Source organism: Ruegeria sp. N11 (assembly GCF_056531525.1).
In genome coordinates this window covers 56,380-171,722 of the sequence record NZ_JBQFLX010000008.1, presented here as the reverse complement: position 1 = coordinate 171,722, position 115,343 = coordinate 56,380, and the positions used below count along the sequence as shown (strand labels likewise).

The following is a 115,343-nucleotide window of genomic DNA, read 5'->3' as shown; positions in this document are numbered from 1 at the left end:
GGCAGGAGGTCCCGTCCGAAAGGTTTCGATTGGCCGCCCAGTTGGGTTGCAACGGATGGGCCATGTTCCGGCTGATCGAAATGCCTATGCTGGCGCGTATCCTGCCCGGTGTTCTGGCCGTTGTTTTTGCCATTTGCCTGACCAGTTTTGCCGTTGCCCTGACTTTGGGTGGTGGACCACGCGCGACCACGATAGAACTCGCTATTTACCAGGCCTTTACCTATGATTTCAATTTGGGTCGCGCCGCGCTTCTGTCCGGGGTGCAACTGGTTCTGACCGCGGTGGCGGCCCTGGCAGCGCTCAGGTTTTCCAGGGGTGACGGGTTTGGCGCCGGGCTGGATCGTTCGATCCGACGCTGGGATGAAGGGACGCGGGTGTCTGATGCCTTCTGGATCAGCGCAGCGGCGGCCTTTCTCCTGCTGCCGTTGACCTCGGTCGTGATCTCCGGACTTTCGGGAATGTTCGAGATACCGGTGCTGGTGTACCGGGCGGCCTTGATATCCGTTTTGGTCGCGGCAGCCAGCACCGTCGTTCTGCTGCTTCTGGCCCTGCCGATGGCGATGACGGTTGCAACCGGGCGATACGGGATCGTTGAACTCTGCGGTATTCTTGGATTGGCGGCGTCACCTCTGGTCATCGGCACCGGGCTGTTCATCCTGATTCGCCCACTTGCCAACCCTACTGTTCTGGCCCTGCCTGTAACGGCTCTGGTGAATGCCGTCATGGCGTTGCCCTTTGCCCTGAGGATACTTGTTCCATCGACGCGCGAGATTATTGCGCAATACGGTCGTCTGGCACTGTCACTGAATATGAGCAGATGGAGTTTTGTGACACGCATTCTGCTGCCCCGCCTGCGACCGCAAATCGGATTTGCCGCGGGTCTGGCGGCGGCACTCTCCATGGGGGATCTGGGGGTCATCGCACTATTTGCCGATGCACAAATTGCCACGCTTCCGCTTCAGATTTACCGCCTGATGGGTGCCTATCAGATGGAGGCAGCGGCCGGTGGCGCCCTGTTGCTGCTGGCGTTTTCGATGGGGGCATTCTGGCTTTTGGATCGAGGAGGGCGCTGGCATGCTGAAGCTTGATGGCTGTGCGATTTCAAATGGCGATTTCGTATTACGCGCGAACCTGCAAATCGAAACCGGATCACGGGTTGCGATCATTGGTCCTTCCGGTGCGGGAAAGTCGACCCTTTTAGAAGCGATTGCTGGGTTTCGCGATCTGGCCGCGGGGCAAATTTACTGGCGCGGCAGCGATATTACCGGATTACCGCCGAGGCAGCGCCCGCTGGCGATGCTGTTTCAGGATGGGAACCTGTTTCCTCATCTGACCGCTGGCCAGAACATCGCCCTGGGTTTGCATCCGAACGGCCGGTTGTCAGCCGATGAGCGGGCACAGGTGCATTCCGCGCTGGATCGTGTTGGTTTGCCCGATATGGCGGACCGGCGACCGGCACAATTGTCGGGCGGTCAACAAAGCCGTGTTGCCCTTGCCCGCGTGCTGGTACAACAGCGGCCTTTGCTGTTGCTGGACGAGCCGTTTGCCGCTCTGGGACCGGCGCTCAAGGCGGAAATGCTGGATCTTGTCTCTGCCCTGACGACCGAGGCCGGAACGACAATGATGATGGTCAGCCATGATCCACAGGATGCAAGACGGATCGCAAGTCATTCGGTTCTGGTGGCGGATGGGCTAGCGCACCCGGTCACCGAGACATCCACACTTTTTGATAACCCGCCGCCTGCGCTGCGAGACTATCTTGGGTGACACGTCCGCCGTCAGTTGGCCCCGGCGACCAGATTCCACAGGAACAGATCCAAGGAGCGTGAAATCTTGTTGCGGTCAAAATTATCCGAAAAACTTCGCACAAGGATTGAATCGTGACCCTTGTGGATCTCGATCGTGAGCTGCTGCAGAAACGCCAAGGCGAGTTGGTCCGAACTGTTCATCTGATCTGACAAGTGGACGAAAATGCCATAGCGCTCTTCGGAATAGACCTGAGCGTCCGCGCGGGCCTGACAGTCCGGGTTTCTTTCAATGTAGGACTTCAATGCCAGCGTCACGATCTCAAGATCGCCAACCGAGTAATAGATTTGCCCGTCGCACAGCGCTTGCGCCAGTTTTTCATGGTTTGGGTAACTGCGGACAACATAGGCAGCGTCAGGATCTGTATCGGCCGCATCGGCGCTGACATATTTAGCAAGCGAACCCACATCCCACGTCAACCCAGCCACGGCATCCGGGCAATCGGTCAGGCGTTTTTTCTCATCGTCGCTGAGAACAACCTTGTCTACATCCGGATGCATTCTGACGATTTCCGAGAATGTCTCGCCGAAACCGTATTTTTCTGCAATCAGCCTAATAGAACGCGGTGCCGTGGTGCCTTCCACGATCCCTGCGACCGGGCCGATACAGGGCCAGTGACCAGCCCACTGGTCACGCGTCGTCTCCGCCCTTCCGACACCAGACAGATAGACCGGCGGGGAAACAAGCACGCCGGGATAGGACAAACGCTCTTGGGTAATGGTGGCCGGATCGCAGAGAATGTTGATTTTGCCGCTTTGCAGGTCGGTGAACCGGTCCCGCGCCTCGATAGCCTTCCATTCGACGGTGAAATCGCGGGACTTCTGCAGTTCTTCAAGGACCGTGGCGCAGATATTGACCATGTAGCCAGTGAACACCTCACCCGACGCAAGAGGCGGCGTATCGCTGGTCAAACGTCCTTCGCGATCACGCACCGCGAGATACGAAAAAGGCGGGGCGTCCGTTCGCACCCCAACGATCAGATCCGCTTCGGCCGTGACAGAAGAGGCAGTGCCTTGCCAGGTCAAAGCCGCCAAGGCGAACGCCAAAACAGCAGGGCGTGTCATGAGCGACCATCCGATCTCTGGGGCTCGCGGATGCGGGTGCCGACAACTGACAGGATTTTCTTCATCGACCCGGTTTCAGCCAGTTCGGCGGCGATTGCGTAAAAGACCAGGAAAATGGAATAGGGAAGCGTTACCATGATTGCGATGTCCAGCAGGCCAAGACCCGTCGCCGGGGGGACTATATTGAACAGGCTTGCGGCCAGATTTGCCACCATCAGAAGGAATGCCGATACCACCAGGGCGATACCGACCGTCACGAACCAGCGCATCCGGTCATGCTGATCCGCAAGGAACAACAGGGCGCAGGCCGTCACGTAAGACAGCAAAAAGATACGCGGCAACTGTTCGATTTCATCCTTCAGGAAATTCAGGCCTGTTGTGATCATAGCGCTGCCGTCACCGTCCAGCGCGTGTCGAACGACACCATCCGCGCCGATGCAGGTTATCGCACCATAGAGAACCGTGGCCAGGAAGGCGGGCCAGAAAGCAAGCTTGGCATAGTCCCAGAACGGAATCTGTATATCGTCACTGCGGGGCCAGCTGCCCTGATCCATCCTGAGATGCCGCAGCAGTATGGTAAGAAACGCCAGCAGGATAAGTGACGGGATCAGGGGGATCAGCATGGCGGCGCAGATTTCGCGCAATTCGGTCGCATCGCTTACGTTGCTGCTGAACATGGCCACCTGTTCAACCAGGACATAGCTGAAAACCGCCCCGAAAATACTTGCAAGCGTGATGTCGTGCAGGGATTGCGCGGTGTCTTCACCAGTCACTTTTTCGATGATCTGTGCCGTTGGCGTGTTCATCAGCGCTTCGGGCACTTTGCGCGACCTGATCGAATAAAGCGCAAACAGACACTGCATCGAGTCCGCCAGCTTTGCGGTTTCATCCTGCAGGCTCTGCAAGGTGTCTTTTTCCAGCTTGAAGTTGGCAATGCGGCCAAGAATGCTGGCGTACCGTGATCGCAGGTCGTCGATCCGCGCCAGAGGGGTTTCTTCGTTGAACAATTGCCGGAAGGCCGAGCTTTGCGGCCCGATGATTGGCGGTTGCAGCAAATCGATACAGCGCAACGAGCTTTCGATGCTTTGCACCATTCCATCCATGATCGGGTCAACCTTGCTTGCCGCGATCTTCTCGCGAAAAGCTTTCCACAGCGGCAGGGTCTCGCCATCCCCATAGCTGCCGTAATTCAGATCTTCGAGAGATTGCAGCACCCGAAAAATGTTTCTGGGCACACCGGCAAAGAAATAGGCGATGGCGCGGATTTTGCGCTCGATGACCTGAAAGGTGGGCGAAGCGGCCCCAAAGGTGATGGCGATGGCCAGCCAGAACGGCAGAGTACGCGGATCAACGGCAGGCCCCGTACCAGCCTCGGGGTTAACGATGGATCGGGCCACAACGTTGGACCCGCCTGTCGCAGCCGTCGCTTCCTTGCTGCCCATCACAAAGGTCGCGATCAGTTCCGGCGACATCAGCATCACGAAGTAGATGCCGACAAAAAACACCATATATATCGCCAGACCACGCCGGTTTTCGGCCTTGGTGGTCAGTGCCGACATTCGGACGTTTTCAAGCTCTTTACGAGATGCCTGGTTGTTGGATTTCAGATTGTCCACGGCGTCAGAGGTTGTGTATTCCTTGTACGCCTCGAACAGCAGTATCAGCCCACCCAGACCGATGGCCCAAACAGCATAGTTGCCCATGTTTTCGGTTCCCCGACTCTGTTGCGTCAATCAAAGAGTTTCGCGTAACCGCACTACCAGCCGCATTTTTCATATTTGGGATTGCAGGAAGTATTGGCGTAGGCCGCAGACTCTTTGATCACCGCGTTCGCGGCAACCAATATCAAAATGATAACAACAAGATACCGCATCAGTCACTCCATAAAAAAACTAAAAAACGGCTGCGCCGATCAAATGTTCATACTAAATATCTAAAAACATAACATAAAACTTGCAATTACGCAACCTGAGGGGGAGCGTTCCGCCTGATTACACCGATGCCGTCTCAAGCCGCTATGGTTGTCCGCGTTCAATGGCACAGGTTGTGGAAGTGCCAAAAAAGCTATCCAGGTAGCCGGGTGGCGAATCCGGCGTGATCCCATATGGCCATAAAAATGGTCAGGAAGTACCCGGAAACCAAACAATATCAACTGCCTTGGCCGGGCGCAGGCTTCCACTGAAAACCCACGCGAATAATCCCATGATCCGTGGTTCCGCTTTCTTTATGATCGTCATGGTTCAGGTGATCATTCTGCACCAGCATCTCGTCAAAGGCCCAAAGGCGCTTCTTCGAATTGTCGTAGAATTCCTGACTGAACATGATGTGGTCCAAGCTTTCGCGCTGTCCTTTGAACACATGCGTGTAATATACGTCGCGCGTCGAACGGTATTCCTGCATGGTTTGCGCGGTATAAAGCGCGTTGTCGGCTCCTCCCGAAGACAGAGGCGACAGGTAGGTTGGCTGTTCTGACAGAATATTGAGCGTGTTGCTTTCCTTGCCGTCATTCATGTCGCCGATCAGAACCACAGGGGTATCCGTTTTCTTTGTCAGGTTGGTTATGATCACGCGCAAAGCGGCCGCTTCGGCGGTCCTGCGCACGGTCGAGATAGCATAGCCCAGTGACGTGATATGCGGGCCGTGAACCTCCCGGTCGTACCAACCCCGCTCGCGCCAGATCTGGGCCGGGCGGCGGGATTTGAAATGGCAGACGAACACATGAATAACCGGTGTCCGAGGATCGGGGCGGACCTGAAAATGCATGACAGGGCGGGAAAAGCCATCCAGCGCCACGGAAATATCAGGTTGCTGCGGATCATCTCCTGTCGACTGCAAAACGCATTCCTCGGGAAAATCTTCGATCCATTCTGGTTGATCCACCAGAATGTCCGAACGCACAGCGGCGGCGCATACGATCTTCTTGTCATTGTGATCCTCGGGTACCAACAGTGTATGGGTTCCCGTCAAGGACGAGTTGTCCAGCGCCGCTTGCAGCGCGTCCTCGGCCCAAAGCTCCTGCACGCCGACCACGTCCGCATCAATTCTGCTCAGCGCCTTCGCGGTGAACGCTATCTTCTTTTCATAGGTGGCCTGATCCCATCCATCTGAGTCGCCATAGATGGCCTGACCAGGCAGGTGAAGGTTCAACAAATTGAAACTGGCAAATGAAATATCTCGCGCGGTCATTATTCCCTCCAAGGTATTTAGATAGAAATTTCTTTGGAACAGATCCCTCTCGAATACTCTTATTCCCGGGCAGTCGGGTCCTGGTGTCAACTCTGCGGCCAGCTGTCCGAAATTCGCAGGCTTCGGGTCAGTTGCACGGTTACATAGTATCAGAAGTTCTCCAATATTTTGCCAGAAACGCTTTTCTGTGGCAGATTTTATGAATTGGTTAAAAGGAGTTCACAGGATGGCTTTGTTTTTCTCCCGGCGCACTTATAACGCTTCAAAAAAGAAGTTCACGATAAAACCTGCCGCGAAAACCCGGTACGTCTCGATCTCACATACAAGTTCCGACGGGCGTATCCGGAAAGGAGGCATCATCAAGCAAAAGAAGTGGCTTGAGATGGTGCAGAAGGCAGGAGGTGACAAAGACGTCCTGATTTACGTTCACGGTTTCAACACGTCGCAGAAGGAAATGCTGGACCGGCTGGCCAAGATCGAAAAGGGTGTGAGATCAAAAGGATATAAGGGCGCGGTCGTTGCGTTCGACTGGCCAAGCGACGGTTCTGTTCTCAGCTATGACAAGGATCGTTCCGACGCCAAGGCAGTGGCCCCTCATCTTGTGGGCGACGGAATATTGCCGTTGCTGGCCATGTCGCCGCGCCCAAAGGTTCATCTTATCGCGCATTCCATGGGGGCATTTGTTGTTTTGCGCGCCTTCTCCGATTTTGGTGACTCAGCGGGTTCTGGAAGCGGCAACTGGGGCGTCGATCAGGTCATGTTTGCATCGGCCGATGTGGATTCCGCCTGGCTCGAGAAAGGCGCGTGGGGGGGGCTGGTGCTTGGCAATCGCAGTAAACGCTTCACGAATTACTATAGCGGTCGGGACAAGGTGCTGGCGCTGGCCGGCGGGTTGGTCCACGGCGGACGCGACCGCGCAGGCCACGTCGGGATGCCAACGCTAACCACCAAAGGCCATTGGGATATCTACTGCAATGAACAATACAAGCGAGACGTTCCGAAGCCAAAACGAACCAAAGTCTATTCCCATCGCTGGTGGTTCGACAGTAAGGGGTTTTTCAAAGACCTCACCCTGACTATTGGTGGCAAGGACGCCAAGTCCATGGCCACGCGCAAAAAAACCACCGGCCATGACCTGGCGTTACTGGCTTGAGTAAGACCTAACCAGATCTATCGAAGAAAAATTCAAAAGGGGCTAAGGGTTTTATTGGTCGGAGTGAGAGGATTCGAACCTCCGACCCCTGCCTCCCGAAGGCAGTGCACGGGCGGCTGTTTGTCTGACGCTGACATACACTGCACGTCTTTTTCACACACACTGCACGGCGCGAGAACGTCCATGTTGTCAGTGGCTTGAGTGTCGCATGCCATACCATGAAGTGCAACACGCGACATGTTCAGCAGTGCACGTGACATGCAAGGCAAACACACGGTGTGATGGGCCAAACATGGTCAGAGTTGCAGCGTAGTGCAGCGAAAGTGCAGCGGCGGCCAGTGGAGTACCAGACCGACCAGAAAAGCAGAGCGCTACAACTCCCCCGCCCAAATCCAAAACCGAGTTCCGTGAGCGACAGCTCTGCCTGGGGGATGTCGGTCGTACCCCCCCCAGTGGCAAAGCGCAAAGAGAGTGCTCAAAGTGCGCTCGAATGGCAGTTTCTCGCAACAACTTGGCGCGATCTCCAAAGAAACGTCAGGTTGAAACCCACATCTGTGTTTCGAGGATCAAAGTTGAGCTGAGTTGGAAAGTGCTCGGCAATTTGGTTGTTCAAAAGTGCTGTGTTTGCGGGTGCCAGGATTGATGATGCCGGGTTTCAAAGTAATGCCTCGCTTCTCCTGAACGCCCCCAAAAAAAAGAAGTGGAGTCTTTGAAATGACAAGTGCAATTCTTCCATTTGTGATCATACTTGCGATACCGCTGATGATTGGGTTTGTTTTCCGAGACCTTCAAGCGAAGTGGGTGGGGTTTGTTTTTGCAGGCCTTGTTGCCGCCTCGAGCGCAGGCAATCATTTTGTCCTCAGGTCCCTTGAATACACTGCTACACGCGGAAGCGTTCCAACGGACGAATGGTTGATCGGAATGATCTTGGCCGCTGGCTTCTGGGGTGGTGTAGCTTTCGGGATTACAAAACTGGGTAGTAAACTTCGGTACGCTCAGGACAAAAGGCACGGTTTGATCGCCGAAGATCACAGTGGTGCTTCTGTGCAATCTGATTGCAATCAAGAATACCTCGCCTCGCAAGAGAAAGTGATGAGCGATCCAGCTTACAAATACGTCCCGATGCCCAAGAAACCCAAAGTTCGAACAGAGCAAAAGAAGCCGCAAAAGCTGTCAGATGCGGAAATTGAGCGTCAAAAGCGAGACCCCGCCTACAAACACGTGCCGAAGCCACGAGGAGTGTGATGATGGTACGATCCACTTCGGTGTTCGTCAGTGTTGCGATTGCTTTGGCAGTTGCAACCGCGCAGCCCGCATCCGCAAACTGGGTTTCGAAGCTCGCAAACAAGCTTGCAAATGAAGCCGTAGAGAACGTTCCGAATGCAGCCGGTCACGCAGGGCGCGCAGTTGGTAGACATTCCGGTCAAATTCAAGATGAGCATGGCAAAACGGATGCTGAAATTCACAACAGTGGTCTGGTTTCACAGTATGTCAGCGAAGAACATGGTTTCCGCTTCAATTTCCCGAGCAACTGGAAAATTGTGAGTGCGGGCGTGCCGGGTACTGAAGTCATGCTCGTGTCTGGCAGTGCATCTGGTTTGAGTTGCAACGTAGTTTTGCAGTACATTCCCGCTCTGGAAGGCATGCATCGAAACGAGCTGGACGACGTGATCTCGAAAGAGGCATACTCCGCCGAATACTGGTCCGAATTCTTCGCAATGTACGAAAATGTAAACATCAAAGAACATGATTTGGGCATGATGGCAGGCAGCAAAGCGCAATACGCTTTGGCTGATGTCGTTTACAATTCATTTGAAAAGCTCGAGCGACTTACAATTCTGCAGGCCGTCACCTACCAATCAGGTAAGGCCACATGGATTGGCTGCTCTGCGCGTTCAGATTACTGGGAGGGAGTGTCAGACATCGCTCTACTTCCAATTCGTACATTCTCTGTCGAGTGATGTTCGGTCAAAGGCTGCGTAAGCAATTGCGATGAACGCATACAACAGTATGTGCGGTATTCTGCTGGCTGGATTGGCGCAACGATTCGCAAAGAGATTTGATTGTTGCTTGTGTCTGCAAAGTACCACTTCAACACTTCCTTTGAGCGATACTTTTCCGCACAGAACCACACGTGTGCACACCCTTGTTTCGTAGGTTCAAACCAGCACACGCGACAGTAGTGAAACCTGCGATGCTCTCCCTCGAAGCGCTGCTCTGAGGCCAGTTGGTGGTGAGAGCAGCCCTTACAGTGGCGCTTTACGACTTGAACTGCACGCATGAAGTCTTTGACCCACTTTGGCTGTAGTTGCGCAGTAGGATCGTCCAGTTCGTGCAAGATGACAGGGCGCAAGCGCGAGGGGATTGGTTTCCGGCAAGCGTTCCGCGCGCGCACTTCAGTTCTTGCGACGTGTATGACAGTTTACGGGAGTAACTTGTTCGGAAAGATAACAACATGCGTTTCACGTTGTGTATGGCTGTTCTCGTTGTCACGGCTTTGTGGCACCGGCCTGCAGCCGCACAAGATGATGCACAGATGCAAGTCTTTGTAGATGCGATGACTGAGTGCGCTGTTCTTGCGAACGTCCAGTACGTGCTTTCACAAGCTGCTGTGCGCTCGAGCGATCTCGCGGATGTGAACGATCAAACGTGGGGTTTGAACAGAGTGTGGGCGCATGATCAAGAAGTCGACCAGTTCAAGCTTGCTGCGTGGACAGCTCTTGCATCAGACCCGAGCACAAGTCGCGCTGCGCGCGCACTCGTTGCTCGTAACGTGCACCAACGAACTGAACAGGTCCTGCATCAGGAGTTTGGCGAACGCAAAGGACCGAAAGACTACTTTGATGCACGGGAAAGTTATGTACTCTTTGAACTCAGAAACATGGATCAGATCGAAGAGTGCGAAGTCATGCGTCAGGCTTGGGAGTGACGCTCAAAACCGTCACCGCGAAGATGTTCGTACTGTATGAGTTCTCCGTTGTTGACAACCGCTTGAGCAGTGCGACGTAGCCGATGACCGATCACTGAAAACATCGGGTGTAGCACCATCGCGCCTTGCTTTGTGCGTCTTAGCAAACCGGAACTGATCAACTCGTTCGCGCCTTCACGTGCTGACCACTCCGACAAGCCCGCTTCATCAGCCGCCGCACGCAGGACCGGACTGTCGTCGTCGATGTGTTCTTCGCGCGACACCCACCGTATCATCGCCATCAGCATCGCTTGCCCGTGCCGCGACAAGCCGTGGAAAGCGCGCAGTGCCGCTGAGTTCGACAGTTCGACTTGCACATCAGGAACGGTCAGCGCTTGGGAAACTTGGTGGCGCGTGTCCATGCTGCTGCGTGTGAGCGACTTGTCGTTCATCGGCATGCTCCCACCTTGACTGCATCATGCACTGGATCATCAGCAGATGCGTCGAATACACTGCCCAGAGCATCGACTTTCTGTGCGTCGTTGATGTCCGCTCGACCGAGCACGTGCCGCGCCTCAGCCAACAGTGCTTGCTGTCTGTCAACGTTAGCTTGCATCTTGTCGATCACAGATACCATCGTTTCGAACTGCACCTCCTTCTTTGCCATCTCGTCGGCGTGTATCTGTTCCTGAACTTCAAACAACTCCGACTGTCGCGCCAACTGCTTGCCGCGTTCGCCAGCCAGTTTACGCCACGCAGCTTTGCTCTCGTCACGTTTCTTGTTCTTGGGTTTGCGCTCGCCCGTTGCCTTCACGTCATCGCGCGTGACGGTCTCGGTTCTGGCGTTTCCGTTTGGTGCGGCGCGTGCCAGAGCGGGCTTTGTGCTCGGGTACGCCTGCGCCATCACCAGATGGTTCAACAGCGCGCCGCGCGTGCCGTGCGTCTCGGTCACAACCAACAAACGCGCCGCAGCGAAGTCGTCGATGATCTGATCGAACTCGTGCTCGTTGATCTGCGTCACGTCTGAAACCAACCCCCGCAGTCGCTCGTAGTCATACGTTCTGTCATCATCGAACGAAGTGTCGAGATGCTTGCCGCGTTCACGCATGGTGTCGAGAAGCACGTCGGCATCTCGGTCGTTCAACATCGGCTCAAACTTGGACCACGAGAGGTCAGCGATGTGAGTGCATGACGTGGGTACGCGATACCAGCACTGGTCTTGCCGCAAAGGACCGTGCTCTTGTTCAGCGATCACTTCGTCTGTCGTCTCTGCAAGTCGCGCAAGCGGTATGACCTCGCTCTGGCGAAGCGGTCTTACGGCTCGCATCAGCGCTCGCAACACACGCCCATGTTCGGCTGGGAGGTGGTCTTGCAACGTGTCTACCGCGTCATCGACGAAACGTGTCTCGCTGATCAGTTTCCCGCCGATGCGTGGAACAAGTGGCACGGTGCCTGTTTCATCACGCTGCAACTCACCGCTCGCATCACGCCTCGGAACAGGATGCAAGCCGCGCACAAGGTAGTGCCCCGGTACTTCCGGTAGTGCCGTCCTGATGTCTTCGCTGAACACAACCACGTTGCTGCACGCCATGTCTTGCTTTGCATGCAGCTTCGTTTCTACGTCATCGGCTTGTGCCCAGTTGCCCAGTTCTTCTTCTCTGGGCAACTGGGCACGAGAAGATGCACTTTGCGTGCACTGTTCTGAAGCCCGCTCTTTCTGGCCTTTCAGGTTTGGTTTGTTTGTCATCACAGCTTGCTTCCCTCCTTCTTCGTCCGCTGTTTCCAGTTGGCTGGCCTCACGGGTCGCCCCTTCATGATCGCCTTGGTGCTCGCTCGTCGGTCTCTCGTCCCGGCTTCGCCGTGGCTGGCGCTGTCTTTGCAGTTGAGTTGATGTACTGAAGTGAGCCTCGCACTGTTTGTTCCACGTAGCGGATACCAGCACCGTGACGGCTCGTTTCGCGTTCCCGTGCTTTCTCAGATGTCGCCATCAACAGCACTTCGACTTGTTCGGGCGCTGATCCGTTTGTGAGTAAGAACGTTGCGACATGTGCGTCAGCCCTGCTTCGGTTTCCGCCAAACTGCGCTGTCGTCTCGTCGATCATCGCCTTCACGATGCTGACGTCACTCTCGGTGCTACCGATCTGTGGCTTGCGCTCGCCGTATGCTTCGACCTGCTCGATACGTATGCTTTGTCGCGACAAAGCCTGCTGATGCGCTTCATGGGTGAGACCTTTGTTGAAGCGCAAGCGCGGTACGTGCTCCCGACTTTGATACACCAGCACGAGCGGTGGCCTTCCATCAGGTAGAGCGCGCAACGGCTTCGGGTTGCGCGTCGTCGGTACTCTGCCATGTTGCGTTGGTTTGGCGCTGCTGGGATCACCTGCGTACTGCTCGGCCAAGACACGGCAAGCCGCAGCGTGCACATCAGGCGCTTGGTTGCGACTGGAAAGAGTGACCCATGCTTGAAAGTTGTCGGGGCTGGTTTCGACGACGACGCTTGGCCTGATGCCGTCGCACGCCATCAAGTGCAGTGCGTCGGCGCTGATGTCGTCCACGAGTACGTGCGTCAGAGGTCCATCAGGGCGGAAGAAAACGTGATGCGACTTTGCCGACATCGCTGCAAACCAGTCGGCTGAGGCGATGAACTGCTTGGGTGTAAACTGACGGCAAGCCACGACTTTGCCGCCAAGGGAGATGATGCGTATGTCGAACGTTTCGCAGGGCAGTGCATCAACCAGTTTGTGAAGCCAGATGCGACGCCGATCAGTCATCACTGCCTCTTCGGTTCGCGGTGGGCACAAGGCTGTCTTCCTGAGCGACCTTTGATCCAGACCCCTCGGCGAAGCAAAGCGCCGCCCCTGTCACCTGATGACTTTCAAGCCGTTTTGCCTGATCTCGGGTAGCCGATCGGGCCTCACAGCCATCGTTCGGACGCCGTAGTACCCTCAGCCAGGCATCGACCTCACACTGGCAGAACTGCACCCGACCTCGAAGCCGATACCAAGGAGGACAAGCGGTTGTGTCGCCGTTCCGATGGTCCATCATCATGCGGCTCAGAGTTCGAAGTGAGACCCCGATGTGATCTGCGGTTTCTTGCTTGCTGAGCGGTGACAAGTTGGCGGCTCCGATGTCTGGTGATCTGGTGCCGCCTAAGCAACGCCACTCCGACAGAGTGATGGCACGTTGCGGTCTTTGGTCAGGACTTCTGGGACAGTTTCCCAGTATGTCCGAAGGTGGCACAAACTGGCCCAGAGGTCAAGCCCAAAACTACCACATGTTGTGTGCATGCCGCGAACATGCGCTGCGAAACACAACATGCAGTGTATGTTCTCGCACTACACGTCACTCAACAGCATGCAACTTGGCGACGATGTCCGACGCTCGCAGCCTTGCGTATCGTTCAAGAAGCACGCCCGCGTCACGATGCCCGGTAAGTACTTGCACTTCGGCCACTGACCACCCTTCCAGCAGCTTGTCTGTTGCGGCTTGCGCGCGTAAGTCATGCAGCCTGATGTCTTCGACACCAGCACGCGCACGCAGCCTCTGCCACGCCAGTCGCACGGCGTTCTCAGAGATGGGCAACACTCGGTCATCAGCGCGCGGCAACGTGGTCAACACCTGAACCGCCATCGGGCTGAGTGGCACAAACCGTGAGTGTCCGTTCTTCGTCCTCGACAGCAACACAACCCGTTGTTGTATATCAACGTCACACCACCGCATCGAAAGCAGTTCGCCTCGTCGACAAGCCGTCTCACGTGCCAACACCATCAGTGGCAGCATCAATGCGTTCTTGCAGTGCCCCGCCGCATCAAGAAGCCGTTGCCACTCGTCGTCTGTCAGCCGTCTGTCGCGCCGGTCGCTGATGCGTGGCCGCTTCACGTGGCGCACCGGGTTGGCATCGTTGTCTTCAAGCTGACAGTCGATGGCTGTCTGCATCAACGACAACTCACGCACGACAGTGGATGGCTTGGCTTCCCGTACGCGTCGGTTGCGCCACGTCGCCACGTCGGCAGCAGTGAGCACATCGATGCGCAACGTTGCCAACTTCGTGCGAGCAAGTGCGTGCAGCCGCCATCGTTCGCTCGGCATCTCGTCTGCCAACTGGTGCAGTGCGTCTGACAGTGTAACAGTTGTCGGCTTAGGTTTGTACAACTCGCCACGTTCTGCGCGCATCTCCGCATCGCGTGCCCACATCACTGCATCAGCTCGCTTCGTGAACGTCTTGCTTGCTGACCGGCCTGCATGTCTCACCGTCGCCTGCCACTTGCCACTTGGTCGCTTGTTGATCGTCGCCATCTCGCATCTCTCCTCGTGCGATGATGGACGTCTTGCGCCGTGTTTGCGTGCTTGGTGCAGCGGAAGTGCAGCGATCAGACAACCGACACGGTGCCGTTGCGTGCAACTGCATCCAGATGTTTCAACAACATCAAGCAGTTGAACTGGTCGGAGTGAGAGGATTCGAACCTCCGACCCCTGCCTCCCGAAGACAGTGCTCTACCAGGCTGAGCTACACTCCGACCGTGGCGGGTGATCTATACCCGGTGAACTGGATGCGCAAGGGGGATTCTAAGTTGGTCGTTCGGAAAAATACTCGAAAAAAACCGGTAAAAAACTTCGTTTGAACAATTCACCTGTCGGACAGATAGCATCAGGTCAGTGGATCCGTGCGATACAGGCGAATCTTTGTTCCGCCATGGTCCACTATGGGACCCGGTGGCAACAGCGGCAGCCGGGTTGCGCGAGCCAGCGACTGGCTGCTGGTTACAATGCCGACTCTCCAGCCGGCAAATCGTGACATCAGCACTTTTCCCATGCTGCCATAAAGGGACCGCAACCGCTTTTCATCGCCGATCCTGCCGCCATATGGCGGATTGACTATGACCAATCCCGACGGTCCTTCATGTGCTTTGATGTCGCTGATTGCGCGGTGCTGAAACCGCGTAATCTGCGTGACGCCGGCGCGTGATGCGTTGGAGGATGCGGCCTCGACCGCCCCAGCGTTTCGATCAGATCCGTGGAACGTCGGAACGGAATCGTGCGGAGGAGCGGGCTGGCGCAGTTTTTCCCATTCGTCGGCGCGGAAAGTCGCAAGCTTTTCAAAGGCAAAGTGCCGCGACCGCCCCGGTGCCAATCCCAAGGCCACTTCGGCCGCTTCGATGACAAAAGTGCCTGAGCCGCACATCGGGTCCAAAACGGGTTCTGTCCCGTCAAATCCGCATTCCCGCAGGAACATGGCCGCCATGGTTTCCCGCATGGGGGCCTTTGCAATCGCTGGTTTGTGGCCGCGCTTGTGCAGCGGATCGCCTGAACTGTCGATCGAGATTGTGCAAATGTCCCTTTCGATCCGCAGCAACACACGTATGTCCGCGTCCGAGGAGATCGGAGCCCCAAGAGTTTCCGAGATCGCTCTTTCGACGCGCTGTCGGGCCGCTCCGGCATGATAAATGCGTGACTTTCGGCTGGTAGCTTCAACCCGGACGGGGAGATCGGGCAGCAGGACGTCAGCCCAGGGAAATTTGCGGGCCCGTTTGTCGAGCTGCGCCAGGTGGATGGCCGGGAAGCTGCCGATCCGCACCAGAACTTTATTGGCGCCTCGAAGGACAAGATTGGCGCGCCATACCTCGGCCCAGTTGCCACGGCAACTGACGCCGCCCGGCACTTTGCGCGCGTCTGCGAATCCTTGTTCCAGCGCCTCGGCGCAAAGCGGCGCTTCAAGGCCCGGAGTGGCAACCAAAAAGATGTCAAGATCGTCGGAAGTGTTCATATCGGCTGCTTACACCGGAAGAACGGGCAGGGCGATATCCTATTTTTTGGACTTGTTCCCAAAAAACACAGGTTTGTTTCGGTATTGTGACCTGAGAACTTTAATTTAGGCGGTAACAGGTTTGCGTTTGTGGTATTCCCCGCGTAAAGGGACCGGGACCGAAGTTATGCTTACGGAATTCAACCGGTTTCTGGCGCTTTCGCGACAATAATCGTATGAATATCCGCGCTATCCTGTGCCAACCTGATTAAGGTCGGTGATAGCGGGCGCAAATAAGAGGCTTGGAAGAACGTAGCAACATGCAAACTTTCAAACTTAAAAAAGGGTTGGATCTGCCGATAGCGGGGGCGCCCGAACAGAAGATTCAGCCGGGGCCCGAGTTTTCGACGGTTGCCGTTCTGGGCAGGGACTTTGTGGGGCTCAAGCCCAAGATGCTGGTTCAGGAAGGTGAAGTAGTACAGCGCGGCGCGCCGCTGTTCTGCCACAAGGATGCGCCTGATGCGATGATGGTCGCACCGCTCAGCGGTAAGGTCATTGCCATCAATCGCGGCGCCCGGCGCGTGCTCCAAAGCGTCGTGATCGAGGTTTCGGATGTCAACGACACCGGCATCGATTTCTCGGGCACGGGTAACACGGACAGCGCCAAAGGTGTTGCGGCAAAGCTTTGCGCCGCAGGTCTTTGGACCGCATTCCGAACCCGCCCGTATTCGAAGATGCCTGAACCGGGCACCAGACCCGCAGCGATCTTCGTAACCGCGATGGACAGTGATCCGCTGGCAGCGGATGCAGCACTGATCATCGCCGATGCCGGTGATGCCTTTGCCGCCGGGCTCGGCGCGATTTCACACCTGACGGACGGCAAAACCTATCTGTGCCACAAGGATGGTGACACCTTGCCCGGCACCGAATTGCCCGGGGTTGAAGCGGCGGGTTTTTCCGGACCGCACCCCGCAGGCCTGGCCGGAACGCATATCCATTTCCTCGAGCCGCTGGCAGGGGACAAGCGTGTCTGGACGATCGGCTATCAGGATGTGATCGCCATTGGCCGTCTGATGCAGACCGGCCATTTGGACCCGAATATTGTAATTGCGCTGTCAGGTCCCGGGGCACGTCAACCGCGCCTGATCCGCACGGTCATGGGCGCATCGACCGATGATCTGACCCGTGACGAGGTCAATGTTGACGGCAGCGCCCGGATCATTTCCGGGTCGATCCTGTCCGGTCAGCACGCCGAGGGTCCGACCGCCTATCTGGGCCGCTTTGCGCGTCAGATTACAATCATTCGCGAAGACGCGGACCAGATCCCGATGGGCTGGATCCGACCGATGCCCTCGAAATTCGCGGTGCAGCCTGTATTGGGCTCGGCCTTTGCCAAAAAGCTGTACGCGCTGACGTCGAACCTGAACGGCGGTCGCCGGGCCATGGTTCCTACCGGCACGTTCGAAGAGTTGATGCCGCAGGATTACCTGCCGACCCAATTGTTGCGTGCTTTGCTGGTGATGGATACTGACACCGCACAGGCGCTGGGTGCGCTGGAGCTGGACGAAGAGGACCTTGGCCTTGTCGGCTTTGCCTGTCCGGCGAAATATGAATATGGGCTGGCGCTGCGCGACTGCCTGACCAAGATTGAAAAGGAGGGCTGATCCGAATGGGTTTGCGCAACTTCTTTGACCGGATCGAGCCGAACTTTACCAAGGGCGGCAAGTACGAGAAGCTTTTCCCCATCTACGAGATGGTCGAAAGCTTCATCTACACTCCGAAAACAGTCACCTCCGTCGCCCCCCACGCGCGGTCTTACGTGGATATGAAGCGGATCATGACTTATGTCGTGATCGCGACGATCCCCTGTATCCTGTGGGGTATGTGGAATACGGGCTATCAGGCCAATTCCGCGATTGCGGCCCTTGGGCCGGACTCAGCCACGGGCTGGCGGATCGCCCTGTTGCAGATGTTTGGCATTTCACTGGACCCGTCCAGCCTGTTTGCCAACGTGATGCACGGATTGCTTTACTTCCTGCCGATCTACATCGTCACGCTTGTTGCAGGCGGTATCTTCGAGGTCATCTTTGCCACCGTGCGCGGCCACGAGGTGAACGAAGGTTTCCTTGTCACTTCAATGCTTTACACGCTGATCATGCCGGCAACTACACCCCTGTGGCAGGTGGCTTTGGGCATCATCTTCGGTGTCGTGATCGGCAAAGAGGTGTTTGGTGGCACTGGCAAGAACTTCCTCAACCCTGCGCTTGTAGGTCGTGCTTTCCTGTACTTCGCCTATCCGGCGCAGATGTCGGGCGATGCGGTGTGGACGCCAGTCGACGGCTTTTCGGGCGCAACAGCGTTGGGGGTAACAGCAGCTGAAGGCGTTCAGGCCCTTGCGGCTGAGGGCATCACCTGGTCCAGCGCGTTTTTCGGAACCATCCAGGGCAGCTTTGGCGAGACATCGACGTTGGCCTGTATCATCGGGCTCGCCTTCCTGCTGATGACCAAAATAGCCAATTATCGCCTGATCGTGGGCTGTTTGGCCGGGACGATCGCGTTTACATGGCTGTTGAACCTGATCGGTTCTGACACCAACCCGATGTTCGCGATGCCATGGTACTGGCACGTTGTGCTGGGCGGATACGCCTTTGGCCTGGCGTTCATGGTGACCGAACCCGTTTCGGCAAGCCACACCAATCTGGGTCGGTACATCTACGGTGCGCTGATCGGTGTCATGGTTGTATTGATCCGCGTAGTGAACCCCGCTTTCCCCGAAGGCATGATGCTGGCCATCCTGTTCGGTAACGTCTTTGCACCGCTGATCGATTACTTCGTCGTTCAGGCCAACATCAAACGGAGGGCGCGTCGCCATGTCTGATACGCAACCCCAAGAACCCAAGGGGGCGATTGCCCGGTTCCTGGCGGCCTCGCCGGACTCGGTTGGCAAGACGATCTTTGTTGCTGTCGCCGTTTGTCTGGTAGCTTCGATGGTCGTTTCCGCCGCAGCCGTCAGCCTTCGCCCGGTACAGGAAGCGAACAAGCTGAAGGACAAGCAAGTCAACGTTTTGCAGGTCGCTGGTGTTTACGAACCCGGCATCAACGTGACCGAGGCCTTCGCTGCGTTTGAGCCGCACGTTCTGGAACTGGCCACCGGCGAATTCGTCGATGACCAGTTTGACCCAACCACATTTGATGACATTGCCGCCGCCAGCGATCCCGAATTGAGTATTGCTTTGGATGACGATCCTGCTGGAATTGGGCGGAAGTCCAAGTTCAGAGTGATCTACCTGCTGCGGGATGATGCTGGTGAACTGGATAAGGTCATCCTGCCGCTGCACGGCTATGGCCTGTGGTCCACGCTCTATGGCTTTATCGCGCTGGAAAACAACGGCAACGATATTTTTGGCCTGCAGTTCTATCAGCATGGCGAAACTCCGGGCCTTGGCGCGGAAGTGGACAACCCGCGTTGGAAAGCGCTGTGGAATGGCAAGAAACTTCGTGATGACGCGGGCGATCTGCAAATCACCGTCGCCAAATCTCAGCCTGCCGCCGGCCCGGACTTTTATGTCGACGCGCTGGCCGGTGCCACGCTGACCTCTGTTGGCGTCGATAACCTGGTGAAATTCTGGATGGGCGATGCGGGCTACGCTCCGTTCCTGGCCAAACTGCAAGCAGGAGAGTTCTGATGTCTCAGACCAAGAAAGAGATGCTGGTCGACCCGCTTGTCGACAACAACCCGATTACCCTGCAGGTGCTTGGCATCTGTTCGGCGCTGGCGGTGACCTCTTCGCTGCAGGTATCCTTCGTGATGGCGCTGGCGGTGACGTTCGTGACTTCGTTCTCGTCCTTCTTTATCTCGTGCCTGCGTAACCAGATCCCGGGCTCGATCCGGATCATCGTCCAGATGGTGATCATCGCCTCGCTGGTGATCCTGGTGGATCAGGTTCTCAAGGCCTATGCCTTCGAGATTTCGAAAACGCTTTCGGTCTTCGTCGGTCTGATCATCACCAACTGTATCGTGATGGGCCGCGCCGAGGCGTTCGCTATGAAAAACCCGCCTGTCGCGTCCTTCATCGACGGCATGGGCAACGGAATGGGCTATGGTCTGATCCTGCTGCTGGTTGGTTTCATCCGCGAACTGTTCGGGAACGGGTCGCTCTTCGGAGTCACCATTCTGGAGACCGTCAACAATGGCGGCTGGTATGTACCCAACGGCATGCTGCTGCTGCCGCCGTCCGCGTTCTTTATCATCGGTCTGATCATCTGGGCCTTCCGCACGTGGAAGCCGAACCAGGTCGAAGAACGTGAATACAAAATCCAGCAGGTAGAGGCGCACTGATGGAAGGGCTTATCTCTCTGGCCGTAAAGGCCATCTTTGTTGAAAACCTCGCGCTCAGTTTCTTTCTCGGCATGTGTACTTTCATAGCCGTTTCCAAGAAGATTTCGACCGCGCTGGGTCTGGGTATTTCGGTGATGGTCGTTCAGGCGATCACCGTGCCGACAAACAATCTGTTGCTCAGCTATCTGTTGAAGCCGGGCGCCTTGGCCTGGGCCGGGTTCCCGGATGTGGACCTGACCTTCCTTGGGCTGATCTCGTACATCGGCGTGATTGCGGCGATGGTTCAGATCCTCGAGATGATCCTGGATAAGTACTTCCCACCGCTTTACAACGCGCTGGGGATCTTCCTGCCGCTGATTACAGTGAACTGCGCCATCCTCGGTGGCTCGCTGTTCATGGTCGAGCGTGACTATAACTTCGCTGAGGCCGCCACCTATGGTCTGTCTTCCGGCTTTGGTTGGGCGCTAGCGATCACAGCGATGGCAGGCGTTCGTGAAAAGCTGAAATATTCGGATATTCCGGACGGTCTGCAGGGGTTGGGCATTACCTTCATCACCGCGGGACTGATGGCGATGGCCTTCATGTCCTTCTCTGGCGTGAAACTGTAAGGAGGGCGCAATGGAAACTTTTAGCCTAGGCGTAATCCTTTTCACGATGATCGTTCTGGCGCTTGTCGCCATCATTATGGCGGCACGCTCGCGGTTGGTGTCTACCGGCAACGTCAACATCACCATCAATGGCGAGAAAACCATCTCGGTTCCGGCGGGTGGCAAACTGCTGCAGACGCTTGCGGCCGAGAAATTGTTCGTTCCTTCCGCCTGCGGTGGTGGCGGAACCTGCGCGCAATGCCGTGTGCGGGTGCATTCGGGTGGTGGTTCGATCCTGCCCACCGAAGAAAGCCACATCACCAAGCGAGAGGCATCCTGCGGTGACCGCCTGTCCTGTCAGGTCGCGGTCAAGCAGGACATGGACATCGAAGTTCCCGAAGAGGTCTTTGGCGTCAAGAAGTGGGAATGCACCGTTCGTTCGAACGACAACGTGGCCACTTTTATCAAAGCGCTGACTCTGGATCTGCCGGAAGGCGAAGACGTCAATTTCCGTGCTGGCGGCTACATCCAGATCGAGGCCCCCGCGCACCAACTGGCCTATACCGATTTCGACGTGCAGGACGAGTACCGCGAAGATTGGGACAAGTTCAATCTGTGGCAGTACAAATCCGTCGTGAACGAACCGATCGAGCGCGCCTATTCTATGGCCAACTATCCGGACGAAAAAGGCATGATAATGCTGAACGTCCGTGTCGCTTCACCGCCTCCGGGGTCCGACGGTATCCCGCCGGGTCAGATGTCGTCTTACATCTTCAACCTGAAGCCGGGTGACAAGGTCACGATTTCTGGTCCATTTGGTGAATTCTTCGCCCGCGAGACCGAGAAAGAGATGGTCTTCATCGGCGGTGGCGCTGGTATGGCGCCTATGCGCAGCCATATCTTCGATCAGCTCAAGCGCCTTGAGAATCGCAACCGCAAGATCACCTTCTGGTACGGTGCGCGTTCCAAGAAAGAGATGTTCTTTGTCGAGGATTTCGACCAATTGGCCGAGGAGTTCGACAATTTCGAATGGCATGTGGCCCTTTCGGATGCGCAGCCCGAGGACGATTGGAAAGGCTACACCGGCTTCATCCACAACGTCCTGTTCGAGGAATACCTCAAGAACCACCCGGCACCGGAAGACTGCGAGTTCTACATGTGCGGTCCGCCAATCATGAACCAGTCCGTCATCAACATGCTGCTGGATCTCGGAGTGGACCGCGAAGACATCATGCTGGACGACTTCGGCGGTTAAGAAGAAACCGGCGCAATTAGCGCCGGTTTTTTTGTTCCGCATTTTCAGTAGGCGGGAATTTTATAGTACTCCCGATACCATTCAACGAATTTGGCCAGACCGGTATGAATATCGGTCTGGGGTTTGTAACCGGTCAGGTTTTGCAACAAACTGGTGTCGGCCCAGGTCGCCGGAACATCTCCCATTTGCATCGGCATGTAGTTCCGGATCGCTTTCTTACCCAACGCGTCCTCGATAGCTTCTATGAAATCCATCAGGCGGACTTTGTCCGAGTTGCCGATGTTGACTACCCGGAAGGGCGCAACCGGTGACAGGCTGTCGCCCACGGCGATCTCATCTTTGCTGTCAGGCCGCACAGGGGCGGCATCTATCAGCAGGCGAATGCCCCGTACCAGATCCTCGACATAGGTGAAGTCGCGATACATGTCGCCGTTGTTGTAAATGTCGATGGGACGGTCGTTCAGAATGGCATCGGTGAACTTGAAGTAAGCCAGATCAGGGCGGCCCCACGTGCCGTAAACTGTAAAGAACCGGAACATCGTGGTCGGCAGGCCCCACAGATGGGCATAGGAATGGCCCATCGATTCATTGGCCTTCTTGGTCGCGGAATAGATGGTCAGTTGCCCGTCGGCCTTGTCGGTTTCCCGGAACGGCATGTCCTCATTCGCTCCGTAGACTGAAGACGTCGAAGCCATCAGAAGGTGCTCTACCTGATGGGTCCGGGCAACCTCCATCACATTGAATGTCCCGACGATGTTGGATTCAACGTAGCTGCGTGGCGCTTCAAGGCTGTAGCGCACACCGGCCTGGCCAGCCAGGTGGATGATGACCTCGGGTTTGAAGTCGTCTGCGACCTGCATCAGGCGCTCGTGGTTTTCCAGCATGTCTTCGGTGGCTGAAAAGCCCGGCGTCTGCAGCAACATCTGATGCCGGCGCTGTTTCAGCGCCACGTCATAATAGTCGGTCATGCCGTCATAGCCATGCACCCGAAACCCTTCGGCCAGGAGCAGTTTTGTCAGATGAAATCCGATAAACCCGGCAGTTCCCGTTACCAAAACTCGTTTCATGAAATCCCCAAGAACCTTTCAAACCACATGGCTGCCTGCGATAAGATCGTCTTTGAACCTGCCAGGCCCAGATCTAACTTTAGCTTGTCATATCAAACGCCCGGCACCGACGGTCAAGTACTGAGCGGGCGGCCCGGGATTGTCGTTGCCAACGGGTCGGGTTAGGGAACGTAGAACATGGTTACGAGCTGGATCAAAGGGTTTATTGGCCGGGCACGGCACGATCGGGAAACAGCCGTTCCCGGAATCGCTCCTGATGATCGGTTTGTCGTAATTGGCGACATTCATGGCCGGCTGGACCTGCTTCAGGCCCTGCTGATGAGGGTTGAAGACGACTGCCCTTTGATCTTTGTCGGGGACTACATCGACCGGGGTGACTACAGCGCACAGGTCCTGCGACATCTGCAGCACTTCGACACGGCAGCAAACAGGCCAGTCGTGTGCCTCATGGGCAATCATGAAGACATGCTGCTGCGATTTTTGGACGAGCCCGGACGCTATGCACATCATTGGTTCCGTAATGGCGGATTCCAGACACTGGCTTCATTCGGGATTACCGAATTTGACCTTCATCCAACAAATGAAATTGCCGAAGCGGTTGCTGGCAAGTTGAAGCAGGTCATGGGCACGGGCCTGCTGTCATGGCTACGGGACAGACCACTAATCTGGTCAAGCGGAAACGTAACTGTCGTCCATGCCGCGCTGGATCCCGACCTGACGGTGGATGACCAGCAGCGACAGGTCTGTTTGTGGGGGCATCCGATGTTTCCAAGACGACGCAGGGCAGACGGCCAATGGGTTGTGCACGGACACACAATCATAGACCGCCCAAGGGTCAACAATGGCGTCGTCTCAGTCGATACCGGGGCATTTGCAACGAACCGCCTGACGGCAGCCGAAATTTACAGAGGCGGCGTTCGTTTTATTTCGACCTGATCTGCGCAACTCGGGACGCGGGCCAGTGAAAATGCGACCCGCAACCCGGAAGGTCACTTGGTCAACCGACGATCATCTGCTTCATGCGCAGCGCTTCGTATTCCAGTTCCTTGAGACGGAAGTGAACAACGTCGCCAATCGTGATGACACCGTGCAGGTGGCCATCACTCAGAACCGGCATGTGGCGGAAACGTCCATCGGTCATTGTCTTCAGAACATCGTTCAGCAGGTCTTCGGGCGAACAGGTCTTGACTTCCTTGGTCATAAGATCTTCGACCGACTGCGGCAGAGTCTGGCCAGGGGTATCCGCCATGCGCCGCACGATGTCGCGTTCTGACAGAATGCCTTGCAAGGTTCCGTTCTGATCGGTCACGACCACTGCACCGATTCTTTTTTCCTTCAGCAGTTCCACTACCGAATGAATCGTATCGGCGGGGCGCACCGCAAACACCGCATCACCTTTACCCTCAAGCAGCTTGGCCACGGTCGTTTGCGTATGCGACAGGTTTGAATCCGCTGACTGGCTATAGGTCGCAGAACCAGATTTGTCGCCGCGTGTGGGGGGCTGATAAGAGCTTGGGGCCATGGGCAATCTCCTCTTTTATCCGAGATGGCTGTCTTTTCACCTTACCGCAGCGAACCGACCTGTATAGGGTGCAAATGCCCTGATCCCGGAAAATTGCTGACAAACAAGGAATCCCGACCCGTTGACAGACCTTTATCTGACACCGCCGCTGGCTGCGCTGATCTTTTTCGCCGTCGTGGTGTGTGGTCACAATTTCCGAATGGCGTGGAAACAGCAGCAGGCGGGATGGCAAAAACGGGCCTGGCTGTTTGGTGTACCTGCCGGGGTCGGATTGCTGGTGCTGGGTTTTCTGCCGCTGAAACTGTGATGTCGATTTGACTCTGTAATGGGGCGCTGGCATATGCCCGGCTAGGTTTTCCAGGGAGTTCCCCGATGCGCCATCTGCCTGTTCTGGCTTTAGTTCTGTTTGTTTCTGGCTGTTTGTTTGACAAAGAACCCGAAGTGGTCCGTCTGTCGGGCGAAACCATGGGAACAACATTCAACATCACCGCCATTGGCGAAGATGTGGATGAGGAAGCCCTGGCCGCAGCCGTGCAGGAAACACTGGCCGCAGTGAACGCCAAGATGTCCAACTGGGATCCCAACTCAGAGGTTTCGACATTTTCAGCTTCGACCGACACTTCGCCCGTTCCGGTCTCGGACGAGTTCGCTCTGGTTTTGACCGCCGCTGACGATGTGCATGAAAAATCCGGCGGAACCTTTGACGTGACTCTGGGCCCGCTGATCGAATTGTGGGGGTTTGGCCCGCGCAAGCCCGAGGACCCGGTGCCGTCGGATGCTGAGATTCAAGCCGCTCTGGAAGGTGTCGGGCAATCCCGGCTGCTGACCTTGGACCGTGACGCCGGAACGCTGGCCAAATCCGATCCGGCAGTGGGCATCAACCTGTCGGCTATCGCCAAAGGCTATGGGATCGACGCGGTGGCCGAAACCCTAAGCGAAGCGGGGATTGAGAACTACATGGTCGAGATCGGTGGCGATCTTGTAACCAAAGGCGAGAATGACAAGGGTGAGGTCTGGCGCATCGGGGTCGAAAAACCCGAAGCAGGCGGGCAAAACCTGCAACTGATCGTATCGCTGAACGATCTGGGCATGGCGACCTCGGGCGATTACAAGAATTTCTTCGAACAGGACGGTGTGCGGTATTCCCATATCATCGATCCCACGACCGGACGACCGATCACACATCGCACAACCTCGGTCACCGTACTGGCCGAAAACGCGATGATGGCGGATGCGTGGGCCACGGCAATGCTGGCGCTGGGGCAGGAGAAAGGGCTGGAACTGGCCGAAAAGCATAAACTAGCCGTGTTCTTCATATCTCGGGATGTGACAGGCGGCGAAGATGCCTTTATTACTGTTCACAGTACCGCGTTCAAAGACGCTTTGAGCACCAACTGACAGGCAGGACCTGAGATGAGCACATTTATTCTGGCCTTCATACTACTGCTGATCATCATGGTAGGGATGTCGCTGGGCGTCATGCTGATGGGCAAGACGATCAAAGGCAGCTGCGGCGGTCTGAATGCAATCTCGGGCGCGGACAAATGCGTTGTGTGCAAAAAAGACGTCGACCCCAACAGCCCGCTGCGGGACCAGTTGCAGTGCAAACGCGCCAAAAAAATGCTCGAACAGATGGAACGACAAGCCTGATTGAAGTTTGGACTTCGCTCTTGGGCGGGAAATAGCTAAGCAGGTCCCGGATCAAAGGGGGGCATTGCATTGGCCGAAGCCAAAAATATCCTGTTCATCATGTTCGACCAGCTGCGCTGGGATTACCTCAGCTGTTACGGACATCCACACCTGCATACCCCGAATATCGACAAACTGGCCGCACGCGGTGTCCGGTTTAATCGCGCCTATATTCAGTCCCCGATCTGCGGAAGTTCGCGCATGTCGACCTATACCGGGCGCTATGTGCATTCCCATGGTGCCTCATGGAACAACATTCCCCTGAAAGTTGGTGAAATCACATTGGGCGATCACCTGCGCAAAGCGGGGATGGGGTGCTGGCTGGTCGGCAAGACACATATGGCTGCCGACGCCGAAGGGATGGCCCGCCTGGGACTGGAACCCGACAGCGTCATTGGCGCTCGCGTCGCGGAATGCGGCTTTGACGTCTTCGAACGCGATGACGGGTTGCGCGCTGAAGGACCGGACGGGTTCTATGATCCGGACGGGGCAAAGAAATACAATCAATATCTCCGGGACAAAGGATACGACAGCGACAACCCCTGGCATGACTTTGCCAATTCCGGCCTGGATGCCGACGGCAACGTATTGTCAGGCTGGTTCCTTAAAAACTCATCCGAGCCGGCAAATATCGCGGAAGAAGACAGTGAAACGCCCTATCTGACAACGCGCGGCATTGAGTTCATGGAAAGTCATGACGGGCCGTGGTGCTGTCACCTCAGCTACATCAAGCCGCACTGGCCTTACGTAGTGCCGGAGCCTTATGCCTCGATGTATGGACCCGAACATGTGCTGCCTGTGGTCCGGTCCGAGGCCGAGCGCGAAAATGCGCATCCAGTGCTCCGAGCCTTTATGGACACGAAAGTCGGGCAGGCCTTCTCGCGTCAGGAGGTCCGCGATGCCGTGATCCCGGCCTATATGGGGCTGATCAAACAGGCGGATGACCAGATGGGGCGGTTGTTCGACTGGATGGAGGAAACCGGGCGGATGGACGACACGATGATCGTGCTGACCTCGGACCATGGGGATTTTCTGGGCGATCACTGGATGGGGGAAAAGACCTTCTTCCACGACGCCTCGACCAAGATGCCGCTGATCATCTACGACCCTTCCTCTCAGGCGGACGCCACGCGAGGCACCACCTGCGACGCGCTGGTCGAGGCGATTGATCTGGCACCAACCTTTCTTGAGGTGGCGGGCGGCGAAATGGCCGGGCATATCCTGGAAGGGCATTCCCTGCTGCCCATCCTTCGCGGGCAAGCCGACAAAACGCCCCGCAGTGTCGCAGTCTGTGAATACGACTACTCCGCTTCTCCCATAGCGCAAAAGCTGAACGCATCTGTACGCGATGCCGTGATGTTCATGGTCGCCAACGAAAAATGGAAACTTGTCCATTGCGAAGGCGGGCACAGACCGATCCTGTTCGATCTTGAAAACGATCCCGACGAACTGGTCGATCTGGGTGACAGTGCGGATCATACGGACGTCATCGCCCAGATGTATGATCACCTGTTTGCCTGGACGCGTCGCCCGTCACAGCGCACAACCCGGTCTGAAGAGCAGTTGATCGGAATGCGCAGCCGAAGCGGGGGCACAGGGATCATGATCGGTATTTACGACGAAAACGACACTCCGCTGGAACTGACGGTCAAATACCGCAACCGCAAGGCACATCCTTACCAGGATTATCTGAAGGACTGAAAACGCGGGTTTCGCGCCAAAGTGACGAAGGGACCGATTAATTCTGCTTCACACACCGCAAAGACGGTTCACGCCCGGATGGGCAGCGGGTAGAAGACTGTCAAAGCAGTGTTCCGGAGAAACTTCATGGCCGCCCCCAAACCCGTTGTCCTGTGCATCCTAGATGGCTGGGGATTGTCCGAAGACACGCAGGCCAACGCGCCTTATCTGGCGAAAACGCCGACCTTTGACGCGATCATGGAACGCGGTCCCCATGCGACGTTGATTACACATGGGCCGGATGTGGGTCTGCCCAGCGGGCAGATGGGAAATTCTGAGGTCGGGCACACGAACATTGGGGCCGGGCGAGTGGTTGCCATGGATCTGGGGCAGATTGATCTGTCGATCGAAGACGGCAGTTTCTTTGAAAACAATGCCCTTCAGGCCTTCATCAGTAAGGTAAAGGCCTCGGGCGGAACGGCGCACTTGATGGGTATCGCTTCGGATGGCGGGGTACATGGCCATCTTGATCACATCGTTGCTGCGGCCAAGGCCGTGACAGACGCAGGTGTACCTGTCGCCCTGCACGTCATGACAGACGGACGGGACGTTGCGCCAAAATCCGCATTTGGGTTTTTGGCCGAACTGGAAGAGCGCCTGCCAGATGTCGCGCGGATCGTGACTGTCAGCGGACGGTATTATGCCATGGACCGCGACAATCGCTGGGAACGCGTTGCAGAAGCCTATGAGGCGATCATCAAGGGGCAGGGGCGTACCGCCGCCACCGCACATGGTGCTGTGGACCATGCGTATAACCAATCCGAAACGGATGAATTCATAACACCCACGGTTCTGAGCGGCTACACAGGTGTCCACGATGGCGATGGTATTTTCTGTCTGAATTTCCGCGCCGACCGTGCGCGGGAAATACTGCGCGCAATTGGCGAGCCGGGATTCGACGATTTCGACACCGGACCGCGCCCGGCCCTGTCAGCTTTGCTGGGAATGGTTGAATACTCCGACGGGCACAACGCCTACATGACCACCGTTTTCCCGAAACGCGCCATCGTCAACACGCTTGGGGAATGGGTTGCCAAACAAGGGTTGCGGCAGTTCCGCTTGGCGGAAACCGAAAAATATCCTCATGTGACGTTCTTTCTGAACGGCGGCAAGGAAACGCCCGAGGTTGGCGAAGACCGTTTCATGCCGAAATCGCCCAAGGTGGCGACCTATGATCTTCAGCCCGAGATGTCGTCAGCCGAGGTCACGGCCAAATTCGTCGAGGCCATCGAAGCCGGGTATGATCTGATCGTCACCAATTACGCCAACCCGGATATGGTCGGGCACACAGGCGATCTGAACGCCGCGATAAAGGCGTGCGAAGCCGTTGATCAAGGTCTGGCGCAGGTGGTTACCGCGCTGGACAAAGCAGGCGGAGCCATGATCGTGACAGCCGATCACGGGAATTGCGAAGTCATGGTCGACCCTGAAGCCGGTGGACCGCATACCGCTCATACATTGAACCGAGTGCCGGTCGCGCTGGTCGGTGGACCCGCTGGTTCCAAGTTGCGCGATGGCCGGTTGTCGGACCTGGCGCCAACGCTTTTAGCGCTGATGGGGCTGGATCAACCTGCGGAAATGACTGGCCAGAGCCTTCTGTCATGACAGTGCGGGCCGCGCTTCTTTCAGTCTTGCTGGCCTCGCCTGTTTACGCCCAAACGGACCCGTCGGCTGCCGCGTTGGAGGCAGCGCAAATGCTGGAAGAGGCCTCGATTGCGCTGGCCGAAGCCGACAGCGCCCGGGATCGGGTGCGCGCCCTGACCGAAACGGTGCAGGCTTATGAAGCCGGGCTAAGCGCCATGCGCGACGGCTTGCGCAAGGCCGCCACCCGAGAGGTGCAGCTGACAGAAGAACTGCGCGCGCGGGAAAAAGAAATCGCGCAGTTGCTGGGCGTGTTGCAAACCATCGAAACAACAACGCCGCCCGTACTGATCCTGCATCCGTCCGGTCCTTTGGGGGCCGCGCGTACCGGCATGATGCTGGCCGAAGTCACGCCCGGCCTGAATGCACGTGCGCAAGCGCTTGCTCAGGACTTGCACGAGGTTCGGACACTTCGCCAACTGCAGCAAAACGCCGCCGAAACCCTGACCAAGGGTCTGACCGGAGTGCAGAATGCGCGCACCAAACTAAGCGAGGCCATTGCCGATCGAACGGACCTGCCGCGCCGGTTTGTCGAAGACCCCATCAGCACGGCGATCCTGATTTCCTCGACGGAAACACTGGATGGGTTTGCCAGCGGTCTGGCCGAAATATCGGAAGGCGGTATTGCCGAAACCGACGCCGATATTTCGAACAGAAAAGGAAACCTTGCTTTGCCCGTTCAGGGTGTTCTGCTGCACAGTTCAGGGGAAACGGACGCCGCCGGGGTGAAGCGCCCCGGTATCGTGCTGGGCACCCGGCCGCGCGCGCTGGTCACGACACCCACCGCAGCGACGATCCGGTATCGCGGGCCGCTGCTGGACCTTGGCAACCTGATGATCCTGGAACCCCAGCCCGGATTGCTTTTTGTCTTTTCCGGGTTGCAAGAGGTCTTCGGTACACCCGGAGAAGTGATCACCGAAGGAACGCCGGTGGGGCTAATGCCTGGTGAAACGCCGGAAATCGGCGCTATTTTGTCAACTACAAGTGATGGCACTGGAACTGACCGGTCAGAAACGCTCTATATAGAGGTAAGACAGGATAATAGCCCGGTGGACCCGGAATCGTGGTTTCGGACCAACAAGGATGGATAAACAAACATGAAGAGATTTGTGATGGCCGGTCTGGCCGGAACTGTGGCAGGCATTATCGCAACCACTCAGATTGCCGGACCTTTGCTGGCGCAAGAGGCCGAAAGCAAGGCCAGCGTGTATGAGCAATTGGATCTGTTCGGGGACATTTTCGAACGTATCCGCGCCCAATATGTCGAAGAAGTCGAGCCGGAGGAGCTGATCGAGGCAGCCATTGACGGAATGCTGACCTCATTGGATCCGCATTCCAGCTACCTGTCGCCTGACGACGCCGAACAGATGCGCGTGCAGACACGCGGTGAATTCGGAGGGCTAGGGATTGAGGTCACACAAGAAGAAGGCTTCGTCAAAGTCGTCTCACCCATCGATGATACCCCCGCGGACGAGGCGGGGATCGAAGCCGGCGACTTCATCACCCACGTTGATGGTGAAAGCATTCTGGGCCTGACGCTGGACAAGGCGGTGGATCTGATGCGCGGGCCGGTCGGCTCGGAGATCGTGATCACGGTGGTGCGCGAAGGCGAGCAGGAACCGTTTGACGTCACCATTATCCGCGACACCATCAAGTTGACCGCCGTACGAGCACGGACCGAAGGCACCAGCGTCGTTCTGCGTGTGACCACATTCAATGATCAGACCTACCCCAATCTGGAAGCCGGATTGAAAGAGCAGATCGAAGAAGCCGGCGGGATCGAAAAGGTCAATGGCGTAGTGCTGGATTTGCGGAACAATCCGGGCGGCTTGCTGACACAGGCGATCAAGGTGTCGGACGCCTTTTTGAATGAAGGCGAAATCGTTTCGACCCGCGGCCGCGATCCGGGCGAAGGCGAAAGGTTCAATGCAACGGCAGGAGATCTGACTGAAGGTAAGCCGATTGTGGTTCTGATCAACGGCGGGTCAGCCTCGGCCTCGGAAATTGTAGCGGGGGCGCTTCAGGATCATCGCCGTGCGATTGTTGTTGGCACCAAGAGCTTTGGCAAAGGCTCGGTCCAGACAGTCATGCCATTGCGCGGCGACGGCGCAATGCGTTTGACCACATCACGCTATTATACGCCTTCGGGCCGCTCGATTCAGGCGCTTGGCGTCAGCCCCGACATCATCGTCGAGCAACCGCGCCCAGCCCCAGAACCCGAAGAGGAAGAGGGCAATGCACGCACTCGGTCCGAGGCCGACCTGCGTGGCAGCCTGAACAACGACAGCCTGAGCGAGGATGAAATTCGCCAGATCGAAGAAGACCGGGCCCGTGCCGAAGCGACTGCCGAGTTGCGGGAAAAGGACTATCAGTTGGCCTATGCCATCGATATCCTGAAAGGCCTGTCGGCCTTCAACCCCAACGGGCCTTCGCAGTAACAAATAAATTGGGCCGCCGGTTTCGGCGGCCCTCGTTACCGGAACAGATCTTTGTTCGGCTGCGATCAGCTTTCGATTTTGTGCAGCTTGCTTTCATCCAGCATCAGCGCAAGTACGATCCCGACGGACACGGAAATCGCTGCAAAGACAAACGCCATGTTCATGCCGGTATCGAATGCTTGGGCTATCGCGGTTTTGACCGTCGCAACTTCACTTTCACTGAGCTTCTGCATGACTGCCTGCGCGGATTTGGTGGTCAGCGTTCCGCCATTGATTGCCTGAAGTTCAGCATCAGACAGTGTGACACCGGCCGCAGTCAGTTTGTCGCGCAGGCTGGCAAGGCTTGTGACATACATGATTGCCGTGGCGCAGGCGACGGCAATGGCCCCGTAGACCAGATGGGTCATGAAGCTAAGCCCGCCGACGAGACCCGCCCGTTCGGGCTTTACAGCGCAGACTGCCGCCGTTCCCGACGGCCCGACAGTCAGCGTCGCCCCCAATCCGATGAACGCCATGCCTGGCAGAATTTGGAAATAGCCAAGGCCCTGCGGCAAGACGACAACAGTTACTGCGCCAATTGTCGCGATCAGGTAGCCCCAGAACATCAGCCTTTTTGGACCGAAATCGTTGTAAAGCGTTCCTGAAACAATGGATCCGACCGCCAATAGAACAGTCAGCGGTGCCAGCCCAAGCGCCGATTGAAAAACGCTCCAGCCCAGTACTTTCTGCATGTATTGCGGGAAATACAGCAAACCCACAAAGGCCGCAGACACATTGAACATGTTCAGGCCCAGCGTGATCAAAAATTCTCGGTTCTGCATCAACTGAGGCAGCAGCAAAGGTTCCTTTACGCGTTTTTCGACACGTGGGAACAACAGAAACAGGACTGCGCTAACAAAGAACAGAAGAAGCAGCGGAACCGAAGTCCAGCCCCACTCCGCACCGACATCCAGGGCATAAAGCAGCAGCAAGACCGCGAAGGACAGGATGCCCATCCCGGCAAAATCGATGTGTTCGCCTTGTTTGTGTTTGGTCTCACGTTCCATCAAAAACAGGGCTGTCGCCATCGAAATGCAGGAGAACACGACGTTGGCCAGAAAGAACAATCGCCAGTCACCAAGGTTGACGGCAAAGCCGCTGATCATCGGACCGAAGACATTGCCGCTGGTTACACCCGCAAGGATCAGCCCCATAACCAGGGCCCGATGCTCGGGCTTTGACACTTTGGTGGCACCGAAGGCCAGTGTGCAGGGCCAGATACATCCGGCTCCGATGCCTTGCAGGGCTCGTGCTCCGATCAGGTAGTCCAGACCGGGGGAGACAAAGCATAGGATGGAAGAAAACAGGAAGATCGAAAGACCGATGATCATGATCTTTCGGTGCCCGTACATGTCGCCGAGCCGCCCGCCGGCGACCATGGTCATGGCGAAAAACAGGGCGTAGATATTGAGCACCCACTGGGTGCTTGTAATGTCGGCATCAAAGCTGTTTTCGATGGCCGGGATCAGCATCAGCGCACCGGTAAAATCAATCCCGATCCCAAATGCGGTCACCATAAGGGCGATGACCTTGATGATACTACTGCGGTCCATTGAGAAACCCAGGTTGCTCCGGATGTCCCGATAATGCATCAAGCCGGTCAAAAAAGATAGGAAAACAGCAGTTTAAGGGTTCAGCCGGTATGACAAGCTGAACGCCCGGTCTATTCCGCGCTGCTGCAGATCCGCCGGAACGCGCGTTTCAGCATGTCCAGTTCGGCGCGCAAAAGCTCCACCTCAGCCCTCAGGTCATCTGCAGCGGGAGTGCCCGCGATCACCGTGATGTCGCCCAGCCTGTTCGTCGTTGCGGTGTCGACGATCACAAAACAGTGCACCCCTTCGGAAAGGGCGGAGATGGGCAACTGAATACTCAGATCCCAACCGCCATCCGCGCGTGAAACGCTGAACTGTTCCAGCGGTTCACCGAGATAGCGCACTTCGATCTTGGGTTCCGTTTCGGCCTGCAGATGACCTTGCCAAAACCCGTCTTCAAACCGTGTGCATGTGAGGGAGTGAAGGGTCATGCGGCAAGCACCTTACAAGTCAGCTCGGAAATGGCGGCAGAACGTCAAATCGCGCAAAACGATCCGATTCATCCCAGGATCGTCAAAGATCAGATCCAGCCAGATCTTTTCAACACGTTTCTCGTTCAAAGACAGATGCGCAAGGTCAAAGTCCATTGCGTTCGAGGTTCGGTTTTCGTCAAGTTTGCGCAACACCTGTTCCGTATTTGGGCCGTGCTGAATGTTGAGACGTGCGAAAATTTCTCCGTTCCGCTCGCCTTCGATCAACGTATCGACACGCATCAGGTGTTGGCGCGTCAAGTCCTGCGCCGCATCTTGTGGCAGCTCGACCGACAGAGAAAGAAATGAACCGGTGAACCCGAACACCTCGATCGCAAGGCTGAATGGGGCCAGGTCCTTGTCACGGCGATTGCGTATCTGGCGCATTCCGATTTCGGACTGCTCGCAATCATGAAACAGGGTTACCTGCCGGTCCATCGGCGCTTTTCGCGGGGCCGACGCGATACCGTGCCTGGACAGCCGCCCGCGCCACAAATCCGGACGCCACGACCAGTCCGTAGCAAGCGGTTTGGGAAACTGCACCGAACCAATCAGTGGCCGGGCCAGCCGTTCGTCGGCCTGTTGGATCAGCCAGTCAAGAATAGTCCGAAATTTACGCGCCTCATCCCGTTGCCTGCGCAGCAATGGCTCAGGCGTTTCGGTCGCAGCCTTTGCGGCTTGGCGCCAATGCCCCAGAGTCTTGCGATGCATATAGCGATCCAGAAAACTGCCCATGATCCTATCGTCCAAAGTTGTACCTGTTTAGTCAAAGACCAAGTGGCGGTTAAACCCGAATTACAGCATTTCAGCGCTTAATTTTCCGGAAATGTGATCTGCGGCGGGCTGGACAGAACCGCACCTTTCTGCCAAAGCCGCGCCCGTTCTTGCAATAGACCGGGGCAGTGCTTACCGTCTGATACCGGATCGCAGTGGAACATCCGTCAAACAGCGCACATCCGAATTTCTCAGGACAAGGGCGGTCATGGAACCCACTCTGTTTTCGTTTATCTGGAAATACTCGAAGAAACAGCAGCTTGTATTGTTGCTGCTGACCGTATTGTCGTTTCCCTTTCTCTATGCCTCGCTCGAGTTGCCCAAACAGATCATAAACGATGCAATTGGGGCGCCCACTGACACGGTGACGATCTGGGGCTACACTGTGACGCAGATCCAATACCTTTGGATTCTGTGCTTTGCTTTTCTGGCCACGGTGATTGCCAGCGGGTTGATGAAGATGCGCATCAACACGATGAAAGGCGTTCTGGCCGAGCGTATGCTGCGCCGCCTTCGCTTTTCCCTGATCCAGCGAACGATGCGGTTCCCGAAATCCTATTTCGCCACCACCAGCCAGGGCGAATTGGTTTCGATGATCACCTCCGAGGCCGAACCGATGGGTGGGCTGATGGGCGACGCGATTGCCCAACCGGTGTTTCAATTCGGGCAGATGATGACAATCGTCACATTTCTGTTCATGCAAAGCGTCTGGTTCGGATTGGCCAGTGTCGCGCTCATCCCGTTGCAGGCCTGGTTGATCCCGAAACTGCAACGCCAGATCAACCTGCTGAACAAGGACAGAATTCAACAGGTTCGACATCTAAGCTCTGAAATCGGTGAGAGTGCGGCGGGCATCAGTGATCTGCGCACCAATGGCGGCTGGCGTTATCGGCTGGCGCAGTTCAGCCATCGGCTGGGCATCTTGTTCGAGATCCGCTTCAAGATCTACAACAAGAAATTTTTCATGAAGTTTATCAACAACCTGATCACGCAGATGACGCCGTTTCTGTTCTACTCGGTCGGTGGTTATCTTGCGATCACGGGAGAGGTGACAGTGGGCGCACTGGTCGCCGCACTTGGGGCCTACAAGGATCTGAGTGGCCCTTGGAAGGATTTGCTGACCTACTACAATCAGGTGCAAGACATGTCGCTGCGTTGGGAAATCGTGATAGAGCGTTTTGCCCCAGCCAACATGATCCCGGAGAGCCTGTTTTCCGGAGAACCCGAAACCATCCCGCACCTGACCGGTGACATCGAGTTGCGAAACGTGACGGTCCGCGATGATGACGGCAAGACCATTCTTGAAGATATCGATCTGACAATCCCAAAGGGTGCCCGGGTGGCGATACAGTCGCCACAAGCGGCCGAGCGTGGTGCGCTGGCTCAACTGCTGACAAGAGAGCTGCTGCCGGTACAAGGCGACGTGATTATGGCGGGTCACAATCTCAATTCGCTGCATCAAACAGTGATTGCCGCCCGAATTGGGTATGCCTATTCACGCCCCTACCTGTTCGATGGAACACTGGGGGACAATCTGCTGATGCCCCTGCGGATCCGCCCGCAACATCAGTCGGACGCGATAAAAGCCCCTTCGCGTCGGCAGATCGAGGCCGTGCGGGCTGGAAACCCCCCCGATTCCCTGTCGGATGAATGGGTCGATCCCAGCCTGGCCGGGCTGGATAGTGCTGACGACATCCGCGACTGGTGGTTCCAGCTTGTTGAGGCGATGGGGATCGACGAGTTCATGTTCCGCCGTACTTTACGTTCCCGGTTCGATCCGGAACAGCATCCGGCTTTGGCAAAAGACGTTGTTGATCTGCGTGGGATGGTCGCCGAGCGTCTGCGCGAGCGCGGCTTGGACCGATATGTCTTCAGATTCGATCCGGATCAGTTCAACCCCGCCGTTCCTTTGGGCGGCAACCTGCTGTTTGCGTCTCCGTCGCAGGATATCTCTCCGGAAACGCTTGCCGAAGATGACCGGTTCCAGGCGATGCTCAGCGCGAACGCCCTGGACGATGACGCTATGAGCATTTCCAGTGCCGTGCTTGAAACACTGACCCAGGCATTTGGCCGGGATGGCACGGACCACCCGCTGTTTTTGCGCCTTGGCCTGTCCCGCGACATGTTCCACAGCCTGCTGGACATCGAAGACCGTCGCAAAGCCAAGGGTGATGCCGCGATCAGTCAGAAAGAAAAAGCCCTGCTGATGACCGTGCCCTTCCTTCTTACGGCCGAGCAGATTGGTCCGAATTTTCCGGACGAGTACAAGAACAGAATTTTGACGATTCGAAAGACGCAGGCAGAAAGAATCCGGGAATCGATGCAGGGGATGTTCCTGCCAGTGTCGCCGGATCTCTACATTCCGCGTCTGACCGTGATCGAGAATGCGCTTTACGGACGCATTTCGATCATGGCCGGGGCCAAAAAAGACGAGATCGAAGATGTAGTTGCCGAAGTTATGAACGAAGCCGGGCTGCGCCGCCGCGCCGCCGCGATCATTTACGATCTGCCGTCCGGACTGGGGGGAAACAACCTGCCGACCGTTTTTCAGGAGCGTGCCGCGTTTTCGCGGGCGGGCATCAAACGCCCCGACATTCTGGTGCTGGACAAGGTGCTGGCCAGCCACGATTCGGAAAGCCGACTGCGCACCCGCCTGAAACTGCGTGAGCTGCTGCCTGATTCAATCATGATCTTCATGGAAGATCATTTTGCCCATCCCGAAGCGTATGACCTGTTCGTCGAAATCAAGGACGGCCGTATTGACGGTGTGTCAAGAACTCAAACAGAAGCGGAAGAAGGCGCTACGGCAGACTTGAGCCGGAAGCTCAAGATCATCTCCTCGACCGAGTTGTTCTCCAAGTTGGATGGCAGAAACCAACGTTTGCTGGCGTTTTCCGCACAATGGTACGAGGCCGCAGCCGGGCAGACCATCTTTGCCCGCGGCGAGGCACCTGACGCGGCCTACCTGTGTATTTCCGGTCAGGCCAATTTGGAATGGAACGACAGCAAGGGTCTCAAGCGGGTAATCTCGGTCATCGAGCCGGGACGATTGATCGGAGATCTTTCGATTATCACCAAGGACGCCAGACAATTCGATCTGGTTGCAACACAGGATTGTACCTTTCTCAGGATCGGCGCCGGAGAGCTGCGCGCCGTCGTGGAAAGCGACGTTAATGTCGCCGTACAACTTCTTGAAACCGTTGCCGGTTACCTGATGACAGTGTCCGATCGTGTTGCCGCCGCGCAAACCCCAGAGGACATATTCACCGATACCGGCAGTACCAGTGGAACCTAAAATCACGACACATACGGCATACGCAGCCCATGAGATGCTTGTCCGCGACGCACGTGACAGACCGGAACTGTGGCGACTTACGGTCGGGTTGGCGATTGTTGGTGGTGTTGCAGTTTTCCTGAACCTCACCCTGTCTTCTGTGATTTTCAGTCTTGGCACCGCGCGGTGGGTTTCCGGCTTTCAGGTAGGGGCAACACCGTCCGCATTGTTGATACTGTTGTCTAGCTTCGGGTTCATTACTGTGGGGGTCAAACTGGCCGCCGGGGCGATGCAAAACCGCACGTTGCAAGCCATCCTGGGTCCCCGCCGTCTGGGCGTTCGCCAGTTCTGGCGCGTACTTCTGGCATTGGTGCTGCTGGCCGCGTTGATCTTCATCCTGCCGCCTTACAATCTTGGTGCACCGTTCAAACCCAATTTGGCTGTCGAAACGTGGCTGCTGCTGTTGCCGCTGTCTCTGACTGCGGTTTTGATACAAACCAGCGCCGAGGAAATCCTGTTTCGCGGCTACATTCAGCAATCACTGGCTGCGCGGTTTCGGTCGCGCCTGATTTGGATGGGTCTGCCTGCCTTGTTGTTTGCGGCCGGTCACTACGCGCCGGCCACATCCGGAGAGAACGCCCTTCTGATCGCAATCTGGGCCGGCGCTTTTGGCCTGATCAATGCCGATCTCACCGCGCGGTCGGGTACCCTTGGCCCGGCTATGGCGTTGCACTTTTTCAACAACGTTGTGGCGCTGCTGTTTTTCTCGATCCCTGACAACCTCAGCGGTCTTGCCTTGTTCCTTCTGCCCTATGACATGTCTCAGACAGACGTGATACGACACTGGCTGTATGTGGATTTCGCGATGATGATTGTTTGCTGGCTAACCGCACGACTTGCGCTTAGGCGCTGATTGCATTTCCTGACGTAGCGCCTTATTTGACGTCAAAACCGCATCAGCAAGGTTCCGACATGAACTGGATCACAAACTACGTCCGCCCCCGGATCAACTCGATCTTCTCGCGCAGGGAAGTGCCCGAAAACCTGTGGCACAAGTGCGATGAGTGCGGAACCATGCTGTTTCACCGCGAACTGGCCGACAACCAGAATGTCTGCACGCAATGTGATCACCACATGGCAATCACGCCGCGAGAGCGGTTTAAGCATCTGTTTGATGGCGGTATTTTCACCGAGGTCGAAGTCCCCGCGCCGAAGGACGATCCGCTGCATTTTCGGGATCAAAAGAAATATCCCGACCGCATGAAAGCGGCCCAGAAGAAGACCGGCGAGAAAGAGGCGATGCTGGTCGTGAGCGGTGAAATCGGCCGCACGCCAGTTGTGGCCGCCGCGCAGGATTTTTCGTTCATGGGCGGATCGATGGGCATGTATGTCGGCAACGCCATCATCGCAGCCGCGCAGGAGGCCGTGAAACTCAAACGCCCGCTGATCCTGTTTTCGGCTGCCGGTGGCGCGCGAATGCAGGAAGGCATCCTGAGCCTCATGCAGATGCCCCGTACCACGGTCGCGGTGGAAATGCTGAAAGAGGCGAACCTGCCCTATATCGTGGTGCTGACCCACCCGACCACCGGCGGCGTCACCGCGTCTTATGCAATGCTGGGCGATGTGCATATCTCGGAGCCGAATGCGCTGATCTGCTTTGCCGGACCGCGCGTGATCGAACAGACCATCCGCGAGAAACTGCCAGAAGGATTCCAGCGCGCTGAATACCTTCTGGATCACGGAATGCTGGACCGCGTTACAAAACGCACCGAAATGCGCGATGAACTGATCACCATCACCCGAATGCTGATGGGCCTGCCGCCAGCCGTCAAAGGCGACCTTCCCGCACCAGAGCCGGAGGAAGCACCGGTCGAAGCTTCGACCGAGGGCGCAGGCGAGAAATGACGACCCCGACATCCGACGTCATCCTTGATCGGATGATGGCGCTGCATCCCAAGATCATCGATCTGACTTTGGATCGTGTGTGGCGTCTATTGGCAGCTCTGGACCACCCGCAAAACCGATTGCCGCCGGTCATCCATATTGCCGGAACCAACGGCAAAGGTTCGACGCAAGCCATGATCCGCGCAGGGATCGAAGGGGCCGGGCTGACAGCTCACGCATACACATCCCCCCACCTGACCCGCTTTCACGAGCGAATCCGACTGGCGGGAGAGCTGATCTCGGAGCCTGACCTTACGGCGGTTCTGGACGAGTGTTACGCCGCAAACAACGGTGAGAATATCACCTATTTCGAAATCACGACCTGTGCGGCCCTGCTGGCCTTTGCCCGCACGCAAGCTGACTATACGCTCCTTGAAGTCGGGCTGGGTGGCCGGTTGGATGCAACCAACGTCGTGGACCAGCCTGCGGTGACAGTCATCACGCCGGTTTCGATCGACCATGAACTGTTCCTTGGCGACACATTGGGCAAAATTGCAGCCGAAAAGGCCGGCATCATCAAGCCCGGAGTGACCTGTATCGTGGGCCCGCAAGAAGACGAAGCGCTCGAGGTCATTGAATACACCGCCGCGCGACTGGGTGCGCCACTGCTTGTTCATGGCCAACACTGGCACGTCCACGAAGAAAACGGACGCCTGATCTATCAGGACGAAACAGGATTGCGCGATCTGCCGCTTCCCAATCTGCTGGGCGCGCACCAAATCCAGAACGCAGGCGCAGCGCTGGCGGTTCTGCGCCATCTGCAAATGGGCGATGACGCCTATGAGGCCGCCGTGACCAAAGCCGAATGGCTAGCACGCATGCAGCGCCTGAAAACAGGGCCACTGACAGAACAGGCTCCGCTCGCTGAACTGTGGCTCGACGGGGGCCACAACGCTGCTGCTGGTGTGGCGTTGGCCGACGTTCTGGCGAAACTGCCCAAGCGCCCGACCCACATGATCTGCGGCATGCTGAACACCAAGGACGTCACTGGTTATCTGGCGCCGCTTGCCGATCAGGCCGAAAGCCTGACCGCCGTATCCATTCCCGGCGAGGCCAACACGCTCAGCGCTGACGACACTGCGGCTGCGGCCGCAAGGGTCGGCCTGCCAGCTTCAACAGCGGAAAGCGTCGCGGCAGCCCTGACAGCAGTCACGGACAAAGACCCACAGGCCCGTGTCCTGATCTGTGGCTCGCTCTATCTGGCGGGCAACATCCTGCGCGAAAACGGCTAGTTGTTTTTCTGTTTGGAAAACCTCGGAGCGCGCTGGAGCGAGGGGGCAGAGCCTCCTATTTCCCCCAGTCCTGATCCTGCATTTCCCGCAGGCGTGAGGCGGTGCGCTCGAATTCAAACGTTCCTTCACCTTCGACATACAACATCTCGGGCTCGGCCGCCGCCGAGCAGATCAGCCGGACCCGGGCCTCGTAAAGGGCGTCAATCAAAGTGACAAACCGTTTGGCTTCGTTGAAGTTGTTGCGGGACAGGCGCGGCACGTCTTCCAGAACCAGCACTTTCACCGCTTCCGCAATGGCCAGATAGTCTGCCGGGCCCAGCATACGTCCGCACAAATCATAGAAGCTGGCCCTCGCTACGCCATTGCGAAAGGCCGGAAGTTCAACGGCCCGGCCGTTCACCTTCAACACCAGTGGCTCCGCCGCGCCTCCCGACAGGTCATTCCAAACCGCCCGGATATTCTGCCGGGCCTCTGGCCCGATCGGCGTAAAATACACCGGCTCACCCGCCAGACGGTTCTGACGATAATCGGTGGGCGAGATCAGCTCCCAGACTTCAAGCTGTTCCTTGATATGCGCGATGAATGGCAGAAACAACTGTCGGTTCAGCCCGTTTTTGTACAGCTCATCCGGGTGCCTATTCGACGTGGTGATCACGACCACCCCGCCTGCATGCAAAAGGTCGAACAGGCGGCCCACGATCATCGCGTCCGTTATGTCCGTGATCTGCATTTCGTCAAAGGCCAGCAATCGGACTGATTTGACAACTGCCTCGGCAACGGGTGCCAGCGCGTCCTCGACCCCTTCCTTTCGGGCCTTGTGCATACCCGCGTGAATTTCCTGCATAAAAGCATGGAAGTGCACGCGCCGTGCAGGAATATCCTCCAGCGCATCCACAAACATGTCCATCAGCATGGACTTGCCGCGCCCGACGCCACCCCACAGGTAAAGGCCTTTGGGGGCAGGGGGGGCTTTTCGGAAGAAACCGCGTTTGACAGGTTCGGCTAGGGTGGCGCGAATACGCTCGAACTGTGGCAGAACGGCCTCCTGCGCGTCATCCCTGATCAGGCTGCCATCGGCAATGCGGGCCTCGTAAAGTGAAATCAAATCCGTCATGTCTGAGCCATAGCGTCCGCTCTGCCCCTTGAAAAGCGGCCTTTTTCTCTCGGCTTCGTTTTTGACGGGCTTCGCTCTGAAAAAATCTGTCAACGTGTTGCACGAGCGCCGGAACCAAGACAAAGTCCGCGCCAGACAGAAGCGTGGCTAAACAGGATTGCGGACATGTCACAGGCAGGAAACGTCTTATTCATAATCATCGACCAACTGCGTGCAGATTGTCTGGCAGGCGCATTGGCGAAGCATGTGGATCTGCCCAATTTGCGCACGTTCATGAGCGATGCGGTCACCTTTACGCGTCACTTCTCGGTGACCAACCCGTGCGGCCCGTCCCGGGCTTCGATACTGACCGGTCAGTACGCGATGAACCACCGCTCTGTCCGCAACGGAACGCCGCTGCGCCACGACATTCCCAATGTCGCGACCGAGATGCGCAAGGCCGGATATCTGCCCATGTTGTTCGGCTACACCGACACGTCCGCCGATCCGCGCGTGTTTGATCCCAAAGACCCTTCGCTCAAGTCTTATGAGTACCCGATGCAGGGGTTTCACGAGGTGGTCGAAATGCGGCTCGAGGAATCTTTTCCCTGGCAATCTCATCTGATGCAAAAGGGCTATTCGTTCGACGATTACTGGGATGTCTACAAGCCCGTATCACCAACTGGGAGTACCCCGAAACTGAATGATCCGGCGCTGTACCGGGCCGAAGACAGTGACACGGCCTTTCTGACGGACGCTTTTCTGAATGGTATCGCCGCGTACCACAAACAGAACTGGTTCGCCCATCTGACCTATATCCGGCCGCACCCGCCGCTTGTCGCACCTGCGCCGTATAATGACATGTACGATCCTGCCGAGTTGCCTCTGCCCGCCGGATTCCCGGACCAGCAGGCCGAAGCGGCGCTGCACCCGTTTTTTGCCCCTTCGATGCAATCCCAAACGGCCACCGGCTTTGTAAAGGGCATGGGGCAAATTGAACCGACACAGGAAAACGTTCAAACCCTGCGTTCCGTCTATCTGGGTCTTGCGACTGAGGTCGATCATCACGTCGGGCGTGTAATCCAGTACCTGAAGGAAAGCGGGCAATATGACAACACCTTGTTGGTGATCACCGCCGACCATGGCGAGATGCTGGGCGATCGGCATACCTGGGGCAAAATGACGGTGTTTGATGCCGCCTATCATACGCCCCTGATTATCAGGATGCCGGGGAATTCAGCCCGCGCGGGTTCGGTCGTCGACGTGCCAACGGAATCCGTGGACGTTACCCCAACCATTCTCGACTGGGTGGGCAAATCAGTTCCGAACTCGATGGACGGACGCTCGCTTGTGCCGCTGCTGAAGGGTGATGTTCCCGAAGACTGGCGCAGGTATTCGTTCAGTGAGCTTGATTTTTCGGAACCTGAAAAGCCAACTCTGTGGCAGCAGCAATTGGGAACCGGCAACAGCGACTCGAACCTGAGCATTCTTCGGGACGACCGGTTCACGCTGGTTGAGTTCGCCGCTGATCTGCCTCCGATCCTTTTTGACCATGCCGGCAAGGGTGAGCTTGAGAATGTCGCGAACAATCCCGAATTCGCTTCGGATCTGGGCCGGCTTGGGCGTCAGATGCTACGGCACCGCATGCGCAATGCGGACCACACGCTTTCCCTTTATTCTCTGACGCCAGAGGGTGCCAAGTCGAAAGAGCGCTATCCAGACTAGGGCAGTGCAGCGTGATCATGAGCCCAAGGCAGGTCCGGCCTGTTTTTGTCGCATCTCTGCCCCCTACACCTGCGGGGGTTCTGATGTTACGCCTGTTCCGTGGGGAGAACTGTCTTGGACACCACCGAACAGCATATGAAAGCAATGACCATGGCCGGTCTGAATCTGATCGGTCAGGCCCTTTCGATTTACGACAGCCAATTGCGGCTTGTCGTCAGCAATCGCCGCTTTCAGGAAATGTTCGATCTGCCCGACACCCTGGTCCGCCCCGGCGCCTTGTTTCACGACACCATTCAGTTTCTCGCCAGCCGAGGGGAATATGGCGGCGACGGAAATGTGGACGAAATGGTAAAGGCCCGCGTCGAGCAGGCGCTGAATTTCGAACCGCATTACATGGAACGGGCGCGACCAAACGGACAGGTTATCTCGATCGAGGGGGCACCGTTGCCACAGGGTGGTTGGGTCGCGGTGTATACAGATATCACCAGCACAAAACGGGCTGAGAACCTGTTGCGCGCACGGTCCGAGGAACTGTCCGGACAGTTGCTGAGCCATGCCGAGGAATTGTCAGCCGCGAACCGAAAGCTGGCCGCAACCAACTCAGCTCTGGAAGAGGCAAAGCGCCAACTGACCGAGATTGAGGCCCGCACCCGTTTGACGACGGAGATGATGCCGGCCCATATCGCTCATCTCAGACGAGACGGTATCTACGACTACTCAAACCGCCGCCTGAGTTCCGTCATGCCGGGCCGACCGTCTGAGATTGCAGGCCTGCACATCTCCGAGGCGCTGGGTCCTTCAGCGTTTGAACGGGTCGAACCCTATCTGGAACGCGCCTATGGCGGCGAAACTTCGGTTTTTGAGTTTACCGAGGATCAGGATTCGCGCCGGATACGGGTTTCTTTCACCCCGGACGGGGCAGGGGGCGTCTACATAATGTCGGTCGACGTGACCGAAGAAACGCAAGCCAGGGTCGCCTTGCAACAGGCCAGCCGCCGCGCAATGGCGGCGCAGATGACCAGCGGCATGGCACATGATTTTTCAAACCTGCTGACGATCATTCTGGGGATGCAGGCGCGGCTGAACAAGATGGACCTGCCCGAAGAGGCGCAGGAACTTGTTTCGGCCACTCAACAAACAGCGCGCCGTGGCGGACAATTGCTGAACCGGATCGCGGATATGACGGGAAACCGGACACCTCAACCCAAGGCGACCGACATGCGAGGGCTGCTGGAAGACCTTCGCATTCTTGCGTCGCCATCATTGCCGCGGGGGGTGGGGCTGTCGGTGGTCAATACATTGCCGGACGAGGCGCTGATGCTCGACCCTGGTATGGTCCAGGATGCAATGCTCAATCTTGTCCTGAACGCGCGTGACGCATGCGGCAATTCCGGTCAGATCACCATCAGCGCCCATGCGATCGGAAGAATATGGGCCGAAATCACCGTATCCGACACCGGGCCCGGATTTTCACCCGAAGCTTTGGAAAAGGCTCTTAACCCGTTTTTCACGACCAAAGGCAGCGACGGGTCGGGGTTAGGCCTCCCGATGGTTTACGATACCGTCAAACTGGCTGGCGGAGACCTGAATTTGCGCAACACGCAATCAGGTGCATCCGTTGTCATGCGATTGCCCTACAGGCCCGCACCATCAGGCCGCGGCGGTCTTGTTCTACTTGTCGAGGATAACGACGAATTACGTTGCCAGTTCCGCGACCTGCTTGTTGACCTCGGCTATTCTGTGATCGAGGCCACGTCAGTTGATGAAGCGCTCGGTTTGATCTTGGATATTGACGACATCGCGCTGGTTCTGTCCGATATCCGGCTTGATGGACCAGCCACCGGGATTGATCTGCTTGAGCGGCTGAAGCTTGGCCTTCCCTGTATTCTGATGACATCCTTGCCCTATTCCGACCCTCTGCATCGACAAGCGCTTGCTTTGGCGCCGGTGTTGCGTAAACCGTTCTCCCGGGCACAATTGTCTGCACTGATCCGAACCGAGGCCGCCTGATGAACCAACCATTGGTGACCATCCTTGATGACGAGCCCGAAATACGGCGCATATTGACGGATGCGTTGGAAGAGGCCGGATTCCGCACACAAAGCTTTTCACGCGCCCGCGAATTCGAAGCCTCGCTGAAACGGGTGACACCGGACGTCTGCCTTGTTGATCTGTCGCTTCCGGATACAGACGGGCTGGCGTTGGTACACCGACTGGCGCTGGAACAGGGGGCAGCCGTAATTATCATTTCGGGCAGGGTGCAGGTGCAGGATCGCGTCACCGGGTTGGAGCTTGGGGCCGATGACTATATCACCAAACCTTTCGACCCGGCCGAGGTTGTCGCCCGAATCCGCGCAAGATTGCGCGCACCAAGAACCCAGTCTCCGCAGTCGGAAGTGGCATATTTCAATGGCTGGACCGCATATTTCGATCGCTATGTTCTTGTGGACGGAACCGGTTCGGAAACTCCGTTCAGCCATGCCGAAGGTGAGGTTCTGCGCCTGTTTCTGGAAAGCCCGAAACGGTTGATCAGTCGGGCGCAGATGCAGGAAACCTTAGGCGGCGCCGCAGGTGAGAGTTTCGACAGGGCGATGGATGTGCGAATTTCACGTCTGCGCACAAAACTGGGCGAAGATCCCAAAAATCCGCGCCTTATCAAAACAATTTACGGTGCCGGGTACATTTTTTTGGGAGAAGTTGATTGGCAATGATTTGCTCAGCCCACGATCTTCCCAACTGCATCTGCTTGAGATTTTCGAATTTCATCGCTTTTTCATACAGTTGGGGGATGTCCAATTTTATCTTTGAGCCAGCTATGGATTCTTGCAACCGTCCCGCTTAACTAACACCAACCCGTCTTTCCTGAAAAGACAAGCAACAAGATCGTTTCCGACACATTGAAGATCGCGTCGGCAGCAGGTGTCGAACGCAATTGAGGGCCTGGAGAGTAGAATGGTCAGAAATTTCTGGGATCAATGGCGATCCGGCCACATAGGCCGACTGGTTGGCAGCAGCTTGCGCAGCCAGGGTTGGCTTTATGGCATCGCCATGGCCGCCATGGTCGTTGTCGCGGGGACAACCGCGGGCACCGCCTGGATGATGGAAAACATAGTCAACGCCATGACGACGCCAGAAGCCCGTTCAAAGGTCTATCTCGTCGCATTGGCAATTATGGGGTTGTTTTTTACAAAAGCAGCGGCGTCTTACATGCAGTCTGTGTTTCTGGCGCGTGCCGGGAATCGGATCATCGCCGTACAGCAGGAACAGCTATATGCGAAACTGCTGAAACGAGGTGTCGGTTTCTTTGCCGACACTGAATCCTCTGATCTTTTGATGATCGTGACACAGGGTGCTCTGGCTGCAAGGCGCCTTGTTGATGTCGTTGTCACGAGTTTCGTTCGCGACGCGCTGACCCTTGTCGGTCTGGTATTTGTGATGGTTTATCAGCAACCTATTTTGTCGGTGCTGTTTTTCGTGGTGGGACCAATCGCCCTGCTAAGTGTCAGAATTTTGCTAAAGAGCGTGCGCGTTATCATGCTGTCCGAAATGAAATCTCTGGCGGAGATCATAAAAGTTCTTCAGGAAACTTCGGGGGGCATCAAAATTATTAAGGTTTTTGCACTAGAAAATCACATGGCCGACCGCATGAATCAAGCGATCAAAGCCGTCGAAAGCCGTGCCAACTCCATTTCACGGCTGCAATCAATCGCCAGCCCATTGATGGAATTTTTGGCAGGTATAGCGATTGCGGCCATTCTGATCATCAGCACGATTGGAATTGCAGGCAGCGAACCGACCACACCGGGGCAACTGATGTCCTTCATCACCGCTTTGCTGATGGCTTATGAACCGGCCAAACGACTTTCCAAGATGCGCGTGGTCATCGAGACGACATTGGTGCCAATCGGCATGATGTTCCAGTTGCTGGACCAGGAAGACCCGATGCGTGAAAGCATCGAACCCGTTCAGCTGCGCCCAGGTCCCGGCGAGGTTCGGCTAAATGATGTGACTTTTGGCTATCAAGGTTCCTTGCCCATTCTCAAGAATATGGACCTGACTTTTGAAGCGGGAAAAACCACTGCGCTGGTGGGGCAGTCTGGCGGTGGCAAGTCCACCATCTTTGGCCTGATCATGCGTTTCTATGATCCGGATCAGGGGCGCATCGAAATCGACGGACAAGATGTCATGGACGTGAGCTTCGCTTCTTTGCGGCGTAAAATCTCTTACGTCGGGCAAGACACCTTCCTGTTTTCCGCCAGCGTAATGGACAATCTTCGATACGCGCGTCCCGACGCAACGGTTGAAGAAGTCATGGAAGCCGCCCGCGCGGCACATGCCCATGACTTTATTACTGAATTGCCAAACGGATATGACACGCAGGTGGGTGAAAATGGCGCGTTTCTGTCCGGTGGGCAGAAGCAACGCCTGGCAATTGCGCGTGCAATCCTGCGCCAGGCAGAAATTCTGTTGCTTGACGAGGCAACCAGCGCATTGGATGCGGAATCAGAATCTTATGTGAAAGAAGCGCTCGACAAACTGACCAAAAATGTCACCACGATCGTGATCGCGCATCGGTTATCGACTGTGTTGGAGGCCGACAAGATTATGGTTGTTCAGGATGGAGAGGTGATCGAACAGGGTAATCTCGACAACCTGATGCAGCGTAACGGGGCATTCCGGCGTTTGTTTGACCAGCAGTTCAAGCAGCCTGCCTCCTGAACCAATTTATGCATAGCTTCCCGGATTTGAAATTCGGGCCCGGGATTAAGCAAGCTTCACCCGGCGCGGCGGTTAGCCGGAAACGCCGGCAGATGCTATTCTCGCAATGCCTTGTCTTTTATTTTTTGAAAACAGGTTGGACTAGGTAGTCGAGGACTGACTGTCGACCCGTGAGAATATAACCATGCCAGGGATGATTTCTATCTCTGCACAGTTGCCGTCCAACATTGTGCTGTCGGTTTTGGATCTCGACCACAAACACCTCTTCTTCGTTTCGTCGGACCGATTGATCGTATCCGCACCGACGCGGAAAATCCCGCCGTCTAGCCTGCCGCAGCGGGCAATTTAAAAGGCGGCGGTCGTCTTGACCTTGAACAGGCCCCCTGAAAACAGGCCAATGAGGTTCTGTTGACTGATATAACAAACGGATGGACGATGAAACAAAGATTATCAGGCGATCAGATCATTGGAGGAATCAAAGAATACAAAGCGAGGGTTACAACCCTGACGTTGGGAAACAAATATGGGACTAGCGAAGCTACGTCCTAGGAACAAAACCAAGTTTGGCGGCATGATCGTTTCGGATGGGAAGTAGCTACGAGCGTTGGGAATGCGAGCGATCATCTAAAGTGAATGCTGAAAGATGCTATGCTTAACAACGCCGTACCCAAGGATCTCGCAACAATCAAACTACTGACGCTTGATGCAAAGTTCAGAGCTGTAGCGGTCGTGTGAATCAGCCGACTTGGACAGGATTTTCTTTCCGTATTAGTTGTTGTGGCAGGTAAATGAAGACCTACCCCACTGATTGCGGGAACCGGAGAATGAAAGGCAATTATTCGTCTTACGTCGCCTAGACAGGCCTTCATCTGCGCAAGCTTGATCTTGTTCGCCATGTGGTTCCTCCGTTTTCATAACAATAATGGCGGACCACTTCAGAGGGGGAGGATCAATTGTAGGCTGGCAAAAGCAAATTACGGTTGTCTGAACCAGGCCACCCAGCCTGCTTCGTCTAAGCTGTGCAATAGCTTCGCTCAGCAGGCCGTGACCGCAACTATTTCACGAGAATAAGCAGGAACAAATAATACACCCAATCGGCCCGGATCGATGTGTTGTGCAAGCTTTTCGACCGGCGGTCGCTGACGACTGACTTTGAGGGATGGGGGACGACATTCTGATCGCTGGCACAGGCGCCACAACGATGACCGGCGGTTCCGGTGCCGATATCTTTGTCATGAACTATGGCAGCGACACGACCACGATTACTGACTTCCAGCCGGATCTGGACCGGCTGGGCCTGTTCGACTAACCGCTGATGCGAACCCCCTCGCAACTGACTATCACCGCGACAACTCAAGGCGCGCAGATTGACTACGTCAATGAAACCATTTTGGTTCACTCCGCAACTGGTGGCCCCTTGACCAGCGCCGACATCTTTGGGGCGGGGTTTGGCGGGCCTGACCATATCCCGGTCAATTTCGGCAATTTCGGCGGGCTCGTGCCTGACGGCTCGGGTGGCGTGCTGGGGGACATCACAGTCGACACACAGACGGCCAATCCTGCGCTGGCGGACGCAGAAATCAGGTTCACTCCAAACGGAGGTGGCACGATCAGTGTTTTTGCCGATGAGAACGGGCAATTTGATCTGGGCCTGCCTTCCGGCACGTTCCCTGGTCAATTCGATGTTGTAAAAAGCTATTCGACCGCCAGCGACCAGATAACCGCACTGGATGCACTGCAGGTTCTGCGTATATCCGTGGGGCTTGATCCGACCTGGGGGCCCGCCACGCCTGAAAACCTGATCGCGGCTGACATCACACAGGACGGAACGGTAAACGCTCTGGATGCGCTGGCGGTATTGTAGGTCGCTGTTGGTCTACCGACCACACATCCTGCGGAATGGGTGTTTCTGGACTCCGCTGCGGATCTTTCCGGGATTACCCCGACCAACGTAAACTATGTAACGGGCACAAACGCTGTCGCCGTGGATGGACAGTTTTCGGTCGACATGACCTCGATCCTGCTCGGCAATCTGGAGGCGGCCTGAAACCCGGCGCGATGATGCGCCTGGTTACTCGCGAAATGCCCGATTGAAATAATCGGCCATCGGCTTGATCAGATAAGACAGCGGCGTTCGTTCATCCGTTTTGATCATCGCCTCAACCGGCATACCGGGAAGCAGAGCTTGCCCGTTCAGTCGTTCAACTTCGCCGTCGTCTGGGGCTACCTCAGTCCGGTAGAATGTAAATCCAGTACTCTCGTCCATGAAGGTGTCGGCAGATACGTTTATCACATGACCATCGATCTCAGGTGTCTCACGCTGATTGAACGCCGGGAAGCGCAGGGCGACCTCTTGCCCGACATACAATTGATCAACATGCAGCGCATCCACACGCGCGGCAACCAGCAGCGGTGTGTTCTGCGGCACGACATACATCATTGGCTCACCGGGCTGAATCACCGATTGCAGCGCAAAAACCTGACTGTCATAGACTGACCCCGAGACCGGCGAACGGATATCCAAACGCGACAAACGCTCGGTCAAGGCCAGCCTGCGTTCCGACAGTTCAGACACCTGAGCCTGTACTTCACGTAACGCGGTGATCGCCTCCTCCCGCCGGGTGGCGGTGAGCTCGACGATCTGAATCTCTGTTGCGGCGATCTGACCTTTCAGGCGGGCCACCGATGCTTCAAGACGACCAATTTCACCGGTCAGGCTGGCATTTTCACGTTGAAGGGCCGACACCCGGCTGGCCTGCGTCAAACCACGCTTGAGCAGGTTTTCCTGATCCTCCAACTCGTTCTGGATCAGATCGACCTGAGTGCGCAGCGACACCAACTGAGCCTGCGTGCCTTCGATCTCACTTTCGATCTGGGTGATTTGTTTGCCCAGTTGCTCTTTCTGCTGGGCCATCGTATCGATCCGCGCCTCAAAAAGCCTTTGTTGGCCATCAATCAAATCTGAATCGATTTTTTCCTGTTGCTGAAGGGCGCTTAGACTGGATGCCAAACCGTCTGCGTTGCTTCCGTCGCGTTCAGCCTCCAGCCGCGATTTCCGCGCCAGAAGTTCAAAAAGCTGAGATTCGACAATGCTTTTTTCCGAGGACAAAAACGTATCATCCAGCCGCAGGAGCAAATCACCCTCGGCGACGACATCGCCATCCCGCACAAAGATCTCGCCGACCACACCACCGTCGGGGTGTTCGACGACCTGACGGTTGCTTTGGACTTCGATCACCCCTTGCGAGACGATAGCGCCCGCCAGTTCTGTCTGCACCGACCAGAGCCCCAGTCCGCCGACCAGGATGGTCAAAGCAGAGAAACCGACAAGCGCCGGAACCGTAATACGCCACGCCGGACGTGGATGTTGTTCAAGATTCGCCGCCATCAGCTGCCTACCTGATTGAATTTTCGTTTGATGGCTTCGGCGTTTTGCACAGCCGCGCTCAAAATCTCGTCCCGACTGCCGAACTTCACCACCTGACCGCGTTCGACCACGGCCAGATCATCGCATTCCGAGATCGCCTGCGGACGATGTGTCATGATGATCGCCCCCTTGCCCTCGGCTTTCAGGCCACGAACGGCGGCATTCAAAGCCTCGGTTCCGTCTGCATCCAGCGCAGAGTTCGGTTCGTCCAGAATCAACAGGACCGGATCCCCATATAGGGCACGTGCCAAGGCAATACGTTGTTTCTGCCCACCTGAAAGCTGGCTGTCATTGCCTTCCAGAAAGGTGTCGTACCCTTTTTCCAGTGTCAGGATCAGGTCATGCGCGTTGGCTTTCTTCGCAGCGTCAACGACTGCCTCGGGATCGGGGTTTTCGGACATCCGGGCGATGTTCTCGGCCACCGTTCCGTTGAACAGGGTAACCTGTTGCGGCAGATAGCCGATATGCTGCCCCAGATCGTCCGGATCATACTGATCCAGCGTAGCACCGCCCAACCTTATTTCGCCGCCAGCCGGTTGCCATAGCCCCAGCAGGGCCTTGGCGAGTGTCGTTTTACCCGACCCGCTTTTGCCGATAACTCCCAACGCCTTGCCCGGTTCCAGGCGCAGCGTGACATTGCGCAGTGTCGGTGTATCGGCACCTGGCGGAATGACGGTCAGGCGCTTGGCCTCCAATTTCGCTTTTGGCACCGGCAACTTGGTGCGCGGCATCTCGGGCGGGGTGGTGTCCAGAAAACGGTTCAACGAAACCCAGGCCGTCCGCGCCTGCTGGATCATCCCCCATTGGCCCACCGCCTGTTCCACGGGCGCCAATGCCCGGCCCAAAAGGATCGAGCCTGCAATCATCGCACCGGGCGACAATTCATTGCGAAGCACCAGCCAGGCCCCAAGCGCCAGCATCGCGGATTGTAAAAACAGCCGCAGCGATTTGGTCAGTGAAGTAAAGCTTCCAGTCCAGTCGCTGGCGGAAATGGTCTGTGACAATGCACTCGACCGTTGCCGCAACCACCGCTGGGTCACAGCCCTCTGCATTCCTTGCGATCGGACCACTTCCGCGGCTTGCCTGGCATGTTCGGAAAACGAGTTTGCCTGCGCCGATGCCCGTTGGGCTTCCGCTACTTTGTTCCGGGTCAGAACCTGGTTGAGCAGAGCAATGAATATCAGCAGCGAACCGCCACCAACGGCCAGCCATCCAAGCAAGGGGTGAAACAGGAAGATCGCGGCCAGAAACACCGGCGTCCAGGGGATGTCCATCACCGCCAGAAGAATGGGGGACGCGCATAGTTTCTGGATAATTTCGAGGTCCCGCAATGCCGTTGCAGGTGCGGATCTTGTTTTCGGATCAAGCGATCGCCGTAACGTGGCGTCGAACACCCGTTCGTCCAAAGCGGATTGGAACCGGGCCCCGAACCGGGCGACAATCCTGCCGCGTGCATAATCCAGCATGGCCATCAGGACATAGAGCAGTGCGACCAGCAGGAACAGCGCCGTCAGCGTCTCGACCGCGCGCGATCCCAAAACCCGGTCATAGACCTGCAACATGAACAATGGCCCGGTCAGCATCAGCAGATTGACAAAAACACTGAACAGAAACGCGAGTGCCAGGAACGTCGTTCCCTGATTGCGGGTATTGCGCAATTCGTGTCTGGGGGACGCAGACATTCTGAAATCCGGGTTCACAGTTCAAGCCTTTGCTGATTGCGGTACGCAGACGATCCCGTCTGCAGCGTCCGGCATCTTAGAACGTTGTCGCGGGGCATAAAATGCGCCGTGTCGATGATCGGCAAAAAACCTCTGACCAAAGCCATTGCAACCCCCTGGATGACTGGCGAGTCAAAGCGACTGCCTCTTGAAAGCCACTATGACGGCGTACGCAGGAAATGTCGAACCTATTGATACCAATTGCTGAATCTGTCGGGCTTTTTCTTTTTTGACACATCAACCCATCGAATTTGTGATGATCCAATAGCTTTGGTCCTGCATGTTCATTCTCAATCAGAATGCATGGAAAATCTCCGGGGCTTTGCCCCACAATATTTTGCAGGTCGAGCAACAGGTGATCGTTTAGTTTTGTCACGAATCGTGCCGTTATCCGACGAACGAGAAATGGTCGGATGACCGCAACCATGATGACTCAGAATATCTGACGTCTTTGATTTCGAGAAGGAATACCGATGAAGACGCACGCGCAGGCTGTAGTGATCGGAGGCGGCCTTGTTGGTTGCTCAATCCTGTATCACCTGGCCAAGCTGGGCTGGAGGGACGTTGTCCTGCTGGAACGGGACGAACTGACCAGCGGATCGACCTGGCATGCGGCGGCAAATATTCACGGGCTGCACGATAACAACAACGTCACCCGCATCCAGCATTATACAATGAACCTGTATAAAGAGCTGGAAAAGGAAACTGGACAGGGTTGCGGCGTGTTCCAACCGGGCTCGCTGTATCTGGCGCAGACCGAGAACCGTGAACACCAGTTGCGTCTGCAGGAGGCCAAAGCGCGGTTCTACGGGCTGAACTTTCACGAAATCAGCCGCGAGCAGGCCAAGGAGTTGCACCCACTGGCGCAGTTCGATGACATCCGTTGCATCATGTACGAACCCGACGGCGGCAATGTTGACCCTTCGGGTGTGACCCACGCCTATGCCGCGGGGGCCCGCGCAATGGGCGCATCGATCGAGCGATTTTGCCCGGTCATCGGGACGGAACAACAGCCCGACGGTTCGTGGATCGTGCGCACCGAAAAAGGCGACATCCATACTCAATGGGTGGTCAACGCCGGGGGCCTCTGGGGACGCGAAGTCGCGGCGTTGGCGGGGATCGAGCTGCCATTGCAGCCGACCGAACACCAGTATTTCGTGACCGAGGCGATTAGCGAGGTCGCGAGCCTGGGCTGGCGTCTGCCCTCGATCGCCGACCGGGATGGCGAATACTACTTCCGCCAGGAAGGCAACGGCCTGCTGATCGGAGCTTATGAAAAAGACATGAAGTTCTGGGCAGAAAACGGTACGCCGCTGGACTTTGCCCATGACCTGTTCCCCGATGACCTGGACCGGATCATGGAGAATGTGATCCGCGCCACCGAGCGTGTGCCGGTGGCCGCCACGGCCGGGGTCAAGCGGGTGATCAATGGACCGATGATCTGGTCCCCGGACAGCAACGCGATCTGGGGGCCGGTCCCGGAGCTGCGGAACTATTTCTGCTGCACCGGCATTATCCCCGGCTTCTCGCAATCGGGCGGTCTGGGCTTGCTTGCGGCGCAGTGGATGATCGAGGGCGAGCCGCAATACGACATGTTTGCCTGGGATCTGGCCCGGTTCGGCGACTGGGCGGACAAGAAATTCACCAAGGCGCGGGTCGAGGACCAATATACCCACCGTTTCGCCATTCATTTCCCGAACGAGGAACGCAGTGCCGGGCGACCGGCCCGCGTGCGCCCGGCTTATGAGATGCAAAAGGATATGGGTTGTGTCTTTGGCCTGAACTGCGGCTGGGAACACCCGCTTTGGTTTGCAGATCAGCCCGGGGCGGTCGAAACAAACGGTTTCACACGACAGAACTGGTGGGAACCGGTGGGCCGCGAGGTGAAGATGCTGCGCGAGAGCGTTGGCGTGATCGATATCTCGAACTTTGCAAACTACGTGATCAAGGGACCAGGCGCCCATGCGTGGCTGGACAAGCTGGTCGCCAACCGGGTGCCGACCCAGGTTGGCCGGTCCTGCCTGACACCACTGATCTCGGTGCGTGGCGGTGTGGCCGGAGACTTTACCATCACCAAGGTGGCTGACGACGAATACATGATGATCGGCTCGGGCATGGCTGAACGCTATCATCAGCGCTTCTTCAACATGATCGACCTGCCCGAGAGCACCACGTTCGAGGTGGCGACGGACCGGATCGCGGGTTTCAACGTCGCAGGGCCCAAATCGCGTGACCTTCTGCAGCGGTTGACCAATGCGAACTTGTCGAACGAGTCCTTCCCTTTCATGCGATCGGCCTCGATCGAGGTGGCAGGCGTGTCCTGCCTCGCGATCCGTGTCAGCTTTACCGGTGACCTGGGGTGGGAGTTGCACTGCGCCGAAGAGGACCAGATCAGGCTCTACTCTGCGCTGCTTGAGGCGGCGAAGGATTGCAATGGCGGCCCGGTGGGTGGCCGTGCGCTTGGGTCGTTGCGGATCGAGAAGGGCTATGGCTCGTGGGGTCGCGAGTATTCACAGGAATATTGGCCGCAGGAGGTCGGGCTGGCGGGCCTGATCAAGCTGGACAAGGATTTCCTGCACAAGGACGCCTATCTGGCCATCAAGGATAACGCCGCCCGCGAAGTTCTGTCGATCTTCGAGGTCGACGTAACCGATGCCGATGCGACAGGCGGCGAGCCGATCTTTACCCCGGACGGCACGCCAGTCGGTCGCGTGACCTCGGGCGCTTACGGCTATTCAGTCGGCAAATCCCTTGCCATCGGCTATGCCAACCCCGCTGTCGCCAAGCCCGGCGATACGGTCGATGTCTTCATTCTTGGGAAACCGCACAAGGCCAAAATCCTGGCTGAGCCGCCCTTTGACCCTGCAGGGCACCGCCTACGCGACACGGCCCCGGTTGTGGAAGAAGTCGGCGCATAACAAACAGTGCAGCTTGTTCCGGTCAGGTATTCATTTCAGCGGCAGCCTTCAAAAGCCAGTCCTGAAATAGCCTGACCGGAGGCGAGGCCGATTTTTCTTTGAGCTGCATGAAATAAGCCCATGGGCTTTCCAGCTCAAAGCTAAAGGGTTCAACCAATAATCCCCTGTTTACATAGGGCCGCGCCAGCGAACGGGGCAGTGCTATGCACCCCAGAGACTTGACCGCCATCTCCATCGCCAGGTTCGAAATATTGGTGCGCAAGCCGTCCTTTTGGTTCAGATCCGATAATCCGAAATGCTGCGCAATACGCTCCCAATAGGCGGGACGACCCAGTATGTGGATCAGTGACGCATCCTGCAATTGGGTGGGAGAGGTCAGGGGCTTTCCATCGACTAAAAAATCCGGGGCACAGACCACGGCCAGCTTTTCAACCCAAAGACATCTGGCACCTTCCGCCACGTCTTCAGCATGATTGATCGTCAGAGAAATGTCGGAAACATTTGCGCCGACATCGGTCCAGACGGTGCCATGGACCGTCAGATCGATATCCGGATGCACAGCATTGAAGCCCCGGATTACATCCGGCAACCAGTTTTCCGCCAGGCTGACAGGGCATGACACCACGACCCGCCGCTTGTGCGTGTTCAGAATGACGGATTGCGTGGCCACGTCGATTTCGTTCAGGGCATGGCGCACGGATGGCAGATAGGCCTCACCCACATCTGTCAGGGTCAATGACCGGGCATGGCGAACAAAAAGCGGACGATGCAAAAATTCTTCAAGCGAGCGCACGTGGTTGCTGACCGCCGACTGCGTACAGTTCAGTTCCTGCGCCGCGCTGGTAAAGCTCAGATGGCGCGCTGCCGCCTCGAACGAGCGCAGGAAGGTCAGGTGGGGCAAATTCATCATGGCAACGGTATCTCAGATGGGACGCAGAACCAAAGTGAAGCGCATACTGTGCACCTTCTTGTCCGTCAGCGACGCCTGAACGGTTCTTTTTGGTCCCGCAAAGATTGGAAAGTGTCGCAAAAAATCAAGGGCCAATGCCCCCGATAGTTTTCGTCCTGCCAATCGTAAACCCTGCTAGAATTTTCGGGAAGCCAAAAGAAAACGCCCGCAGGACACCGTGACAGACACCTTTCAAGCCGTTGCCGATTTCACACTGGGGCGCCAACCGCAGGACATTCCGGACTCCACTCTCAATGCGGCGGCTCTGATGCTGCTCGACACTTTGGGCATCGCCATCGGCGCTGGCCCCATGAAGGCCGGGCAAATCGCAAGAGACTGCGCGGCAGCCTTATACGGTGCCGGTGAACAGGGGCTAAGTGCACGCATGTTGTTCGATGGCCGCAGGGTCAGCGTGGCCGGAGCCGCTTACGCAGCCGCGACCCAAACAGACAATCTGGACGGTCATGACGGGTATAACCCGACAAAGGGCCATATCGGGGTCGTCGTGGTTCCCGCCCTGGCGGCACTGGCGGAAACGGTGCCCGATTTCTCGGGGCCTGAAGCGCTGACCGCCGTGACGATTGGGTATGAAGTTGCCGGACGAACCGGGATTTCTCTGCATGATACGGTCAGCGACTATCATACGTCGGGCGCCTGGAATGCATTGGGCGTGGTGGCGGTTGCAGCCCGTCTTCGCGGTCTGAGCGCTGAACAGATGCGGCAGGCAATGGGCATCGCCGAGTATCACGGTCCGCGCAGCCAGATGATGCGCGAGATCGCTAACCCGACCATGTTGCACGACGGCTCAGGCTGGGGGGCTTTGGTGGGTATTTCCTCGGCGGTACTGGCAGAAAAGGGCTTTACCGGCGCGCCTGCCATCACCATTGAGGCGAAAGAGGTCGCCCCGCATTGGCAGGACCTGGGTCAGTTCTGGCAGATGGAACATCAGTATGTGAAACCCTATCCGATTTGCCGCTGGGCTCACGCTGCCATTGACGCAACCCGCGCATTGATGCGCGAAAACAACCTGAGCCATCAGGATATCGCGGCCATCCACGTGAACACCTTCAAGGAAAGCGCCTGCCTGTTCCGGGGCATGCCGGATGATACGTCCAAGGCGCAATACTCGCTGCCTTTTGCGGTCGCCACAATGGCGGCACATGGCCGGATCGGTGTCGAGCACATCACCGGCGCAGGTCTGTCCGACCCGCTGGTGGCCAGCATTGTCGAGCGCATCACGGTTGCGGAAACCGCACGCCACTCTGACCGCTTCCCGCAAAGCCGCACTGCCGATGTCAGCATAACTCCGACCGACGGACAGGTGCTGAACTCGGGTGACGTACACGCGCGCGGCGGCCCCGAAGCACCGATGGATCAGGACGAGGTTGTCGGAAAGTTCATGGAATTCGCCAGCCCGTCGCTGGGTACAGAACGGGCCGTCGCCATTCGGGACGCGGTTCTCGGGCTCAACCAAGCCGGATCAAAGTTCTCGGACCTTGGCGCACTGATCTACGACGCTGCGAACCGCACCTGAATAGGGGCGAAGATCAAAGCCACTCGAACAACTGGCCTGGTAACGCATCGTGACGCGGAAGATTCAGGGCCCGCATAAGGCAAAACATCATTGCCTGATTGGGCGTCACCACTGGTTTGCCCAGCTTTTCTTCGATCCGGTCAATTGCTTCCACGGATCGCATGTCCGTGCAGCTGAGAACAATTGCCTGCGCGTCGGGATGATCGGCCTGACAGGCCAGATCAAAAACCTCATCCGGGGTCAGTTCACCCTGACCATAATTCCCCAGTTCGCGGCCTATGTCAGCGCAACGAACGGTTTCGATGCCGTTTTGAGACATGAAATCAATCGCCTGTGCATTGATTTCCCCCAGGTAGGGCGAGGAAAACCCGACTTTGGCAGCTCCCAGCGCTGTAATCGCCGCAATCAGTGACCCTGCGGCGGTCAGAGAAAGCGCGCCCGAACCGGATTTTATCTGCCGCGCAAGATCCGCGTCAAATGACGGGCCATGAGTCAGCGTGGCAGAAGTGCAACCGTATAATACCACGTCCGGCCGAACGCCTGCGATCATTCGCAGGTCGTGACTGATATCGGATGCGCCAAGATTTGCCATCTGGTCCGATCCCGGAATCTCGTCCACGTCGTACCCACCCATGCGCTGGAAATGGACGGTGGTGTCCGGCGGGCGCATCAATTCCATATCCGGTTCCAGATTGGTATTGGTGAAGGGCACAAGGACGCCTATTTTGGCTCGTCTACGCGTTTCGCAAATCATGATATCACCTTTTTTAGCACCGCCAGGCATCGACCCATGACCGGTGCCTCGCATATGGTGGCGCGCAGGCAGTCGCTCAGCCCATAGCCGCCCATTCCGCGCATCAACAGATTTTCAGCACGCAGCGCCGCATCAGCACGCTGTGCTTCTTCGGCCGAGGCAAAACGCAGCAGGACGAAGTTGGTGTGGCTTTCGGGAACGCTCAGGCCCATGGCGCGGCATTGATCGGCGAAGCGGTCGCGAATGTCGGCGGTTCGGGCAATCACGTCCCTCATATGCGTCTGATCGCGCATCGCGGCGGTTGCGGCGGCTTGCGAGGCGATCGATATATTGTTGGGATTCAGAAGCTTTCGTATCTCAGTCGCAATCGCCGGCGGGAAATACCCCCAGCCCACCCGAGCACCGGCAAGACCATAAGCCTTGGAAAACGTCCGCATGACCACGGTATCACCCCTGTCAGTCAGGGCAAAATTCCCGGCGGGGTCATTGACCTCATCAGAGAACTCGGCATAGGCCTGATCCACGACCAGCAGAACATCTGCGGGCAACCCGTCCCGCAGGCGCAGGATCTCGGAGTTCGGAATCAAGGTGCCCGTCGGGTTGCCTGGGTTGCAGACAAAAACGATCCGCGTCTTGCGCGACATCGCAGCAAGGATGTCGTCAACGGATACTGTCAGGTCAATTTCGCGGGCTTGGACATAATCAGCCTGCACCTGCGCCGCAGCGGACGAGACGAACGCATATCCATAGTCCGTACCGAGAACCCGATCGCCAGGTCCGGCATAAGCCCGGATCAGGCAACCAATCAGTTCCATCGAGCCGGCGCCGCATAACACCCGCGCCGGATCCAGCCGATGCACATCGGCAATAGCGGCGCGCAGTTCCGGCCACTCCGGATCGGGGTAGAGTGGCAAATCACTCATTGCAGCCTGTCCCGCCGCGATGGCAGCGGGGCTTGCAGGAAAGGCACTTTCGTTCTGGGCCAGCGAGATGGTGTCCGCGCCGCCGAGATCGGCCAACGCATACGCCGCCATCGCGCCTACATGGGAAACCGGGCGGATCATGACACAACACCGTAGGATTTGGCGCCGTCCTTGCTGATCAGGCCGCGTTTCAGATCCAGCGCAAGTGCCTGTGCGTCGCGTTCGGAGGGATCTCCGAAACCACCTCCGCCGGGGGTTTCGAAAATCAGATAGTCGCCGCCTTCGACCCGCAACTCGCCCTTGCCGGGAATGTCGCCTTCTCCGTCGCGGAAACGGATGCGCCCGGGTGCGCCTGGCCGTCCGCCCATACGCCCCAGGGCGGGGAACTTCAGCCGTTCGACCGAGAGGAATACGATGAAGGGTGCACCGTTGGCCGAGGTCATCTCGATCCGTTGACCCAATCCGCCGCGATACGTGCCTGCGCCGCCGGAATCGGGGCGCAGTTCGCGCCGCCAGATGGTGACGGGCGCCACGCTTTCAGTGATCTCGACCTGTGATCCGAATACGCCCGAAGGGTAAGCAGTGGCCGACAGGCCATCCGCGTGTGGCCGAGCGCCGGTGCCGCCATTATGTACCGGTTCAACCGCAAACTCGCGCCCACCGTCACGGGCCACTTCGGGGGCATGGCGCATTGGCAGGTCGAACATGCACGAGGCACCTTCGGCCGGCACCGCTTTTGGAAGCGCCTGATGCAGACACCCCAGCACCAGATCCGGCGTCACCTGTCCCAGCGTATGCCGCATGGCGACCGGCACCGGGCGCTGTGCATTCAGGATACAGCCCTTTGGTCCGTCCACGGTGAACGGTTCCAGCGACCCGGCATTGTTGGGGATGTCAGAGCCGACGATGCAACGCAGTGCGAACACTGTATAGGCGGTGGCATAGTTGAGCGGCACGTTGATACCCTTGCGCGAACAACCCGAGGTGCCGGTGAAATCAACATGCATGCCCGATTTGCTTACGGTCAGTGTCGCGTGCAGTTCCAGTTCGTTCTCGTAGCCGTCCATCTTCAGCGCGTTCCTGTAGACGCCTTCCGGTACTTCGGCGATTGCTTCGAGCGTACCACGGCGCGAGGTGTCGATGATGTAGCTTCCCAGCCTGTCCAGATCGTCGATGCCGAACTCGTCCATCATGTCGACCAACCGGGTCACACCCGCCTCGCAGCAGGCGATCAGCGCGTAGATGTCACCCTCATTTGCAATTGGCTCGCGGCTGTTGGCGCGGACGATGTCGAGCAGCAGCGCGTTCGGCACGCCTTCTTCGACCAGTTTGCAGGGCGGGATCAGCAGACCTTCGTCATAGATGTCCGAACCCTCTGGCCCCATGCCGAGGCCACCCAGATCGACCAGATGCGAGGTGCACGAAGTAAAGCCCACGACCTCGCCATTCTTGAACGCAGGCATCATCAGCAGAAAATCGTTAAGATGCCCCGAGGCGAGCCAGGGATCATTGGTCATGTAGATGTCGCCGGGCTTCATGTTCTGCACCGGGAAACGCTCGCGCAGATGCATCACCGCTTCGGCCATGGTGTTGATATGGCCCGGTGTGCCGGTGACCGCCTGTGCCAGCATCCGGCCGGAGATATCGAAAATCCCGGCAGAGATGTCGCCACATTCCCGCACAATGGGCGAAAACGCCGCGCGGATCAGGGTCTGGCCCTGTTCCTCGACCACTGCCAGCAGTCGGTTCCACATCACTTGCAGGCGGGCGGGAGAATGATCGGCAGTCATCATGCGCCTCCTTTCTGGTCCTGGAGCAGGACGAGGTTTCCAATGGCGTCCACATGCGCCGAGAAATCAGCCGAGACCAATGTTGTGGTCTGCGGTTCGGTGATCAGTGCCGGGCCATGTATCCGGTCGCCGGGTCTCAGGCTGTCGCGGGGGACAAAGCTTGCCTGCTTTTTCTGCCCGTCAACATCACAGGTGATGGGGCGCGTCTCGGAAGGTGTGATCGTGGTCAGATCAGGTGTTGTCGGAATATCCGTCACCTCGGCATCCGGCGTGGCAACGCGCACGGCCCAATTCAGAATCTCGATCTGCATCCCCGGCACAGGGCGGGAGAACTGCTTGCGGTATTCCGTTTCGAACGCCGTTATCAGCGGGCTGATATCATCCGCCGTTAAGGCACGGTCGGGCAGGGGAATCTCGATCTCGTGACCCTGACCGTTGTAGCGCATAAAGGCAGTGCGTTGCGTCTCGGTAAGCGCATCGCCTGCACCTTGTGCAACAACGCCACAGGCCTCGGCAATCATGTCAGCGAACAGGGTGTTGATCCCGTCAAAATCCAGCGTCTCCAGCAGCGAGTAGCGCGAGCGCACGATCTCAAAACTGACTGGTGCGAACAGGAAACCCACCGCCGAGCCGACGCCCGGATTGGGCGGGATCACGATCCGGCTGACCCCGGCCGAACGCGCCACACGGCTGGCGTGCAGCGGCCCGTTACCACCAAAGGCGATCATGGTGCGCGGACCCAGATCCTTGCCCGATTCCACGGCATGCATCCGGCCAGCGCTGGCCATGCTTTCATCGACGATCCGGCTGACCCCATCGGCCGATCCCGTCGCATCGGTGTCCAGGCGTGATCCGATCACACGGGTAAGCGCCTCTTTTGAGGCTTCGGCATCAAGCTTGATGTGCCCTTCGGCAAAAGTGTCCGGCACGATGTAACCCAGCGTGATGTCACTGTCGGTCACGGTTGGTTCTGTGCCGCCTCGGCCAAAGGCCACCGGGCCGGGTTCCGATCCGGCCGATTTCGGGCCGACGGTCAGTCGGCCCAGACGATCGACATCCGCGATGGAACCACCACCCGCGCCAATCTCGATCATTTCTATCACCGGAATGCGCACGGGCATGCCCGATCCCTTGATGAACCTAGCTGCGCGCGCGATTTCGAACTGGCGTGAGGTTTGGGGCCGGGCGCTATCAATCAGGCACAGCTTGGCGGTTGTGCCGCCCACATCAAAGGACAGAACATCGCAAATCCCAGCCCGCGCCGCGATGCGCGCGGCAAGGATGGCACCGCCCGCTGGTCCGCTTTCCACCAGTCGGATCGGAAACCGGGCGGCGGTTCGTACCGTGCACATGCCACCCCCTGCAGTCATCATCAGGATCGGGCAGGTCACGCCCTCGGCCTCAAACCGGGCGACGAACCGTTCGAGATAGCTTTCCATCAGCGGCTGGATATAGGCATTGGCAACCGTGGTGCAGAGACGGTCGAATTCACGCGCCTCGGGGCTGACTTCGGACGAGATCGAAACCGTCAAACCGGGACGTTTCTCGGCTAGCGCATCGCGCAGGCGCCGCTCATGGTCGGGATTGGCATAAGCATGCATCAGGCAGATCGCGACCGCCTCGGCACCGCTGGCGTCTAGATCGGCCAACAATGCATCAATCGCGTCATCCTCCAGAGGGATCAGCACACTGCCATCCGCCGCCATCCGTTCACGAACGGTCAGCGCCCGTTCGCGCGGCACCAGCAGATCGGGCTTTTCCAGATTGATGTCATATTGCGAGTACCGCCGCTCGTACGCGATCTCAAGGATGTCCCGGAACCCTTCGGTCGTCACCGTCGCCACAACAGCGCCGCGCCGCTCAATCAGTGCATTGGTTGCAAGGGTGGTGCCGTGAATGAACCCTGTTACTTCATTCAGGTCGTGCCCGGACTGTGCCATTACTCGCACCGCGCCCTCCATCGCGCCATCTGCCGGGTTCTGGTGCGTGGTCAGCGTTTTTGTCGAAGCCAGTATCGTCTCTTCACCGGATACCAGAACCGTATCGGTAAATGTGCCGCCAATATCAATGGCCAGACGCAGTCTTTGAAATGTCATGAAGTTTTCCGGATATGATCGTCACAGCGCAGATGAGCCCGGGCAGATGCCCGCGCTTCAGGCTGACGCGACCAGATCGCAACCGGTCGCGCGACGGTCCAGAGGGTTCAAGATGTGACTCGCTCTCATGCGATTGATCTTGCCGTCGCGCCAATGCTTCGACAAGCCGATTTGCGACAAAAGTTCTCGTTAGCGACATGCACTTGCTCGCTCGGCCGATAGTCGTGCGACAGAATTTTGTTTTGAAGCGGACCCCGTGGCCCCAGCAAAGGACTACTGAAAACCAAATAGCCAGCAACCTACACGCCACTTGGACCGGGATTCGTGCCCATTATTTTATGGCTCAGCCTGCAGAATATCATGAACCCATTGCGCAATGCCCAACAACCGCGCGTCGGCACCGCATGGTGCGATCAACTGAAATCCCAACGGCAGGCCGCTTGGATCAACCCCGAACGGTACGGCGCAGGACGGGACCTGCAACAGGTTCCACATTCGGGAAAACAGTGGATCGCCGGTGGCTTCCAACCCCTTAGGTGCAGGTCCCGGAGCCGATGGCACCAGCAAGGCGTCAATATCCCGGAACAACTGGTTCAGAACGATGGACGCGCTGTCGCGGATTGTCAGCGCCTGCCCGTAGTCCGCTTCGCTTGTCCGAAGACCATTCTCGATCAGCGAATGGAATTGCGGGCTGATCGCGGACTCGCCCGCGCTGTATTCGACAGCGCGCAACCGGGCGGCCTCATAACTCATGACGGTGTTTTGGGCGTCGGAAAGTCCGGAAAACACCTGCGGGCAGGCGACCTCTGCTGTGTCGGCTCCGGCCGCCGCAATTGCAGCCAGCGCACGAGTACATGTATCGCGCATTTCGACCGTGCCATCCATCCAGTGTGGGCCACGCATCAGCCCGATACGCGGCAGATTGTCTTGGAAGTCTGGCGGCGGCGGCACATCGGTTCCCAGCAAGACAGAATCCGCCAACAAAAGATCACGGGGTTTCGGGCCAGCTCGCCCAGGGTATCTAGGCTTTGCGACAAACCCATGACTCCGTCCAGCGGATAGCCACCCATAGTTGGCCGAAACCCATATACCCCGCAATAGGCCGCTGGCCTGATCAGGGAAGCCGCCGTTTGCGAACCAAAGGCCAGCGGCACCATGAAGTCCGCCACCGCTGCGGCTGAGCCTGACGAAGATCCGCCGGGTGTATGCAAGGTGTTGTGGGGGTTTGCCGTCTTGCTCGGGCGGAAATAGGCGAACTCGGTTGTCACCGTCTTGCCGACTGCAATCGCGCCCGCATTTATGAATGCCTGAACGCAGGCCGCATTACGCGTTGGCTGCCGCCCCGCATACAAGTCACTGCCCCATCCTGTTGGCATGTCTTCGGTATCAATGATGTCTTTAATCGCGAAAGGCACCCCAAACAGCGGCCCGTTGACAGGCAGAGCGTCGGCTCGGATCGCCCGTTCCATGGCATGCTCAGCATCGAGGTATTCGAAGGCGCCAATTTCAGGCTCTCTGCGTGCCATGCGATGCAAATGGGCGGCCATTACTTCGGACGGTTTGGCTTGGCCCGCCCGGATCAGCGCGGCAAGCTCAAACGCCCCAAGCTCATTCAGTTCTGTCATGAAGGCAGCGCCCGCAAGGCAGCCGCAAAAGGATCGACCGGCATGTCATAAATCCCACCGCCTAAGCGCCCAGCCTGTCCCAGCCGATCCAGAATGCCAAGGCTGACCACCGGACCTGCCCCTTGCGCAACCGCCCCTCTGGCGGTCGAGCCCAGACGGATATCCAAGGCATTGAAGTATGGGTGCGCGCCTACTGACAAGCCGGATGTACGTGTCCTGGCATCGTCCGGCAAAAAGGCACCCAAACCCTTTAACTGCTCTGGGCTGTGTTCGATGGCCATGGCGCCCAGCCCGAACGCGTCGACCACAGCGCTGTCACCGATGGCGCCAAGGGCACGCTCGGCCGGTAGATCGACATCGAATTTACCTGATGGCGGAGCGGCCGGAATGGTGAACCAACGCCTGGGCAGGCCAGATACCTGAATGCCGACGTCGCGCCCGTTTCCGCCGGCCGCGGTGACGAAACTGGACCCTTCGACCCCCTCGGCCAGTTTCATCATGATCTTGGTTGCGGCCATCCAAAGGTTCAGAAACAAGGACGGTGAGGTCGCCATGAATTCCAGCGCATCCTCGTCATCAATGCCCCTCGGGCTGCGTTCTTTCAGTTCCTCGACAAGCGCAGCCGTGCTGACGGGGGTTCGCCCGTGACAATCATCACCACCCACCAGACCAATGACCGCCAGAGGCACAAGTGCAAGGCCCTCGGCGATGCCGTTTTGCAGGATGTCCAGAAATCGCGTGTTCAGCCAGCGGATATGATCCAGCACTGCCTGGGATCGCAGACCCAGCCGCATGGACGGGCGCGCGCCACCGTTGATCGGGGTGAATACCCGCGTCTGTCCCCGCCACGCATCGTAAATCGTGTGAAGGGGCATATTTGCGGAGACAACGGCAGCCAGTGGTGTGACCACGTCATGGTCTTGCGCTGGTTGCAACAGGATTTCCTGTGCCATGATCATCGCTTCGGCCTGATCGAAATCCCGGGCCAACCCTTCCCAGACTGCCGCGACACAGGCGGAATTCAGGATCGGTACAGTGATTTGTTCCGGCGCAGAGAACGCCGGACCAGCATGCAACAACACGTTTTCGGCCAACCCGACTGCTTCGGAGGCCGTGTTAAAACGGTTCCAGACCGGTTGCGTCACCATCGCCCGGTCAAACGCCAGCTGGTCGGCGGGGTGCAGAGTCATGAGACCTCCGGCGGGATGATCCAGGTTTCCGAAAAATAGAGGAACGCGGTCGTGGTCTCGAACCCGGCCTGAACCCGTGTCCCCAATTTTCCCGGCAATGCACGCCCATTTACGATGATCTGCGCGAATTTCGCCGGGATCAGAAGCGAGAACATGTTCTGTTCACCCGATGCCACCTCATGCGGGGACAACTCCAATGCGCGGGGTGGTTCAAGCTTCTCCCAGACCAGTTCAACCGTCAGGGTTCCGCCAACGATGGTTTCAGAGTAACGATGGCTCATCGGGTCACCCGAGCTGCGAACCACCTGCGCGCCAATTTCCGGAAGGGTTTCAAAAGCTGGCGCGTTGGCAAAGGCTGCAAGTTTGCTGATGAAGTTCTTTTTCAGAAAAGCAGTCAGATCGGGATTGTCGCTGAGGATGACATTCGGCGCATCCGAAGTGCCTTCGACCTGAGAGGGGGTGCCGTACAGCAGCAGAACCTGCCCCTGTCCCACAGGCGACCAGGCAACACGGAAAAACAAGGCCATCGCGCTAATTTTCCCGTCGTCATCTTTCAACAGGATTCCGGGATTTTCCCCGGTCCAGTCAACCACGCCCGGTGTGATCGGTTCATTCAGTGGCATCAGGCATCCTCCTGCGGCGTGACCCAGGTTTCTGAAAAGGCCAGAAAGGCGGTGCTCATCCTGCGGCCAAAGAACTGACGTTCCGCCACTTGGCCGGGCAGGGTTGTGCCGTTGATCTTGATCTCCGCCTTGCCCGCCTCAAGGAAAACGGAATACATCTCGTGTTCCTTGGTCGCCGAGTTCTCTTTGGTCACCTCGACCGGCAGCGGCGGGCCCATATCCCGCCAGATCATCTCGAGTGTCACGCCAGACCCGCGCAGGGTCTCCGAATACCTGGTTTTGAGGTCTCCGGGACGTTTTTCAACGCTGTCACAGTCCAGCCATGTCATCGCGGACAGCCCGGCCTTGCCTACGAATGTCGGCATTTTCGTCACCCAGCCATCGACGATCCAACGCATCATACGCTGATTATCAGTCATGATCAGATTTGGCACCCTGGGCCAGCCGAGTGCGTCATCCGGCGCACCTAGCACGATGGCCGCATGACCCCGTCCGAACGGCGATACAACCACGCGGAAGAAAAGCGCCAGAGTGTCATACCTCTCCTGACCCGGATCCCGCTTCAGGTAGATGCCCGGGTTTTCCCCCGACCACTCCACCCGCCCCGGATTGTGCGGTATGCGCGTCATGTCCAATCCCCTTTTCCTGTCGCCTCGCCCTTCACCGTCAGGCCCAGCCAGATTCGTAAGCCTTCAGTTCCTTCACGATAAAGTCGCGTCTCTGTTTGCCGGTCAGGTGATCGCCCGATTTCAGGATTTCGGCGACCTTGAAGCTGACTTCTTTCTGCAGGGCACCGTCGTCGCGGCCTTCCTGCTGCGGGATCTTCAGTACCGTGTCACCGGCGTAGGTTGGGATCACCCTGCCGGTGAAATGGTCGGTCGGCTGTGCGGGGCGCTCGCCTTTTTGCAGCGCCCGGATCGCATTGCGTACCATCCGCCGCGCCTTGGCGACCCCACGGTCGGTAAACGACAGGTTTTCGCGGGCATGGATATTGATCGGGCCCTGACTGACCCAGGCGTCGTAGTCGCCTGGATCTCGTTGGCGCGTTTCATATGGGCGGTCAGGGCCCTGTCCGTAGAAATCCGTTTTGCCGAACCCGACCTCGTCACGATTGGTCAACCCTCGCGGGTCATCATTGAACTCGGGGTCGCGAAAGTGCCGCCAGGCGATGACCATCGTATTGGTGTCGTCGATCGGGGTGATCCAGCGCGTCAGTCCCCCGCGACCAAAATAGCGCGAGCGGTCCGGCACCGGAAAATGCCCGCCATTCTGCGTGAAACTGGGCAGCATGTGGTCGTGCACGCGCACCCAGATATAGTCCCCGTCCCGGCGCACGTTGGTATAGAAATCGCCGGTGGCGCAGTCGTGAAACTCAATCATCGGCATATGCGCGAACGCTTCGGTGAACTGCACGCGGGCGGCCAGCGTGTGCAGGTACACGACATGGAACGGATCCCAAGCATTCTCCATCACCTGGAGCCAGTTGCACGGAGATTTGATCAGATAGGGAACAAGCTCGTCTCCTTCATCATCGAACGTGTCCATGACTGGGAATGGCGGCATTTCGTTCTTTGGACCCAGATAAGCAAAGGCAAGTCCCTTGTATTCGATCACCGGATAAGCCCCCAGACAGGCCTTTTTCCTGACCTGGCTGGCAGGGGGTTCGCAGGGCGTTTCCAGAACCGTGCCATCCAGACCGTATTTCCAGCCATGATAGGAACATCGGATGCCACCCTCTTCGACGATACCGAATTCCAGGCTCATGTTGCGGTGGCAGCAGTGCAGATGAGTCAGGCCCAGCTTGCCTTCCTTCTTTTCCCGGAACAGGACAAGATCCTCGCCCAGTATGCGCAGTCGATAGGGCAGATCGCCAATCTGATCCGTCATCGCGACCGGCATCCAGAACCGCCGCAGATACTCGCCGCAAGGTGTGCCGGGGCCGACTTCGGTCAGTTCCGGATCATGCTCAAGTGACCATACCTGTTGCTGGTCATGACCCCGGAAATCACCCTCGGGAATTGCGAACAAGATGTCGTCGGCTGGATTGCTCATGTCATTGCTCCATACTTTCCGGGTCACAAAGGGTTGTTTCCGTCGGGTCCGGGAAGGGGTCGGGAACCGGGGAAGATCCGGTCCAGATCGATTTGCTTTGCAGGAAGTCCTTGACGGCATCCGGCCCCAATTCCCGGCCATATCCCGACAGTTTGAACCCGCCGATGGGACTTGCCGGATCGACGCTTCGAAAATGGTTGATGTAAACCGTGCCTGCATGAATGGCGCCGGCAACGCGCGCGCCCTTGTCCGGATCAGAGGTCCAGACTCCGCCCGCCAGGCCGTAGTCGGTGTCGTTGGCCAATTCGATGGCCTCGTCTTCAGTTGCGAAGGTGGTGATCGCAAGGACCGGACCAAAAACCTCCTCACGCCAGAGCTGCATGTCCGGTGTCACTTCGGCGAAAATCGTTGGTCCGATATAAAAACCGGGATACCCGGCCCCTGTCTCGGTACCATCAAGAAGGCAAATCGCGCCATCGGCCTTCGCCTGCCGGATCATGGCCGCAACCTTGGTCCAATGCGGTTCGTTCGCCAACGGTCCGATCTGCGTCTCTGTTTTCATCGGGTCACCAGGCCGAAGGATGCGGGCGCGTTCCAGAAGGCGATTGGTAAAGGCGGCGGCAACCGTTTCCTCCAGAATCAGACGGGACCCGGCGACACAGGTCTGACCATTCGAAAGAAAGATTCCCGACATGACGCCGTTGACCGCATTTTCCGGATCGGCATCGGCAAACACGACTTGCGGGGACTTGCCACCCAGTTCCAGAGTAGTAGGAACAACTCCGGCTGCTGCTGCCTCGGCCACTTTACGCCCGCCGATATCAGAGCCGGTAAAGGTCACTTTGCGGGTCAGCGGGTGGCGCACAAGCGTCTCACCAGCCTCATGCCCGTGACCTGTCACGACGTTCAATACACCAGAAGGCAAGCCGCATTCACACGCCAGTCGCGCAAATTCCAGCGTCGAGGCCGACGCCATCTCGGATGGTTTCACCACCACCGTATTCCCTGCGGCTAGTGCCGGGGCCAGTTTCCACGCCAGGATCATCAGCGGTGAATTCCACGGTGTGATCGCGGCGACCACCCCGTAAGGCATCCAATGGCCGGTGCTTTCCACACCAGACACCCCGTTCGATTGCGGCGCGGGCGAAAGCTGTCGTGCCTGATCTGCAAAGTACCTGTACCAGCCGTGCAAGCCGGAAAACTGTCCGCGGACTTCGGCGATGCGTTTGCCGTTGTCACGGATTTCGGGCTCGACAAGCTCTTCCCAGCGACTCTGCAGCCCATCCGCAAGACCATCTAGGATATCTGCGCGCTGCGAAGATGTTGCATTGGCCCAGGGCCCGGTTCGAAACGCCGTGTCCGCATCACGAACAGCCTGATCGACCTCGTCAGACCCGCAACACGCAAACCGACACCATTCCTGACCCGTCGCAGGGTCAACACTCGGCAATGTCTCACCATGCCAGTTCAGGAATGAACCCGAGATGAAAGGGCCGTATGTTTTCAAGCCGCTATCGCCCATTTACCAGCTCCCGAGCCGCCATTTCAGGTTTCCGCAGACTTGAGATTGTGCACCTGTTGCCAAGACGGATCAGGCTCGCTGCACACATTCTCGGGATTTGATGGCCGGTGGTTGAAATGCATGAACTCATTGCAGGCGGATCCTATTTAACTTTCATTCATAATATTTTCGAAATCGAAAAGCAAAAACTTACTTACTGTGTGATGAAACAATCTGAAAAATGAACAACAAGAGCATGCGAAACACGGTACTCACCAGCAGGAAAAGACCCGTTCCGCAGCCAATTGAGGCGCCGTGCGGCCCGAGATTTAAGCTGGCCGCAATCGAGGAGTGGTCGTTTTCAGGCTTGGCATTTGGCCGTTCGCAGCGAATGAATTAACTGCCGGCCGCCAAGTTCTCGAACCTGAACACCAACAGGTTGGACACCGTCTGCGATCAGGGTCGTGGCCGACACCAGATGCTGTCGCGCGTCGCCTGATCGCACCAAACGTTCGCGGCCATACCTGGCGACTTTTGGGGGGTTTACCCAGACGTGTTCTTACGAGCTCAGGCCATATGGCGCTGGCCGGGGGTCGGGGGCATTTCGGGGGGGCCCGCAAAACACTGCGCCATGCCCATCCATTCCGTGGCAACCAGGCCGGTCACTTGTAGGGCGGTGTCGGCGATATTTCGGGTTTGGGTGACGACCTGACAAAACTCTGTGGCGCGGCCCTCGATCCGCTCGGCCTCATTGGGTTCCCCCCATTCCCAGACTTCACCGGAAGGGGCGGTCAGGTTTAGATAGGGCATCGTACTGGGCACATCCAAGCTGCGGTTCTTGTAGGTCCAGCCAAAGGTGTTCACACCCAGAACGACGATATTCTTGATATAGTCGTGATCCTGCCGCACGACACCGAACAGATCGTAAAGCGCCTGCGCGTGCGACCAGGTTTCCATCAGCCGGGCAGAAATGGACGATCGCACGGACATATCCGGCCCGACCCACGGCACCCGAGCTTTGGGATCGGCCTGCGCAAAGCGGTCGCACATTCCAGTGGTATAGAACATCCACTCATCCAGCAACGCGTGCCCCGATAAGCCCTCGAGGTATTTCGTCTCGAATCCGACTAGATCGCCGCTGCTAAAGTGGGCCATGGCGTCAGTGTTGAAAGGCGCGAAAGCCTCGGGTTTGCTCAGCGACAGGTCTGCACCGATGTTCCAGACATGCAGATGGCCCAGAATCCGGTTGGCGGTCCAGCCCTTGAACAGGGTCGTGCGGGCCAGATCTTCCTCGCTCCGGTCCTTCAGAAGATCGTAGAGCGACTGGCTTTCGGCCTGAACGGCCTGCGGTTGATCAAACATCTTCGCCCTCCTCGGCGGGTTCAATGATCAGGATCACCTCATCGGCGGCGATCTGTCCTCCGGCACTGGCCTGTACTTCGGTCACGGTTCCGTCGATTTCCGCTTCGATAGCGTGCTGCATTTTCATCGTTTCCAGAACCGCCAGACGATCGCCCTTGGCGACGGTGTCGCCCACGACCACATTGATTTCCAGCAGAGCACCATGCATCGGTGCCGCCACACGGCCTCCGCCGCGTGCCTCCTCGGCCAAAGCCGGAAATTCGAGCTCGTTGCGCAGGGCGAACGTACGGCCCTGATGGTCCAGATGAATACGGCCGCGTTCGGTGACAAGCACACCGACCGGGACAATGCGTCCATTCACCCGCAAACGGGCTTCGGTGCCTTCTTGACGGTCGATGGCGATGGTGGCGCGGGTTTTACCACAGGTCACGTCATAGCGGCCTTCCGTGGCAGTCACCGTCACGTCGCGGGTCATGCCTTCGCTGACATAACGATAGTCGGTTTCCAGACGCCCGGTTGAACTGAAGTTGGCCAGTTCCGGGTTGATACCCAGCGCGGCCGCCATACCCCGTTGGCGCGAGTCCTCGTATTGCAGAACGGCCGCAATCATTGCTTCGGTTTCGGACAATACCGGTGGCGTCAATTCTTCTGCGCCGAACTCTTCGGCGATGAAGGCAGTGGTAGCCTGGCCCTTGGCGAAGGCATCCTTGCCAAGAATTGCTGACAGGAAGCCCTTGTTGGTCTTGATGCCGAATAGTCGTGTTTTGTCCAGTGCCGCGCTCAGCCTCGCGGTGGCGGTTTCACGGTCCGGGCCCCAGGCGATGACCTTGGCGATCATCGGGTCATAATAGGGCGAGACGACGCTGCCGGTCTCGATACCGCTGTCGATCCTGATGCCTTCGCCGCGATGGGGTTGCCAAAGGTCCACATGACCCGTCATCGGCAGGAAGTCCTGCGCCGGGTCTTCGGCGTAAAGACGCGCCTCGATCGCATGGCCATTCAACTGCACATCATCCTGCACCAACGGCAGGGGTTCGCCTTGTGCGATGCTGATTTGCAGCACCACAAGATCGATACCAGTGATCATCTCGGTCACCGGGTGTTCCACCTGAAGGCGGGTATTCATTTCAAGGAAGTAGAACTTGCCCGAGGCGTCCAACAGGAACTCCACCGTGCCCGCGCCCAGATAGCTGATCGACAGCGCCGCATCGACGGCGGCCTTGCCCATCGCAGCACGCAGTCCGGGGGTCATGATCGGGCAGGGGGCCTCTTCAATGATCTTCTGGTGTCGGCGCTGGACGGAACAGTCACGTTCGCCAAGATGGATGGCGTTACCATGGGCGTCGGCAAAAACCTGAACCTCGACATGACGAGGGCGGATGAGGGCCATTTCCAGAATCAACTCGTCCGAGCCAAAGGCGTTCAGCGACTCGGACCGGGCCGAGATCAGCGCAGCGGGCAGTTCCTCGGCCATCTGGACCAGACGCATCCCGCGCCCGCCGCCACCTGCGGCAGCCTTGACCATGATTGGAAAACCGAGCTCGGCTGCGGCAGCGATCAATTGGTCATCCGACTGACCCTTGCCCTCACGGCCAGGAACACAAGGCACACCCGCCTCAATCATCCGACGCTTGGCGGCAGCCTTGTTGCCCATCAGGTCAACCGCTTCGGCCGTGGGGCCGATAAAGACAATACCCGCGTCGACACAAGCCTTTGCGAAATCAGCGTTTTCTGACAAGAAGCCATAACCCGGATGCACCGCGCCCGCACCAGCCTTCCTGGCAGCCTCAAGGATTTTGTCCGCACGCAGATAGCTTTCGCCTACAGGTGCCGGACCCACACAGACCGCATCATCGGCAAATTTCACGTGCGGCTCGGTGGCATCGGCCTCGGAATAGACGGCGATGGTGCGATAGCCCAGCGAACGCGCGGTTTTCATCACCCGCAGCGCAATTTCACCACGATTGGCCACAAGGATCGAGTTGAAGCGCGGCATGGATCAGACCTTTGCGGTTTCGGAGGTGTCTTCGGCCTGGTCGGACCACAGCGTCCGGCTGTTGCACTGATTGTCCAGTTCGAAGGTTTGATGGGTCTTGAAATCAGCCAAGTTGCGCCCTCTCAAATCCTTGCGATGCCAAAGGTGTTGGGTTTCAGGTCTCGGTTGCGTGCTTCCCAAGTGGTCTCGATCAAAAAGCCCAGAATTTTACGAGTGTCGCGCGGGTCGATGATACCGTTGTCCAACATCCGGCCCGAGGTGTAGAAGACGCTTTCCTGCGGTTCGAACACGTCCTGAATGGCCTGTTTCTGCCTGGCCATCTTCGCTTCCATCTCGGGCGTGATCTCAACCCCCTTGCGGGCGGCTCCGGCGCGGGCAACAACGTCCATGGTCATGGCGGCCTGCTCGCCACCCATTACTCCGGTGCGCGCATTGGGCCATGAGAACAGGAAATCCGCATCAAAAGCATGACCGCACATGCCGTAATTCCCGGCACCAAAGCTGGCACCGACATAGAGTGAAAACTTTGGAACGCGGACATTCGACACGGCCTGAATCATCTTGGAGCCAAGCTTGATCATACCCGCCTGCTCGTACTCGGTACCCACCATGTAGCCGGTGATGTTGTTGAGGAAGATGATCGGCATCTCTGCGCTGTCGCAGAGCTGGAAGAACTGCGTTGCCTTGGCCGCACCCTGAGGGTCCAACGGGCCATTGTTGCCAATGATACCGACCGAATGACCAAAAACTCGGGCCTGGACGCAGACGGTTGCAGGGCCAAAACGGGGTTTGAATTCCAGCAGGTCCGAGCCGTCGGTGATCCGGGCCATGATCTCGCGGCAGTCAAAGGCGGTTCTGTAATCCACAGGGACGACACCCGCGAGTTCGTCCGGCGAATAGACCGGCGGTTCGACCTGTTTGCGGGGTAGGGGGCGGGCGTTCTTGTTCCAGTCCAGACGCTCGATCAGATCGCGACATATCAGGATGCCATCCGCATCGTCCTCGGCCAGGTATTCCACAAGGCCCGAAACCGAAGCGTGCATCTCCGATCCGCCCAGTTCGCGCTCATCGGCCACCTCACCGGTTGCGGCCTGCGTCAGCGCGGCTCCGGCCAGCGCGGCCATACCGTTGTGTTTCACACCGATCACATAATCCGACATGCCCGGCTGATAGGCGCCACCAGCAGTGGAAGGCCCGTGCAGAACCACAAAGGTCGGAATGCCGGCTGCGGACAGTTTGGCCAGACCGTAAAACAGCCCGCCGCCATTGGCCCAAAGTTCTACGGTGTACTGCATCAGATTGGCCCCGGCGCTTTCCACCAGATGCACAAAGGGCAGCTTTTGTTTCAGCGCGATCTTGAGAATGGCCAGTCCCTTGTTCACTGACATATTGGTCGACGCGCCCGCATTGATCCCGCTGTCATCGGCATAGACCAGACAGCGCGTGCCGCTGATATAGCCGATCCCGGTTATCATCGACGCGCCGGGAATGGAGGTTTCCGGGTCTGGGTCGTCGACCAGAAAATTCGCCATATTGAACAGCTCGACAAACGGCATACCCGGGTCCAGCAGGCGCTTGACCCGCTCGCGCGGGGTCAACTGGCCACGCTGGTCGAAACGGGCCTTGCGGCTGTCCGAACGCGCAACGGCGCGCGCTTCGTACTCGCGCAGTTCGGTGATCAGTGCCAGCATATCCCGACGGTTCTGCCCAAACGCTTCGGATGAGGTCGATATTCTGGTCTGGAAAACGGGCATCAGAGCACCTCCGCAACAGAGGGGGGAACAGGAATGGGGTGATCCAGCAGAATCTGCCCATAGGCCTTGCCCAGGGGATCGTCCTGCAGTGCGGCCGTGCCACCGCCACCCAGTGCATCATGCAGTACAAAATTCAGCGCGTGCATGCCCGGCATATAGAACCGCTCTACCCCGCCTTTCAGTCGATGGGCAAAGCGGGTCGCCACCACATCCGAGGTTACCGCGGCAGCAATATAAGGCAAGTTTTCGGGCTTGCGGGCGATCACGCCGATATTGGCCTTGTCGCCCTTGTCGCCCGAGCGTCCGAAGGCCAACTTGATCAGGGGCACTTCGACTGTGCAGGCTTCTAGAACAGCGGGGATGCCAGGCAGGGGTTCGGAATCCGTAAATGGTTGCCCCCCCGCTATATCCACTGATTGTGCGCCGCTCTCTGTGACGACATAGACCGGCACATCCGATTTCGGGATCAGGCACGAAAAGAGGCGCACGATCGGCATCGGCTTTGGCTTGCCACCGCCAAAGGCGGACAGACCGGCTGGTGTTGCAAGGCCCGCGCCAATTACCTCGGCCAAGAAAAGGGCGACGCCGGTTTTGTCCATGTGTTTTACAGTGATCCGGCCCGCAATCTCGCGCACGCCCAATTCTCGGGCATAATCGCCGTATTTGGCTTCGGATCCGATCGGCTCAACGCATATCTCTTCGAAATCCGGCAAGTTTCTGGCGGCCAGTTTTCCGCGAGCACGGGTCAGAGCCGCCTGCGCATAAGCGCGGAACTTGGCCTCGGCGTCAAAGCCGGTAAACACCAGCATGATTGAGCCCTTATATCCATCCAGGAAAGTGACACTGGCCTTATAAGACTCGGTTGGCGCGCGGCCCCGGGCACCAGCAACCCGGACCAGGTCGGGGCCGATCTGCGTCACGACAACCTGCGAGAAATCGCAGACAACATCAGGCAGGATATAGGCCTGCGGGTCGCCGATCTCATAAATGATCTGTTCAGCGACGGTCCCGACGGACACCAAACCGCCGGTGCCTTTGGGCTTTTCGACGGTAAAGCTTCCGTCGGCCGTGAGCGTTGCGACTGGATAACCGATGTTGGCCATATCGCCCACATCCCGCCAATCGGTGAAATTACCACCTGTGGCTTGCGGCCCGCATTCGATTACATGTCCTGCAAGGCTGCCACCCGCAAGTTGGTCCAGATCATCCGCTCCCCAGCCAAATTCATGGATACAGGCCCCCAGCGTGACGGCACTATCCACACAGCGACCGGTTACAACTATCTCTGCACCACCCGCCAGCGCCTGCGCGATGGGGAAGGCGCCCAGATAGGCGTTCGCGCTTTGCAGGTTTTCTGGTTTCGGCAGCGGAGTGTTCACAAACATTTCGCGCACGCCAACGAATTCCCCGGCCTGGAAGCGGGGTAGAATATCGTCCCCCAAAACCACGGCGACCTTCAGATCCAACCCCAAATCGGCAATGAGTGACCGTACGGCTTCACCGCAGGCTTCGGGGTTCACGCCACCCGCATTTGCAATGACCTTGATCTTCTGCCGCGTGATCTCGGGCAGGTTCTGACGCAGGACCGAATTCACGAAGTCCACCGCATAACCCTTGTCTGCATCTGCTGCGCACGCGCGCGCCAGTACGGACATCGTGATTTCAGCTAGATAGTCGAACACCATATAGTCCAGCCGCCCGCTTTCCAAAAACTGCGGCAAAGCCATATCAGATTCACCCCAAAATCCGCTGGCACCTCCTATTCGGATTTGTCTCTGCATGAACTCCCCTTTGAAACCACTGGACCTGCGTCAGTTTTGATGTCATCAAACAAACAGAACGTTCTGTTTGTCAACTGCTTCGTGTCGCATAAAACCTTTCGAAATCGCAAAGGGGCAGACCGAAGCTGAATAAGGTGGAATATGGCCAACAGCAAACCGACCAAACGCGAGACCAGGGCGCAAAAGTCGCGGCAGACGATCCTTGAGGCGACGATGCGGTGTCTCGTGAAATACGGCTACTCCGAAACCAGCACGTCGCGTGTTTGCGAAGAGGCGGGGCTTTCGCGCGGGGCTTTGACCCACCACTTTACCTCGAAGACCGCATTGATGGTGGCCACCAGCGACTGGATCATGCAGGCCTCGATCCGCTGGCTGACTGGCCGCGAAAACCGACCTGAGCAGACGATCGAGAGGGATCTGGAACGGCTTTGGCGGCAGGTCATGAACACCGACGCGATGCGCGCCCTGCACGAGATTCTGGTGGCGATCCGCACGGATAAGGAGCTTGCGGGCCAGATCCACGACTCGCTGCTGGACTGGAACGACACCATCAATGAAAACGCATTGCTTCATCTCAAGACGACGGATGGCGACAATGCGAAATTTATTCGCCTGTGGACCATCGCCCGAATTTTCTATCGCGGCTTGCTGACACATGACTCATTTGTCCGGAGCGAAGCTGAGACCGCGGAAATCGTGCAGGAGTTCATTTACCTGCTGACCCCGCATCTGCAACGGCGAAGCGAGGTGCGGCTGGTGAGTTCCGAAAGCTAGGCAGTCATGCCCCAGATCGGGCACTGTAACCATTTTGAGAGGATTTCGATGATGTTTACGCAAAGACACGAAGAATCCCGACGTACTTGCGAACCTTGAGCAGAGACCGAGACGAACCTTTGCAAGGGCCTTCCCCGCCCATGAGATTTTCAAATCACTGGACACCCGGGAGATCAAGCGGGTCAAAAAGATCGGTATGAATGGCTCGACACGGTCAAACTGGGCGCGACCAGTGCATTATCCGAACAGCCGGTTGAGAAAGTACTGAATGGCTAGGAGGCCGAGATGGCGCTGATTTCACCCTTTATGACACCCGAGCGCGAACACTTCCGGGACAATTTCCAGCGCTTTGTCGAAAGCGAGATTCACCCCAACATCGAAAAGTGGGAGGCCGACAAAGCCGTTCCCGCCGAACTGGATGAAAAAGTGGCCGAGTTCGGTGTGTTCGGCTTTGGGGTGCCCGAAGAATACGGTGGGATGGGAATTGACGATGCCTTTCTGCGCGCCGATTTCAACGAATTGATCTTTGGCTGCGGGGCGTCGGGCGTGGCGGCAGCCGTGGGCGGCCGCGCGATTTCAATTGCGCCGATGGCACGGTTCGCATCAGATGACTTCCGCACCACCGTTCTGCCCGAAATCGTAGCGGGGCGGATGTCGTCGTCGCTGGCGATCACTGAGCCCAGTGGCGGATCAGATGTGGCCAACATGCGCACGACCGCCACGCGATCAGGTAACGGGTGGGTTCTGAATGGTGAGAAGTGCTTTATCACCGGCGGCATGGCCTCTAAGTGGTTTGTCGTCGGCGCACGGACGGGCGATGCGGGTCTGGGCGGTATCTCTCTGTTTCTGATCGAAGCCGACACACCAGGCTTTACCCGCACTAGAGGCGAAGAAAAGATGGGTTGGCATTGTTCAGAACAGGCCTCTTTGTTCTTCAAGGATTGCCACGTTCCCGCCGATGCGCTGATCGGTCCTGAAAACCGGGGTTTCCTTGCAATCATGGAAAACTTCAATCATGAACGGCTTGCTTTGATCGCCGGTTCGCTGGGCATGATGAAGCTGTGTTTCAATGCCTCCCTGGACTGGGCGCGCGAACGAAGGACCTTTGGCAAACGCCTGATCGATCATCAGGTCATCGCCCATAAGTTTGCCGAAATCTCGGCCCGGATAGACATGAATCAGGCCTATCTGGATCAGATTTGCTACACCATCAACGCGGGCCAAATGCCTGCCGCTGAAATCGCCAAGGCCAAGGTGCAGGCGACGAAATCGCTGGAATTTGTGGCGTCTGAATCGATGCAGATCTTTGGTGGCGCAGGTTACATGCTCGGCAATCCGGTCGAGCGCGTTTATCGCGAAGTCAAGATCATGGCTATCGGCGGCGGTTCGGAAGAGATCATGCGCGATCTGGCTGTACGCCAAATGGGCCTGGCCACATAACCGTCAGCCGGCACGAAGGCGTTTTGCAAAGGCCGGATACGGTTGCGCGCGACCGGGCGGGTCGACCGCTACGGAGCTAACCGACGCGATAAACTACCCACAACCACATCGACAAAAGAAGTGCCGACCCTCAGGATACACGCGTTGGTTTTTGCGACGAAGCGAAGCAAGGGAGAGGCGGGTAGCATGGGCAGGACGTATCAGGACAGGTATGGCAATTGGGCGATGGTCACAGGTGCCAGTTCCGGAATTGGCGCCGAATTTGCGAACCAGCTTGCGGTTGCCGGGATGAACCTCGTCCTCGTGGCGCGCCGCGCCGATGTGCTGGACGCTATGGCCAGCGATCTCAGCGCTCGCCACGGGGTGGAAGTACGCTGTGTCGCCGCTGATCTCGGAACGGAGGCCGGCATCGACGCGGTGTGTACCATCCCCGAAGAAATCGGTCTGTTGGTTCATTCTGCCGGTGTCGAGGTGAACGGCGCGTTTGAAACGACCGATGCGGATCAGGGAATGGCATTGCTGAGGCTGAATGTTCTGTCGACCTTTCGCCTGACCCACCACTTTTGCCAGGGAATGTTAAAGCGCGGACGGGGCGGGATCGTTCTGGTCTCAAGCCTGTCGGGCCACATGCCGAACCCCTATTTTTCAAACTATGCAGGCAGCAAGGCTTACGTGTTGAACTTCGGCGCATCCCTGCGGGCCGAGCTTCGGCCGAAGGGCATTGACGTTCATGTCCTGTCGCCCGGACCGACCGACACGCCGATGGCTGCTGGTACCGGGTTGGATTGGAGCAAGGTTCCATCAAGCGTTATGAATGCAGACGCTGTTGTAACCGAAGCGCTCGGCAATCTGGGTGGCAAGTTCCTGACGGCTCCGGGGCTGATGAACAAAATGACCATATGGATGGCCAAACACAGCCCGACAGCCCTGTTCGGTCGCATAAATGAGAAAGTGCTGAAAAACGCCCTACCGCCGGAAAAGCTTGGGTGAAGAACTGCGGCGATCACGGCTATGGCAACGTCAGGGAGCGTCTTATAAGGGAACCTAGGGAACGTCAGAACGGCCTGTAATGCGCGACTGAACGGTGCAATCCACCTCTGGCGATCAAGACAGGACAAAAACTTCCGGACATGATGACCGTGTCCTGAACCAAAAAGGGCACAAAAGATGAGCAGTGAAACTCCGAAAGGTGAACTGACATTGCGCACGGCAGCAATGCCTGCGGACGTCAACGTTAACGGCGATATCTTTGGCGGCTGGGTTCTCAGTCAGATGGACATCGCCGGAGGAATTGTTGCAGCTACACGTGCGCAAGGCCGCGTTGCCACAATCGCTGTTGACGCGATGAAGTTCATACGTCCGGTGAAAGTCGGTGACGTGTTATGCATCTACGGAGAGGTGTCGCGTGTGGGCCGAACCTCAATGGCCATATCCATCGAAGCCTGGGTTTTGCGCGGCCTCATCGGCGTCCGTGAAAAGGTGACCGAAGCGATCTTCACCTTTGTTGCGATCGACGAGAACGGAGTTCCACGTCCGGTTCCAAGCGCTGAATAGGGGCTGTCACTGGCGTTTGCGGTATCCAATATTGTCAGGAAAGTTAGAATTTGACCGTTTTGGAGCGGTACTGGAGCGCGCTTCCATAATTCGAACTGCTGGAAACTGTACTAAGGCTTTCATGCCGGCACTATTCACATGCCAGCCGGTCAGGAGAGTTCCTGCCTGAGTTCACTAGATCGATAACAACTACTAAAAAACGCGAGGATTTCTGCCGCGCACCTCGATTGGAGCGCGATTTCCAATCAGGCAAGCCAGTCAGGTCCACATTAGTCCCCTGAACCGATAGTTGGCTGATCAGGACGCCTCGCTGCGCATGATGTCGCTGTAATGGGATACGTGTCTTACTTGCTCCACCAGCTTGTCTTGCAACTGCTTGGCCACTAAACTGGAGGTGTGGCGGTCAGAACTGGCGCGCCGCAACAAGGCGTTGGAACAGGCTTCGGGTCGTGGCCTCAACGTGCAAATCGGCGGCCCGGTTGGTGATCTGCGGGGCTACAAGAACGGAGAGGGAGAGAGGGTCAAGACAGCAGTCGCGGAAAGCCCGGGGCTGGGCAGTGTCGCGCCCCACTGGCAAAACGCCCGCGACGGGATCGCGGATGTGGTGACTGCACTGGGATCACTCTGCGCCACGCTCCGCAAGATCGCCCACAACATCAATCTTCTGTCCTCATCCGACATTGCCGAGATTTCTGAAGTACATCCAACGGCAAAGGCGCGTCCTCGTCCATGCACCACAAACGCAACCAGCGGGCATCTGAATTCATGGAGGCGGTGTCGCGCCTTGGCGGCAGAAAGCGGAACAGATCGGGGAATTCACCCTTCACCAACACGAAAGGTCCGGCGGCGCATGGATTGGAGAGTGGGTGATCGTGCCCGAAGTGTTCCTGCTGACATCAGGGGCGCTGCACTGGGCGCAGACCTTGTTTGAAAACCTGACCTTTCATCCCGAACGAATGGCAGAGCACTGCACAGCATCGGCTGAGGCCGCCCGGATGCGTTGAAGTTTGGCGTTCCAAAATAATAACCTGTCACCGTTGACAATAAAAGGAAGTCGCCCTAAATACTGTCACAGTTGACAACTTATGGTGACCCGATGCAACCTTTCAAACTTGTCTCAGTGGCGGCCCTTGCTGCAGCCACCGCAGTCGCAGCCATTGCGCAATCGCCCGAAACCGCACCGCTTTCGGTGACTGTCGACGGGTTGCGGAATGGCAATGGCGCAGTGATCGTGGCGGCCTTCGATCAGGCCGCGGGCTTTGAGACGATGGACGTGGCCACGGCGATCGCGATGGCCCAGGTCCCCGCAGCCGGTGCGACGGTGTCGGTCACGTTTCACAACCTTCCGGCTGGCACCTATGCCTTCGCCGCGATGCACGACGAAGACCTGGACAGCGATCTGGACATGAAAGGCGAAGTACCGACCGAAGGATATGCGTTTTCCGGCATGGGGCGACGGGGCTTGCCGCCGAAATTCGAGGATGCGGCTGTCGCCACTGGCGCGACGGCCAATTCGACATTGCAGCTGAAGTACTGGAACTGACGTGGCCGGACGCCCATCAAACCGAGACGAACGCTATGCACAGGTGATGAACGCACTGGTGCGTTGCGTGGCACGTTTCGGGCTTGAAGGCGCCTCGCTTGCGCAAATCGCGGACGATGCGGGGCTGACCCGGCCACTGATCCGACACCATCTGGGCAATCGGGACGAAATGATCATGGCGTTGCAGGACCATGTCCTGCGCAGCTTTGCCGAACAGACCGAAGCGCTGTTGGCCGCGCTTCCGGAAGATGGCGCAGGGCCGGGTCTGGTCGAGCTTCTGTTTTCCGACACGATGGAATCGACCCCGGACATGGTGTTGGCGTTTGCGGCACTGACAGCGCGTGCCGCAGAAGATGCGGACCTGCGCGCCGCCTGCCTAGACTCCCTTCTGGGGTTCGAGGCCGCGATTGCAGGTATTTTGAGCAAGGACCATCCGCAAGCCGACCATCACGCGATCGCTGTCGCGGCCCATGGCATCGTTGCGCTATATCTGAATGTGGCGTCTCTGGCGCCGTTGAACATGCCGCAGGAGTGGCCGCAAGCTGCACAATCCCTCGCGGGCAACCTGCTGGAAGGATTGGAAAGCCGCTCATGATCCAGATGCGTCCACTCAACTACATCGCTTTCGCCGTGCTGATGACTGCAACAGTGCTTGGCTATCAATCGCTCTGGGGGCTGCTGTTCCTGTTTTGGACAGTCCAGAGTTACCGCACGGGCTATGCGTTTTTGTTGTCTGAAGTAACGCGGGACGAAGACCCTGTTCTGTACTGGTTGATCCAAGTTGCCTGGGTCGTTTTCGGTATCTTGCTGATAACCGCCGATTTTCTGCCCGGCTAGGGCTCACACCAATCTTGGGAACACCCGAATGACCCGAATGCTTCACCTGCTGCCTGTCGAGGCCTACACCTCGCAAGAATGGTTCGATCGCGAAATGCGCGAGATCTTTTCAAAAACCTGGCGTTATGCCGGGTTCATGGAGGATGTCAGCGAACCCGGCCAGTACATCACCGTTCAGGCCGGGCTGAACAACATTTTCGTGGTAATGGGCCGCGACAGGCGCCTGCGCGCGTTTCATAACATTTGCCGTCACCGCGGCACGCAACTGATCCGGGCCGTCGGCAAGACGCAAAAGGCGCTGACATGCCCGTATCACGACTGGACCTATGACCTTGAAGGCAACCTGATCTCGGTGCCCGAAGAACAAGAGGAATTCGGCAAGGTAGATAAATCCTGCCTGGGTCTGAAACCCGCCAGGGTCGACATCTGGAAATCGATGATATTTGTGCATCCTGACCCGGACGCGCCCTCTATCGCTGAATGGTTCGGGCCGGTGGAACAGCATATTGGCCCGCACGTACCCGAGGAACTGGTCGAATATGAAGACCTGAACAACAGCTACGAGATCAAGGCCAACTGGAAGGTGGTCGTCGAAAACTACATCGACGTCTACCACCTGAGCCACCTGCATTCGAACACGCTGCAAATGTACGACCACAAGGCCGCGAAGTACCACTGGGAAGGCCCCCATTACATGTTCTGGGAACCCCCGGTCGAAGACTTTCTGAAGGATCAGGAAAGCAAGCTGATTGCCCCGCGTGTGATCCCCGAGGACATGACTGGCGCATGGGTGCCGATGCTGTTCCCGGGGATTGGGTTGGCTGGCTCCGAGGACGGTTGGAACATCTTCATCATTGAGCCGCTCGGCCCCGAACTGACGCGAGTGTCCAACCGGGGGCGGGTGTCCAACAGTTCCGGCTGGGAGTTTGCCAAGCAGTCGATGAAATCCTCGAATTTCTGGACCAAGTTTGGCCTGAGCGGCAAGTACGAAGCCCATGACGCCATGAGCGAGGATGACCCGATGGTCGCGGGCGACTTCACGGGGGAAGACATCTACGCATGTGAACAGCAGCAGAAATCGATGAAATCGCCCTATTTCGAAACCGGTCCCGCATCGGTTGGTGAAACCCCGGTCGTGCAGCATCAGAAAGTCGTTCTCGAATGGTTGGGGGAAGCCAAATGAACCAGCGAAACTTCCACCCGCTGACCGTTCTCGATACCCGCGAGGAAATCGGCGGCCAGGCCAAGACAGTCATGTTCGACGTGCCCGACGCCCTGCGCGAAACCTTCGTCTGGCGGCCCGGTCAGCACCTGTCGTTCCGCTTCGTGGTGAACGGAGAGGAGCAAAGGCGCAGCTATTCAATCTCCTCGTCTCCGTTCACGAGTGATCCCCTGCGGATCACCGTAAAGCGTGTCCGGAACGGCCTCGTCAGCAACCACGTCAATGACACTGTGAACAAGGGCGATGTGATTGATGTGATGCCACCTTTCGGCGGGTTTTTCCTGGACCCCGGAGCGACAGCGCGGCGTACCCATTACTTTTTTGGCGCAGGTTCAGGCATCACCCCGCTTTACGCAATGCTCAGTTCAGTCATGGCGGCCGAGCCCAATTCCTTCGCGCATCTGGCTTATGGTAACAACAACGAGCACTCTGTCCTGTTGTTGGACGAGCTGAACGCCCTGTGGGAAGCCAATCCGGATCGGATGACCATTCACCATGTCTTTTCCCAACCCGGTTTCTGGTCCTCGGCCGAGTATTGGCGCAGAGGTATCATCGACGAACCCGCGATCGAGGCGCTGATTGCCGAAAACCCGCCCTATGCACAGGACGCGCAGTATTACGTCTGCGGACCCGGCGGCATGAACAAGGCCGTGAAAGCATCGCTGATGTCGCTGGATGTTCCTGCCAATCGCATCCACATGGAAAGCTATGGCGGCGCGGCAGAGATTGACACCACTGTCGAAGGTCTGGCTGCCAAGGCAGAGATCACGTTGGGCGGCGTCAGGCATTCGGTCGACGTGGCCAGCGGCCAAACGGTTCTCGAAGCGGCAAAATCCGCAGGACTGAAACCGCCCTTTTCCTGCCAGTCCGGGGTTTGTGGTGCCTGCCGTGCCAAGCTGGCAAAAGGCGATGTCCACATGCGCGCGCGAATGGCGCTGGAAGACGCAGACATTGCAAAAGGGGCGATCCTGACGTGCCAGTCGCTGCCGCAGACGGACACCCTATCGCTCAGCTATGACTGATCGCATTATGAGCAAAAGGTGAGTCGTTCTGCGCAACCCGTTGCACCATCTACCAGACTTCACCTGCGGCACGAATGGCCTGTGCCGGGGCGGGCAGGGCCGTCGATGGAGCGGCCTGCCCATTATGGCGGTGTGTCTTCCTTTGTGCCAAAAGCCCTCCCTTGTCAGGCCAAGTGGCCAAGGCCAAACGATAAGATAACACTGGCCACGTGAATGCCCTGGCGGCTTGCTTTTTCAAGCCCGGATCTGTGTGAATCGCACTTGGAATGCCTTGCCCCAAGACCGTCAAACAGAACTGTCCCCGCAGGTTGCCGGGTCGATTATTTCTGAGACAAGAAAAAAAGAATTCTCTACACTAGCGCATCAATTTGGGGGAACCAGTAATGAAGGGACGGCAACTCGTTTCGAACGGCAACCCGATGGAAGAGATCGTTGGGTTCAGCCGTGCTGTTCGGGTCGGATCGTTCATCGCCGTCGGGGGAACTGCGCCGGTCGATGCAAACGGTAAAACGGTCGGCATCGGCGATGTCTATACGCAGACCAGACAGTGTTTCGAAATCATCAAGGCGGCCCTCGAAGACGCCGGATCCGGCTTGCAGGACATTGTCCGCACCCGCGTGATCCTGACGGATATCGACAACTGGAAGGACGCGATCGAGGCGCGGAAACACTATTGCAGGGACTCCCGGCCGGTGGACACGATCATGGCGATTGAACGCTTCGTGAACCCGGAATGGCTGGTCGAAATCGAAGTGGATGCCGTGATCCCCGAAGACACAGGCGGTGCACCGGCATAACCATATCTGCGAAATTCGACAGCTGGGCCGCCGGTGATGCCTACGAACATTACATGGGCCGGTGGAGCCGTCAGATCGCCCGCGATTTCCTGGATTGGCTGGCACCTTCGCCTGACGCCGACTGGATAGATGTCGGATGCGGAACCGGCGCGCTTTCCGCAACCATTCTGGACCACTGTCGCCCGAAATCCGTGCTCGGCGTTGATCCGTCGGACGGTTTCGTCGCCTTCGCCCGCGAAAACTCGGCAGATGATCGTGCTCGGTTTGCCGTCGGCGGTGCGGAAGATCTGCCTGCCGAGACCGGGATGTTCGACATCGCGACGTCTGGCCTGGCCGTCAATTTTTTCCCCGATGCAACTGCGGGTCTGCAGGAAATGATGCGCGTAGTCAGGCCGGGAGGCACTGTTTGCTTCTATGTCTGGGACTATCCGGGCGGCGGCATCGGTTTCATCAGTACTTTCTGGAAAGCTGCGGCATCGATTGATGAAAACGCGGCCAGTTTGGACGAGGCGGCCCGGTTTCCTCAATGCACGCCCGACGGGCTGACCGAGCTTTGCAGGGCTGCGGGCCTGCAATGTGATGTGGCACCCATCCAGCGCGACACCCGCTTTTCCGACTTCGAATCGTTCTGGGACCCGTTCACACGAGGGGCTGGACCGGCTCCGGGCTACCTCGCAAAGCTCGCTCGGAAACAACAGGCCGAATTGAAAGGCAGATTAAAGACTGATCTGGGTGAGAACGAGATCGTGCTGCCGGCCCGCGCCTGGGCCGTCAAGGCAACCAATACTCGCGCCTAGTAAACTTCGGACGGCAATCCAATGTCGCAAGACAACACCTTTCATCTTTCGACCTCTGCAACGGAAACATACGAGAAACAACGCGTCCCGGCCATTTTCGGCCCGATGGCAGAAGCCACGCTGAATGCCATTTCGCTGACCCCCGCAAAAACCGTGCTCGACGTGGCCTGCGGAACGGGGGGTCATGGCCCGCGCCGTGGCCAAACGGCTGACCACACCCGCTCGTATTGTCGGATGCGATCTGAACCCGGCCATGATCTAGGTTGCCCGCGCAAACACGCCGGACGGCCCGCACCGATTTGAATGGATCGAGGCACCTGCCCAGTCGATGCCCTTGAAAGATGGGGCAGTCGATCTGGCGTTTTGCCAACATGGTTTGCAGTTTTTTCCTGACAAACCCGCAGCCCTGGCCGAGATCAGGAGGATCGTAAAGCCAGACGCGCTGGTTGTCGTGACATGCTGGAAAGCGATCCCGCCCTTTTTTGCGGTCGTTGCCGATGTGCTGAAAGTCCATATTGGTGACACGGCCGCCACAACGGCTGTTCAACCCTTCACATGGAACGACGCCGATGAAGTTCGCGAATTGATTGGAGCCGCTGGTTTCAACGTTGCCGCACCGAAGACCATTTCCGTCGACCGAAAACTGCGCTGCGACGCGCAAGCCATGCGAGAAGAACTGTTATCAACTCCGAACGAAAAGGCGCTTCGCGCGGCGGGAGAGGAAGCCACCAACGTTGTTGCTTCAGAGATACTAAAGGCGGTCACTCACTTTCGCGACGGCGAGTTCCTGATCATGCCGCAAAAGGCGCTTTTGTTCGAAGCGGTCGCCGGATAGCAGACGGCCGAAGTTCGGATCGGTTCCCTCGCACTTAATGATTGTTCGACTCAACTGACAAAGCCATCTGCATCCGGGCCGAATTCCAGAAAGAACTCATCAGGGACTGCAGGATACTTCGTCTGAAGCTCCGCCAGAGAGGCCAGGCCGTCACCGTCCATATCCAGATCAGCGGGCATGGGGAACACAAGCCGGGCAAACAGCGACGAGAGCAGTGACACAACAGAATCTCGACCCATTTTAGTCTCCGTCAGATATGGGCAACTACCCATTGCAAGGTTGGTGTAGCGCTCCGGTGCCGGTGAAATTTCTTCGGGTATCAGACTTCATTGGTTCCTCAGCTTGGGTGCTGCAATACGAAATTAGAAGTGTTGATTGGTGATCCGATATGGCAGGGGCACTTTCGCGCTACACATTAAATATGGCACGGCCTCATTTTAGTGAAAAACGAATTTTTATCACGGATAATATCGAGCAATCAAATAGGTGGCTCATGGATATTGAACTTGCTCGCACGTTCCTGGCGGTCGTTGAGACGGGCACCTTTTTCGATGCCGCAAACAAGGTGCATGTCACACAGTCGACCGTGAGCATGAGGATTCGGACTCTCGAGCAGCAGCTAGGCCAATCCGTTTTTGAACGTGGCAAATCCGGCGCGACCCTGACGCCCGCGGGGCGGCATTTCCTCAAACACGCTCAGGTTCTGGTACGCACCTGGACACAGGCAAAGCTGGATGCAAGCCTTCCGGCAGCGATGAAAGCCGCGCTGGCGATCGGTGCGGCGCCGAGCTTATGGGACGGCTATTTGACCGACGCCCTGCCCAAGTTGATGACATTGATGCCCGATGTTGCCATCAAAGCGTCAGCCGCGTCTTCCGCAACCCTGACCCGCGAAATTGAAGAGGGCGGCCTGGACCTTGCAATAATGTACGAGCCGCGAAGCGTGTCAGGGCTTTCTGCGGTGCAACTTTTCGAAGATGAGTTTGTACTGGTCACCAGCGGCCCGGATGCCCTGCCAGCCAATCTCGGCAACGCCTACATCCTGATAGATTGGGGCCCGGAATTCCGGGCTGACCATTTGCTGAACTTTCCCGAGCTTAATACGCCACGTCTTCAGTTGGGGATCGGAACCCTCGGCCTTCAATACCTGCGCTCAATTCCCGCCGCCGGTTATTTTCCGAAACGCGTGATCGAACCGGAACTTGAAGGCGGGTGGCTTAAGCTGGTCAAGGCGGCCCCCCGGTTCGCATATGCCGCCTACGCGGTTTTCGACGAAAGCGAGGGGGATGGGCTGCCAGCCCAGGCCGCATCAGAGCTTCGCGCTGCCGCGAGTTCGTTGGGTCTTGCATCGCACAACGGATAAGATCGCCCTGCGGGCTTGATCGGCCACTTGCGACTACCGCCACGGACATCGCCCCGATGGTTTCGTATGTGATCAGGCCGGATTTGCGCCGGGGAAGCCTGTGCCTGTCCAGAGCGACGGAGTTGCCAGCAATTCAGCATCTAAGTTGGCACCTAGGTCAGTAGTCGGCGGATCCGGGTTTGGCTCGATCCAAAAAAACACACACAAAACTGTTGCCGAAACCGGTTTCGGAACTGAACCTGAGCACATGAACGCGAATCCGTCCACTTCCAAGGCAAGAAACAACGGGGCGACGCCCCCGGCGGCGGGTCGCGTCAAAATCGACGAACTGGCCGAACATCTGGGGCTGTCAAAAAGCACCGTTTCCCGCGCACTGAACGGCTATTCCGATATCGCCGAAACAACGCGAAAAAGGGTGGAAAACGCCGCGCGAAAGCTCGGTTACCGTCCATTGAGCCATGCACAGGCAATCCGAACCGGACGTGTTCGCGCCATCGCCATGGTTCTCAACAGTGAAGAGCCGGACGGGCACAATCCGTTCCTTCAGGAATTTCTTGCCGGTGCGTGCGAGGCCGCCAGCGGTTTTGACTGGACCATGACAATCTCGACCGCCAAATCCGAGCAGGACACGCTGAAAGTCCTGAGCCGTTTGGTCGAGGAGCGCAAGGCCGACGGCTTCATCCTGCCTCGGACCGCCGTGAATGATTCTCGTGTTCGTCTTCTGCGCCATCTTGGCGTGCCGCATATTCTATATGGACGAACCGGTTACGGACGCTCGAACCCGCCCGAAGGTACATCCTGGTTCGACATTTCCGGCGAAAGCGCAATGCGTAACGCAGTCCTGAGGCTGGCCGGGCACGGCCATACGCGGATCGGCTATGTCGGCAGCGATCTCAAATTCAACTACAGTCACCTGCGTCGGGACGGGTTTGTCGAGGGGCTGGGCATCGCAGGTCTGCCCTATGATCCTGAACTCGTGCGCGACGGTGCCCGAACCCGAGAGGAAGGGGCCGTGCAGGGCCGCGCGCTGATGCGGCTGAACCGCCCGCCCACAGCGATCGTTTTTGCCACTGATCTTGCTGCATTGGGCTTTTATACCGTGACCGCTGATTTAAACCTGCAGGTTGGTCGGGATGTCTCGGTCATTGCATATGACGGTATTCCCGAAAGCCAGCATGCCCACCCGGCATTGACCACCTTCAACGTGGATTCCGGCCAGGCCGGGCACAGGCTTGTGACACTGCTGATCCGTCAGATCAGGGGCGAAATCGCAGATACGCTGCGCGAGTTGGGTGAGGCCACGTTGGTTGAGCGCGCTTCAGACGGGCCGCCCACCTGTTCTCCAGAAGAACTGGCGCAAAAGATTTCCATACATGTCGAATAATCCGGGGAGGAACCAAATGACTATTCGCATCGCAACCCGTACGGCCAGGCTATTGCTTGGCACATCCCTTGCACTGACCTTGTCAGCGCTGTCGGCGCAAGCCGATACCATTCGCTTCTGGACCACGGAAGAACAGCCCGAACGCCTGGCAAAACAGCAGGAAATGGCTGATCAGTTCAAAGCCGATACAGGCACGACCGTCGAGGTGATCCCGGTGACGGAAAGCGATCTGGGCACGCGCGCAACCGCGGCTTTTGCAGCAGGCGACCTGCCGGACGTAATTTATCACACCCTGCAATATGCCCTGCCATGGGCAGAAGCTGGCATTCTTGACACCGAAGCCGCATCCGAAGTGATCGAAGAACTGGGCGCGGATACATTCGCACCCGGAGCCATCGCCATGGCCGCGTTCAACGATGAAACCGCATCGGTGCCTGTAGACGGCTGGACCCAGATGGTCGTCTATCGCAAGGACCTGTTCGAGGAGAACGGTCTCGAAGCCCCGGATTCCTTTGCCGATATTCAGGCGGCATTGGAAAAACTGCACAATCCGCCCGAGATGTACGGGTTCGTGTCCGCCACCAAAGTTGATGAGAACTTCATGAGCCAGGTTCTGGAGCATGTTTTCCTCGCCAATGGCGTCAGCCCGGTTGGTCCGGATGGCTTCCAACCACTGGACGAAGCCAAAACCACCGAAGTTCTGGACTTCTACAAGGCGATTTCCAAAGCCTCACCTCCGGGAGAGTTGTACTGGAAGCAATCGCGCGAGCTTTATTTTGACGGCAAAGCGGCAATGATCATCTGGTCGCCTTTCATTCTGGACGAGCTGGCCGGTCTGCGCGATAGCGCTCCGCCGACCATCAGCGACGACCCGACCTCGCGTGATCTGGCGGGCAAGACAGGTATCGTGACCAAATTGTCCGGCCCCTCCAATCCGGATGGCGCGGCCTGGGGTGACGTCCGGTATTTCGGCATCACCAGCGACGCGGACACCGATGCAGCCATGGAATTCGTGAAATACGCCATGGATGACGGCTATACTCAGACGCTGGCAATCGCGCCTGAGGGCAAGTTCCCGGTCCGCCGCGGCAATGCCGAAAATCCGACGGCCTTTGCAGAAGCTTGGGCCGAATTGCCGGTCGGGGTGGATCGCAAGGCACCCTTGGGTGAGCTTTATGATCAGGCGATGATCGACGAAATCGTCGGTGGTCTTGACGTCGCACAACGCTGGGGCGTGACCGAGGGGCAGTTGTCCCTGGCATCAAAAATGATCAACTCGCAGGCCATCAACCGTGTCGTTCGTCAGTATATCGACGATGAAATCGACGCTGCCGAGGCCGTTGCGGCCATGAACGACGAACTGGCCAAAGTTCAGTAGAACCGTCTCTCAATCGGAAACCGCAGCGGCGTGCGCGCCGCTGCACCCAACCCTCTCCGAGGTCTTCCATGTCTTCTTCGGTAACCCCACCGACCGGAACCGGGGCACTTGCCAAACGCGAGGCGCGTATGGCCTGGGCTCTGCTGGCTCCGACCGTGATCAGTGTGTCGCTTGTCGTGATCCTGCCGTTGCTGGCAATCATCTGGATCAGCTTCAAGCCATTTACCCTGTCCGACCTGCGCCCACCCGCGCCGGTTGTCCGTGAAAGTCTGCGCGGATCGGGCGACGATCTGCGGATCGAATACCGCTTGCGCAACTCCAGCCAGGAGATCGCGATCGAAGGCGTGACCCTGGCCGATGTTCTTCCGGACGGGGTGACCGCCGGAGAAGTCGTTGCGCCATGTGCTCTGGACGGGCAGGATTTGTATTGCGATTTCGGCACCTTGCAGGGTGGACAGCGTGAGCGTATCCGCATCCCGGTCACATTCGACGGCGACCCGGATGCGGTCGAGGATGCGGTCGAGGGATCAGAGCCGAAAGTCACCGGCAGCGGGCCGAATGTACTGACCAGCCTTGAATTCAGCCTCGAAAACTTTGCCCGCGTCTTTGACGGGAAAGAATTCTGGGGCGTTCTGTGGGTCACTCTGTTCTATACTGTATTCGGCACAATCGGTGCGCTGGTCATGGGCCTCTTTGCGGCCCTGCTGCTGAACAAAAGCTTCAGGGGGCAGGGCATCATCCGAGGCCTCTACCTGTTCCCTTACGTTGCCCCGGTGATTGCGGTCGCCTTCACATGGGTCACGCTGTTCGACCCATTCTCAGGTTCCGCCAACGCGTTGCTGGTGCAGATGGGACTGACCAGCGATCCCATCAACTTCTTCGGTGAACGCCCATTGGCCCTGATCATGGTCACAGTGTTTGAGATCTGGCGCTATTTCCCTCTGTCCTTCCTGTTCATCCTCGCCCGGATGCAATCTATCGACTCCAGCATGTATGAAGCGGCGGATATGGACGGGGCTTCGCCATTCCAGAAATTCTGGTTGCTGAGCATCCCGCAACTGCTGGGTATCCTGTCAGTGCTGTTCCTGCTGCGCTTCATTTGGACGTTCAACAAATTCGATGACATCTTCCTGCTGACCGGCGGCAATGCGGGCACTCGCACGCTGACCGTGAATGTCTATGAACAGGCTTTTGCAATATCGAACATCGGCGCCGGTGCGGCGGTGGCGGTGGTGATCCTGGTGTGCCTGATTGCCTTCAGCTTTGTCTTCTTCCGCTTCATTAGCCGTGAGGAGGGTCTGTGATGCGCAAAGGGTATATAACCGGCCCAATTCTGGGCGCGCTTTGGCTGGTTGTCATCGCGACAACCGTTGCCGTCACCATGTCGTTTTCCACCGGGGCGGCATTTCGTCCCCAGATACTGCTCTGCCTGATCTGGGGTGCGCTGGCAGGATGGATCTACATCCGGTTCCCGGCGCACCATGCACCGGCCCGCCTGGGTATATCGGCCATGCTGGGCCTGTCCGGCCTGACCGGGTTTGGCCCCGTTCTGATCGGCCCGGACACGTCGGTGCAGGCAGTCCTGGTTACTGTTCTGGCAATGGCCGCCGTAATTCACGTCTCGTTGGCTGCAATTCTCAGGGAAACCCCGTTCGGAGAGCTGACCCGGCACGAATTCGAGGATGCGGTAATCCGGTTCTGCACCGGCTTCGGTTATATTTTCTTCACGGCGATCGTGGTCATCCCGTTTTACGTCATGGTGATGACCAGCCTTAAATCCCAGCAGGCGTTGCTGCAAAATCCGCTGGATTTCTCAATCGACCTGAGCCAGGGCACCGCGCTTTTCCGCAGTTATACCGAGCTGTTCCGTGACTTCAATTTCGGCACCTATTTGTGGACGTCCTTCTACGTCTCGGTCCTCACGGTATTCATTACGCTGGCCTTCAGCGTCCCCGGGGCCTACGCTGTTGCGCGGTTCCGGTTCAAGGGGCAAAAGGCGTTCTCACGATCGATCCTGTTGATCTACATGGTCCCGATGATCGTACTGGCGCTGCCGATCTATATCGCATTCTCTCTGACCGGCTTGCGCAATTCGATCCTTGGCATTGTCATGATCTATCCGGTGACGACGATCCCGGTCGCGCTCTACATGCTGCAAGGCTATTTTCGCGGCTTGCCGACCGAGGTCGAGGAAGCCGGTTTGATGGATGGGTTGTCACGCCTGTCGGTGATCTGGAAGATCACCCTTCCGCTCAGCCTGCCGGCTCTGGCGTCGGTCTCGCTTTACGTCTTCATGATCGCCTGGAACGAGTTCCTGCTGGCCTTCATGCTGCTGGACGATCCGTCAAAATTCACCCTGACCCGAGGGGTCACGATGCTGAATTCCTCAGAAATTCCCCGTCAGCACCTGATGGCCGGTGCCGTCATCGCCACTGTCCCGATCATGGCGCTGTTCCTGGGGCTTGAACGTTTCATGAGCAAGGGCCTGACTGCGGGGTCCGTCAAAGGATGACACAGATGAACCAACATACGAACCCCGACCGCGAGGCGCGCAATATCCTGATCGCCAATGACCGGGGAGGCTACACCATCCCGACCGAAGGGCTGTATCCGTATCAATGGAACTGGGACAGCGCGATCGCCGCGCTTGGGTTTGCCGAATTTGACATAGATCGCGCCTGGATTGAGCTTGAGACGCTGTTCTCGGGACAATGGGCTGACGGGATGGTCCCGCATATCCTGTTTCACAAACCCGATCCTGGGTATTTCCCCGGTCCGGATGTCTGGGGGTGCAACGGCCCGATCCCGTCGTCGGGCATCATCCAGCCACCCATTGCGGCCACCATGGCGCGCCTTATCTGGGACAAGGACCGGACACTGGGCGAAGTTCGTATTCGCCCCCTTTTCGCCGCCATGCTGGCCTGGCACCGTTGGATCATGAAATGGCGGCTGGACGATCTGGGGGCTGTCTGCACCACCCACCCCTGGGAGGCGGGCCGCGACAACGCCCCGGACTGGGACAAGGCGATGGCACGTATGGATGCCTCGGACGTGGGCGAATATGTCCGCCGGGACACAAGCCACGTCAACAGCGACGACCGGCCCACCAAGTTCGACTATGACCGGTACATCAAGCTGGTTCAGATCGGACGCCAAGCCGGATGGGATCAGAAGACCTTACTCCGCAAGAATCCGTTCCGCGTGGCGGACCCGACAATGACCTTCACCACCTTACGCGCGGCCCGCGATCTGTTGGCCGTAGGCACCGAACTCGGTCTGGAAACCGACGGCTTGAGCAACGACATCGCCCGGCTGGAGGAGGGCGCGCGGTCGCTGTGGAATGCCGATCTGGGGTCTTTTGACTCGCGCGATGCCCATAGCGGCGACTGGGCGAACAGTATCTCGAACGCTTCCTTCATGTGCTGGTTTGCCGGCATCGAGTCACCCGAAATGCTGGAAAGGCTCCGAAAAGTTCAGAAAACGGTCCCGCACCCTATTCCCAGCCACGACACAGAAAGCCCGAAATTCGATCCCCGCCGATACTGGCGCGGACCAACCTGGGCGATCATGAACATGATGATCGGCATTGGCCTTGCCGAAATGGGCCATGAGGCCGAAGCGGAAGACCTGCGCGCCAAAACCGCCGCGTTGATTTCCAATTTCGGGTTTGCTGAATACTTCGATCCCAATACCGGCAGTCCCGCGGGCGGGAATTCGTTTACATGGACAGCCGCCGTTTGGCTGATCTGGGCAGGGAGGAACTGATGGGCAGCATCAAGCTCAACGCGGTCGAAAAGTGGTTTGGTAACGTTCAGGTCATCAAGGGCATTGACCTTGACATAGACGAAGGTGAGTTCATCGTGTTCGTAGGCCCATCGGGCTGCGGTAAATCCACCCTGTTGCGTATGATCGGCGGCCTTGAAGATACTTCGCGCGGCGCAATTCTGATCAACGACAACGACGTCACCGATCACCCGCCTTCGAAACGCGGTCTAACCATGGTGTTTCAATCCTACGCCCTTTACCCCCATCTGACCGTGGCCGAGAATATGGGGTTTTCGCTGAAGGTTGCCGGTGCCCCAAAAACAGACATCGACGCCCAGGTCAGCAAGGCTGCGGAGGTGCTGAAACTGACGCCATTTCTGGAACGCAGGCCTAAGGACCTTTCAGGTGGTCAGCGCCAGCGTGTCGCTATCGGCCGCTCAATCGTGCGTGACCCCACCGCATTCCTGTTTGACGAACCTCTTTCGAACCTCGACGCCGCGTTGCGCGTCGAAATGCGCTACGAGATCGCCAAACTGCACCAGAACCTGAAACGTACCATGATCTACGTCACGCACGATCAGGTCGAGGCGATGACGCTGGCAGACCGGATCGTCGTGCTGGAATACGGTCATATCGCCCAGGTCGGCACTCCGCGCGAATTATATGAGCATCCAGCGAACCTGTTCGTAGCCCAATTCATCGGCAGCCCGAAAATGAACATCCTGCCGTGCACGACCGACAATGGTTCTTACCGCCTTTCGGGGGGTGGCAGTGGAACCTATGATCGGGCTGTAGCCGCGACACGGTTGGGCATCCGCCCCGAACATATTAAGGTCGTAGCACAAGGTGCAGGTCAGTGTGATGGCGTTATCGAGGTTATTGAGTATCTTGGCGCAGACACATTCCTGATCCTCGATTGTGGTGGCGAAGACAAAGTTACAGTCCGCATCACCGGTGATACCGAATTGCAGCCTGGCGCAACGGTTGGGTTGCACCTTGCACCAGAATTCCTGCATTTCTTCGATGTCGAGGATCAACGCGTTGATGTGTAAATGGGATTCTAAAGGCTAAGGTCGACACAATTGCACCCGTGACATGGCCCGAAGTAGGCATGCGCCGCCCGTTTGCACGTCGCACGGCCTGGATGTTTTTCCGGGCGCCCCTTCGGGATGAATTTACCTCAATCCCGGCGTGAAGAATTCAGTTTCGATCTTTGCTTCCGACTGAAAAACATGGACTCTGAAACAGGAGGCAATGTGATGCGGACAGGCGGACAGGTTTTGATCGACATGCTGCGGGTCAACGGTGTTGAGGCCATTTTCGGTGTCCCCGGTGAAAGTTACCTAGCGGCCCTGGATGCGCTGCATGATTGCTCGAACACACTAAAGTACTACACGACACGGCAAGAGGGCGGCGCGGCCTTCATGGCGGCGGCGTATTCGGACGCCACAGGCAAGCCCGGGGTCTGTTTCGTGACACGGGGCCCCGGGGTGACCAATGCCTCCATCGGGGTGCATACTGCGCAACAGGGCTCGACTCCGCTGATCCTGCTGATCGGTCAGATCCCGCGCACTCATCGCGACAAGGAGGCGTTTCAGGAGGTCGATTACCGTCGGTTTCTGGGCCATATGGTGAAATGGGTGGCCGAAATCGACGATCCCGCCCGCATCCCGGAATATGTGAACCGCGCCTTTCGCACCGCCCTTTCGGGACGGCCCGGCCCGGTGGCGCTGGCCCTGCCCGAGGATATGCTGGCCGAACTGACCGACGCCGCAGATCTGCCAAAGGTCAAACTGACCCCTCCCGCACCCACACCGGCCGATCTGGAACAGGTGTCCGCGCTTCTGGCCGAAGCCGAGCGCCCGCTGCTGCTGTTAGGCGGCACCTGCTGGACCGAAGAGGGGCATGCAGCCGCGATCCGCTTTGTCGAAGACCACGGGCTTCCGGTTGCCGCAGGGTTCCGCCGCCAGGGTCTGTTTCCGCATGACCACCCCAATTTTATCGGGAATCTGGGTTTTGGCGGCAATCCGATGCCAAATGAATACGCGACATCTGCTGATCTGGTGATCGCACTGGGCGCGCGCCTGAATGACGGGACCACACTGAAATTCAGCCTCATCCAATCGCCCCAACCGGATTGCAAGCTTGTGCACATCCTGCCGGGCCCCGAGGATCTGGGACGGCTCTATCAGGCCGACCTGCCCATTCTGGCCGACCCGAACGAAGCTGCAAAATCCCTGGCCTTGCTGCCGGTCGCAAAACGCCACTCGCCTGCCCGCGCGCGTGCCGATTACCAGGCGATGCGGGCCCTGCCTGTCCAACGCGGCCCGGTCGACATGGCCGAAGTGATGTGCGTGCTGAACTCCACTTTGCCTCGGGAAACTACGATGACCACCGGTGCGGGCAACGCGGCCGACTGGCCCAACATCCATTTCGACTACCGTCAGTTTCTGGGCGCTCTGGCCCCGATTTCCGGCGCGATGGGAATGGGCGTTCCGGCGGCGGTCGCCGCCAAGGTGGCGCGCCCCTATGCACCGGCCGTCTACGTCGCCGGGGATGGTGATTTTCTGATGAACGGGCAAGAGTTGGCGACGGCAATTCAATATGGGCTCGATCCTATATTCATCATCGTTGACAACGGCATGTACGGCACCAGTCGCACCAATCAGGAGCGAAAGCATCCCGGGCGTATTTCGGGCACTTCACTGACAAACCCCGATTTCGCGGTCGTCGCGCAAGGCTATGGCGCACATGGCGAGCGGGTTGAGACGACCGCCGATTTCGCACCCGCGCTGGAACGCGCAATGGCATCCGGCAAAGCCGCCGTCATCCATATTCTTGTTGGCCCCGACAGTCTTGGCCCCAATCTGACCCTGACCGATCTGGCGGAGGCATCATGATGCTGTCCCGACTGGTCGACGCGCTGCCCGCATCACCGATCATCGGTGTCTTCAACAAAGCCTTCGAAATGCGGCAGGCCGGGGCCGATCTGATCGACTTTTCCGTGGGCGAACCGGATTTCGACACACCCGCCCATATTTGCGAGGCCGGGATTGCCGCCATTCGGGCGGGCGACACCCGGTACACCCCGACCGACGGAAACGGAGCCGTCAAGGCGGCCGTGATCGAAAAGTTCCGCCGCGACAACAACCTGACCTTCTCGGCAAAAGAAATCATCGTCTGTTCAGGCGCGAAGCCGTTGCTGGCAACCGCCATTCAGGCGGTCCTGAACCCAGGGGACGAGATGATCCTGCCTGTGCCACTCTGGGCCTCTCACTTGGGTATGGTGCAGGCCGTGGGCGGAACGCCGGTTTTGGTCGACACTGCAGACAGCTGCTTCAAACTGACGCCCGAAGTTTTTGAAACGGCAATCACACCCCGGACGCGGCTGATGATGATCTGCTCACCCTCCAATCCGACCGGAGCCGTGTATTCGGCCACCGAGTTGGAGGCGCTGGCCGTGGTCCTCAGACGCCATCCGCAGGTCAATGTGATCTCGGACGATCTGTACGAACACATCATTTTCGATGGCGCAGAATTCGCGACACTGGCTGCTGTCGCGCCGGACCTGCAGCAGCGGATACTGACAGTGAACGGCGTGTCGAAATCCTACGCCATGACGGGCTGGCGCATCGGGTTTGCCGGTGGGCCCGAATGGTGGACCAACGGAATTCGCAGCCTGTTCAGCCAGACCAATGGCGGTCCGTGCTCGATCAGTCAGGCGGCGACGGTGGCGGCTCTGACCGGGCCGCAAGAATTCCTGAAAGACTGGTGCGCCATCTACCGGAAGCGCCGCGATCAGGCTTTGACCGGGATGGCCGAAATCGAAGGGCTGCAAACACAGAGCCCCGGCGGCGCGTTCTACTTGATGCCCGATTGCGGCGGACTGCTTGGACGCCGGACGCCCATGGGTAAGATACTGACCAGCTCGACCGAACTGGCGGCCTATTTTCTGGAACATGGGGTCGTCGTGGTCCCCGGGCCCGGATTTTCATGTGATCCGTTCTTTCGTATGTCAATCGCAACGTCTGAAAACAACATATCGGAAGGTTTGAAGCGTATGAAATCCGCCGTGGGCTTGCTGAGCTGATGGGACACAAATTCGACCAGTTCGCCGCCAATCTGCGTTATGATGATCTGCCCGAAGCAGTCCTGTGGACGCTGCGCCGGTCCTTCGTCGACACGATCGGCGTGGCGGCCGTGGGCGTGACCACCGAAATGTCGGGTGTCGCACGCCGCGTTGCACCGATGATATTCGGGGTGGGCACATCCGGTTCGGCGAGGATTCTGATGGATGGCCGCTCGGTCAGCCCTGTCGGGGCCGCGATGGCCGGCGCATTCACCGTGGACAGCATCGACGCCCATGACGGCACCACCCCTTGCAAAGGTCATGCGGGTTCAGCCGTGTTCCCGGCGATGATCGCAATGGCACAGGCCAGCGGCAATCAGATCGACGGCAGGCGCTTTGCCGAAATCCTCGCCACCGCATACGAAGTCTCCTACCGTGCCGGGTTGGTGCAACACGCAACCTGCGCTGATTATCACACCTCGGGGGCGTGGACCGCCGTTGGGGTCGCCGCCGCCGGAGTCAAATTGCTGGGTGGTAACGCGGAACAGATCCGGCAGGCCGCGGGGATCGGGGAATACCATGGCCCCCGCAGCCAGATGATGCGCTGCATCGACCATCCCACCATGGTTCGCGATGGCGTCGGTTGGGGCGCGCCCTCGGGGGTGACGGCGGCTTACCTGGCAATGGAAGGGTTCACCGGTGCCCCGGCGCTGACCTGCGAGGGCGAAGACGGCGCGGAATTCTGGGCCGATCTGGGCATCGGCTGGCGGCTGGTCGACCATACGCATTACAAGGCCTATCCATGCTGCCGCTGGGCCCATCCCTCGCTCGATTCCGTACACGACATGATGCAGAAACACGGCTTCACCCACGAACAGGTGGACAGCGTCGAAATCCGCACCTTCCACTATGCAACACGGCTGGCCGGCCACGAACCGCAAACTCAGGATGAGTTCGCCTATGCAATCGCCTTTCCCGTCGCCGCGATGCTCGTGCGCGGTCAGGTGGGCGTCGACGAATTGAGCGCCGAAGCCCTACGCGACCCCGATATCATGCGCGTAAGCCGCACCATCAAGCTGATAGATGATCCGGAAATGACCCGCATCAGTACCGACAAACGCTGGGCGCAGGTGACAATCATCCTCAGGAACGGCCAGCAGATTGTGGATGAGCCCCGCACACCGCGCGGTGACGCGGACATGGCACTCAGCGACGACCAGATCACCCAAAAGTTCCGCATGCTCGCCGCTCCGGTTCTTGGGGAATCCCGAGCCGAAGAAATCCGCGACCTGTCCGCGCAGTTCGATCAACTGGCGGCACAAGACCTGCGGCATCTGTTCGATCTGTGCACGGCTCCCGTATAAGGGGACAGGGCTGGGAGCAGCGTATCATTTGTTCTAGGGTCCGCACGTTGGCCCTTAACCGGATGATCAGATGTCACGCAAGATACCGCCATTTGCCGCCATTCGCGCGTTCGAAGCCGTCGTACGGCTGGGGCGCAACGTCGAGGCCGCGCGCGAGCTCAATATCACTGCCTCGGGCGTGAGCCATCAGATCCGGTCACTCGAAACCTTTGTCGGCGCGACCCTATTGAAGCGCGGAGCACATCAGAGCGTCGAACTGACAGACGAAGGGAAAGCGCTGTTCGGCCCCTTGCGCCAAGCCCTGGACACGCTTGATGCCGCCTTCGCCGAATATACCGGCGACAAGAGCGAGCAAACCGTGTCGGTCCATATGTACCAGTCACTGGCCAACATGTGGCTGATCCCGAACCTGCCCAATCTGCGCGAGGCAGCGCCGAACGTGACCGTCAAAATCATCACCATGCCCGAGGAAATCATCCTTGCAGGTAGTGACATCGACATGGCGATCGTCTTTGCCGACAAACCCCCGCAAGACGCACGCTGCGTCAAGCTGTTCGATGAGATCATCCAGCCGGTTTGCGCCCCCCAATATCTGGAGGCCAGAGGCAGCATTCCACTGCCCGAAGAGATGCAGTCCGAGCCGCTGATCAGCAGCCACCACCACGCGAATGAATGGAGCCGGTGGTTTTCGGCAGCCGGTCTGAGCGAGATTTCGTGGAAACCGGTCGCCGAGATGGACAATCGCTCGAACGCACTGCAGGCCGCAAAAAGCGGGCTGGGCTGGGCCATGGACCGCCGCCCCTTTGGTGAGGAAAGCCGGCGCAAGGGCCAGTTGGTTGCGCCCCTTGATCTGAGCCTTCCGACCGGCAATGCCTACTACCTGGTGACCTCGTACCGCGCCGACGGGTCGCGTGCGGTCACTCAGTTCCGCAACTGGCTGCTGCGCATTTGCGCCAGAGAATTCCTGCTCAGGTAAGTAGTTCTGTTTCGCGCTTAAATGAATTCATTGATGGGAAATGCATCTGTGCGTGTTGTTCCGGAAACCTGAGGCATCGGCATTAGAAGGCTGGTCTCTTCCAAAACCTGTTTCAACGAGGCTAAACCCGTATTCTTCGACTGCCAGACAATGCCTGAGGGCGACCGCGGTCAATAGGTTGTGCGCATCTGATAGCCTTGATGGAATGTCATACGCACGAACGTGACGGGTTCGTTCTGAAACCATGTCGTGCGTTCCAGCTGGAACAGCGGTGTTCCGGACGGGACGGACAAAAAGTCCTGCAACGGGCCTGTGGCGGGGACGGCCGAGAATGCGATTTCCGCATTTGAAAATGGCACTTCAGCCAGCAGCCATTCGTTGGGGCCAACGGTCAGGAAATCTTCGTTCGAAACATGGGGCACGGCGTCGATATTGATCCAACGCTCTTCGAACTGGAAAGGGCGGTTGTCGGCGTGGTGCATACAGGACAGATGAAGGACCTGCGCCGCCTCGGGCAGGCCCAACTTGGCCTGCAGCCACGCCGGGCAGGCAATGACAGTTCGGCTGACAAGCGCATAACGGTATTCGGCATTCATCTCTTCGATGGTCTGACGAACCACGGTGATGGGCAGTTTTGCCTGTTTGACCGGCATGGTGACCACGCGGGTGCCGCCCTTGCGTTTACGGGTGACGATCCCCTGATCTGCCAGTTCGCGCAGGGCCCGGTTGACCGTTGCACGGGCGCAGCCGAACTCAGCCGCCAGTTCCAGCTCGGTCGGCAGCAGGCTGCCCTGCGGCCAGACACGCGTTTGGATGCGGTTCAGCACTTCATCGCGGATCGCCTGAAAGCCTATGTTTTTCTGTTCGGTCAAGTTCTGCTCACTATATCATTTTGCCCATATTCATATTATGTCCAGATTAATGACGACATGCAAAGAAATTGACCCGCATGCGTATCAGGCTTGAGGAGACGGCAGCCGCCCCTTGGGCCAATGGCGGTGGCGTGACCCGTGAACTGGCCGTCCAGCGGACTGAACACCAGCTCGCCTGGCGCATAAGCGTTGCCGAGATCGGCCGTGACGGGCCATTCTCACGCTTTCCAGGTCTGGCGCGGGTGCACACGATCATCGACGGGGCCGGGCTGAATTTGCAAGGCTCGACCGACATTTATAAGGCCCGGCCGTTCAAGCCGCTGTATTTCGATGGGGCGCTGCCGCTGAATGCGCGGCTGCTGGACGGGCCGTGCCGGGCATTCAATGTGATTTACGATCCGCAGGCTATCACGGCCAGCGTGGATGTTCATATAGGTGCACAACATTTCGATGTGGCACCGTTTAGCTTCGTCTTTGTTGCGAAGGGTATGGCTGTCACATCAGTTGGTGCTCAGATGATCGCGGGAGAGGCGGAATGGCCGGAAGACGCCTTAACCGTCACTCCGGCCCCTGATGCCACAGTCCTGTCTGTCCGATTTGCACAGGTTCGGGTCTAGAGACCAGACAAAAGCCCGGCCATGGCGGCCCGGTAACCGGAGATGATCTGGTCCCGTGCCACGTGGCGGCCATTTTGCACGCGATGGCGGCCGGCAGACCACAGGTCTGTCACCACATGGTCCTTTGCGGCAAATACTAGCCCGTCCAGAAGCTGGTCCGGGCGCAAGGCACACAAGGCTGGGTTTTGGCCGTCCACAGCCACGAGGTCAGCGAGCTTGCCCTCGGCAATCTGCCCCGCATCGCGGCCAAGCGCCTGCGCGCCACCCACTGCCGCGCCGCAATAAAGCGTCCGCCCGACCGAGCCCTCGCCCACGACCAACACATTGCGCGACAGATCGCGCAGACGCTGGGAATACTCCAGTGTGCGCAACTCTTCAGTGAGGGATATCAACACGTTGGAATCCGAACCCACGCCAAAGGCGCCGTTTGCAATTAGGTAAGTAGGGCCGTTAAAGGGACCATCGCCCAGATTGGCCTCGGTCACGGGGCAGAGGCCCGCAACGGCACCGCTGCCAGCCATGGCGCAGGTCTCGGCCTCAGTCATATGCGTGGCGTGGATCAGGCACCAGTTGGCATCGACCGGCGCATTGTCCAGCAGCCATTCAACTGGGCGCGCACCCAGACCCGCCTGCACTTCAGCCACCTCCTTCGGTTGTTCGGCGATGTGAATGTGGATCGGGCCAGCGCCCTGCGCGGCAACAACTTGCGCCAGATCGGCTGGCGAGGTGGCGCGCAGAGAATGCGGGGCGATGCCGACCCGGCAGTCATCTGGCAGATCACCAAGCGCGCCACGGGCTTGCTCCACCAATTTGCAGAAACGGTCCACATCGTTGCCAAAGCGGCGCTGGCCACTCTCCAGCGGCTTTTCCCCGACGCCCGCATAGGAATAGAGCACCGGCAGATGCGTCAGTCCAATCCCGGTCTCGGCGGCAGCGGCCATGATCCGGTCCGACAGCTCGGCAAGGCGGTCATAAGGTGTCCCGTCCGGCTGGTGATGCAGATAGTGGAATTCGCCGACCGCGGCATATCCGGCCTCCTGCATCTCAAGATAAACCAACGCCGCGATGGCCTGAACCTGTTCGGGGCTGAGATGGCCGGTAAAGCGATACATCAAATCGCGCCAGGTCCAGAAACTGTCGCGACCGGCCAGACGATACTCGGTCATCCCGGCCATGGCGCGCTGGAAGGCGTGACTGTGCAGGTTCGACAAGGCAGGCAGCAGAATGTCGACGCGGGTATCTTCATCACACGCCGCGGAATCCGGGGTCAGGCGCGCAATCCGCCCGCTTTCGACCTCAAGCCGCAGGTTCTCTGCCCAGCCAGTGGGCAGCAGGGCGCGATTTGCGAATATGGCTGTCATGTGTGTCTCCGCTTTATGGATAGACATATGACATAAAGACCTGTACCAGAAAAGAGAGAATTGCAGGGGAGAGGGATTCGAATGCAGGCCCGCGATCATCTGTTAACCGATCTGCACGCAGCGACGATGGTGGAAGCTGCCAATGCCTATGGTCTGATCGAGGATGCCGCGATTGCGGCTGTGGATGGTCGCATCGCCTGGGTCGGTCCGCAGACCGAACTGCCCGCTGAATTTGCAGCGCTGCCCCGGACCTCGTTCGAGGGTCGACTGGTGACACCTGCATTTATTGACTGTCATACGCATGTGGTCTTTGGCGGCCACCGCGCGGTCGAGTTCGAGATGCGGCTGAACGGCGCCAGCTATGAAGAAGTGGCGCGTGCAGGCGGCGGCATCATCTCGACCGTGAAGGCGACGCGCTCTGCCAGTTTGGAGGATCTGGTCACGCAGGCGCTGCCACGGGTGGATGCGATGCTGGCTGAAGGTGTTTCGGTGATCGAGGTCAAATCCGGCTACGGGCTGGATCAAGAAACCGAATTGAACATGCTGCGCGCCGCAAGGGCGCTGCCACGACATCGCCCTGTCCGGGTCGTGACCAGCTTTCTGGGCGCCCATGCAGTTCCGGTTGAATATCAGGACCGCCCCGAAGCCTATATCACCGAAGTCTGCATTCCGACCCTGCGTGCCGCCCATGCGGAAGGGTTGGTGGACGCGGTGGATGCCTTCTGCGAAGGGATTGCGTTCCTGCCCGAGCAACTGGTGCCATTGTTCGATGCGGCCACAGAATTGGGACTGCCGATCAAATGCCATACCGAACAGTTGTCCAATCTGGGCGGCACGAAACTTGCCGCATCCTACGGGGCGATTTCAGCCGATCACATTGAATATCTGGACGAGGACGGCGTTCAGGCCATGGCGGCCGCCGGCACGGTCGGCGTCATCTTGCCCGGTGCCTTCTACACCCTGCGCGAAACACAAGCCCCGCCAATCGACCTGCTACGCAAGCACAAGGTACCGATGGCGCTGGCCACTGATTGCAATCCGGGCTCGGCGCCGATGACCTCGCTTTTGCTGGCGATGAACATGGGTTGCACCCTGTTCCGGATGACGCCCGAAGAGGCGCTGCAAGGTGTCACCACCCATGCGGCACGCGCGCTGCGTCTGGACGATTGCGGCCGTATCGCCCCCGGTTTGCGCGCCGATCTTGCCGTCTGGAATGCAACGCACCCGGCTGAACTGGCCTATCGCATCGGCTTCAACCCGCTTCATTCCCGCATACTCGGAGAACTCAATTGACCACCCTGACACTCACCCCCGGCTCTGTGTCTCTGGCGCGACTGGAACAGGTATACCGGGAAGAATGCGCGGTTCGGCTGGACCCGGCCTGCCGTCCCGCTATCGAAGCTGCCCATGCGCGCATTGCCGATGCGGCAGCGGGTGAAGCGGCGGTTTATGGGGTCAATACCGGGTTTGGAAAACTGGCAAGCGTCAAGATCGCGGCCGAAGATACGGCGACCCTGCAGCGCAACCTGATCCTGTCCCATTGCTGTGGGGTGGGGCCGGCCATTCCGCGCGCCCATGCGCGGCTGATGATGGCGCTGAAACTGCTCAGCCTCGGGCGCGGTGCATCCGGTGTGCGGCTGGAACTGATCGACCTGATTGAGGCAATGCTGGACAAGGGCGTGACCCCGGTGATCCCAGCGCAGGGGTCCGTGGGCGCGTCAGGTGATCTTGCGCCCTTGTCGCATATGGCAGCGGTGATGATGGGCGCAGGCGAGGCCGAGTTTGGCGGCACCGTGATGCCGGGCGACCAAGCACTGGCCGCAGCCGGTCTGACCCCGGTCGAACTTGGCCCCAAAGAAGGTCTGGCCCTGATCAACGGAACCCAGTTTTCGACCGCGTTTGCTTTGGCCGGTCTTTTTGGTGCTTGGCAGGCCGCTCAAAGCGCGCTGGTGACATCGGCGCTGACCACCGACGCGATTATGGGGTCAACCGCGCCATTGCAGCCCGAGATTCACACATTGCGTGGCCATCGCGGCCAGATTGAGGCCGGAGCCACCATGCGCGCATTGCTGGCCGGATCGGTGATCCGCGACAGTCATCGCGAGGGCGACACGCGGGTGCAGGACCCTTATTGCATCCGCTGCCAGCCGCAGGTCGTGGGTGCCGCGATGGACGTCCTGCGACAGACCGCCACGACGCTCGAGATCGAGGCCAATGCCGCGACCGACAACCCGCTGGTGCTGGCCGACGCGGCGCTCATCGTCTCGGGTGGCAATTTCCATGCTGAACCCGTGGGGTTTGCCGCCGATATGATCGCGCTGGCGATTGCGGAAATCGGGGCCATTGCGCAGCGCCGTATTGCCCTGATCGTGGATCCGGTGCTCAGCTTTGACCTGCCGCCTTTCCTGACCCCCAATCCAGGGCTGAACTCGGGGCTTATGATTGCCGAAGTCACCACCGCCGCCCTGATGAGCGAGAACAAGCATCTGGCCAACCCCTGCGTGACAGACTCGACCCCGACCTCGGCCAATCAGGAGGATCACGTGTCCATGGCCGCTCATGGTGCACGACGTCTGGGGCAGATGGTGACCAATCTGGAACGCATTCTGGGGGTCGAACTGCTTTGTGCCACGCAAGGGATCGAGTTCCGCGCGCCGCTGCCCACCAGTGAAACCCTGCAGGGCGTGATGGCGCGTCTGCGCGCGGTGGTTCCTCCCCTTGGCGATGACCGCTATACCGCCCCGGATATCGAAGCCGCCTGGGTTCTGATTGCCAGTGGTGAGATTGCCAATGGCACAGAGATTGAAATGCCCAGGCTTGGCGCATGACCCATCCGGTGGAAATCATCCGGGGCGACAGCCCCCTTGTGCTTGGGTTGCCCCATACGGGCACCTACGTGCCGCCTGACATCAAGGCCAGGCTGAACGACCGCGGCCGGGAACTGGCCGATACGGACTGGCATATTGACCGACTTTACGACGGGCTTCTTCCGGGGGCCACCACGGTGCGGGCCACATTCCACCGTTATGTGATTGATGCCAACCGTGATCCGTCGGGCGTGTCTCTCTACCGCGGGCAGAACACCACGACGCTGGTGCCGCTGACGGATTTTGACGGACATGACATCTGGGACCAGCCACCTTCCGAGGCAGAGATCACCGAGTGCCGCGAAACGTTCCATGCGCCGTATCACGCAGCGCTCGAGGCCGAGCTGGCGCGGGTGAAGGCGATCCATGGAATTGCGGTTCTGTATGACTGTCATTCGATCCGCAGCCACATTCCATTCCTGTTTGACGGTGTCCTGCCGGACATGAATCTGGGTACCAATGGCGGGACAACCTGCGCGCCCCAGATCGAGGCCATTGCCCATGAATTTGCCGCCTCGTCCCCCTACAGCACCGTATTGAACGGGCGGTTCAAAGGCGGGTGGACAACCCGGCACTACGGCCGCCTCGACGAAGGCCTGCACGCCATTCAGATGGAACTGGCCCAATCCACCTACCTGACCACAGAATGCCCGCCCTGGTCCTATGGCGACCGCAAGGCCACCCGCCTGCGCCGCTGGCTTTCCGACATTCTGGACGCCATCAAAGACACTGCACTGGAGCTTGCCCCATGACCGACCCCCGCAAGAACACCCGCGATATCTTTCCGCCAACCGGCCCTGAGCTGACCGCCAAAAGCTGGATGACCGAAGCCCCCCTGCGGATGATGATGAACAACCTGCACCCGGACGTTGCTGAAAACCCGCATGAACTGGTGGTCTATGGCGGCATCGGTCGCGCCGCGCGGACGTGGAAAGATTTTGACACCATCGTCGCCAGCCTCAAGGATCTGGAAGAGGATGAAACGCTGGTGGTGCAGTCCGGCAAGCCGGTGGCCATCGTGCGCACCCATGCCGATGCTCCACGTGTGCTGATCGCCAACTCGAACCTTGTTCCGCACTGGGCCAACTGGGATCACTTCAACGAGCTCGATAAGAAGGGCCTGATGATGTACGGCCAGATGACCGCCGGCTCGTGGATCTATATCGGAACGCAGGGCATTGTTCAGGGCACTTACGAAACCTTCGCCGAGGCCGGACGTCAGCATTATGGCGGCGATCTGAAAGGCAAGTGGATCCTGACCGGCGGTTTGGGCGGCATGGGTGGCGCACAGCCTCTGGCCGCCGTCTTTGCCGGGGCCTGCTGTCTGGCGGTCGAGTGCAATCCCGACAGCATCGATTTCCGCCTGCGCACCAAATACCTGGACGAAAAGGCCGAGACGCTGGACGAGGCGCTTGAGATGATCGACCGCTGGACCAAAGCGGGCGAGGCGAAATCCGTCGGCCTCCTCGGCAATGCCGCCGAAATTTTCCCCGAAATCTATGCCCGGATGCAGGCCGGTGGCATGCGTCCCGATATCGTCACCGATCAGACTTCGGCGCATGACCCGGTCAACGGTTATCTGCCCCTGGGCTGGACCATGGCACAGTGGAAAGACAAGCGCGAAAGCGATCCCAAGGCGGTGGAAAAAGCGGCACGGGCCTCGATGAAACAACACGTGGCCGCCATGGTCGATTTCTGGAACGCAGGCGTTCCGACACTGGATTATGGCAACAACATTCGGCAGGTGGCACAGGATGAGGGTTTGGAAAACGCCTTTGCCTTCCCCGGATTTGTCCCGGCCTATATCCGTCCGCTGTTCTGCCGTGGTATTGGCCCGTTCCGCTGGTGTGCGCTGTCGGGCGACCCCGAGGATATCTACAAGACCGACGCCAAGATGAAAGAATTGTTCCCCGAGAACACCCATCTGCACAACTGGCTCGACATGGCGCAGGAACGTATCGCCTTCCAGGGCCTGCCCGCGCGCATTTGTTGGATCGGTCTGGGCGACCGTCACCGCGCCGGGCTGGCGTTCAACGAAATGGTCAGGAACGGCGAGTTGAAAGCACCTGTCGTCATTGGTCGCGACCATCTGGACAGCGGTTCGGTCGCATCACCCAACCGCGAGACGGAGGCAATGCTGGATGGCTCGGACGCCGTCAGTGACTGGCCGCTGCTGAACGCGCTGGTCAATACTGCCTCAGGCGCCACATGGGTGTCGCTGCATCACGGTGGCGGGGTCGGAATGGGGTTCAGCCAGCACGCAGGCGTCGTGATTTGCGCCGACGGCACGGATGCGGCCGCCAAACGGCTTGAGCGTGTCCTGTGGAACGACCCGGCCTCGGGAGTCTGGCGGCACGCGGACGCCGGCTATGACATCGCAAAAGACTGCGCCCGCGAACATGGCCTGCGCTTGCCCGGCATCCTGGGGTAAATGTAAGTGGCGGAGGGGTTGCCCCTCCGCATCTCTACTGAAGATTGCGATTGCCTCGGAAGCACGCAAGGCGTACGCATTGCGACACCTGATTTCAGGTTCGAACGCCGTGGTGATCGCGCGCTCCCTTATCTTGTGCGACCCGATACTAACGGATATTCCCGGCCGCCTCAGCCCTCCATCTTGGCATCGACCATCGCCTCTTCGGCGATCATTGCTTCCAGTTGGCGGCGGAAGCGCAGCTGGCCTCCGTCGATGCTCAGGTCGATATGGGGGCTTTCCTTTTCGTCCATGCCGATCTGTACCTCTTCGAGAACGGCCAGGTCTTCTTCGAATGCGTGGCGGACATCCTCACTCATCATCCTGGAAAGCTCGGCGTCGTCCGGGCGGATGTTGCGCAGCTGGAACCAGTAATACCGGGTCTCGGTTTCCGAGGTCGGCGTCATGAAGTTGTAGCTGTCCATGATGAAGGTCCGCGCATGCAGCGGTCCGTCCGGCCCCCCGGTACCAGCAGGGGTGAAGACGGCCTTAATCAGCGCATGGCTGGGATAGCGCACTTCATAGTGCTGCAGCCGGTCGCAATTGCCTTCGAACTCGACCACCTTCTTGTAAAACGGGGCAGGTTCCACATCCATCATCCACCGACGCACGACGATGCCGTTGTCCTTTTTTGTAACCGACAGCGGCGTGTCCTTCGTGGCATCCTGCGCGAAAGAGCTTTGGTGCACCCACGCGACATGCGTTGGATCCAGCAGGTTGTCGGTCATGTACAGATAGTTGCACCTGATCTCCATCGCCGCACCACGGTTGATGCCCCAGTCGGGGTCGTCGTAATGCTCGATCTCGAAGATCTCGGAAGGCTCGGCCATGGCCGGATTGCCCATCCAGATCCAGACCAGTTCGTATTTTTCATGCACCGGATAGGAATGCACCTTAGCCGAGGAAGGAATACGCCCTTTGCCGGGGGCCGAGACACACTGACCGGCGCAGTCGAACGTCAGCCCGTGATAGCCGCATTCCACATCGTCGCCTTTCATGCGGCCTTTTGACAGCGGCAGTTTGCGGTGCGGGCAGGCGTCCTCCAGCGCGACAACCTCACCGGCCCGGGTCCGATAGATACAAATTTTCTTGCCCAGAACCCGGATTTGCCGCAGCTCATGAGTGATTTCGGAACTCCAGGCCGCAACGTACCAGGCATTTTTCAGAAACACGGCTCACCTCCCGCAGAATAGTTTATTCGCGCTTTAGGAACTTATGTGCGGGGAATGCGGGCTTGTATAGTATTGCTGCCTGTCTTGTTGCTTAGGAAAACTAAATCATTTTACCGATCTCTTGAGGAGTTTCCGAGCGATTTTGAGACGTCGCGTCCTGCCTGCAGAATCCAGTCCAGAAAGCTGCGTGCCGTTCGTTCGTCCAGCGCGCCTTCACCCCAGCAGACCAGATAGGGTCTGGGCATTGGTATTTCCTGTTCGGACAGGCGACACAGATAGCCCATCTGCAAGTCCCGTTGAACAAAAGATGTTTGTGCCAACGCCACGCCACGTCCCTGAATGGCGGCATCCAAAGCCAGGCTGGACAGCGAAAAGACGGCATCCTTCCGTCGTGGTGAGGCGTCGATATCGTTCGCTGCAAACCAGTCTTCCCAGTCCGGGACGTCTTCGAAGCCGGGCCCCCAGTCTGTGCACAGCAGGGGCGCGCGCGACAGTCCTTCCGGCGTCACAAGCTCGGGGTGGTTGCGCGCGAACTCCGGCGAGCATACGGGAAACAGGGTGTCCGTGAACAGTTCCTTTTGGAACGGGAAATCCCGCCCCTGATCACCATATGTAAGTCTGAACGAGACGCTCAGCAAATGGCGGTCCGGTTCCTGATGGGTGGAATCCAGCCGGATTGAAACGCCGGGATGCTGTTGCTGAAAATCGCCGAGAATCGGGTAGAGCCATTTGGACAGCAAAGATGGCAAGGCGCTTATGGACAGGCTCGTCTCACGCTCCATCCGCGCAAGGTAATGCTGCGCCCGATGCAGTGCTTCGAACCCTTCGGACAGGAACTGGTGGTAAACTTGTGCATCCTGGCGCAGAAAAACGCTGCGGCCCCGCCGGGCAATCAGCGCGCGACCGGTTTGTTCTTCCAGCACCTTGAGCTGCTGACTGACCGCACCGGGTGTGACGTTCAGTTCCCGCGCGGTATCGGCGACGGAATTGGTACGCCCAAACACCTCGAATGTTTGCAAAGCCCGGAGGGAGGGGAGGGGGGTTCGACGCATATGTACCGCTTGAAGAAGTTTAGAAAAACTGCATTGTGATGCAGGCTACCCAACTTGGTGCCAGAAGAAAACAGATCCAGTTCAGGTGTGCTTTCAGAAAAGCGCTTCATTAGCCGACAGCTTTTCATCGATGGTCCTTTTTTTTGACAAACATCGACACCAACCCGGTCGTTCAAGTGGCCGCAGATTGATTTTGGCGAGCAACTGCATTCAAGAGAGATTCTGGTCGGATGGATGCCCACAAGGACCGGTGATTGGGCAAATCAAAGATTCGATGATCACTGATGGCCAATGCAAGATCAGATCAACGAAGGCTTTGAACTTAACCATAAAGATGAGAGCATGCGCGCAGTGGTCGAATTTGAAGCCGCTGACAAACGTGATATTTTCAGAAGGTGACTCGATGGTTCAGAATTGCCCGGTCCGATGCTCGCTTGATCTTGTAAGTCCGGGCAAACGGACCGGCTTCATCGACGTGACCCTGTCCAACAATGCGCTTGCTTTCAGCACCATTCGCGTTCCCATTGGCGTGTTGTGCGGTGGGGCCGGACCTACGGTGCTACTTACGGCTGGCAACCATGGAGACGAGTACGAGGGGCAGCTTATCCTTCACCGGATGCTGAGAGAGCTCGAGCCGGAGCAGCTGAACGGGCGCATCATTGCGCTGCCGGCATTGAATGCGCCTGCCGTGCGTGCGCGTACCCGTGTGTCGCCACTGGATCAGGGAAATATGAACCGGGCGTTCCCCGGGACACATGCTCCCGGACCGACGGCTGCCATTGCCCGGTTCGTGTCACATGAGTTGATCCCGCAATC

General features: G+C 58.0%; 101 protein-coding genes and 1 tRNA gene (2 of these 102 only partly in view). 64 read left to right on the top strand and 38 right to left on the bottom strand.

The window, feature by feature from the left end; all coding sequences use genetic code 11:
- Both ACR0J8_RS10735 and ACR0J8_RS10730 read left to right on the top strand, forming a co-directional pair.
- A protein-coding gene (locus tag ACR0J8_RS10735; protein ID WP_480524679.1) for an ABC transporter permease family protein crosses the window boundary here: on the top strand, positions 1-1,088 show its 3' portion. The gene continues 460 nt to the left of window position 1, outside the view; only the last 1,088 of its 1,548 coding nucleotides appear in the window; the start codon falls outside the window, past its left edge; its stop codon occupies positions 1,086-1,088.
- Positions 1,075-1,767: a thiamine ABC transporter ATP-binding protein gene (locus tag ACR0J8_RS10730; protein ID WP_480524678.1), complete on the top strand. Its 693-nt coding sequence runs from the start codon at positions 1,075-1,077 to the stop codon at positions 1,765-1,767. Before ACR0J8_RS10735 ends, ACR0J8_RS10730 begins: the two co-directional genes overlap by 14 nt.
- An 11-nt stretch (positions 1,768-1,778) precedes the next feature.
- Here ACR0J8_RS10730 and ACR0J8_RS10725 read toward each other — a convergent pair whose 3' ends face one another.
- The 3 genes from ACR0J8_RS10725 to ACR0J8_RS10715 all read right to left on the bottom strand — a co-directional run bounded on the left by ACR0J8_RS10725 (position 1,779) and on the right by ACR0J8_RS10715 (position 6,056).
- Complete coding sequence (locus tag ACR0J8_RS10725; protein WP_480890095.1) at positions 1,779-2,870, bottom strand: transporter substrate-binding domain-containing protein; 1,092 nt, start codon at positions 2,868-2,870, stop codon at positions 1,779-1,781.
- Positions 2,867-4,573, bottom strand: coding sequence for a hypothetical protein (locus ACR0J8_RS10720; protein WP_480524674.1), 1,707 nt, complete (start codon positions 4,571-4,573; stop codon positions 2,867-2,869). Before ACR0J8_RS10720 ends, ACR0J8_RS10725 begins: the two co-directional genes overlap by 4 nt.
- Positions 4,574-5,018: 445 nt before the next feature.
- Positions 5,019-6,056 carry an endonuclease/exonuclease/phosphatase family protein gene (locus ACR0J8_RS10715; protein WP_480524672.1) on the bottom strand — a complete coding sequence of 346 codons (1,038 nt, stop codon included), beginning with the start codon at positions 6,054-6,056 and terminating at the stop codon, positions 5,019-5,021.
- 226 nt (positions 6,057-6,282) lie between these two features.
- Here ACR0J8_RS10715 and ACR0J8_RS10710 point away from each other — a divergent pair, with 226 nt between their 5' ends.
- From ACR0J8_RS10710 to ACR0J8_RS10695, 4 genes are all read left to right on the top strand, one after another.
- Positions 6,283-7,209: an alpha/beta hydrolase gene (locus tag ACR0J8_RS10710; protein ID WP_480524670.1), complete on the top strand. Its 927-nt coding sequence runs from the start codon at positions 6,283-6,285 to the stop codon at positions 7,207-7,209.
- Positions 7,210-7,923: 714 nt separating this feature from the next.
- Entirely contained in the window at positions 7,924-8,454 is a 531-nt protein-coding gene (locus ACR0J8_RS10705; RefSeq protein ID WP_480890091.1) for a hypothetical protein, read from the top strand.
- A 2-nt stretch (positions 8,455-8,456) separates the two neighbouring features.
- Entirely contained in the window at positions 8,457-9,170 is a 714-nt protein-coding gene (locus ACR0J8_RS10700) for a hypothetical protein (protein WP_170817000.1), read from the top strand.
- A 494-nt stretch (positions 9,171-9,664) separates the two neighbouring features.
- Positions 9,665-10,138, top strand: a complete 474-nt coding sequence (locus tag ACR0J8_RS10695; protein ID WP_480890089.1) for a hypothetical protein — start codon at positions 9,665-9,667, stop codon at positions 10,136-10,138.
- On the opposite strand, the gene ACR0J8_RS10690 is transcribed toward ACR0J8_RS10695, so the two are convergent.
- The 6 genes from ACR0J8_RS10690 to ACR0J8_RS10665 form a co-directional block, all read right to left on the bottom strand.
- Positions 10,123-10,569 (bottom strand): hypothetical protein, encoded by a 447-nt coding sequence (locus tag ACR0J8_RS10690; RefSeq protein WP_480890086.1) that lies wholly within the window; start codon positions 10,567-10,569, stop codon positions 10,123-10,125. The two genes, ACR0J8_RS10695 and ACR0J8_RS10690, sit on opposite strands and share 16 nt — an antisense overlap.
- Positions 10,566-11,864: a hypothetical protein gene (locus ACR0J8_RS10685; RefSeq protein ID WP_480890083.1), complete on the bottom strand. Its 1,299-nt coding sequence runs from the start codon at positions 11,862-11,864 to the stop codon at positions 10,566-10,568. Before ACR0J8_RS10685 ends, ACR0J8_RS10690 begins: the two co-directional genes overlap by 4 nt.
- A gap of 64 nt (positions 11,865-11,928) precedes the next feature.
- Positions 11,929-12,888: a DNA-primase RepB domain-containing protein gene (locus ACR0J8_RS10680; protein ID WP_480890080.1), complete on the bottom strand. Its 960-nt coding sequence runs from the start codon at positions 12,886-12,888 to the stop codon at positions 11,929-11,931.
- 571 nt (positions 12,889-13,459) lie between these two features.
- Complete coding sequence (locus tag ACR0J8_RS10675) at positions 13,460-14,413, bottom strand: tyrosine-type recombinase/integrase (protein ID WP_480890078.1); 954 nt, start codon at positions 14,411-14,413, stop codon at positions 13,460-13,462.
- Between the two features lie 144 nt (positions 14,414-14,557).
- A tRNA-Pro gene (locus ACR0J8_RS10670) sits at positions 14,558-14,634 on the bottom strand.
- A 131-nt stretch (positions 14,635-14,765) separates the two neighbouring features.
- Positions 14,766-15,881 carry a THUMP domain-containing class I SAM-dependent RNA methyltransferase gene (locus ACR0J8_RS10665; RefSeq protein WP_480524649.1) on the bottom strand — a complete coding sequence of 372 codons (1,116 nt, stop codon included), beginning with the start codon at positions 15,879-15,881 and terminating at the stop codon, positions 14,766-14,768.
- Positions 15,882-16,180: 299 nt separating this feature from the next.
- Here ACR0J8_RS10665 and ACR0J8_RS10660 point away from each other — a divergent pair, with 299 nt between their 5' ends.
- The 6 genes from ACR0J8_RS10660 to nqrF are packed head-to-tail and all read left to right on the top strand — an operon-like array spanning position 16,181 to position 22,041.
- Positions 16,181-17,524, top strand: coding sequence for a Na(+)-translocating NADH-quinone reductase subunit A (locus tag ACR0J8_RS10660; protein ID WP_480524648.1), 1,344 nt, complete (start codon positions 16,181-16,183; stop codon positions 17,522-17,524).
- A gap of 5 nt (positions 17,525-17,529) precedes the next feature.
- The gene (locus ACR0J8_RS10655) at positions 17,530-18,738 is read left to right on the top strand and encodes an NADH:ubiquinone reductase (Na(+)-transporting) subunit B (protein WP_480524646.1); all 1,209 of its coding nucleotides are present in this window, start codon (positions 17,530-17,532) and stop codon (positions 18,736-18,738) included.
- Positions 18,731-19,546 carry a Na(+)-translocating NADH-quinone reductase subunit C gene (locus ACR0J8_RS10650; protein WP_480524644.1) on the top strand — a complete coding sequence of 272 codons (816 nt, stop codon included), beginning with the start codon at positions 18,731-18,733 and terminating at the stop codon, positions 19,544-19,546. Before ACR0J8_RS10655 ends, ACR0J8_RS10650 begins: the two co-directional genes overlap by 8 nt.
- A complete protein-coding gene (locus ACR0J8_RS10645; protein ID WP_170614094.1) occupies positions 19,546-20,199 on the top strand; it encodes an NADH:ubiquinone reductase (Na(+)-transporting) subunit D in 654 nt (217 codons plus the stop codon). Before ACR0J8_RS10650 ends, ACR0J8_RS10645 begins: the two co-directional genes overlap by 1 nt.
- Positions 20,199-20,807, top strand: a complete 609-nt coding sequence (gene nqrE / locus ACR0J8_RS10640; protein WP_170614093.1) for an NADH:ubiquinone reductase (Na(+)-transporting) subunit E — start codon at positions 20,199-20,201, stop codon at positions 20,805-20,807. The genes ACR0J8_RS10645 and nqrE overlap by 1 nt, the downstream gene beginning before the upstream one ends.
- Positions 20,808-20,817: 10 nt before the next feature.
- A complete protein-coding gene (nqrF, locus tag ACR0J8_RS10635) occupies positions 20,818-22,041 on the top strand; it encodes an NADH:ubiquinone reductase (Na(+)-transporting) subunit F (RefSeq protein ID WP_170678858.1) in 1,224 nt (407 codons plus the stop codon).
- A 44-nt stretch (positions 22,042-22,085) separates the two neighbouring features.
- Here nqrF and ACR0J8_RS10630 read toward each other — a convergent pair whose 3' ends face one another.
- Positions 22,086-23,108 (bottom strand): NAD-dependent epimerase/dehydratase family protein, encoded by a 1,023-nt coding sequence (locus ACR0J8_RS10630; protein WP_480890072.1) that lies wholly within the window; start codon positions 23,106-23,108, stop codon positions 22,086-22,088.
- Between the two features lie 177 nt (positions 23,109-23,285).
- Between ACR0J8_RS10630 and ACR0J8_RS10625 the strand changes: the two genes are divergently transcribed.
- Positions 23,286-24,044, top strand: coding sequence for a metallophosphoesterase family protein (locus tag ACR0J8_RS10625; protein ID WP_480524638.1), 759 nt, complete (start codon positions 23,286-23,288; stop codon positions 24,042-24,044).
- Between the two features lie 61 nt (positions 24,045-24,105).
- Here ACR0J8_RS10625 and ACR0J8_RS10620 read toward each other — a convergent pair whose 3' ends face one another.
- Positions 24,106-24,630 carry a CBS domain-containing protein gene (locus ACR0J8_RS10620; protein WP_480524636.1) on the bottom strand — a complete coding sequence of 175 codons (525 nt, stop codon included), beginning with the start codon at positions 24,628-24,630 and terminating at the stop codon, positions 24,106-24,108.
- A 121-nt stretch (positions 24,631-24,751) separates the two neighbouring features.
- Here ACR0J8_RS10620 and ACR0J8_RS10615 point away from each other — a divergent pair, with 121 nt between their 5' ends.
- From ACR0J8_RS10615 to ACR0J8_RS10585, 7 genes are all read left to right on the top strand, one after another.
- Positions 24,752-24,937: a hypothetical protein gene (locus ACR0J8_RS10615; protein WP_170678855.1), complete on the top strand. Its 186-nt coding sequence runs from the start codon at positions 24,752-24,754 to the stop codon at positions 24,935-24,937.
- A 65-nt stretch (positions 24,938-25,002) separates the two neighbouring features.
- Positions 25,003-26,028, top strand: a complete 1,026-nt coding sequence (locus tag ACR0J8_RS10610; protein ID WP_480524634.1) for an FAD:protein FMN transferase — start codon at positions 25,003-25,005, stop codon at positions 26,026-26,028.
- A gap of 15 nt (positions 26,029-26,043) precedes the next feature.
- Positions 26,044-26,280, top strand: coding sequence for a (Na+)-NQR maturation NqrM (gene nqrM / locus ACR0J8_RS10605; RefSeq protein ID WP_480524632.1), 237 nt, complete (start codon positions 26,044-26,046; stop codon positions 26,278-26,280).
- 69 nt (positions 26,281-26,349) lie between these two features.
- Positions 26,350-28,020 (top strand): sulfatase-like hydrolase/transferase, encoded by a 1,671-nt coding sequence (locus ACR0J8_RS10600; RefSeq protein ID WP_480524630.1) that lies wholly within the window; start codon positions 26,350-26,352, stop codon positions 28,018-28,020.
- Between the two features lie 126 nt (positions 28,021-28,146).
- A complete protein-coding gene (gene gpmI, locus ACR0J8_RS10595) occupies positions 28,147-29,664 on the top strand; it encodes a 2,3-bisphosphoglycerate-independent phosphoglycerate mutase (RefSeq protein WP_480524628.1) in 1,518 nt (505 codons plus the stop codon).
- Complete coding sequence (locus tag ACR0J8_RS10590; RefSeq protein ID WP_480524626.1) at positions 29,661-30,791, top strand: murein hydrolase activator EnvC family protein; 1,131 nt, start codon at positions 29,661-29,663, stop codon at positions 30,789-30,791. Before gpmI ends, ACR0J8_RS10590 begins: the two co-directional genes overlap by 4 nt.
- Positions 30,792-30,797: 6 nt before the next feature.
- A complete protein-coding gene (locus tag ACR0J8_RS10585; RefSeq protein ID WP_170619328.1) occupies positions 30,798-32,138 on the top strand; it encodes a S41 family peptidase in 1,341 nt (446 codons plus the stop codon).
- A gap of 65 nt (positions 32,139-32,203) precedes the next feature.
- Here ACR0J8_RS10585 and ACR0J8_RS10580 read toward each other — a convergent pair whose 3' ends face one another.
- The 3 genes from ACR0J8_RS10580 to ACR0J8_RS10570 all read right to left on the bottom strand — a co-directional run bounded on the left by ACR0J8_RS10580 (position 32,204) and on the right by ACR0J8_RS10570 (position 34,974).
- The gene (locus tag ACR0J8_RS10580; RefSeq protein WP_480524624.1) at positions 32,204-33,730 is read right to left on the bottom strand and encodes an MFS transporter; all 1,527 of its coding nucleotides are present in this window, start codon (positions 33,728-33,730) and stop codon (positions 32,204-32,206) included.
- A 110-nt stretch (positions 33,731-33,840) separates the two neighbouring features.
- A complete protein-coding gene (locus tag ACR0J8_RS10575; RefSeq protein ID WP_480890066.1) occupies positions 33,841-34,200 on the bottom strand; it encodes a hypothetical protein in 360 nt (119 codons plus the stop codon).
- Positions 34,201-34,212: 12 nt separating this feature from the next.
- Positions 34,213-34,974: a DUF6478 family protein gene (locus tag ACR0J8_RS10570; RefSeq protein WP_480524620.1), complete on the bottom strand. Its 762-nt coding sequence runs from the start codon at positions 34,972-34,974 to the stop codon at positions 34,213-34,215.
- Between the two features lie 247 nt (positions 34,975-35,221).
- On the opposite strand from ACR0J8_RS10570, the gene ACR0J8_RS10565 reads away from it, so the two are divergent.
- Genes ACR0J8_RS10565 through ACR0J8_RS10550 form a run of 4 tightly spaced genes read left to right on the top strand, consistent with a single transcriptional unit; the run spans position 35,222 to position 41,463 of the window.
- Positions 35,222-38,308, top strand: a complete 3,087-nt coding sequence (locus tag ACR0J8_RS10565; protein ID WP_480524618.1) for an ABC transporter transmembrane domain-containing protein — start codon at positions 35,222-35,224, stop codon at positions 38,306-38,308.
- Positions 38,298-39,200: a CPBP family intramembrane glutamic endopeptidase gene (locus tag ACR0J8_RS10560; protein WP_480890062.1), complete on the top strand. Its 903-nt coding sequence runs from the start codon at positions 38,298-38,300 to the stop codon at positions 39,198-39,200. The genes ACR0J8_RS10565 and ACR0J8_RS10560 overlap by 11 nt, the downstream gene beginning before the upstream one ends.
- A gap of 59 nt (positions 39,201-39,259) precedes the next feature.
- Positions 39,260-40,192 carry an acetyl-CoA carboxylase, carboxyltransferase subunit beta gene (gene accD / locus ACR0J8_RS10555; RefSeq protein WP_170614077.1) on the top strand — a complete coding sequence of 311 codons (933 nt, stop codon included), beginning with the start codon at positions 39,260-39,262 and terminating at the stop codon, positions 40,190-40,192.
- On the top strand, positions 40,189-41,463 hold the full coding sequence (locus tag ACR0J8_RS10550; protein ID WP_480524613.1) for a bifunctional folylpolyglutamate synthase/dihydrofolate synthase: 1,275 nt from the start codon (positions 40,189-40,191) through the stop codon (positions 41,461-41,463). The genes accD and ACR0J8_RS10550 overlap by 4 nt, the downstream gene beginning before the upstream one ends.
- Positions 41,464-41,518: 55 nt before the next feature.
- Here the strand turns inward: ACR0J8_RS10550 and zapE are convergent, their stop codons facing one another.
- On the bottom strand, positions 41,519-42,577 hold the full coding sequence (gene zapE, locus ACR0J8_RS10545) for a cell division protein ZapE (RefSeq protein ID WP_170614075.1): 1,059 nt from the start codon (positions 42,575-42,577) through the stop codon (positions 41,519-41,521).
- Between the two features lie 165 nt (positions 42,578-42,742).
- Between zapE and ACR0J8_RS10540 the strand changes: the two genes are divergently transcribed.
- From ACR0J8_RS10540 to ACR0J8_RS10510, 7 genes are all read left to right on the top strand, one after another.
- A complete protein-coding gene (locus ACR0J8_RS10540) occupies positions 42,743-44,281 on the top strand; it encodes an alkaline phosphatase family protein (RefSeq protein WP_480524611.1) in 1,539 nt (512 codons plus the stop codon).
- A 144-nt stretch (positions 44,282-44,425) separates the two neighbouring features.
- The gene (locus ACR0J8_RS10535; RefSeq protein WP_480524731.1) at positions 44,426-46,291 is read left to right on the top strand and encodes a PAS-domain containing protein; all 1,866 of its coding nucleotides are present in this window, start codon (positions 44,426-44,428) and stop codon (positions 46,289-46,291) included.
- Positions 46,291-46,992: a response regulator transcription factor gene (locus ACR0J8_RS10530; RefSeq protein WP_480524609.1), complete on the top strand. Its 702-nt coding sequence runs from the start codon at positions 46,291-46,293 to the stop codon at positions 46,990-46,992. The genes ACR0J8_RS10535 and ACR0J8_RS10530 overlap by 1 nt, the downstream gene beginning before the upstream one ends.
- Positions 46,993-47,233: 241 nt before the next feature.
- Positions 47,234-49,000 carry an ABC transporter ATP-binding protein gene (locus ACR0J8_RS10525; RefSeq protein ID WP_480524607.1) on the top strand — a complete coding sequence of 589 codons (1,767 nt, stop codon included), beginning with the start codon at positions 47,234-47,236 and terminating at the stop codon, positions 48,998-49,000.
- Positions 49,001-50,159: 1,159 nt separating this feature from the next.
- Positions 50,160-50,309, top strand: a complete 150-nt coding sequence (locus ACR0J8_RS10520) for a hypothetical protein (protein ID WP_480524605.1) — start codon at positions 50,160-50,162, stop codon at positions 50,307-50,309.
- A 6-nt stretch (positions 50,310-50,315) separates the two neighbouring features.
- Positions 50,316-50,864, top strand: a complete 549-nt coding sequence (locus tag ACR0J8_RS10515) for a dockerin type I domain-containing protein (protein WP_480890057.1) — start codon at positions 50,316-50,318, stop codon at positions 50,862-50,864.
- Positions 50,865-50,903: 39 nt separating this feature from the next.
- Complete coding sequence (locus ACR0J8_RS10510; protein WP_480524602.1) at positions 50,904-51,047, top strand: hypothetical protein; 144 nt, start codon at positions 50,904-50,906, stop codon at positions 51,045-51,047.
- 24 nt (positions 51,048-51,071) lie between these two features.
- Here ACR0J8_RS10510 and ACR0J8_RS10505 read toward each other — a convergent pair whose 3' ends face one another.
- The gene (locus tag ACR0J8_RS10505; RefSeq protein WP_480524600.1) at positions 51,072-52,388 is read right to left on the bottom strand and encodes an HlyD family type I secretion periplasmic adaptor subunit; all 1,317 of its coding nucleotides are present in this window, start codon (positions 52,386-52,388) and stop codon (positions 51,072-51,074) included.
- Positions 52,388-54,109, bottom strand: coding sequence for a type I secretion system permease/ATPase (locus ACR0J8_RS10500; RefSeq protein ID WP_170614065.1), 1,722 nt, complete (start codon positions 54,107-54,109; stop codon positions 52,388-52,390). Before ACR0J8_RS10500 ends, ACR0J8_RS10505 begins: the two co-directional genes overlap by 1 nt.
- Positions 54,110-54,621: 512 nt before the next feature.
- Here ACR0J8_RS10500 and ACR0J8_RS10495 point away from each other — a divergent pair.
- On the top strand, positions 54,622-57,066 hold the full coding sequence (locus ACR0J8_RS10495; protein ID WP_480524598.1) for a GcvT family protein: 2,445 nt from the start codon (positions 54,622-54,624) through the stop codon (positions 57,064-57,066).
- A gap of 22 nt (positions 57,067-57,088) precedes the next feature.
- On the opposite strand, the gene ACR0J8_RS10490 is transcribed toward ACR0J8_RS10495, so the two are convergent.
- A complete protein-coding gene (locus ACR0J8_RS10490; protein WP_480524597.1) occupies positions 57,089-57,976 on the bottom strand; it encodes a LysR substrate-binding domain-containing protein in 888 nt (295 codons plus the stop codon).
- Positions 57,977-58,193: 217 nt separating this feature from the next.
- Between ACR0J8_RS10490 and ACR0J8_RS10485 the strand changes: the two genes are divergently transcribed.
- Positions 58,194-59,549 carry an MmgE/PrpD family protein gene (locus ACR0J8_RS10485; protein WP_480890051.1) on the top strand — a complete coding sequence of 452 codons (1,356 nt, stop codon included), beginning with the start codon at positions 58,194-58,196 and terminating at the stop codon, positions 59,547-59,549.
- 13 nt (positions 59,550-59,562) lie between these two features.
- On the opposite strand, the gene ACR0J8_RS10480 is transcribed toward ACR0J8_RS10485, so the two are convergent.
- The 15 genes from ACR0J8_RS10480 to ACR0J8_RS10410 all read right to left on the bottom strand — a co-directional run bounded on the left by ACR0J8_RS10480 (position 59,563) and on the right by ACR0J8_RS10410 (position 78,996).
- Positions 59,563-60,261 carry a maleate cis-trans isomerase family protein gene (locus ACR0J8_RS10480; protein WP_480524594.1) on the bottom strand — a complete coding sequence of 233 codons (699 nt, stop codon included), beginning with the start codon at positions 60,259-60,261 and terminating at the stop codon, positions 59,563-59,565.
- Between the two features lie 38 nt (positions 60,262-60,299).
- Positions 60,300-61,367: a pyridoxal phosphate-dependent aminotransferase gene (locus tag ACR0J8_RS10475; RefSeq protein WP_480524592.1), complete on the bottom strand. Its 1,068-nt coding sequence runs from the start codon at positions 61,365-61,367 to the stop codon at positions 60,300-60,302.
- Positions 61,364-63,016, bottom strand: coding sequence for a hydantoinase B/oxoprolinase family protein (locus tag ACR0J8_RS10470; RefSeq protein ID WP_480890048.1), 1,653 nt, complete (start codon positions 63,014-63,016; stop codon positions 61,364-61,366). The genes ACR0J8_RS10475 and ACR0J8_RS10470 overlap by 4 nt, the downstream gene beginning before the upstream one ends.
- The gene (locus tag ACR0J8_RS10465; RefSeq protein WP_480890045.1) at positions 63,016-65,112 is read right to left on the bottom strand and encodes a hydantoinase/oxoprolinase family protein; all 2,097 of its coding nucleotides are present in this window, start codon (positions 65,110-65,112) and stop codon (positions 63,016-63,018) included. The genes ACR0J8_RS10470 and ACR0J8_RS10465 overlap by 1 nt, the downstream gene beginning before the upstream one ends.
- Positions 65,113-65,448: 336 nt before the next feature.
- Positions 65,449-66,015, bottom strand: coding sequence for an amidase family protein (locus ACR0J8_RS10460; protein WP_480890043.1), 567 nt, complete (start codon positions 66,013-66,015; stop codon positions 65,449-65,451).
- Positions 66,015-66,737, bottom strand: coding sequence for an amidase (locus ACR0J8_RS10455; RefSeq protein ID WP_480524586.1), 723 nt, complete (start codon positions 66,735-66,737; stop codon positions 66,015-66,017). Before ACR0J8_RS10455 ends, ACR0J8_RS10460 begins: the two co-directional genes overlap by 1 nt.
- Positions 66,734-67,927 carry a YlbE family protein gene (locus ACR0J8_RS10450; RefSeq protein WP_480524584.1) on the bottom strand — a complete coding sequence of 398 codons (1,194 nt, stop codon included), beginning with the start codon at positions 67,925-67,927 and terminating at the stop codon, positions 66,734-66,736. The genes ACR0J8_RS10455 and ACR0J8_RS10450 overlap by 4 nt, the downstream gene beginning before the upstream one ends.
- The gene (locus ACR0J8_RS10445; RefSeq protein ID WP_480524583.1) at positions 67,924-68,550 is read right to left on the bottom strand and encodes a hypothetical protein; all 627 of its coding nucleotides are present in this window, start codon (positions 68,548-68,550) and stop codon (positions 67,924-67,926) included. The genes ACR0J8_RS10450 and ACR0J8_RS10445 overlap by 4 nt, the downstream gene beginning before the upstream one ends.
- The gene (locus ACR0J8_RS10440) at positions 68,550-69,179 is read right to left on the bottom strand and encodes a hypothetical protein (protein ID WP_480524581.1); all 630 of its coding nucleotides are present in this window, start codon (positions 69,177-69,179) and stop codon (positions 68,550-68,552) included. Before ACR0J8_RS10440 ends, ACR0J8_RS10445 begins: the two co-directional genes overlap by 1 nt.
- A gap of 37 nt (positions 69,180-69,216) precedes the next feature.
- A complete protein-coding gene (locus ACR0J8_RS10435; RefSeq protein ID WP_480890039.1) occupies positions 69,217-70,602 on the bottom strand; it encodes a Rieske 2Fe-2S domain-containing protein in 1,386 nt (461 codons plus the stop codon).
- A gap of 1 nt (position 70,603) precedes the next feature.
- A complete protein-coding gene (locus ACR0J8_RS10430) occupies positions 70,604-72,124 on the bottom strand; it encodes an aldehyde dehydrogenase family protein (RefSeq protein WP_480524579.1) in 1,521 nt (506 codons plus the stop codon).
- 546 nt (positions 72,125-72,670) lie between these two features.
- The gene (locus ACR0J8_RS10425; protein ID WP_480890035.1) at positions 72,671-73,465 is read right to left on the bottom strand and encodes a TIGR03084 family metal-binding protein; all 795 of its coding nucleotides are present in this window, start codon (positions 73,463-73,465) and stop codon (positions 72,671-72,673) included.
- Entirely contained in the window at positions 73,458-75,461 is a 2,004-nt protein-coding gene (locus ACR0J8_RS10420; protein ID WP_480524575.1) for an acetyl/propionyl/methylcrotonyl-CoA carboxylase subunit alpha, read from the bottom strand. The genes ACR0J8_RS10425 and ACR0J8_RS10420 overlap by 8 nt, the downstream gene beginning before the upstream one ends.
- A gap of 122 nt (positions 75,462-75,583) precedes the next feature.
- Entirely contained in the window at positions 75,584-77,215 is a 1,632-nt protein-coding gene (locus ACR0J8_RS10415; RefSeq protein ID WP_480890032.1) for an acyl-CoA carboxylase subunit beta, read from the bottom strand.
- Complete coding sequence (locus tag ACR0J8_RS10410; protein WP_480524572.1) at positions 77,215-78,996, bottom strand: acyclic terpene utilization AtuA family protein; 1,782 nt, start codon at positions 78,994-78,996, stop codon at positions 77,215-77,217. The genes ACR0J8_RS10415 and ACR0J8_RS10410 overlap by 1 nt, the downstream gene beginning before the upstream one ends.
- Before the next feature lie 141 nt (positions 78,997-79,137).
- Here ACR0J8_RS10410 and ACR0J8_RS10405 point away from each other — a divergent pair, with 141 nt between their 5' ends.
- The 14 genes from ACR0J8_RS10405 (at position 79,138) to ACR0J8_RS10340 (ending at position 89,817) form a co-directional block, all read left to right on the top strand.
- Positions 79,138-79,770 carry a TetR/AcrR family transcriptional regulator gene (locus tag ACR0J8_RS10405; RefSeq protein WP_480524570.1) on the top strand — a complete coding sequence of 211 codons (633 nt, stop codon included), beginning with the start codon at positions 79,138-79,140 and terminating at the stop codon, positions 79,768-79,770.
- A 285-nt stretch (positions 79,771-80,055) separates the two neighbouring features.
- A complete protein-coding gene (locus ACR0J8_RS10400; protein ID WP_480524568.1) occupies positions 80,056-81,210 on the top strand; it encodes an acyl-CoA dehydrogenase family protein in 1,155 nt (384 codons plus the stop codon).
- A 186-nt stretch (positions 81,211-81,396) separates the two neighbouring features.
- Positions 81,397-82,200 (top strand): SDR family NAD(P)-dependent oxidoreductase, encoded by an 804-nt coding sequence (locus tag ACR0J8_RS10395; protein ID WP_480524566.1) that lies wholly within the window; start codon positions 81,397-81,399, stop codon positions 82,198-82,200.
- A gap of 177 nt (positions 82,201-82,377) precedes the next feature.
- The gene (locus tag ACR0J8_RS10390; RefSeq protein WP_170678786.1) at positions 82,378-82,764 is read left to right on the top strand and encodes an acyl-CoA thioesterase; all 387 of its coding nucleotides are present in this window, start codon (positions 82,378-82,380) and stop codon (positions 82,762-82,764) included.
- 376 nt (positions 82,765-83,140) lie between these two features.
- Positions 83,141-83,695, top strand: coding sequence for a lyase family protein (locus ACR0J8_RS10385; protein WP_480890027.1), 555 nt, complete (start codon positions 83,141-83,143; stop codon positions 83,693-83,695).
- A 165-nt stretch (positions 83,696-83,860) separates the two neighbouring features.
- Positions 83,861-84,307 (top strand): DUF2141 domain-containing protein, encoded by a 447-nt coding sequence (locus ACR0J8_RS10380; protein ID WP_480524560.1) that lies wholly within the window; start codon positions 83,861-83,863, stop codon positions 84,305-84,307.
- A 1-nt stretch (position 84,308) separates the two neighbouring features.
- Entirely contained in the window at positions 84,309-84,902 is a 594-nt protein-coding gene (locus ACR0J8_RS10375; RefSeq protein ID WP_480524559.1) for a TetR/AcrR family transcriptional regulator, read from the top strand.
- Positions 84,899-85,144 (top strand): hypothetical protein, encoded by a 246-nt coding sequence (locus ACR0J8_RS10370; RefSeq protein ID WP_480524557.1) that lies wholly within the window; start codon positions 84,899-84,901, stop codon positions 85,142-85,144. Before ACR0J8_RS10375 ends, ACR0J8_RS10370 begins: the two co-directional genes overlap by 4 nt.
- Before the next feature lie 28 nt (positions 85,145-85,172).
- Positions 85,173-86,327 carry an aromatic ring-hydroxylating oxygenase subunit alpha gene (locus tag ACR0J8_RS10365; RefSeq protein ID WP_480890023.1) on the top strand — a complete coding sequence of 385 codons (1,155 nt, stop codon included), beginning with the start codon at positions 85,173-85,175 and terminating at the stop codon, positions 86,325-86,327.
- Positions 86,324-87,388: a 2Fe-2S iron-sulfur cluster-binding protein gene (locus ACR0J8_RS10360; protein ID WP_480524553.1), complete on the top strand. Its 1,065-nt coding sequence runs from the start codon at positions 86,324-86,326 to the stop codon at positions 87,386-87,388. Before ACR0J8_RS10365 ends, ACR0J8_RS10360 begins: the two co-directional genes overlap by 4 nt.
- 383 nt (positions 87,389-87,771) lie before the next feature.
- On the top strand, positions 87,772-88,185 hold the full coding sequence (locus tag ACR0J8_RS10355) for a RidA family protein (RefSeq protein ID WP_480524551.1): 414 nt from the start codon (positions 87,772-87,774) through the stop codon (positions 88,183-88,185).
- Positions 88,186-88,238: 53 nt separating this feature from the next.
- Entirely contained in the window at positions 88,239-88,982 is a 744-nt protein-coding gene (locus tag ACR0J8_RS10350; protein WP_480890018.1) for a class I SAM-dependent methyltransferase, read from the top strand.
- 21 nt (positions 88,983-89,003) lie between these two features.
- Positions 89,004-89,285 carry a hypothetical protein gene (locus ACR0J8_RS10345; protein WP_480890015.1) on the top strand — a complete coding sequence of 94 codons (282 nt, stop codon included), beginning with the start codon at positions 89,004-89,006 and terminating at the stop codon, positions 89,283-89,285.
- A gap of 4 nt (positions 89,286-89,289) precedes the next feature.
- Positions 89,290-89,817, top strand: coding sequence for a class I SAM-dependent methyltransferase (locus ACR0J8_RS10340; RefSeq protein WP_480890142.1), 528 nt, complete (start codon positions 89,290-89,292; stop codon positions 89,815-89,817).
- Between the two features lie 50 nt (positions 89,818-89,867).
- Here the strand turns inward: ACR0J8_RS10340 and ACR0J8_RS10335 are convergent, their stop codons facing one another.
- Entirely contained in the window at positions 89,868-90,056 is a 189-nt protein-coding gene (locus ACR0J8_RS10335; protein WP_170614043.1) for a hypothetical protein, read from the bottom strand.
- Positions 90,057-90,310: 254 nt separating this feature from the next.
- Between ACR0J8_RS10335 and ACR0J8_RS10330 the strand changes: the two genes are divergently transcribed.
- From ACR0J8_RS10330 to ACR0J8_RS10280, 11 genes are all read left to right on the top strand, one after another.
- A complete protein-coding gene (locus ACR0J8_RS10330; RefSeq protein WP_480524547.1) occupies positions 90,311-91,180 on the top strand; it encodes a LysR family transcriptional regulator in 870 nt (289 codons plus the stop codon).
- A gap of 247 nt (positions 91,181-91,427) precedes the next feature.
- Complete coding sequence (locus ACR0J8_RS10325) at positions 91,428-92,564, top strand: LacI family DNA-binding transcriptional regulator (protein ID WP_480890012.1); 1,137 nt, start codon at positions 91,428-91,430, stop codon at positions 92,562-92,564.
- A 16-nt stretch (positions 92,565-92,580) separates the two neighbouring features.
- Positions 92,581-93,942: an ABC transporter substrate-binding protein gene (locus ACR0J8_RS10320; protein WP_480890009.1), complete on the top strand. Its 1,362-nt coding sequence runs from the start codon at positions 92,581-92,583 to the stop codon at positions 93,940-93,942.
- Between the two features lie 68 nt (positions 93,943-94,010).
- Entirely contained in the window at positions 94,011-95,246 is a 1,236-nt protein-coding gene (locus ACR0J8_RS10315) for a carbohydrate ABC transporter permease (RefSeq protein WP_480524541.1), read from the top strand.
- Complete coding sequence (locus tag ACR0J8_RS10310; RefSeq protein ID WP_480524539.1) at positions 95,246-96,454, top strand: carbohydrate ABC transporter permease; 1,209 nt, start codon at positions 95,246-95,248, stop codon at positions 96,452-96,454. Before ACR0J8_RS10315 ends, ACR0J8_RS10310 begins: the two co-directional genes overlap by 1 nt.
- A 5-nt stretch (positions 96,455-96,459) precedes the next feature.
- Complete coding sequence (locus tag ACR0J8_RS10305; protein WP_480492360.1) at positions 96,460-97,707, top strand: MGH1-like glycoside hydrolase domain-containing protein; 1,248 nt, start codon at positions 96,460-96,462, stop codon at positions 97,705-97,707.
- Entirely contained in the window at positions 97,707-98,759 is a 1,053-nt protein-coding gene (locus tag ACR0J8_RS10300; RefSeq protein ID WP_170679222.1) for a sn-glycerol-3-phosphate ABC transporter ATP-binding protein UgpC, read from the top strand. The genes ACR0J8_RS10305 and ACR0J8_RS10300 overlap by 1 nt, the downstream gene beginning before the upstream one ends.
- Before the next feature lie 207 nt (positions 98,760-98,966).
- Entirely contained in the window at positions 98,967-100,607 is a 1,641-nt protein-coding gene (locus tag ACR0J8_RS10295) for a thiamine pyrophosphate-dependent enzyme (protein ID WP_480890007.1), read from the top strand.
- Positions 100,604-101,797 (top strand): pyridoxal phosphate-dependent aminotransferase, encoded by a 1,194-nt coding sequence (locus ACR0J8_RS10290; protein WP_480890004.1) that lies wholly within the window; start codon positions 100,604-100,606, stop codon positions 101,795-101,797. The genes ACR0J8_RS10295 and ACR0J8_RS10290 overlap by 4 nt, the downstream gene beginning before the upstream one ends.
- Positions 101,797-103,140, top strand: coding sequence for an MmgE/PrpD family protein (locus ACR0J8_RS10285; RefSeq protein WP_480524534.1), 1,344 nt, complete (start codon positions 101,797-101,799; stop codon positions 103,138-103,140). The genes ACR0J8_RS10290 and ACR0J8_RS10285 overlap by 1 nt, the downstream gene beginning before the upstream one ends.
- Before the next feature lie 70 nt (positions 103,141-103,210).
- A complete protein-coding gene (locus ACR0J8_RS10280) occupies positions 103,211-104,116 on the top strand; it encodes a LysR substrate-binding domain-containing protein (protein WP_480524532.1) in 906 nt (301 codons plus the stop codon).
- Positions 104,117-104,286: 170 nt separating this feature from the next.
- Here ACR0J8_RS10280 and ACR0J8_RS10275 read toward each other — a convergent pair whose 3' ends face one another.
- On the bottom strand, positions 104,287-104,988 hold the full coding sequence (locus tag ACR0J8_RS10275) for a GntR family transcriptional regulator (protein WP_480890001.1): 702 nt from the start codon (positions 104,986-104,988) through the stop codon (positions 104,287-104,289).
- 77 nt (positions 104,989-105,065) lie between these two features.
- Between ACR0J8_RS10275 and ACR0J8_RS10270 the strand changes: the two genes are divergently transcribed.
- Positions 105,066-105,605, top strand: coding sequence for a HutD/Ves family protein (locus ACR0J8_RS10270; RefSeq protein WP_480889998.1), 540 nt, complete (start codon positions 105,066-105,068; stop codon positions 105,603-105,605).
- On the opposite strand, the gene ACR0J8_RS10265 is transcribed toward ACR0J8_RS10270, so the two are convergent.
- The gene (locus ACR0J8_RS10265) at positions 105,602-106,966 is read right to left on the bottom strand and encodes a formimidoylglutamate deiminase (protein WP_480889995.1); all 1,365 of its coding nucleotides are present in this window, start codon (positions 106,964-106,966) and stop codon (positions 105,602-105,604) included. The two genes, ACR0J8_RS10270 and ACR0J8_RS10265, sit on opposite strands and share 4 nt — an antisense overlap.
- A gap of 81 nt (positions 106,967-107,047) precedes the next feature.
- Here ACR0J8_RS10265 and hutI point away from each other — a divergent pair, with 81 nt between their 5' ends.
- The 4 genes from hutI to hutU are packed head-to-tail and all read left to right on the top strand — an operon-like array spanning position 107,048 to position 112,264.
- Positions 107,048-108,259, top strand: coding sequence for an imidazolonepropionase (hutI, locus tag ACR0J8_RS10260; RefSeq protein ID WP_480889993.1), 1,212 nt, complete (start codon positions 107,048-107,050; stop codon positions 108,257-108,259).
- On the top strand, positions 108,256-109,794 hold the full coding sequence (gene hutH, locus ACR0J8_RS10255; protein ID WP_480889990.1) for a histidine ammonia-lyase: 1,539 nt from the start codon (positions 108,256-108,258) through the stop codon (positions 109,792-109,794). Before hutI ends, hutH begins: the two co-directional genes overlap by 4 nt.
- Positions 109,791-110,585 carry an N-formylglutamate deformylase gene (gene hutG / locus ACR0J8_RS10250; protein WP_480889987.1) on the top strand — a complete coding sequence of 265 codons (795 nt, stop codon included), beginning with the start codon at positions 109,791-109,793 and terminating at the stop codon, positions 110,583-110,585. Before hutH ends, hutG begins: the two co-directional genes overlap by 4 nt.
- The gene (hutU, locus tag ACR0J8_RS10245; protein WP_480524517.1) at positions 110,582-112,264 is read left to right on the top strand and encodes a urocanate hydratase; all 1,683 of its coding nucleotides are present in this window, start codon (positions 110,582-110,584) and stop codon (positions 112,262-112,264) included. The genes hutG and hutU overlap by 4 nt, the downstream gene beginning before the upstream one ends.
- 170 nt (positions 112,265-112,434) lie before the next feature.
- Here hutU and ACR0J8_RS10240 read toward each other — a convergent pair whose 3' ends face one another.
- Together ACR0J8_RS10240 and ACR0J8_RS10235 are read right to left on the bottom strand one after the other, a co-directional pair.
- Positions 112,435-113,475 carry an aromatic ring-hydroxylating dioxygenase subunit alpha gene (locus ACR0J8_RS10240; protein ID WP_480889984.1) on the bottom strand — a complete coding sequence of 347 codons (1,041 nt, stop codon included), beginning with the start codon at positions 113,473-113,475 and terminating at the stop codon, positions 112,435-112,437.
- 110 nt (positions 113,476-113,585) lie between these two features.
- Complete coding sequence (locus ACR0J8_RS10235) at positions 113,586-114,527, bottom strand: LysR substrate-binding domain-containing protein (RefSeq protein ID WP_480889982.1); 942 nt, start codon at positions 114,525-114,527, stop codon at positions 113,586-113,588.
- Between the two features lie 403 nt (positions 114,528-114,930).
- On the opposite strand from ACR0J8_RS10235, the gene ACR0J8_RS10230 reads away from it, so the two are divergent.
- Positions 114,931-115,343, top strand: the 5' portion of a protein-coding gene (locus tag ACR0J8_RS10230) for a succinylglutamate desuccinylase/aspartoacylase family protein (protein ID WP_480524511.1). The gene runs 604 nt beyond the window's last position; 413 of the gene's 1,017 nt are visible here — the first part of the coding sequence; it begins with the start codon at positions 114,931-114,933; its stop codon lies beyond the right edge, outside the window.

What these genes read in the sequence shown, in the direction of transcription:
- ACR0J8_RS10730 (WP_480524678.1), top strand. Translation starts at nt 1,075, where the DNA reads ATGCTGAAGCTTGATGGCTGTGCGATTTCAAATGGCGATTTCGTATTA.
- ACR0J8_RS10725 (WP_480890095.1), bottom strand. Translation starts at nt 2,870, where the DNA reads ATGACACGCCCTGCTGTTTTGGCGTTCGCCTTGGCGGCTTTGACCTGG.
- ACR0J8_RS10720 (WP_480524674.1), bottom strand. Translation starts at nt 4,573, where the DNA reads ATGGGCAACTATGCTGTTTGGGCCATCGGTCTGGGTGGGCTGATACTG.
- ACR0J8_RS10715 (WP_480524672.1), bottom strand. Translation starts at nt 6,056, where the DNA reads ATGACCGCGCGAGATATTTCATTTGCCAGTTTCAATTTGTTGAACCTT.
- ACR0J8_RS10710 (WP_480524670.1), top strand. Translation starts at nt 6,283, where the DNA reads ATGGCTTTGTTTTTCTCCCGGCGCACTTATAACGCTTCAAAAAAGAAG.
- ACR0J8_RS10705 (WP_480890091.1), top strand. Translation starts at nt 7,924, where the DNA reads ATGACAAGTGCAATTCTTCCATTTGTGATCATACTTGCGATACCGCTG.
- ACR0J8_RS10700 (WP_170817000.1), top strand. Translation starts at nt 8,457, where the DNA reads ATGGTACGATCCACTTCGGTGTTCGTCAGTGTTGCGATTGCTTTGGCA.
- ACR0J8_RS10695 (WP_480890089.1), top strand. Translation starts at nt 9,665, where the DNA reads ATGCGTTTCACGTTGTGTATGGCTGTTCTCGTTGTCACGGCTTTGTGG.
- ACR0J8_RS10690 (WP_480890086.1), bottom strand. Translation starts at nt 10,569, where the DNA reads ATGAACGACAAGTCGCTCACACGCAGCAGCATGGACACGCGCCACCAA.
- ACR0J8_RS10685 (WP_480890083.1), bottom strand. Translation starts at nt 11,864, where the DNA reads ATGACAAACAAACCAAACCTGAAAGGCCAGAAAGAGCGGGCTTCAGAA.
- ACR0J8_RS10680 (WP_480890080.1), bottom strand. Translation starts at nt 12,888, where the DNA reads ATGACTGATCGGCGTCGCATCTGGCTTCACAAACTGGTTGATGCACTG.
- ACR0J8_RS10675 (WP_480890078.1), bottom strand. Translation starts at nt 14,413, where the DNA reads ATGGCGACGATCAACAAGCGACCAAGTGGCAAGTGGCAGGCGACGGTG.
- ACR0J8_RS10665 (WP_480524649.1), bottom strand. Translation starts at nt 15,881, where the DNA reads ATGAACACTTCCGACGATCTTGACATCTTTTTGGTTGCCACTCCGGGC.
- ACR0J8_RS10660 (WP_480524648.1), top strand. Translation starts at nt 16,181, where the DNA reads ATGCAAACTTTCAAACTTAAAAAAGGGTTGGATCTGCCGATAGCGGGG.
- ACR0J8_RS10655 (WP_480524646.1), top strand. Translation starts at nt 17,530, where the DNA reads ATGGGTTTGCGCAACTTCTTTGACCGGATCGAGCCGAACTTTACCAAG.
- ACR0J8_RS10650 (WP_480524644.1), top strand. Translation starts at nt 18,731, where the DNA reads ATGTCTGATACGCAACCCCAAGAACCCAAGGGGGCGATTGCCCGGTTC.
- ACR0J8_RS10645 (WP_170614094.1), top strand. Translation starts at nt 19,546, where the DNA reads ATGTCTCAGACCAAGAAAGAGATGCTGGTCGACCCGCTTGTCGACAAC.
- nqrE (WP_170614093.1), top strand. Translation starts at nt 20,199, where the DNA reads ATGGAAGGGCTTATCTCTCTGGCCGTAAAGGCCATCTTTGTTGAAAAC.
- nqrF (WP_170678858.1), top strand. Translation starts at nt 20,818, where the DNA reads ATGGAAACTTTTAGCCTAGGCGTAATCCTTTTCACGATGATCGTTCTG.
- ACR0J8_RS10630 (WP_480890072.1), bottom strand. Translation starts at nt 23,108, where the DNA reads ATGAAACGAGTTTTGGTAACGGGAACTGCCGGGTTTATCGGATTTCAT.
- ACR0J8_RS10625 (WP_480524638.1), top strand. Translation starts at nt 23,286, where the DNA reads ATGGTTACGAGCTGGATCAAAGGGTTTATTGGCCGGGCACGGCACGAT.
- ACR0J8_RS10620 (WP_480524636.1), bottom strand. Translation starts at nt 24,630, where the DNA reads ATGGCCCCAAGCTCTTATCAGCCCCCCACACGCGGCGACAAATCTGGT.
- ACR0J8_RS10610 (WP_480524634.1), top strand. Translation starts at nt 25,003, where the DNA reads ATGCGCCATCTGCCTGTTCTGGCTTTAGTTCTGTTTGTTTCTGGCTGT.
- nqrM (WP_480524632.1), top strand. Translation starts at nt 26,044, where the DNA reads ATGAGCACATTTATTCTGGCCTTCATACTACTGCTGATCATCATGGTA.
- gpmI (WP_480524628.1), top strand. Translation starts at nt 28,147, where the DNA reads ATGGCCGCCCCCAAACCCGTTGTCCTGTGCATCCTAGATGGCTGGGGA.
- ACR0J8_RS10590 (WP_480524626.1), top strand. Translation starts at nt 29,661, where the DNA reads ATGACAGTGCGGGCCGCGCTTCTTTCAGTCTTGCTGGCCTCGCCTGTT.
- ACR0J8_RS10585 (WP_170619328.1), top strand. Translation starts at nt 30,798, where the DNA reads ATGAAGAGATTTGTGATGGCCGGTCTGGCCGGAACTGTGGCAGGCATT.
- ACR0J8_RS10580 (WP_480524624.1), bottom strand. Translation starts at nt 33,730, where the DNA reads ATGGACCGCAGTAGTATCATCAAGGTCATCGCCCTTATGGTGACCGCA.
- ACR0J8_RS10575 (WP_480890066.1), bottom strand. Translation starts at nt 34,200, where the DNA reads ATGACCCTTCACTCCCTCACATGCACACGGTTTGAAGACGGGTTTTGG.
- ACR0J8_RS10570 (WP_480524620.1), bottom strand. Translation starts at nt 34,974, where the DNA reads ATGGGCAGTTTTCTGGATCGCTATATGCATCGCAAGACTCTGGGGCAT.
- ACR0J8_RS10565 (WP_480524618.1), top strand. Translation starts at nt 35,222, where the DNA reads ATGGAACCCACTCTGTTTTCGTTTATCTGGAAATACTCGAAGAAACAG.
- accD (WP_170614077.1), top strand. Translation starts at nt 39,260, where the DNA reads ATGAACTGGATCACAAACTACGTCCGCCCCCGGATCAACTCGATCTTC.
- ACR0J8_RS10550 (WP_480524613.1), top strand. Translation starts at nt 40,189, where the DNA reads ATGACGACCCCGACATCCGACGTCATCCTTGATCGGATGATGGCGCTG.
- zapE (WP_170614075.1), bottom strand. Translation starts at nt 42,577, where the DNA reads ATGACGGATTTGATTTCACTTTACGAGGCCCGCATTGCCGATGGCAGC.
- ACR0J8_RS10540 (WP_480524611.1), top strand. Translation starts at nt 42,743, where the DNA reads ATGTCACAGGCAGGAAACGTCTTATTCATAATCATCGACCAACTGCGT.
- ACR0J8_RS10535 (WP_480524731.1), top strand. Translation starts at nt 44,426, where the DNA reads ATGACCATGGCCGGTCTGAATCTGATCGGTCAGGCCCTTTCGATTTAC.
- ACR0J8_RS10530 (WP_480524609.1), top strand. Translation starts at nt 46,291, where the DNA reads ATGAACCAACCATTGGTGACCATCCTTGATGACGAGCCCGAAATACGG.
- ACR0J8_RS10525 (WP_480524607.1), top strand. Translation starts at nt 47,234, where the DNA reads ATGGTCAGAAATTTCTGGGATCAATGGCGATCCGGCCACATAGGCCGA.
- ACR0J8_RS10520 (WP_480524605.1), top strand. Translation starts at nt 50,160, where the DNA reads ATGGGGGACGACATTCTGATCGCTGGCACAGGCGCCACAACGATGACC.
- ACR0J8_RS10515 (WP_480890057.1), top strand. Translation starts at nt 50,316, where the DNA reads ATGCGAACCCCCTCGCAACTGACTATCACCGCGACAACTCAAGGCGCG.
- ACR0J8_RS10505 (WP_480524600.1), bottom strand. Translation starts at nt 52,388, where the DNA reads ATGGCGGCGAATCTTGAACAACATCCACGTCCGGCGTGGCGTATTACG.
- ACR0J8_RS10500 (WP_170614065.1), bottom strand. Translation starts at nt 54,109, where the DNA reads ATGTCTGCGTCCCCCAGACACGAATTGCGCAATACCCGCAATCAGGGA.
- ACR0J8_RS10495 (WP_480524598.1), top strand. Translation starts at nt 54,622, where the DNA reads ATGAAGACGCACGCGCAGGCTGTAGTGATCGGAGGCGGCCTTGTTGGT.
- ACR0J8_RS10490 (WP_480524597.1), bottom strand. Translation starts at nt 57,976, where the DNA reads ATGATGAATTTGCCCCACCTGACCTTCCTGCGCTCGTTCGAGGCGGCA.
- ACR0J8_RS10475 (WP_480524592.1), bottom strand. Translation starts at nt 61,367, where the DNA reads ATGATCCGCCCGGTTTCCCATGTAGGCGCGATGGCGGCGTATGCGTTG.
- ACR0J8_RS10470 (WP_480890048.1), bottom strand. Translation starts at nt 63,016, where the DNA reads ATGACTGCCGATCATTCTCCCGCCCGCCTGCAAGTGATGTGGAACCGA.
- ACR0J8_RS10465 (WP_480890045.1), bottom strand. Translation starts at nt 65,112, where the DNA reads ATGACATTTCAAAGACTGCGTCTGGCCATTGATATTGGCGGCACATTT.
- ACR0J8_RS10460 (WP_480890043.1), bottom strand. Translation starts at nt 66,015, where the DNA reads ATGCGTGGCCCACACTGGATGGATGGCACGGTCGAAATGCGCGATACA.
- ACR0J8_RS10455 (WP_480524586.1), bottom strand. Translation starts at nt 66,737, where the DNA reads ATGACAGAACTGAATGAGCTTGGGGCGTTTGAGCTTGCCGCGCTGATC.
- ACR0J8_RS10450 (WP_480524584.1), bottom strand. Translation starts at nt 67,927, where the DNA reads ATGACTCTGCACCCCGCCGACCAGCTGGCGTTTGACCGGGCGATGGTG.
- ACR0J8_RS10445 (WP_480524583.1), bottom strand. Translation starts at nt 68,550, where the DNA reads ATGCCACTGAATGAACCGATCACACCGGGCGTGGTTGACTGGACCGGG.
- ACR0J8_RS10440 (WP_480524581.1), bottom strand. Translation starts at nt 69,179, where the DNA reads ATGACGCGCATACCGCACAATCCGGGGCGGGTGGAGTGGTCGGGGGAA.
- ACR0J8_RS10435 (WP_480890039.1), bottom strand. Translation starts at nt 70,602, where the DNA reads ATGAGCAATCCAGCCGACGACATCTTGTTCGCAATTCCCGAGGGTGAT.
- ACR0J8_RS10430 (WP_480524579.1), bottom strand. Translation starts at nt 72,124, where the DNA reads ATGGGCGATAGCGGCTTGAAAACATACGGCCCTTTCATCTCGGGTTCA.
- ACR0J8_RS10425 (WP_480890035.1), bottom strand. Translation starts at nt 73,465, where the DNA reads ATGTTTGATCAACCGCAGGCCGTTCAGGCCGAAAGCCAGTCGCTCTAC.
- ACR0J8_RS10420 (WP_480524575.1), bottom strand. Translation starts at nt 75,461, where the DNA reads ATGCCGCGCTTCAACTCGATCCTTGTGGCCAATCGTGGTGAAATTGCG.
- ACR0J8_RS10415 (WP_480890032.1), bottom strand. Translation starts at nt 77,215, where the DNA reads ATGCCCGTTTTCCAGACCAGAATATCGACCTCATCCGAAGCGTTTGGG.
- ACR0J8_RS10410 (WP_480524572.1), bottom strand. Translation starts at nt 78,996, where the DNA reads ATGCAGAGACAAATCCGAATAGGAGGTGCCAGCGGATTTTGGGGTGAA.
- ACR0J8_RS10405 (WP_480524570.1), top strand. Translation starts at nt 79,138, where the DNA reads ATGGCCAACAGCAAACCGACCAAACGCGAGACCAGGGCGCAAAAGTCG.
- ACR0J8_RS10400 (WP_480524568.1), top strand. Translation starts at nt 80,056, where the DNA reads ATGGCGCTGATTTCACCCTTTATGACACCCGAGCGCGAACACTTCCGG.
- ACR0J8_RS10395 (WP_480524566.1), top strand. Translation starts at nt 81,397, where the DNA reads ATGGGCAGGACGTATCAGGACAGGTATGGCAATTGGGCGATGGTCACA.
- ACR0J8_RS10390 (WP_170678786.1), top strand. Translation starts at nt 82,378, where the DNA reads ATGAGCAGTGAAACTCCGAAAGGTGAACTGACATTGCGCACGGCAGCA.
- ACR0J8_RS10380 (WP_480524560.1), top strand. Translation starts at nt 83,861, where the DNA reads ATGCAACCTTTCAAACTTGTCTCAGTGGCGGCCCTTGCTGCAGCCACC.
- ACR0J8_RS10370 (WP_480524557.1), top strand. Translation starts at nt 84,899, where the DNA reads ATGATCCAGATGCGTCCACTCAACTACATCGCTTTCGCCGTGCTGATG.
- ACR0J8_RS10365 (WP_480890023.1), top strand. Translation starts at nt 85,173, where the DNA reads ATGACCCGAATGCTTCACCTGCTGCCTGTCGAGGCCTACACCTCGCAA.
- ACR0J8_RS10360 (WP_480524553.1), top strand. Translation starts at nt 86,324, where the DNA reads ATGAACCAGCGAAACTTCCACCCGCTGACCGTTCTCGATACCCGCGAG.
- ACR0J8_RS10355 (WP_480524551.1), top strand. Translation starts at nt 87,772, where the DNA reads ATGAAGGGACGGCAACTCGTTTCGAACGGCAACCCGATGGAAGAGATC.
- ACR0J8_RS10350 (WP_480890018.1), top strand. Translation starts at nt 88,239, where the DNA reads ATGGGCCGGTGGAGCCGTCAGATCGCCCGCGATTTCCTGGATTGGCTG.
- ACR0J8_RS10345 (WP_480890015.1), top strand. Translation starts at nt 89,004, where the DNA reads ATGTCGCAAGACAACACCTTTCATCTTTCGACCTCTGCAACGGAAACA.
- ACR0J8_RS10335 (WP_170614043.1), bottom strand. Translation starts at nt 90,056, where the DNA reads ATGGGTCGAGATTCTGTTGTGTCACTGCTCTCGTCGCTGTTTGCCCGG.
- ACR0J8_RS10330 (WP_480524547.1), top strand. Translation starts at nt 90,311, where the DNA reads ATGGATATTGAACTTGCTCGCACGTTCCTGGCGGTCGTTGAGACGGGC.
- ACR0J8_RS10325 (WP_480890012.1), top strand. Translation starts at nt 91,428, where the DNA reads ATGAACGCGAATCCGTCCACTTCCAAGGCAAGAAACAACGGGGCGACG.
- ACR0J8_RS10320 (WP_480890009.1), top strand. Translation starts at nt 92,581, where the DNA reads ATGACTATTCGCATCGCAACCCGTACGGCCAGGCTATTGCTTGGCACA.
- ACR0J8_RS10315 (WP_480524541.1), top strand. Translation starts at nt 94,011, where the DNA reads ATGTCTTCTTCGGTAACCCCACCGACCGGAACCGGGGCACTTGCCAAA.
- ACR0J8_RS10310 (WP_480524539.1), top strand. Translation starts at nt 95,246, where the DNA reads ATGCGCAAAGGGTATATAACCGGCCCAATTCTGGGCGCGCTTTGGCTG.
- ACR0J8_RS10305 (WP_480492360.1), top strand. Translation starts at nt 96,460, where the DNA reads ATGAACCAACATACGAACCCCGACCGCGAGGCGCGCAATATCCTGATC.
- ACR0J8_RS10300 (WP_170679222.1), top strand. Translation starts at nt 97,707, where the DNA reads ATGGGCAGCATCAAGCTCAACGCGGTCGAAAAGTGGTTTGGTAACGTT.
- ACR0J8_RS10295 (WP_480890007.1), top strand. Translation starts at nt 98,967, where the DNA reads ATGCGGACAGGCGGACAGGTTTTGATCGACATGCTGCGGGTCAACGGT.
- ACR0J8_RS10290 (WP_480890004.1), top strand. Translation starts at nt 100,604, where the DNA reads ATGATGCTGTCCCGACTGGTCGACGCGCTGCCCGCATCACCGATCATC.
- ACR0J8_RS10285 (WP_480524534.1), top strand. Translation starts at nt 101,797, where the DNA reads ATGGGACACAAATTCGACCAGTTCGCCGCCAATCTGCGTTATGATGAT.
- ACR0J8_RS10280 (WP_480524532.1), top strand. Translation starts at nt 103,211, where the DNA reads ATGTCACGCAAGATACCGCCATTTGCCGCCATTCGCGCGTTCGAAGCC.
- ACR0J8_RS10270 (WP_480889998.1), top strand. Translation starts at nt 105,066, where the DNA reads ATGCGTATCAGGCTTGAGGAGACGGCAGCCGCCCCTTGGGCCAATGGC.
- ACR0J8_RS10265 (WP_480889995.1), bottom strand. Translation starts at nt 106,966, where the DNA reads ATGACAGCCATATTCGCAAATCGCGCCCTGCTGCCCACTGGCTGGGCA.
- hutI (WP_480889993.1), top strand. Translation starts at nt 107,048, where the DNA reads ATGCAGGCCCGCGATCATCTGTTAACCGATCTGCACGCAGCGACGATG.
- hutG (WP_480889987.1), top strand. Translation starts at nt 109,791, where the DNA reads ATGACCCATCCGGTGGAAATCATCCGGGGCGACAGCCCCCTTGTGCTT.
- hutU (WP_480524517.1), top strand. Translation starts at nt 110,582, where the DNA reads ATGACCGACCCCCGCAAGAACACCCGCGATATCTTTCCGCCAACCGGC.
- ACR0J8_RS10235 (WP_480889982.1), bottom strand. Translation starts at nt 114,527, where the DNA reads ATGCGTCGAACCCCCCTCCCCTCCCTCCGGGCTTTGCAAACATTCGAG.